108 protein-coding genes, 1 pseudogene and 2 other annotated features (2 of these 111 cut by a window edge) are annotated in these 115,343 nt (G+C 43.0%); of the genes and pseudogenes, 17 read left to right on the top strand and 92 right to left on the bottom strand.

Annotated elements, in window-relative coordinates; genetic code table 11:
- The 15 genes from LU279_RS06450 to LU279_RS06380 form a co-directional block, all read right to left on the bottom strand.
- Nucleotides 1–384, bottom strand: the start of a protein-coding gene (locus tag LU279_RS06450; protein WP_274421709.1) for an acyl-CoA carboxylase subunit beta. 1,053 nt of this gene lie to the left of the window's left edge; only the first 384 of its 1,437 coding nucleotides appear in the window; its start codon is at nucleotides 382–384; its stop codon lies off the left edge, out of view.
- A gap of 217 nt (nucleotides 385–601) precedes the next feature.
- Nucleotides 602–1,831 (bottom strand): D-alanyl-D-alanine carboxypeptidase family protein, encoded by a 1,230-nt coding sequence (locus LU279_RS06445; RefSeq protein ID WP_274421708.1) that lies wholly within the window; start codon nucleotides 1,829–1,831, stop codon nucleotides 602–604.
- 117 nt (nucleotides 1,832–1,948) lie between these two features.
- Complete coding sequence (locus LU279_RS06440) at nucleotides 1,949–2,743, bottom strand: zinc dependent phospholipase C family protein (protein ID WP_274421707.1); 795 nt, start codon at nucleotides 2,741–2,743, stop codon at nucleotides 1,949–1,951.
- Nucleotides 2,744–2,757: 14 nt separating this feature from the next.
- Complete coding sequence (gene scpB, locus LU279_RS06435) at nucleotides 2,758–3,327, bottom strand: SMC-Scp complex subunit ScpB (protein ID WP_274421706.1); 570 nt, start codon at nucleotides 3,325–3,327, stop codon at nucleotides 2,758–2,760.
- Nucleotides 3,328–3,344: 17 nt separating this feature from the next.
- A complete protein-coding gene (locus tag LU279_RS06430) occupies nucleotides 3,345–4,130 on the bottom strand; it encodes a segregation and condensation protein A (protein WP_274421705.1) in 786 nt (261 codons plus the stop codon).
- 1 nt (nucleotide 4,131) lies between these two features.
- Nucleotides 4,132–4,986 (bottom strand): metallophosphoesterase, encoded by an 855-nt coding sequence (locus tag LU279_RS06425; protein WP_274421704.1) that lies wholly within the window; start codon nucleotides 4,984–4,986, stop codon nucleotides 4,132–4,134.
- 19 nt (nucleotides 4,987–5,005) lie between these two features.
- A complete protein-coding gene (locus LU279_RS06420; protein WP_274421703.1) occupies nucleotides 5,006–6,034 on the bottom strand; it encodes a molybdopterin-binding protein in 1,029 nt (342 codons plus the stop codon).
- Nucleotides 6,035–6,203: 169 nt separating this feature from the next.
- Complete coding sequence (locus LU279_RS06415) at nucleotides 6,204–7,385, bottom strand: D-alanyl-D-alanine carboxypeptidase family protein (protein WP_274421702.1); 1,182 nt, start codon at nucleotides 7,383–7,385, stop codon at nucleotides 6,204–6,206.
- A gap of 74 nt (nucleotides 7,386–7,459) precedes the next feature.
- On the bottom strand, nucleotides 7,460–9,022 hold the full coding sequence (cls, locus tag LU279_RS06410) for a cardiolipin synthase (protein ID WP_274421701.1): 1,563 nt from the start codon (nucleotides 9,020–9,022) through the stop codon (nucleotides 7,460–7,462).
- 95 nt (nucleotides 9,023–9,117) lie between these two features.
- The gene (gene rpsU, locus LU279_RS06405; protein WP_004222305.1) at nucleotides 9,118–9,294 is read right to left on the bottom strand and encodes a 30S ribosomal protein S21; all 177 of its coding nucleotides are present in this window, start codon (nucleotides 9,292–9,294) and stop codon (nucleotides 9,118–9,120) included.
- Nucleotides 9,295–9,454: 160 nt separating this feature from the next.
- Nucleotides 9,455–12,094, bottom strand: a complete 2,640-nt coding sequence (gene alaS, locus LU279_RS06400) for an alanine--tRNA ligase (protein WP_274421700.1) — start codon at nucleotides 12,092–12,094, stop codon at nucleotides 9,455–9,457.
- Between the two features lie 14 nt (nucleotides 12,095–12,108).
- On the bottom strand, nucleotides 12,109–13,335 hold the full coding sequence (tyrS, locus tag LU279_RS06395) for a tyrosine--tRNA ligase (RefSeq protein ID WP_274421699.1): 1,227 nt from the start codon (nucleotides 13,333–13,335) through the stop codon (nucleotides 12,109–12,111).
- Between the two features lie 41 nt (nucleotides 13,336–13,376).
- Nucleotides 13,377–13,615 (bottom strand) — a binding site (T-box leader).
- 141 nt (nucleotides 13,616–13,756) lie between these two features.
- Nucleotides 13,757–14,236 (bottom strand): ribonuclease HI, encoded by a 480-nt coding sequence (gene rnhA / locus LU279_RS06390; protein ID WP_274421698.1) that lies wholly within the window; start codon nucleotides 14,234–14,236, stop codon nucleotides 13,757–13,759.
- A 15-nt stretch (nucleotides 14,237–14,251) separates the two neighbouring features.
- Nucleotides 14,252–15,010: a CpsB/CapC family capsule biosynthesis tyrosine phosphatase gene (locus tag LU279_RS06385; RefSeq protein ID WP_274421697.1), complete on the bottom strand. Its 759-nt coding sequence runs from the start codon at nucleotides 15,008–15,010 to the stop codon at nucleotides 14,252–14,254.
- Nucleotides 15,011–15,034: 24 nt separating this feature from the next.
- Nucleotides 15,035–16,741 carry a MutS-related protein gene (locus tag LU279_RS06380; RefSeq protein WP_274421696.1) on the bottom strand — a complete coding sequence of 569 codons (1,707 nt, stop codon included), beginning with the start codon at nucleotides 16,739–16,741 and terminating at the stop codon, nucleotides 15,035–15,037.
- A gap of 154 nt (nucleotides 16,742–16,895) precedes the next feature.
- Between LU279_RS06380 and LU279_RS06375 the strand changes: the two genes are divergently transcribed.
- Nucleotides 16,896–17,195 carry a hypothetical protein gene (locus tag LU279_RS06375; RefSeq protein WP_274421695.1) on the top strand — a complete coding sequence of 100 codons (300 nt, stop codon included), beginning with the start codon at nucleotides 16,896–16,898 and terminating at the stop codon, nucleotides 17,193–17,195.
- 25 nt (nucleotides 17,196–17,220) lie between these two features.
- Here LU279_RS06375 and LU279_RS06370 read toward each other — a convergent pair whose 3' ends face one another.
- Nucleotides 17,221–17,358, bottom strand: a complete 138-nt coding sequence (locus tag LU279_RS06370) for a hypothetical protein (RefSeq protein WP_274421694.1) — start codon at nucleotides 17,356–17,358, stop codon at nucleotides 17,221–17,223.
- A gap of 134 nt (nucleotides 17,359–17,492) precedes the next feature.
- Here LU279_RS06370 and LU279_RS06365 point away from each other — a divergent pair, with 134 nt between their 5' ends.
- Entirely contained in the window at nucleotides 17,493–17,819 is a 327-nt protein-coding gene (locus tag LU279_RS06365; RefSeq protein WP_274421693.1) for a hypothetical protein, read from the top strand.
- An 18-nt stretch (nucleotides 17,820–17,837) separates the two neighbouring features.
- Nucleotides 17,838–18,110 (top strand): hypothetical protein, encoded by a 273-nt coding sequence (locus tag LU279_RS06360; RefSeq protein ID WP_274421692.1) that lies wholly within the window; start codon nucleotides 17,838–17,840, stop codon nucleotides 18,108–18,110.
- A 4-nt stretch (nucleotides 18,111–18,114) separates the two neighbouring features.
- On the opposite strand, the gene LU279_RS06355 is transcribed toward LU279_RS06360, so the two are convergent.
- The 7 genes from LU279_RS06355 to LU279_RS06325 all read right to left on the bottom strand — a co-directional run bounded on the left by LU279_RS06355 (nucleotide 18,115) and on the right by LU279_RS06325 (nucleotide 23,510).
- Nucleotides 18,115–19,383: a competence/damage-inducible protein A gene (locus tag LU279_RS06355; RefSeq protein ID WP_274421691.1), complete on the bottom strand. Its 1,269-nt coding sequence runs from the start codon at nucleotides 19,381–19,383 to the stop codon at nucleotides 18,115–18,117.
- A 48-nt stretch (nucleotides 19,384–19,431) separates the two neighbouring features.
- Nucleotides 19,432–19,971, bottom strand: a complete 540-nt coding sequence (pgsA, locus tag LU279_RS06350) for a CDP-diacylglycerol--glycerol-3-phosphate 3-phosphatidyltransferase (RefSeq protein ID WP_274421690.1) — start codon at nucleotides 19,969–19,971, stop codon at nucleotides 19,432–19,434.
- Nucleotides 19,955–21,292 (bottom strand): 30S ribosomal protein S12 methylthiotransferase RimO, encoded by a 1,338-nt coding sequence (gene rimO / locus LU279_RS06345; RefSeq protein ID WP_274421689.1) that lies wholly within the window; start codon nucleotides 21,290–21,292, stop codon nucleotides 19,955–19,957. Before rimO ends, pgsA begins: the two co-directional genes overlap by 17 nt.
- A 101-nt stretch (nucleotides 21,293–21,393) precedes the next feature.
- On the bottom strand, nucleotides 21,394–21,717 hold the full coding sequence (gene rpoZ, locus LU279_RS06340) for a DNA-directed RNA polymerase subunit omega (protein WP_274421688.1): 324 nt from the start codon (nucleotides 21,715–21,717) through the stop codon (nucleotides 21,394–21,396).
- Nucleotide 21,718: 1 nt separating this feature from the next.
- Nucleotides 21,719–22,351 carry a guanylate kinase gene (gmk, locus tag LU279_RS06335; protein ID WP_274421687.1) on the bottom strand — a complete coding sequence of 211 codons (633 nt, stop codon included), beginning with the start codon at nucleotides 22,349–22,351 and terminating at the stop codon, nucleotides 21,719–21,721.
- Nucleotides 22,344–22,616, bottom strand: a complete 273-nt coding sequence (locus LU279_RS06330; protein ID WP_274421686.1) for a DUF370 domain-containing protein — start codon at nucleotides 22,614–22,616, stop codon at nucleotides 22,344–22,346. Before LU279_RS06330 ends, gmk begins: the two co-directional genes overlap by 8 nt.
- A 15-nt stretch (nucleotides 22,617–22,631) precedes the next feature.
- Entirely contained in the window at nucleotides 22,632–23,510 is an 879-nt protein-coding gene (locus LU279_RS06325; RefSeq protein WP_274421685.1) for a YicC/YloC family endoribonuclease, read from the bottom strand.
- Nucleotides 23,511–23,799: 289 nt separating this feature from the next.
- Here LU279_RS06325 and LU279_RS06320 point away from each other — a divergent pair, with 289 nt between their 5' ends.
- Nucleotides 23,800–25,554, top strand: coding sequence for an Rqc2 family fibronectin-binding protein (locus LU279_RS06320; RefSeq protein ID WP_274421684.1), 1,755 nt, complete (start codon nucleotides 23,800–23,802; stop codon nucleotides 25,552–25,554).
- A 55-nt stretch (nucleotides 25,555–25,609) separates the two neighbouring features.
- Here the strand turns inward: LU279_RS06320 and larE are convergent, their stop codons facing one another.
- The 3 genes from larE to LU279_RS06305 form a co-directional block, all read right to left on the bottom strand.
- Entirely contained in the window at nucleotides 25,610–26,362 is a 753-nt protein-coding gene (gene larE / locus LU279_RS06315; RefSeq protein ID WP_274421683.1) for an ATP-dependent sacrificial sulfur transferase LarE, read from the bottom strand.
- A gap of 53 nt (nucleotides 26,363–26,415) precedes the next feature.
- On the bottom strand, nucleotides 26,416–29,640 hold the full coding sequence (locus LU279_RS06310) for a UvrD-helicase domain-containing protein (protein ID WP_274421682.1): 3,225 nt from the start codon (nucleotides 29,638–29,640) through the stop codon (nucleotides 26,416–26,418).
- Between the two features lie 481 nt (nucleotides 29,641–30,121).
- Nucleotides 30,122–31,024 (bottom strand): AraC family transcriptional regulator, encoded by a 903-nt coding sequence (locus LU279_RS06305; protein ID WP_274421681.1) that lies wholly within the window; start codon nucleotides 31,022–31,024, stop codon nucleotides 30,122–30,124.
- Between the two features lie 143 nt (nucleotides 31,025–31,167).
- Between LU279_RS06305 and LU279_RS06300 the strand changes: the two genes are divergently transcribed.
- Nucleotides 31,168–32,349, top strand: a complete 1,182-nt coding sequence (locus LU279_RS06300) for an MFS transporter (protein ID WP_274421680.1) — start codon at nucleotides 31,168–31,170, stop codon at nucleotides 32,347–32,349.
- A 358-nt stretch (nucleotides 32,350–32,707) separates the two neighbouring features.
- Here LU279_RS06300 and LU279_RS06295 read toward each other — a convergent pair whose 3' ends face one another.
- From LU279_RS06295 to LU279_RS06215, 17 genes and pseudogenes are all read right to left on the bottom strand, one after another.
- On the bottom strand, nucleotides 32,708–33,808 hold the full coding sequence (locus LU279_RS06295) for an MFS transporter (RefSeq protein WP_274421679.1): 1,101 nt from the start codon (nucleotides 33,806–33,808) through the stop codon (nucleotides 32,708–32,710).
- 341 nt (nucleotides 33,809–34,149) lie between these two features.
- Nucleotides 34,150–34,335: pseudogene (locus LU279_RS06290) on the bottom strand (TfoX/Sxy family protein); the annotation flags it as partial.
- 172 nt (nucleotides 34,336–34,507) lie between these two features.
- On the bottom strand, nucleotides 34,508–34,963 hold the full coding sequence (locus LU279_RS06285) for a hypothetical protein (protein ID WP_274421677.1): 456 nt from the start codon (nucleotides 34,961–34,963) through the stop codon (nucleotides 34,508–34,510).
- Nucleotides 34,964–35,305: 342 nt separating this feature from the next.
- Entirely contained in the window at nucleotides 35,306–35,779 is a 474-nt protein-coding gene (locus tag LU279_RS06280; protein ID WP_274421676.1) for a hypothetical protein, read from the bottom strand.
- A gap of 83 nt (nucleotides 35,780–35,862) precedes the next feature.
- A complete protein-coding gene (locus LU279_RS06275) occupies nucleotides 35,863–36,462 on the bottom strand; it encodes an alpha/beta hydrolase (RefSeq protein ID WP_274421675.1) in 600 nt (199 codons plus the stop codon).
- Nucleotides 36,463–36,648: 186 nt separating this feature from the next.
- On the bottom strand, nucleotides 36,649–37,014 hold the full coding sequence (locus LU279_RS06270) for a DapH/DapD/GlmU-related protein (protein ID WP_274421674.1): 366 nt from the start codon (nucleotides 37,012–37,014) through the stop codon (nucleotides 36,649–36,651).
- A gap of 98 nt (nucleotides 37,015–37,112) precedes the next feature.
- Nucleotides 37,113–37,271, bottom strand: a complete 159-nt coding sequence (locus LU279_RS06265) for a hypothetical protein (RefSeq protein WP_274421673.1) — start codon at nucleotides 37,269–37,271, stop codon at nucleotides 37,113–37,115.
- Between the two features lie 482 nt (nucleotides 37,272–37,753).
- On the bottom strand, nucleotides 37,754–38,635 hold the full coding sequence (locus LU279_RS06260) for a sigma-70 family RNA polymerase sigma factor (protein ID WP_274421672.1): 882 nt from the start codon (nucleotides 38,633–38,635) through the stop codon (nucleotides 37,754–37,756).
- A gap of 75 nt (nucleotides 38,636–38,710) precedes the next feature.
- Entirely contained in the window at nucleotides 38,711–39,556 is an 846-nt protein-coding gene (locus LU279_RS06255) for a hypothetical protein (protein WP_274421671.1), read from the bottom strand.
- A gap of 11 nt (nucleotides 39,557–39,567) precedes the next feature.
- On the bottom strand, nucleotides 39,568–39,969 hold the full coding sequence (locus tag LU279_RS06250; RefSeq protein WP_274421670.1) for a hypothetical protein: 402 nt from the start codon (nucleotides 39,967–39,969) through the stop codon (nucleotides 39,568–39,570).
- Nucleotides 39,970–40,666: 697 nt separating this feature from the next.
- Nucleotides 40,667–41,173: a hypothetical protein gene (locus LU279_RS06245; protein WP_274421669.1), complete on the bottom strand. Its 507-nt coding sequence runs from the start codon at nucleotides 41,171–41,173 to the stop codon at nucleotides 40,667–40,669.
- 109 nt (nucleotides 41,174–41,282) lie between these two features.
- Complete coding sequence (locus tag LU279_RS06240; RefSeq protein ID WP_274421668.1) at nucleotides 41,283–41,732, bottom strand: hypothetical protein; 450 nt, start codon at nucleotides 41,730–41,732, stop codon at nucleotides 41,283–41,285.
- A 188-nt stretch (nucleotides 41,733–41,920) separates the two neighbouring features.
- On the bottom strand, nucleotides 41,921–43,075 hold the full coding sequence (locus LU279_RS06235; RefSeq protein WP_274421667.1) for an AAA family ATPase: 1,155 nt from the start codon (nucleotides 43,073–43,075) through the stop codon (nucleotides 41,921–41,923).
- Nucleotides 42,982–43,326 (bottom strand): hypothetical protein, encoded by a 345-nt coding sequence (locus LU279_RS06230; protein ID WP_274421666.1) that lies wholly within the window; start codon nucleotides 43,324–43,326, stop codon nucleotides 42,982–42,984. The genes LU279_RS06235 and LU279_RS06230 overlap by 94 nt, the downstream gene beginning before the upstream one ends.
- Nucleotides 43,316–43,513 (bottom strand): ICEBs1 excisionase, encoded by a 198-nt coding sequence (locus LU279_RS06225; protein ID WP_156353236.1) that lies wholly within the window; start codon nucleotides 43,511–43,513, stop codon nucleotides 43,316–43,318. Before LU279_RS06225 ends, LU279_RS06230 begins: the two co-directional genes overlap by 11 nt.
- Nucleotides 43,514–43,517: 4 nt before the next feature.
- Nucleotides 43,518–43,670: a hypothetical protein gene (locus LU279_RS06220; protein ID WP_274421665.1), complete on the bottom strand. Its 153-nt coding sequence runs from the start codon at nucleotides 43,668–43,670 to the stop codon at nucleotides 43,518–43,520.
- Nucleotides 43,671–43,801: 131 nt separating this feature from the next.
- Entirely contained in the window at nucleotides 43,802–43,999 is a 198-nt protein-coding gene (locus tag LU279_RS06215; protein WP_274421664.1) for a helix-turn-helix transcriptional regulator, read from the bottom strand.
- Between the two features lie 142 nt (nucleotides 44,000–44,141).
- Between LU279_RS06215 and LU279_RS06210 the strand changes: the two genes are divergently transcribed.
- Together LU279_RS06210 and LU279_RS06205 are read left to right on the top strand one after the other, a co-directional pair.
- Nucleotides 44,142–44,570, top strand: a complete 429-nt coding sequence (locus LU279_RS06210; protein WP_156353230.1) for a helix-turn-helix domain-containing protein — start codon at nucleotides 44,142–44,144, stop codon at nucleotides 44,568–44,570.
- Between the two features lie 771 nt (nucleotides 44,571–45,341).
- Nucleotides 45,342–46,403, top strand: a complete 1,062-nt coding sequence (locus tag LU279_RS06205; RefSeq protein ID WP_274421663.1) for a site-specific integrase — start codon at nucleotides 45,342–45,344, stop codon at nucleotides 46,401–46,403.
- An 82-nt stretch (nucleotides 46,404–46,485) separates the two neighbouring features.
- Here LU279_RS06205 and leuS read toward each other — a convergent pair whose 3' ends face one another.
- Nucleotides 46,486–48,894 carry a leucine--tRNA ligase gene (gene leuS / locus LU279_RS06200; RefSeq protein WP_274421662.1) on the bottom strand — a complete coding sequence of 803 codons (2,409 nt, stop codon included), beginning with the start codon at nucleotides 48,892–48,894 and terminating at the stop codon, nucleotides 46,486–46,488.
- Between the two features lie 110 nt (nucleotides 48,895–49,004).
- Nucleotides 49,005–49,224 (bottom strand) — a binding site (T-box leader).
- A gap of 108 nt (nucleotides 49,225–49,332) precedes the next feature.
- On the opposite strand from leuS, the gene LU279_RS06195 reads away from it, so the two are divergent.
- The gene (locus tag LU279_RS06195) at nucleotides 49,333–51,945 is read left to right on the top strand and encodes a YfhO family protein (protein WP_274421661.1); all 2,613 of its coding nucleotides are present in this window, start codon (nucleotides 49,333–49,335) and stop codon (nucleotides 51,943–51,945) included.
- A 107-nt stretch (nucleotides 51,946–52,052) separates the two neighbouring features.
- Here LU279_RS06195 and pflA read toward each other — a convergent pair whose 3' ends face one another.
- The 3 genes from pflA to pflB form a co-directional block, all read right to left on the bottom strand.
- Nucleotides 52,053–52,814: a pyruvate formate-lyase-activating protein gene (gene pflA / locus LU279_RS06190; RefSeq protein WP_274421660.1), complete on the bottom strand. Its 762-nt coding sequence runs from the start codon at nucleotides 52,812–52,814 to the stop codon at nucleotides 52,053–52,055.
- A 4-nt stretch (nucleotides 52,815–52,818) separates the two neighbouring features.
- Nucleotides 52,819–53,061, bottom strand: coding sequence for an autonomous glycyl radical cofactor GrcA3 (grcA3, locus tag LU279_RS06185; protein WP_022066536.1), 243 nt, complete (start codon nucleotides 53,059–53,061; stop codon nucleotides 52,819–52,821).
- A gap of 73 nt (nucleotides 53,062–53,134) precedes the next feature.
- Nucleotides 53,135–55,234, bottom strand: a complete 2,100-nt coding sequence (gene pflB, locus LU279_RS06180) for a formate C-acetyltransferase (RefSeq protein ID WP_274421659.1) — start codon at nucleotides 55,232–55,234, stop codon at nucleotides 53,135–53,137.
- A gap of 321 nt (nucleotides 55,235–55,555) precedes the next feature.
- Between pflB and LU279_RS06175 the strand changes: the two genes are divergently transcribed.
- Both LU279_RS06175 and LU279_RS06170 read left to right on the top strand, forming a co-directional pair.
- Nucleotides 55,556–56,140: a hypothetical protein gene (locus LU279_RS06175; protein ID WP_274421658.1), complete on the top strand. Its 585-nt coding sequence runs from the start codon at nucleotides 55,556–55,558 to the stop codon at nucleotides 56,138–56,140.
- Between the two features lie 40 nt (nucleotides 56,141–56,180).
- The gene (locus LU279_RS06170; RefSeq protein WP_274421657.1) at nucleotides 56,181–56,558 is read left to right on the top strand and encodes a hypothetical protein; all 378 of its coding nucleotides are present in this window, start codon (nucleotides 56,181–56,183) and stop codon (nucleotides 56,556–56,558) included.
- 37 nt (nucleotides 56,559–56,595) lie between these two features.
- On the opposite strand, the gene LU279_RS06165 is transcribed toward LU279_RS06170, so the two are convergent.
- The 3 genes from LU279_RS06165 to LU279_RS06155 all read right to left on the bottom strand — a co-directional run bounded on the left by LU279_RS06165 (nucleotide 56,596) and on the right by LU279_RS06155 (nucleotide 60,096).
- On the bottom strand, nucleotides 56,596–57,354 hold the full coding sequence (locus LU279_RS06165; protein ID WP_274421656.1) for an EFR1 family ferrodoxin: 759 nt from the start codon (nucleotides 57,352–57,354) through the stop codon (nucleotides 56,596–56,598).
- Between the two features lie 2 nt (nucleotides 57,355–57,356).
- A complete protein-coding gene (locus tag LU279_RS06160) occupies nucleotides 57,357–57,722 on the bottom strand; it encodes an ArsR/SmtB family transcription factor (protein WP_274421655.1) in 366 nt (121 codons plus the stop codon).
- Nucleotides 57,723–58,002: 280 nt separating this feature from the next.
- The gene (locus LU279_RS06155) at nucleotides 58,003–60,096 is read right to left on the bottom strand and encodes an elongation factor G (RefSeq protein ID WP_274421654.1); all 2,094 of its coding nucleotides are present in this window, start codon (nucleotides 60,094–60,096) and stop codon (nucleotides 58,003–58,005) included.
- Nucleotides 60,097–60,304: 208 nt separating this feature from the next.
- Between LU279_RS06155 and LU279_RS06150 the strand changes: the two genes are divergently transcribed.
- Nucleotides 60,305–61,396 (top strand): prephenate dehydrogenase, encoded by a 1,092-nt coding sequence (locus tag LU279_RS06150; protein WP_274421653.1) that lies wholly within the window; start codon nucleotides 60,305–60,307, stop codon nucleotides 61,394–61,396.
- Between the two features lie 8 nt (nucleotides 61,397–61,404).
- Complete coding sequence (gene aroA / locus LU279_RS06145; protein WP_274421652.1) at nucleotides 61,405–62,676, top strand: 3-phosphoshikimate 1-carboxyvinyltransferase; 1,272 nt, start codon at nucleotides 61,405–61,407, stop codon at nucleotides 62,674–62,676.
- Between the two features lie 150 nt (nucleotides 62,677–62,826).
- Here aroA and LU279_RS06140 read toward each other — a convergent pair whose 3' ends face one another.
- A complete protein-coding gene (locus LU279_RS06140) occupies nucleotides 62,827–63,303 on the bottom strand; it encodes a GNAT family N-acetyltransferase (protein ID WP_274421651.1) in 477 nt (158 codons plus the stop codon).
- Between the two features lie 330 nt (nucleotides 63,304–63,633).
- Between LU279_RS06140 and LU279_RS06135 the strand changes: the two genes are divergently transcribed.
- A complete protein-coding gene (locus tag LU279_RS06135) occupies nucleotides 63,634–64,623 on the top strand; it encodes a 2-hydroxyacid dehydrogenase (protein ID WP_274421650.1) in 990 nt (329 codons plus the stop codon).
- 130 nt (nucleotides 64,624–64,753) lie between these two features.
- Here the strand turns inward: LU279_RS06135 and LU279_RS06130 are convergent, their stop codons facing one another.
- On the bottom strand, nucleotides 64,754–65,587 hold the full coding sequence (locus LU279_RS06130; protein ID WP_274421649.1) for a deoxyribonuclease IV: 834 nt from the start codon (nucleotides 65,585–65,587) through the stop codon (nucleotides 64,754–64,756).
- A gap of 269 nt (nucleotides 65,588–65,856) precedes the next feature.
- Between LU279_RS06130 and LU279_RS06125 the strand changes: the two genes are divergently transcribed.
- Nucleotides 65,857–67,308, top strand: a complete 1,452-nt coding sequence (locus tag LU279_RS06125) for a CapA family protein (protein WP_274421648.1) — start codon at nucleotides 65,857–65,859, stop codon at nucleotides 67,306–67,308.
- A gap of 244 nt (nucleotides 67,309–67,552) precedes the next feature.
- Here the strand turns inward: LU279_RS06125 and LU279_RS06120 are convergent, their stop codons facing one another.
- The 3 genes from LU279_RS06120 to LU279_RS06110 form a co-directional block, all read right to left on the bottom strand.
- Nucleotides 67,553–67,933 carry a mannose-1-phosphate guanylyltransferase gene (locus LU279_RS06120; protein ID WP_334305584.1) on the bottom strand — a complete coding sequence of 127 codons (381 nt, stop codon included), beginning with the start codon at nucleotides 67,931–67,933 and terminating at the stop codon, nucleotides 67,553–67,555.
- A 104-nt stretch (nucleotides 67,934–68,037) separates the two neighbouring features.
- Nucleotides 68,038–68,796: an N-acetyltransferase gene (locus tag LU279_RS06115; RefSeq protein ID WP_274421646.1), complete on the bottom strand. Its 759-nt coding sequence runs from the start codon at nucleotides 68,794–68,796 to the stop codon at nucleotides 68,038–68,040.
- Between the two features lie 69 nt (nucleotides 68,797–68,865).
- A complete protein-coding gene (locus tag LU279_RS06110) occupies nucleotides 68,866–69,225 on the bottom strand; it encodes a YccF domain-containing protein (RefSeq protein ID WP_274421645.1) in 360 nt (119 codons plus the stop codon).
- 274 nt (nucleotides 69,226–69,499) lie between these two features.
- On the opposite strand from LU279_RS06110, the gene LU279_RS06105 reads away from it, so the two are divergent.
- Complete coding sequence (locus LU279_RS06105) at nucleotides 69,500–70,858, top strand: MATE family efflux transporter (RefSeq protein WP_274421644.1); 1,359 nt, start codon at nucleotides 69,500–69,502, stop codon at nucleotides 70,856–70,858.
- Nucleotides 70,859–70,968: 110 nt separating this feature from the next.
- Here LU279_RS06105 and LU279_RS06100 read toward each other — a convergent pair whose 3' ends face one another.
- Nucleotides 70,969–72,642 (bottom strand): hypothetical protein, encoded by a 1,674-nt coding sequence (locus LU279_RS06100; RefSeq protein WP_274421643.1) that lies wholly within the window; start codon nucleotides 72,640–72,642, stop codon nucleotides 70,969–70,971.
- Between the two features lie 219 nt (nucleotides 72,643–72,861).
- Nucleotides 72,862–73,284: a ribonuclease Z gene (locus LU279_RS06095; RefSeq protein ID WP_274421642.1), complete on the bottom strand. Its 423-nt coding sequence runs from the start codon at nucleotides 73,282–73,284 to the stop codon at nucleotides 72,862–72,864.
- A 282-nt stretch (nucleotides 73,285–73,566) separates the two neighbouring features.
- On the opposite strand from LU279_RS06095, the gene LU279_RS06090 reads away from it, so the two are divergent.
- Complete coding sequence (locus LU279_RS06090; RefSeq protein WP_274421641.1) at nucleotides 73,567–74,946, top strand: aldehyde dehydrogenase; 1,380 nt, start codon at nucleotides 73,567–73,569, stop codon at nucleotides 74,944–74,946.
- Between the two features lie 59 nt (nucleotides 74,947–75,005).
- On the opposite strand, the gene LU279_RS06085 is transcribed toward LU279_RS06090, so the two are convergent.
- The 24 genes from LU279_RS06085 to LU279_RS05970 all read right to left on the bottom strand — a co-directional run bounded on the left by LU279_RS06085 (nucleotide 75,006) and on the right by LU279_RS05970 (nucleotide 101,435).
- Complete coding sequence (locus tag LU279_RS06085; protein WP_274421640.1) at nucleotides 75,006–76,307, bottom strand: bifunctional folylpolyglutamate synthase/dihydrofolate synthase; 1,302 nt, start codon at nucleotides 76,305–76,307, stop codon at nucleotides 75,006–75,008.
- 21 nt (nucleotides 76,308–76,328) lie between these two features.
- Complete coding sequence (aroC, locus tag LU279_RS06080) at nucleotides 76,329–77,423, bottom strand: chorismate synthase (RefSeq protein ID WP_274421639.1); 1,095 nt, start codon at nucleotides 77,421–77,423, stop codon at nucleotides 76,329–76,331.
- A complete protein-coding gene (gene hemL / locus LU279_RS06075) occupies nucleotides 77,416–78,708 on the bottom strand; it encodes a glutamate-1-semialdehyde 2,1-aminomutase (RefSeq protein WP_274421638.1) in 1,293 nt (430 codons plus the stop codon). Before hemL ends, aroC begins: the two co-directional genes overlap by 8 nt.
- Complete coding sequence (hemB, locus tag LU279_RS06070; protein ID WP_274421637.1) at nucleotides 78,708–79,691, bottom strand: porphobilinogen synthase; 984 nt, start codon at nucleotides 79,689–79,691, stop codon at nucleotides 78,708–78,710. The genes hemL and hemB overlap by 1 nt, the downstream gene beginning before the upstream one ends.
- Nucleotides 79,692–79,696: 5 nt before the next feature.
- Nucleotides 79,697–81,211 carry a uroporphyrinogen-III C-methyltransferase gene (gene cobA, locus LU279_RS06065; RefSeq protein ID WP_274421636.1) on the bottom strand — a complete coding sequence of 505 codons (1,515 nt, stop codon included), beginning with the start codon at nucleotides 81,209–81,211 and terminating at the stop codon, nucleotides 79,697–79,699.
- The gene (gene hemC, locus LU279_RS06060) at nucleotides 81,208–82,110 is read right to left on the bottom strand and encodes a hydroxymethylbilane synthase (RefSeq protein WP_274421635.1); all 903 of its coding nucleotides are present in this window, start codon (nucleotides 82,108–82,110) and stop codon (nucleotides 81,208–81,210) included. The genes cobA and hemC overlap by 4 nt, the downstream gene beginning before the upstream one ends.
- Complete coding sequence (locus LU279_RS06055; protein WP_274421634.1) at nucleotides 82,097–82,576, bottom strand: precorrin-2 dehydrogenase/sirohydrochlorin ferrochelatase family protein; 480 nt, start codon at nucleotides 82,574–82,576, stop codon at nucleotides 82,097–82,099. The genes hemC and LU279_RS06055 overlap by 14 nt, the downstream gene beginning before the upstream one ends.
- On the bottom strand, nucleotides 82,566–83,795 hold the full coding sequence (hemA, locus tag LU279_RS06050) for a glutamyl-tRNA reductase (protein WP_274421633.1): 1,230 nt from the start codon (nucleotides 83,793–83,795) through the stop codon (nucleotides 82,566–82,568). Before hemA ends, LU279_RS06055 begins: the two co-directional genes overlap by 11 nt.
- A 157-nt stretch (nucleotides 83,796–83,952) precedes the next feature.
- Nucleotides 83,953–84,318, bottom strand: a complete 366-nt coding sequence (locus LU279_RS06045) for a DUF1667 domain-containing protein (protein WP_274421632.1) — start codon at nucleotides 84,316–84,318, stop codon at nucleotides 83,953–83,955.
- Nucleotides 84,319–84,320: 2 nt separating this feature from the next.
- Complete coding sequence (locus LU279_RS06040) at nucleotides 84,321–85,613, bottom strand: NAD(P)/FAD-dependent oxidoreductase (RefSeq protein WP_274421631.1); 1,293 nt, start codon at nucleotides 85,611–85,613, stop codon at nucleotides 84,321–84,323.
- Between the two features lie 24 nt (nucleotides 85,614–85,637).
- Nucleotides 85,638–87,074, bottom strand: a complete 1,437-nt coding sequence (locus LU279_RS06035) for an NAD(P)/FAD-dependent oxidoreductase (RefSeq protein WP_274421630.1) — start codon at nucleotides 87,072–87,074, stop codon at nucleotides 85,638–85,640.
- A 196-nt stretch (nucleotides 87,075–87,270) separates the two neighbouring features.
- Complete coding sequence (locus LU279_RS06030; RefSeq protein WP_274421629.1) at nucleotides 87,271–87,840, bottom strand: glycerol-3-phosphate responsive antiterminator; 570 nt, start codon at nucleotides 87,838–87,840, stop codon at nucleotides 87,271–87,273.
- Nucleotides 87,841–87,931: 91 nt separating this feature from the next.
- Nucleotides 87,932–88,363: an RrF2 family transcriptional regulator gene (locus tag LU279_RS06025; RefSeq protein ID WP_274421628.1), complete on the bottom strand. Its 432-nt coding sequence runs from the start codon at nucleotides 88,361–88,363 to the stop codon at nucleotides 87,932–87,934.
- Nucleotides 88,364–88,381: 18 nt separating this feature from the next.
- Entirely contained in the window at nucleotides 88,382–89,278 is an 897-nt protein-coding gene (locus LU279_RS06020; RefSeq protein ID WP_274421627.1) for a tRNA 2-thiocytidine biosynthesis TtcA family protein, read from the bottom strand.
- A gap of 159 nt (nucleotides 89,279–89,437) precedes the next feature.
- On the bottom strand, nucleotides 89,438–90,745 hold the full coding sequence (locus LU279_RS06015) for an O-acetylhomoserine aminocarboxypropyltransferase/cysteine synthase family protein (protein ID WP_274421626.1): 1,308 nt from the start codon (nucleotides 90,743–90,745) through the stop codon (nucleotides 89,438–89,440).
- A 46-nt stretch (nucleotides 90,746–90,791) separates the two neighbouring features.
- A complete protein-coding gene (gene cysK / locus LU279_RS06010) occupies nucleotides 90,792–91,727 on the bottom strand; it encodes a cysteine synthase A (protein WP_274421625.1) in 936 nt (311 codons plus the stop codon).
- A 162-nt stretch (nucleotides 91,728–91,889) separates the two neighbouring features.
- Nucleotides 91,890–93,341 (bottom strand): sugar transferase, encoded by a 1,452-nt coding sequence (locus tag LU279_RS06005; RefSeq protein ID WP_274421624.1) that lies wholly within the window; start codon nucleotides 93,339–93,341, stop codon nucleotides 91,890–91,892.
- 241 nt (nucleotides 93,342–93,582) lie between these two features.
- On the bottom strand, nucleotides 93,583–95,052 hold the full coding sequence (gene spoIVA, locus LU279_RS06000; RefSeq protein ID WP_274421623.1) for a stage IV sporulation protein A: 1,470 nt from the start codon (nucleotides 95,050–95,052) through the stop codon (nucleotides 93,583–93,585).
- A 190-nt stretch (nucleotides 95,053–95,242) separates the two neighbouring features.
- Entirely contained in the window at nucleotides 95,243–95,437 is a 195-nt protein-coding gene (locus LU279_RS05995) for a hypothetical protein (RefSeq protein ID WP_274421622.1), read from the bottom strand.
- Nucleotides 95,438–95,610: 173 nt separating this feature from the next.
- Nucleotides 95,611–96,183, bottom strand: a complete 573-nt coding sequence (locus tag LU279_RS05990) for a Fe-S-containing hydro-lyase (RefSeq protein WP_274421621.1) — start codon at nucleotides 96,181–96,183, stop codon at nucleotides 95,611–95,613.
- A 1-nt stretch (nucleotide 96,184) separates the two neighbouring features.
- Nucleotides 96,185–97,027 (bottom strand): fumarate hydratase, encoded by an 843-nt coding sequence (locus tag LU279_RS05985; RefSeq protein ID WP_274421620.1) that lies wholly within the window; start codon nucleotides 97,025–97,027, stop codon nucleotides 96,185–96,187.
- A 356-nt stretch (nucleotides 97,028–97,383) separates the two neighbouring features.
- The gene (locus tag LU279_RS05980; protein WP_274421619.1) at nucleotides 97,384–99,072 is read right to left on the bottom strand and encodes a [FeFe] hydrogenase, group A; all 1,689 of its coding nucleotides are present in this window, start codon (nucleotides 99,070–99,072) and stop codon (nucleotides 97,384–97,386) included.
- 15 nt (nucleotides 99,073–99,087) lie between these two features.
- The gene (locus LU279_RS05975; RefSeq protein WP_274421618.1) at nucleotides 99,088–100,959 is read right to left on the bottom strand and encodes an NADH-quinone oxidoreductase subunit NuoF; all 1,872 of its coding nucleotides are present in this window, start codon (nucleotides 100,957–100,959) and stop codon (nucleotides 99,088–99,090) included.
- Nucleotides 100,956–101,435 carry a complex I 24 kDa subunit family protein gene (locus LU279_RS05970; RefSeq protein WP_138269913.1) on the bottom strand — a complete coding sequence of 160 codons (480 nt, stop codon included), beginning with the start codon at nucleotides 101,433–101,435 and terminating at the stop codon, nucleotides 100,956–100,958. Before LU279_RS05970 ends, LU279_RS05975 begins: the two co-directional genes overlap by 4 nt.
- A gap of 408 nt (nucleotides 101,436–101,843) precedes the next feature.
- Between LU279_RS05970 and LU279_RS05965 the strand changes: the two genes are divergently transcribed.
- Entirely contained in the window at nucleotides 101,844–103,349 is a 1,506-nt protein-coding gene (locus tag LU279_RS05965) for a 4Fe-4S dicluster domain-containing protein (protein ID WP_274421615.1), read from the top strand.
- Between the two features lie 242 nt (nucleotides 103,350–103,591).
- On the opposite strand, the gene LU279_RS05960 is transcribed toward LU279_RS05965, so the two are convergent.
- The 11 genes from LU279_RS05960 to cooS all read right to left on the bottom strand — a co-directional run.
- Nucleotides 103,592–104,446, bottom strand: a complete 855-nt coding sequence (locus LU279_RS05960) for a glucosaminidase domain-containing protein (protein ID WP_274421614.1) — start codon at nucleotides 104,444–104,446, stop codon at nucleotides 103,592–103,594.
- Complete coding sequence (locus tag LU279_RS05955) at nucleotides 104,443–105,297, bottom strand: bifunctional 5,10-methylenetetrahydrofolate dehydrogenase/5,10-methenyltetrahydrofolate cyclohydrolase (protein ID WP_274421613.1); 855 nt, start codon at nucleotides 105,295–105,297, stop codon at nucleotides 104,443–104,445. Before LU279_RS05955 ends, LU279_RS05960 begins: the two co-directional genes overlap by 4 nt.
- A gap of 18 nt (nucleotides 105,298–105,315) precedes the next feature.
- Nucleotides 105,316–105,945, bottom strand: coding sequence for a cyclodeaminase/cyclohydrolase family protein (locus LU279_RS05950; protein ID WP_274421612.1), 630 nt, complete (start codon nucleotides 105,943–105,945; stop codon nucleotides 105,316–105,318).
- 61 nt (nucleotides 105,946–106,006) lie between these two features.
- Complete coding sequence (locus LU279_RS05945) at nucleotides 106,007–106,717, bottom strand: DUF3786 domain-containing protein (RefSeq protein ID WP_274421611.1); 711 nt, start codon at nucleotides 106,715–106,717, stop codon at nucleotides 106,007–106,009.
- Between the two features lie 96 nt (nucleotides 106,718–106,813).
- Nucleotides 106,814–108,736 carry a corrinoid activation/regeneration protein AcsV gene (acsV, locus tag LU279_RS05940; RefSeq protein ID WP_274421609.1) on the bottom strand — a complete coding sequence of 641 codons (1,923 nt, stop codon included), beginning with the start codon at nucleotides 108,734–108,736 and terminating at the stop codon, nucleotides 106,814–106,816.
- 81 nt (nucleotides 108,737–108,817) lie between these two features.
- Nucleotides 108,818–109,606 carry a carbon monoxide dehydrogenase/acetyl-CoA synthase methytransferase subunit gene (gene acsE / locus LU279_RS05935; RefSeq protein WP_274421608.1) on the bottom strand — a complete coding sequence of 263 codons (789 nt, stop codon included), beginning with the start codon at nucleotides 109,604–109,606 and terminating at the stop codon, nucleotides 108,818–108,820.
- 78 nt (nucleotides 109,607–109,684) lie between these two features.
- The gene (gene acsC, locus LU279_RS05930) at nucleotides 109,685–111,031 is read right to left on the bottom strand and encodes an acetyl-CoA decarbonylase/synthase complex subunit gamma (RefSeq protein WP_274421607.1); all 1,347 of its coding nucleotides are present in this window, start codon (nucleotides 111,029–111,031) and stop codon (nucleotides 109,685–109,687) included.
- A 22-nt stretch (nucleotides 111,032–111,053) separates the two neighbouring features.
- Nucleotides 111,054–111,995, bottom strand: a complete 942-nt coding sequence (gene acsD, locus LU279_RS05925) for an acetyl-CoA decarbonylase/synthase complex subunit delta (RefSeq protein WP_274421602.1) — start codon at nucleotides 111,993–111,995, stop codon at nucleotides 111,054–111,056.
- Between the two features lie 231 nt (nucleotides 111,996–112,226).
- Nucleotides 112,227–114,353, bottom strand: a complete 2,127-nt coding sequence (acsB, locus tag LU279_RS05920; protein WP_274421600.1) for an acetyl-CoA decarbonylase/synthase complex subunit alpha/beta — start codon at nucleotides 114,351–114,353, stop codon at nucleotides 112,227–112,229.
- Nucleotides 114,354–114,375: 22 nt separating this feature from the next.
- Nucleotides 114,376–115,140, bottom strand: coding sequence for an ATP-binding protein (locus tag LU279_RS05915; protein ID WP_274421598.1), 765 nt, complete (start codon nucleotides 115,138–115,140; stop codon nucleotides 114,376–114,378).
- A 42-nt stretch (nucleotides 115,141–115,182) separates the two neighbouring features.
- Nucleotides 115,183–115,343 carry the 3' end of an anaerobic carbon-monoxide dehydrogenase catalytic subunit gene (gene cooS, locus LU279_RS05910; protein ID WP_274421597.1) on the bottom strand. 1,732 nt of this gene lie beyond the right edge of the window, so the window shows 161 of its 1,893 coding nt (coding positions 1,733–1,893); its start codon lies beyond the right edge, outside the window; the stop codon is at nucleotides 115,183–115,185.

Genomic DNA, 115,343 nt, shown 5'->3' with positions numbered 1-115,343 from the left:
GGATGCCAGTGTCTGCTTCAGATAAATAGAACCAAAAGCTTCCAGAGCATCTGTGGCCTCCTGGAGTCTCAGACCTGCACAGTCAACAAGACCGATCACCGGTGCGCCTGTTTTCATTGCAAGGTCATACAGAGCGGAAATTTTCTTTGCATGCATTTCTCCAACGGTTCCGTTCAGAACAGAAGCGTCCTGGCTGTAAACATATACAAGATTTCCGTCGATCACACCTGAGCCGGTGATCACACCGTCTGAAGGTGCTTTTGTTTCAGTCATGTTAAAATCTGTGGATCTTGCTGTAACACTTTTTCCGATTTCAACAAAACTGTTCGCGTCAAGCAAAGAAGTGATTCTTGTGCCTGCTAAACTTGGTGTTGCGTTACTCATTCTCGTTTGCCCTCCATTTTATAAGAATTTTAAGTATAACCAAAATTTCAGCCGATTATAATTGTAACCTTTTTTTCTAAATTTTTCAATAGGGTAATCCGTTTTTGTTAAAATTTTAACCTCTGCTCCCCAAAAAACTCCCGGCCTGTGGTACATAATTCACCACACACCGGGAGTTTTCCCATCCGAAAAAATTCTGATCTTTACAAAACAACATTCAGTGAAAAAAGTCATGAAACACCTGATCCACACACCATCCATAGGAAATTTTTTCTACATTCCGGTCAGCCAGCACCGGATAGGAAGCCAATTTCTCTTCTCCCAGGCTGTAAACAAGACTTCCTATCTGATTTCCTTTTTTCACCGGCGCCTGAAGCTCTTCCGGCAGTTCCAGACGACAGCTGATCTTTTCACCCTTTTTCATAAGTATTTGTCTGTTTTTTTCATTCTCCGTAACAGATAGAATTCCGCTTACAACTGCTGTGTCTCCAAAAGCACTGTCTTTCTCCACTCCGTCTTTTACCGATATTTCAGGAATCCTCAGCTCTTTCCAGAATGTCTCATAATCAAAATTATCCTCCCCGTAATCCAAAAGTTTCAAAGAATCCTTCCACTTATATCCCTTGTTATTAGGCCAGCCGCACCCCAGAAGAGCCACCACAAAGATCTTTTCGTCTTTTTCGCAGGCACATACATAGCAGTATCCCGCATCCCCTGTAAAGCCTGTTTTCCCGGAAAGAACCCCGTCTGTCATCGTAAGCAGGGCATTTGTATTGTGAACAGAAAAACTTCTCTTTCCACTGAGATCCGTAAACGAATATTCCCGGGTCTGTGTGATCTTTAAAAAAGTTTCACTTCTGATGGCATAGCGCATGATCAGAGCCAGGTCTCTGGCCGTTGTATGATGTACTCCGACTTCATCCTCAGCATCCAAGCCATTGGGCGTAATAAAATATGTGTCCGTACACCCGATTTCTTTTGCCTTTTCATTCATCATCCGGGCAAATCTTTCGGTACTTCCCCCAATATGCTCTGCTATGGCTACCGCTGTGTCATTATGGCTCATAAGCATCAGTGAATAAAGAAGATCTTCCAGATAATACTGTTCTCCTTCTCTCATCCCCAGCTGTACATCCGGCTGCGCTGCAGCTTCATCCGACACCATTACATAATCGTCCCCTGCCCCGTTTTCCAAAGCCAGGATGCAGGTCATAACTTTTGTGGTACTGGCATTTGCTCTGGGCTTTTCTCCGTCTTTTTCATATAAAATGCGTCCAGATTCACCATCCATAAGAACAGCCGAAAGAGCGTAAAGACTGCCCGGAGAATCTGTTTTTTCTGTTTCTGTATTTTCACAGACTGTCTCAGCAGCCAAAACCTGAGAACCTAATGTAAGCTCTCCAAAAAGAAAGACAGATGTCAGCAGAAGCAACGCAGCATGTCTCATAATCATCCCCGCCTTTTTATGGTTATAGGATAAGTTTATGCATACATGTCCGCTTTATTCTGCTTTTCATCTGTCCTTGCTCCCTGTTTATCCAACAGAGCTGCGCATACACTGCGACTATCCGTTATATGTAAGGTTCCACCTTTCTGAAAGCCTCTGTTTTTCCCTGGACAAACGGAACAGCTCCTTAATATATGCAGGCGCTTCCCGTACCTCCCGATCAAAATACTGATGCAGTTCTTTTACAGGTTCTTCTGCCCCCGGAACCGGATCTTTTTCCATAAAAAACTCAAGAACGGCTGAAGACTTTTTCTGTCCTACGATTTTGGGGACAGCAACTTCCAGGAATCGCCGTTTCCCAGGAGTGCCGTAAACCATTGCATTGGTAAGGAATTTCATCATTTTCAGAGAAACAAAAATATTCTTTGCTGTAATCTCAGGAAACATACAGTGTATGACTTTTGCATAAGCCATCCTTGGAACAATACAGTCCGACGGATAATAATGATGGGGATTCCTGTTTGTTTCTACCATCAGCTTCCTGTCAAATTCCTTTTCCAGAAGGGTGTGGGAAAGAATCTTTTTTTCCGCTGTTTCATCCACAAAAGGATGGCAGGAACTGTCCAGAAGGTAATGACAGCCAAACCCCAGAAGATACGCCAGAAGTCTTTCATCTCCTGTCCTTCTTACAATGCTCATCCCTCTTAAAAAAAATGAAGCGGCAGGTATTTTGTGCATCTCCACCCCCACACTGCTGACCTTTTCATTTAACAGATCATAAAATAAGATATCCGGTCCATGAAGACCGATCCGAAACAGATTCCCGTTTTTCCGGATTACTTTCCGGATCTCCTCCGGAAGCTGTCTGTAAATCTTTTTTCCAAACAAATCATGTGTATATGTGGTTGGCATTTCACCCTTCCTCCTTATACGTCCAGCCTCAGCTGGATCTCCTCTTCTGCTTCCGCCTTAAAATCTTCCAGCTGCACCGGATCCATAACCGGAAGTTCGTCAAGAGCCTGCACCCCGAAAGAGCGCAGAAACTCTTCTGTTGTGCCGAGAAGAATAGGACGTCCCGGCGCATCCAGCCTTCCAAGTTCTCTCACAAGCTCATATTCCATCAGTTTATTAATGGCATGATCGCACTTTACTCCCCTGATCTTTTCTATTTCAGCCTTTGTCACCGGCTGTTTGTAGGCAATGATCGAAAGTGTTTCCAACATAACATCTGTCAGAACCGGTTTCTGTGGATGCAGCGCGATCTGGATCAGATTCTCATAATACTCTTTTTTGGTACACATCTGATACGACTGTTCCAGCTCTATGATCTGTATCCCTCTGTCCTCCTCCTGATACCGGTCCATCATGTGATGAAGCAGCCTTCGGGTAGTATCCCTGTCCTGCCCTACCGCATCAGCGATCCGCGAAAGCTCCACAGATTCCCCCATGGCAAATAGAATAGCCTCAATGGCCGCCTCTGTTCTTTTTATTTCCATATTTCTCCTTATTTCCTTTATTCGTCCGCAAATTCTGTCAGGTTTTTCCAGGTATCAGGATCCTCTGTTACCTCTACCTGGATGTCGTCAAATAACTCTTCCTGTTTTACATGAACGTATCCCATTTTCATCAGTTCCAGAATAGACAGAAATGTAACGATCACCTGAATTTTAGAAGTCTGACCTTCCAGAAGTCCTCGAAAACTAAAGCGTCTGTTTTCTGCCGCATAGGCTTTCATTTCCAGCATCTTGTCAGAAAGACTGACCTCTTCTTTTTCAATGGTACCGAATTTGCTTCGGATAGGGTCGATTTTTGATTCCTGTTTTTTCAGAATGGATTTGTAGATCTGATTCAGCTTTTCCAGCGTCAGAGATTCCAGAAGCGCCTGCGGGTCCACAGGTTCTCTGTATTTCAGCACTTCATCCGGTATGGTAGGCTTTTTGAAAAATACGCCTGCCGCTCCATCCATTTTGTCCTTCAACTCATAGGACATAAATTTGTACATCTTGTATTCCAGAAGTTTCTGAACAAGTTCCTCTCTCGGGTCCTCCTCTTCCCCCTCTTCATTTATCTGACGGGGAAGCAGCATTTTACACTTAATATCCAGAAGCGTAGCTGCCATTACAAGGAACTCACTCATAGTGCCAAGATCCTCTGTTTCCATTCCATGAATGTACTCCATATACTGATCCGTGATCTCTACAATAGGAATATCATAAATATCAATTTTGTTTTTTTCGATCAGATGCAGAAGAAGATCCAGCGGTCCTTCAAATACATTTATCTTTATGGGTATAGCCATCTCAGCTGTCCTCTCCTGTTTTTCTGTCTGTTTTCTGTTTAGTATTTATATCTGGGTTATATTCACCCGGAACAAGCTCTGCAATGATCAGCTCTCTGGGATTGTGGATACGCACAGGAATGGTATGTTCTCCCAGACCGGCGCTGACGATCATATGCTGATCCTGTCTGTGAAAATCTCCGCAGCAATAGGGAGGAAGCAAAAGATACTGAGGACAGGTAAGTCCATGATGTTCATTAATCCTGAAAATTCCTCCATGATAATGCCCGGAAAATATAAAGTCTGCCCCCCACTCAAAATATGCATCTCCATATTTCGGATTGTGAGCAAGAAGCATGGAAATCCCGTCCCTTGACGGCTTTCCGAGAAATTCTTTCAGAGTATGCCTGTCAGGATATGGAGAAAAAGGCTTCCGATAATATTCTTCCGGAAGCTCCAGTCCATAAAAAGTAAAATCTGTTCCTCTGATATTCATACACACATGCTCGTTGTGAAGAAAACACACACCAGCATTGGTAAGCACATGTTCATAAGCCAGATATTCTGTACAGATATCCGGGGTCAGCATCATTTTATACTCATGATTTCCCAGAGAATAAAAAACAGGAATCCGGTTTGCCAGTCTGCACAAAAATCCGGTAACCGCCGAAAACGTAGACACCTCAGCTCTTACAACCATGTCTCCCACAATAAGCGCGGCATCGGCTCCACTTTTTTCGATTGCATGAAACAACTCCTGATTCTCATTTCCAAACACAAGCCCGTGAAGGTCTGCCAGAACGGCAAATCGTACCGGATGACTGCCTTTCAGTTTTTCTGTTTTTATCTGATAGGTTTTTGTTATGAATGTTTTCATTCTGCTCCTCTGACTGCTTTTATTTTCCGAATCCACAGTTAGGGAAAGTACATACGCTGCAGTTCAGGCAAAGTCCGCCCTCCCCATAGGCTGCAATTTCTTCCCTGCAGACAGGATCATCTGCCACGATTCTTGGCAGTACCAGGTCAAATACTGTTCTTTTTGCATACATTACGCAGCCCGGAAGGCCCAAGATCGGGATTGTCTTTTCCCCTTTTTTGTAGTAGGCAAGAAGAAGCATGGCTCCCGGAAGAACCGGAGCTCCATAAGTTACAACGTCTGCTCCGGTAGCACGGATAGCTCCGGGAGTTCTGTCGTCCGGATCCACGCTCATTCCGCCGCTGCAGATCACCATATCCGCTCCATTTTCAATAAATTCCAGGATATCCGCTGTAATCTGATCCTTTTCATCTCCCGGTGTTGTCTGCCCCGTAACCTGGCAGGAATATTCTGCAAGCTTTTCTCTTAGAACAGGAGTAAATGTATCCTGGATCAGACCTTTTTTCACTTCACTGCCTGTAGTTACGATTCCCACCTTCTTCTTTTGGAAAGGCAGAATATTAAAAATCGGTTCCGGCCCTGCTGTCTCCCTGGCTCTGTCCATTTTTTCCTTTTCGATCACAAGAGGAATGATCCTTGTCCCGGCAATTTTATCGCCCTTTCTCACCGGAAAATCTCCATGCCTGGAAGCAATCATCATTTCTCCGAGACTGTTTACTCCAAGAAGTGCTGTTCTGTTGATCTTAAGAAGTCCGTCACAGTCGGCAATCACCTCTATTTTGCCCTCTTTTACTTCAGTTCCGTGCATATGTCTGCCGGCGCAGATCTCGTACAAAATCTCGGCCCCTTCGTTTTCATGAAGGATTCCCTCCTGTTTTTCCCATACAAAAAGATGCTCTTTCCCTACAGAAAGAAGCGCCGGTATATCTTCTTCTTTTACTACATGACCCTTTTTAAAAAGCACGCCTTTTTTTTCGTCCTTTATAATCTGAGTAATGTCATGGCAAAGCACATGCCCTACTGCATCCTCAGTCCTGATTTCTTTCATTTTATTCACATTCCTCTCATGTTTCTGTTCAGTCTATTTGGAATTTATTATACCCCTCAGTCATCCCTCTTGTCAAAAGAATTGTCGGATGCCGGAACATTCTTTCGCAAAAATGTATCACGGTTCACAACAGTCCGGTCAAAATATATTCCATATCACATCCGGCTTTTTACAGGCAGAACTCTTTTGCAGTCTGCTTCAGCCGATCCAGATATCCTGCTTTTTTCACGTTTTCTGTATAAATTACAGGAATCCTTCCAAGCTCTCTGTTATCCTGATAATAAATAAGTTCTCCTGCTTTTTGTCCTTTTTTTACAGGCGCTTCTGTTTCTTTTGGAAGAACCAGCTTCTTTTTTACTTTATCAAAAGGTGTTCCGTCTGTACTCAGGCAACGGAAAGTTTTCCCAAAAGCCAGACTTGTTTTTTCTTTTACTCCTTTTGTCACTTTCAGTTCCGGAAGTTTTCCCGGATTTTCATCTCTGTATAGACTGCATTTTACAAATCCGTAATCAAAAAGCGCCGAGGCATCTTTCACTCTTGTCCTGGAATCCGGGGCGGCCATAACCACTGCGATCAGTGTGATCCCTTTTCTTTTTGCGACAGCAGAAACACAAAATTTTGCTTTACTTGTACTTCCTGTTTTCAGTCCCACACACCCTTCGTATGTACGGATCAGCCTGTTCGTATTGGATAGTCCGAATTCCTTTGACCCCTGTTTTGTATTATGTGTAATAGTGTCCATCCACACAGAAGAATAGTTCAGAACCTCCGGATATCTGCTAATCAGTTCCCGGCTCATCAATGCAATATCGTAGGCAGTTGTATAATGATCGTCTGAATCCGTCAGTCCGCAGCAGTCCTTAAAATGTGTATTTTTCATACCAAGAGCTTCTGCTTTCTTGTTCATTGTGTTTACAAATTCTGATTCACTGCCTGCAATATGTTCTGCCATAGCCACACTGGCATCATTGCCGGAAGCGATCACAATACATTTGAGCATGGTTTCCACGGTCTGGGTTTCCCCCTCCTCCAGAAAAACCTGCGAACCGCCCATGGATTTGGCATGAGCGCTTGTTGTAACCATATCATCCAGCTTCAGATTTCCTTTTTCTATTTCTTCAAAAATAAGAAGAAGGGTCATAACTTTTGTGACACTGGCAGGACTTCTTCGGACATCCTTATCTTTTTCCAGAAGTACAGTTCCTGTTTCCGGCTCCATCAGAACATATTCCGGCGCTTCCACAGAAAAAGCAGGAGCATTTTCTTCCGCAGACACCGGCACTGTCAGCGAAAAAAGGATACTTACGCAAAGTATCCAGGCACAAAAAAGGTTCCTCCGTTTTTTAGTCATAGAAAATCTCCCGTTTGGGTGTTTTATTCTATTCTAAAAGGAGGAACCTGAAAATATGACTGCTTTTTCAAAAATTACAGCAGAGGTGCAAATACACGGAGAACACTCTGAAATCCCCGCACAAAAATATTTCTGTTTTTACAGAATTCAAGGGTAATAGGGTCACAGTAATTCATCGTTTCCTGAAAATCCTCAAGGATATCTTGGATCACATCATTTTTGTAAATCCATACGCCGTCTTCAAAATGAAGGTAAAGGCTTCTGTAATCCAGATTAATGGTTCCCACCACTGCAATTTCATCATCGCAGACAAAAGACTTGGCATGAAGAAATCCAGGCTGATATTCATAAATTTTTACACCGGCTTCTATCAGCTGCCCGTAATAGGACTGGGTAAGAAGGAATACCATTTTTTTATCCGGCACTCCCGGAGTCATGATCCGCACATCCACTCCGCTTTTTGCAGCCAGGCAGAGCGCTGTCATCATTTCATTGTCAATGATCAGATAAGGAGTACAGATATATACATAACGCTTTGCCCGGTTGATAATATTCAGATAAACATTTTCTCCCAGAGTCTCTCCGTCAAGAGGAGTGTCTGTAAAGGGCTGCACAAATCCGTTTCCCTCAAACTCTTCCGGGTGATAAGCGTGAGGCGAATGAGCTGCATAATCAATGGGATCCTGAATGCCGTTTACCACATTCCACATATGAAGAAACATCATGGTCATACTCCATACCGCATCCCCCTTCAGCATCACTGCCGTATCCTTCCAGTGACCGAAGCGTTCCTTCTGGTTAATATATTCATCTGCCAGATTGATTCCTCCGGTAAATCCTGTTTTTCCGTCAATAACACAGATTTTCCTGTGATCTCTGTTATTCTGGATAATATTCAACACCGGGCGGAAAGGGTTAAACACCTTGCACTGGATTCCTTTTTCTCTCAAAAACCGGTCATATTTGTACGGCAGTGTGGTAAGACAGCCAAATCCGTCATAGATCAGACGTACATCCACTCCCTGAGCGGCTTTCTGTTCCAGAATATCCAGAATAGTTCTCCACATAACGCCGTCGTTGATAATAAAGTATTCTATATAAATATAATGTTCTGCCTGTTCCAGTTCTTTTACCAGTACAGGAAACATGTCATCGCCCACCTGAAAATATTCCGCCGTTGTATGTTCATATACAGGATATACGGAATGACGGCAGATATATTCTGACTGAACAGCTGCCGAGGGATCTTCCTCCTGCATTCTCCTGCAGACTTCCGGATCTGACTGAAGATAGGGAATGCTGTCCTCCTGAACCCTGGCATAACGTTTCTGCATTTCCTCCGCAATTCTGGAATGACCGAACAGCAGATATAAAAGCAGTCCAAAAACAGGAAACGCCATGATCAGCATAGTCCATCCCAGTTTATAAGAAGGATTGATCCTTTTATTCAGGATCCACAAAACCATCACAATACTCAGCACTGTAATGGCAAGAGAAATATACTGGGAATAGCCTGCCAGCTCCCACACAAAAAGGAACACCCATACAAGCTGGATCAGCAGGGCCACTGCCACATAAAAAATCCTGTTAAATAAAAGCTTCGCAATTTTTTTCAGGGGCATGATAATCAGGTTCATAGCTTCACTTCACTTTTTCTGTAATGTTGTTAATAAAGTAATAATTATGATTTTTAAAAATCCCTGACTAAACAGCCAGGGATTTTTGCGCACAATTAATTATATTTACGTTTTCTTGCGGCTTCAGATTTTTTCTTACGACGAACACTTGGTTTCTCGTAATGCTCTCTTTTGCGGATTTCCTGCTGGATACCTGCTTTTGCACAGCTTCTCTTGAATCTGCGAAGAGCGCTATCTAAAGTCTCGTTTTCTTTTACGATAACGTTTGACATAGACTCACACCTAACCTCCCTCCAGTTGTAGATTGTGCTAAAATACAACTGTCTGGGTATTTTTCTTGCACGAGTTATATTATATATCATAGCCTCAAGGTTCGTCAACAGATTTTGGATATTTTTGCAAAATATTTTTGCAGAAAATCACCTCTGAAGTTTAAGCCAGCTGCTGTTCCAGGATTCCTGCCACTGCATCAATGGCTTCCTGAGCCTTTTCCGGATTCTTTCCGCCGGCCTGAGCCATATTCGGACGACCGCCGCCGCCACCGCCTGCGATAGCTGCAACATTCTTGATCAGATTACCGGCATGAGCGCCTGCCTTCTGAGCTGCGTCTGTAGCCATAGCAAGGAAGTTCACCTTAGCGCCGTTTACTGCAGCCAGAACAACAACGCCCTCGCCTAATTTTTCTTTCAGCTGATCGCCCAGATCACGGAGTCCGTTCATGTCAACGCCTTCTACTTTTGCAGCCAGAAGCTTCACGCCTTTTACTTCTGCAACCTGATCCATAACATCCCCAAGTGATCCCTGAGCAAGCTTGCTCTTCAGAGATTCATTCTCACTGTGAAGAGCTTTTATCTCGGCCTGCATATGAGTGATTTTTTCTGTCACTTCAGCCGGCTGGGTCTTTAATGCTTTTGCAGCTTCCTTCAGCATGCTTTCCTGTTTCTTATAATAGTCCACTACCGCATTTCCGGTAAGAGCCTCAATACGGCGCACGCCTGCGGCAACACCTGCCTCAGAAACAATCTTAAAGAGCATGATAGAAGATGTATTTTTTACATGAGTACCACCGCAGAGTTCTTTTGAGAAATCTCCCATGGAAACTACACGGACCTTCTGATCATACTTTTCGCCGAACAGAGCCATTGCTCCCGATTTCTTTGCTTCCTCAATATCCATAACAGCAGTTTCTACCGGAAGAGCCGCCTGGATCTCCTGATTGACAAGAGCCTCTGTTTTTTCGATTTCTTCCTCTGTCATTGCCTGGAAATGAGCAAAGTCGAAACGGAGTCTGTCCGGAGTAACAAGAGAACCTTTCTGTTCTACATGAGAGCCCAGAACTGTTTTTAACGCTTTCTGCAGAAGATGTGTTGCGCTGTGGTTCTTTTCTGTATCGCGGCGCTTACTTTCTGCAACTTTCAGAGAAACGGTCTCTCCCTCTGAGATCATACCGGATTCCATATGGCCAACATGACCAAATTTGCCTCCACGGAGCTTGATGGTATCCTCTACCACAAATTTTCCGTTTTCGGTTTCGATCACACCGGTATCTCCTTCCTGACCGCCCATGGTAGCGTAAAACGGAGTCTCTTTTACAAAAACAGTTCCCTTCTGTCCTTCTACCAGGGAAGAGGCAAGTTCGCTCTCTCCTGCCAGAACAGTTACCTGTGACTCAAAGTTCAGATGTTCGTAGCCTACAAATTCAGTTGTCACAGAAGGATCGATCTCATCATAAACGGTAGCATCCGCACCCATGTAGTTAGTTACTTCACGGGCAGTACGAGCCTTGATTCTCTGCTCTTCCATTGCTGCCTGGAAGCCGTCTTCGTCGATTCCGTATCCCTTTTCTTCCAAAATCTCTTTTGTAAGATCAAGAGGGAATCCGTAGGTATCATAGAGCTTGAATGCATTTTCGCCGGAAAGTTCTTTCACTCCTGCTGCCTTCATCTCCTCTTCCATATCAGTAAGAATACGAAGTCCCTGGTCAATGGTCTTATTAAACTGGTTTTCTTCGTTTGTCAGCACTTTGAAGATAAATTCTTTTTTATCCTCAAGCTCCGGATAACCATCTTTGGAACCGGAGATCACCTCTGCACTTAATTTTGCAAGGAAAGTTCCCTCAATACCCAGAAGACGTCCATGACGTGCCGCACGACGGATCAGACGGCGAAGCACATAGCCCCTGCCTTCATTGGTCGGCATAATACCGTCAGAGATCATAAAGGTAGCGGAACGGATATGGTCTGTAATCAGACGGATGGAAACGTCAGTCTGATAGTCTTTTCCGTATTCCCTGTCTGCAACCTGACATACCAGGTTACGGAGAGAACAGATGGTGTCCACATCAAAAATAGAATCCACATCCTGAACAACAACAGCCAGACGCTCAAGTCCCATTCCTGTATCAATATTTTTGTTCTGAAGTGTTTCGTAATTACCGTTTCCGTCATTTTCAAACTGGGTAAATACATTGTTCCACACTTCCATATAACGATCGCACTCACAGCCTACTGTACAGTCCGGTTTGCCGCATCCATATTTTTCACCGCGGTCATAATAAATCTCTGAACACGGACCGCAAGGACCTGCGCCGTGCTCCCAGAAATTGTCCTCCTTGCCAAAACGGAAAATACGTTCAGCCGGGATGCCAACCTCTTTATTCCAGATCTCAAAAGCCTCGTCATCCTCCAGATATACGGACGGATACAGACGTTCCGGATCAAGTCCCACAACTTCTGTCAGGAACTCCCAGGACCATGCAATGGCTTCATGTTTAAAATAATCGCCAAAAGAAAAGTTTCCAAGCATCTCAAAGAAAGTACCGTGACGTGCTGTTTTGCCCACATTCTCAATATCACCGGTACGGATACATTTCTGACAGGTTGCCACTCTTGTTCTGGGCGGGATCTCTGCTCCGGTAAAATATGGCTTCAGCGGAGCCATACCTGCATTGATCAGAAGAAGGCTCTTATCTCCCTGGGGAACAAGAGAAAAGCTTTTCATAACCAGATGTCCTTTGCTTTCCATAAAATCCAGAAACATCTGACGAAGTTCATTTACTCCGTGTTTTTTCATTGTCGTTTCCTCCTCTATTTCACACACACCTTGTGGAATTTCTTTTTGCCTCGTTTCAGCACAAGACCTTCCTCTCCAAAAGCATCTTTGGAAACAGTATGTTTGATATCTGTAATTTTTTCACCGTCAACAGATACGCCTCCCTGTTCAATGGCACGGCGTCCTTCTGAACGACTTGGAACCAGTCCGGTTTTTACCAGCATAGTGATCAGATCAATACTTCCATCCTGGAAATCCTCATCAGTAAGCTCGGTAGACGGCATATTGTCTGTGTTAGCTCCGCCTGCAAAAAGAGCTCTGGCACCTTCCTGGGCTTTCTTTGCTTCTTCCTCACCATGAACCAGATTGGTAAGCTCATAGGCAAGAATTTCTTTTGCCTGGTTCAGCTGGCTTCCCTCCCAGGCTGCCATTTCCTCAATCTGCTCAATAGGAAGGAAAGTAAGAAGACGCATACATTTGATCACATCTGCATCATCCACATTTCTCCAGTACTGATAGAAGTCAAACGGAGATGTTTTGTTCGGATCCAGCCACACGGCACCTGACTGGGTTTTGCCCATCTTTTTGCCCTCAGAATTCAGAAGAAGAGTGATCGTCATGGCATGGGCATCCTTGCCGAGTTTTCTTCTGATCAGCTCTGTTCCGCCCAGCATATTGCTCCACTGGTCATCTCCACCAAACTGCATATTACATCCGTATTTCTGGAACAGCATATAGAAGTCATAGCTCTGCATGATCATATAGTTAAATTCAAGGAAACTTAAACCTCTTTCCATACGCTGCTTATAGCACTCTGCTGTAAGCATACGGTTTACGGAAAAATGCGCTCCCACCTCACGGAGAAGCTCCACATAGTTCAGATCCATCAGCCAGTCTGCATTGTTGACCATAAGGGCCTTTCCATCAGAAAAGTCAATAAAACGCTCCATCTGTTTTTTGAAGCAGTCAATATTGTGCTGAATGGTTTCCTCTGTCATCATCTGACGCATATCCGTTCTTCCGGAAGGATCACCGATCATTCCTGTTCCGCCTCCAAGAAGAGCGATAGGACGGTTTCCTGCCATCTGAAGACGTTTCATCAGACAAAGCGCCATAAAATGTCCTACATGAAGACTGTCCGCAGTAGGGTCAAAGCCAATATAAAAAGTAGCTTTTCCGTTATTTACCATTTCTTTGATCTCATCTTCGTTTGTTACCTGGGCAATCAGGCCTCTTGCCTGCAGTTCTTCCCAAACTGTCATATTTCTTTTCCTCCTGTTATAAAAAAGCCCGGTTCCTGTCCTTTTAGGACGAGAACCGGGTCCCGTGTTACCACCTAAATTCACAGGAAACTGCATTTTCCTGCCTCATTGAGCACGATAACGTGTGCCGATCCGCTGCAGCCTACTTGCCTGTTATACAACAGTCCGGTTCGGTGCAGAGCTCCGAGATGTATTCACAAAAGTTCCGCACGCGCCTCTCACCCTCCGGCAGCTCTCTGTGTGCTTTCCTGAAGTTACTTGTTCTCTTCCAAGCCGTTTCATATACTCTTAAAAGTATACAAAGCCCCTTTTTATTTGTCAAGAGGGATTGAGGTCAGTTTATCAACTTAAAGCAATAAAGGTTATTGTTTACTCCTTTTACATTAACCAGCCAAAACAAAAACCGCCAAAGGATGTCCTTTCATCCCTTCAGTCCCTCATCTTCATAAAGCTCTGTGCCGTCTGCCGCAGATGTGGCAAGCTGATCGCATCGCTCATTCTGGGGGTGATCCGCATGCCCCTTTACCCAGTGAAAAACAACCTGATGTGGTTCCTTTGCCTTCAGAAGACGCTTCCACAGATCCACATTTTTTACATCCTCATTTTTGCCCCGCTTCCAGTTCTTTTTCAGCCAGGAATCGATCCAGTGCTGATTAAATGCATCCACCAGATATTTGGAGTCTGAATAAAGATCTACCTGGCAGGGCTTTGTCAGAGCTTCCAGCGCCGCAATAGCCGCCATCAGCTCCATTCTGTTATTTGTTGTTTTTTTATATCCTCTGGACAGCTCTCTTTCGTGAAGCTGCCCTTTTGTGTCCACATAATGGAGGATTGCTCCATAACCGCCCGGTCCGTCCGGATTTCCTCTTGCTGCTCCGTCTGTATAGATTTTTACCTGCATATCTACCTCCTGCTCTTATATAGTTCTCTTGATACCCGCGCGTCTCTGCCGGGCATTCTCCAATATCATTTGGGGATTGTAAACAAAAATTTCATCTGCGTATTCTTTTCCGTATTTTTTGCAGATATAATCATAGGCATCCCCGATTCTGGAAACTCTTCTTTTTATTCCATGACAGTCTGATCCCACAAAATGAACCTTTCCTTCTTTCAGAAGCTTTTTGCAGAACTTCCTGACCGCATACCCGTTTTTTCCGACAATACTGTCTGCATTCAGCTGTATCAATGCTCCCATCGCAATCATATCTTCTATAAGTTTTATATCTTTTCTCATACATTCATATCGCTCTGCATGAGCAATTACAGGTCTGTACCCGTCAGACAGCAAAAGTCCCAGATATCTCCTTACCTGAGAAGCTGCAACAAATTCATGCAGTTCTGTCAGGACATATTTTGAACCTGCCATTGCAACCGCACATCTTGAATCCAGCTGGGATATCATATCTTCACTGGCATACAATTCGCAGCCCAGATAAAGTCTTATATCTTTGTTGATCTCCCACACTGTTTTTCTTAACAGCTGAAATTGTTTTTTTACTTCCAAGGCAGAAGGTTCAAACATTCCTTTACGAAAATGAGGCGTTACAATAATCCTGCGGACTCCCTGTTTATACTCTGCCTCCACCATTTTTACAGCTTCTTCCAGACTTGCCGCTCCATCGTCTACACAGGGAACAATATGGCAGTGCATATCAAATAATCCTGTACTTTTCATAAACCGTCATCCCCTTTATCTTCGTTATCTGACGCAGGATTTCCATACTCCTGTCTGTTCAAAATCTGCCGCTGCCTCCTCGGCTCCTTTTACAATTGCCGGATCATACTCCAACATGGAAAGAAGCTTTATGGCATTTCTGCTGGTAGCTCTGCCCTTTTTCAGAAGATAGTGGAACAGTACCTCGTGTTCCTGCACCTCTTCCTCAAAATGATAGTTCCGGTACTGTCTGTCCAGAATATATGACAGTTCAATGTCATGAGTAGCTGCAAAAGGCAGGATCCAGTCCCTGTTCAAAGCGCTGAGGATTCTGGAGGACGCAGCAATGCGCTCAATGGTGTTGGTTCCTCTTAAAACCTCGTCAATAATACAGAGAAGCGGCTCCTGTTTTCTGCCTTCATCAAGAATCCGTTTCAGTGACCGTATCTCCACAATAAAATAACTTTCCCCTCCGGAAAGATCATCCCGAAGAGCCATGGAAGTCATTACCTTCAACAACGGAGCTTCATAATGAGAACAGGTACAGGTAAGAACTGTCTGCGCAAGAATACTGTTAATGGCAACGTTTTTCAGAAAGGTGGATTTACCGGACGCATTGGAACCTGTCACAAGAACACTTCCGTCTGTTTCAATGGTATTAGCCACCGGTTCCTGTATGAGAGGATGATAAAGATCCTCTGCCAGAAGCCGGATATGCTTTCCTTTTTCCTCTCTGAAACAGGGGCTGCACCAGAAAGGAAGAAGCTTTCTAAAGGAAGCAATGGATATGGCCGCATCCAGCTCTCCCATATTATCAAGAAGGAGCAAGATCTCCTGTGTTTTTCCCTGTACCGTTTTCAGAGTTCCGTTATAAATAAGAATGTCCACATGAAAGAGCATTCTGATATAATCCAGCAAGAGCTGGGCCGGGTTTCCGGAAGTATCATTTCTTCCAGTGAGAAAAAACACCCGTTTTTTTAATCCGGAAAGGGCCTTTTTCCCTTTACGGATATACTCCATCTGTTCACTGATCTCCGGCCAGTCTGCTGTTTCCATTCTCTGAGCCGATTCCAGCATACAGAGAAAGCTGGAAAAGCAGTCCAGAAAAGGTCCAATACTCTGTCTGTCTTTTCCTGCATAATAATAAATCACGTTCACAGTACTTAAAAACATAAACAGCAAAAAGCCAGGTGCCGGATAAAAGGGCAGAATTCCCACAAGAGTCGCAACAAGCAAAACAAGCATTGCCCAGTGAGGACCTGTTCTTACCTGAGGCGCATCCTCCAGCGCCAGTATAGTATCTGACAACGAGCCATGCCTGGTTTTTCCCACATTTGACAGAAGAACCTGCATCTGCTCCCGTTTTTCCTTATTTTCAGCAAAAAAGCGGATCAGCTTTTCCCTCCGGTCAATATCCTCCTGACGAAAAAGCGGTCTTCTCAGCATATCATAAAGGACATCCTCTCCCGGAGAAGAAACCGTCTGATTGATCAGCATATAAATCCTGTCCATATCAAGATCATTCCAGGTAATGTCGTCAATCCAGAAACCCTCACCCTTTTTCCGGAGAAAATAATGAGAAATATTTCCCAGATCTCCGGCAGAGTATTCTCTTTCCGGTACTTTCCCATAAATCCTCTGGATCTTTCTCAAAATCCTTTTTTTCTGTTTTCTGTTTTCGTACAGGATCCAGACTGCCATCAGCAGAATTACTGCCGCAGTGAACAGGATCACCGTCACATATGGATGCATAAACTCCCCTTTCTTCAGAAATGTATCATTTATATTTTCATAATATTTTAAACTGAGTATACTGAAAATATTTTTTCATGTCAATAAACACTGTCACAATGGACATCCCATTCACATAAGATGAAGTGTAAAACAAATTTCGGAGGATTTTATAATGAGTGATTTAGCTGCTACAAACTGCGGGTGCGGAGAAGAGAGATGTGGCTGTGGTTGTGAAAACAGTTGTGGCTGCGGAAACAGCTGCGGATGTGGAAATTCTTCCATGAACAATATGTGGGGCGGTAGCTCCTGCAGTTGTATTCTCTGGATCATTATTCTCATGTGCCTCTGCGGCAATAACGGCTGGGGCGGAAACAGCTGCGGATGTGGCGGAAACAACGGTGACTGCTGCTGGATCATCGTTATCCTGCTCCTGCTTTGCGGCGGATGCGGCGGCAATAACGGCTGCTGCTGATCCATATGATTTTTTAAGGCAGAGGTTATTTCCTCTGCCTTTTCTGACGTTCTGCTTTTTGTTTTTCCCTGGCTTCTTTTTCCTTCTTCTGTTTCAGACACTCCAAATCTATTTCATAAAAAGCATTTCCGTCCAGAATCAGTTGCTGCTTTTTTTCATTCAATTTCTGTCACTTCCTGATTTGCTTTCTATATATTATATGTAACAGATATTTTCCAGGTACCCACTCACTGCCCGAAAAATTATCAGCATATTTTTTCAGCAGGATCATATATTAATAAAAAAGGAGTCTTGACTATGGATCAGGAACCCGTTTCTCAGACCGCTCTCGACCAGATGGTAAGCAGCGACCAGACACAACTCATTAAGGCAGCTGTTCCTTATCTCCCGCCTTCTGTGCGGCAGATTGTTTCTCTTTATACCAAATTGGAAGAACTGTCCAACACCATAGCTCTGTTCTCTCCAGGGCGTGCAGAGATGCAGATCTGTGAAAATACTGCTGCCGATCCTGTGGAAATGCTTCAGGATATCCGCAGATTCAGTTACGGAAAAAGTCGGGAAAAAGTAGATCAGCTGACCAATATGCTGATTCTCATACAAATGCTTCAGGTTTTAAAAGAATAATTGAAAAAAGGAGCTCCTATGGACAAAAACTGGCAAAATGACCCCAGACTTGCAGATATGGATAAAAGTAAACTGGAAATGCTTCAGAATCTTGCAGAACAGGGAACAGGCAAGAATGCCTCTGATATGCTCCCTTTTCTGATGAATGCAGCCTCCCGGGGAAAAAGTAGCGGACTTCATTTTTCTTCCGATGAGATCTCCGCTGTTCTGGAAGTTCTCAAAATGGGAAAATCACCTCAGGAAACTGCAAAAATTGACCGGATCGTAAGTCTTATGCAGATGATCCGGTAGGAAGTCAGTCGTTTTTGCTGACTCCCTCCATAATACATTCTCTTAAAAAGGCAAGTGCATGTGCGGTTGACTGCTCCCGTATCTTTGTGCGGTTGCCTGTAAAATGATATTCACGGACAACAGTCTTTCCATTATAACTACAGCCCATAAATACAGTACCTACCGGCTTCTCTTTTGTACCGCCACCCGGTCCTGCAATTCCTGTGATTGAAAGACAGATATCAGTTTTTGTAACAAAACAGCCGCCCTTTGCCATTTCTTTGGCGCACTTTTCTGAAACAGCCCCGTGAGTCTTTAAAGTAGATTTTTTCACACCAAGACTTTTGCGTTTTGCACGGTTGCTGTAGGTTACCATTCCCTGAAGAAATACATCCGATGCGCCGGGAACATTTACGATCCTGGATGCAATGGCGCCGCCTGTACAGGACTCTGCAAGAGAAAGAGTAAGCTTCTGGTCTTTCAGCATATCCACTACCGCTTCTTCCAGAGTCTTGTTTTCTTCTGTTGCAAAAATATTTTTGCCAAACCGGCTTTTCAGCTCCCGCACAACCGGCTTGATCAGTTTTTTACACTCTTTTTCGCTCTCTGCCTTGGCTGTGATCCTCAAATGAACTTCTCCGGTCTTTGCATATGGAGCAATAGTGGGATTAGACTGCTGTTCAATCAGATCCTGAATTTCTTCTGCCACCTGGCTTTCTCCGATGGAGCAGATTTTTACCATCTGTGAATAAATGATCTCCGGCTGTTTTTTACGAAGATACGGAAAAACTTCTTCCTCAAACATAGGTTTCAGTTCATTTGGAGGTCCCGGAAGAAGAATTGCTGTTTTTCCGTTCTTTTCAATGATAAGACCGGGAGCAGTTCCATTATGGTTGTCCAGAACAAGCGCTCCCTGAGGAACCATTGCCTGTTTATAATTGTTGGAAGTGATCCTGCGCTGCGCGTCATTTTTTTCGTACTGTTTCAGGTACGCATCCAGAAGCTCTCTGCTGTGAGCATCTTCCACAAGAGGAAGTCCCATAACTTCTGCTGTGATCTCTTTTGTCAGGTCATCCTCTGTAGGCCCCAGACCTCCGGTAAGAATCACAACGTCAGAACGGTCCAGCGCCGTTTTTATGGTATCTTTCATTCTTTCCGCATTATCTCCCACAACGGTCTGATAATACAGAGAAAGTCCAAGCTGAGCGCACTTTTCTGCCAGATACGCACTGTTTGTATTTACAATATTGCCAAGTAAAATTTCAGTTCCTACTGCTACCAGTTCTGTAATCATCTTTTACAGCCTCCTTTTTGTATCCCCGTTATCCTGAAACAGCCGGTTTTATTCCTGCATGGACAGGACAGAACGGTTCTGCCATATGTAAGTGATCAGTGAAATAACTGTAAGCGCCAGAGACAGCCAGATAAAGATCTGCTCCAGTACCGCAAAAATCCCTCCAAAATGAAGGATCAGAAGAATGATCATGATCATCTGAGAAACGGTTTTGAATTTTCCCCAGTAATTTGCAGCAATCACTACTCCGTTTTCTGCTGCGATCAGACGGAATCCGCTGATAATAAATTCTCTTGCAATAATAATAAGAACGATCCATGCAGGAAGTCTTCCAAGCTCGATCATACAGATCATCGCAGAACACACAAGAAGTTTATCTGCCAGCGGATCCATAAATTTTCCAAAATTGGTTACAAGGTGATGTTTCCTTGCCAGATAGCCGTCAAACCAGTCTGTAATGCTGGCTCCGGCAAAAATAACAAGGGAAATATATCGGTTTGCCTCTCCACCCAGATCAGTCAGTAAAAACAGAACCAAAAAAGGCACAAGTATCATTCTTCCAACAGTCAGTTTATTCGGTGTATTCATCTGCCAACTCTCCTATCAAATCATATTCCAGCGCTCCGGTCACGCGGACCTTTGCGAAATCTCCGGTCATAAGAAGCTCTCCTGTCTGGACGAAAATATAGCCGTCCACTTTCGGGGCATCTCCGTAGGTTCTTGCAATATAAGCGCTCTCCCCGGAAACTTTGCCTTCTATCATAACCAGAAGTTCCTGACCGATCCGGTCGTTCCCCTTTTCCAGAGAGATCTCCTGCTGAAGCTCCATGATCTCATCCCGTCTCTCTTCTTTAATTTCCTCGGGAATCTGCCCTTCCATCGTTTCTGCCGGAGTTCCCTCCTCCGGAGAATAGGTAAAGGCTCCCAGACGGTCAAATTCCATCTCGTCCACAAATTCCATCAGTTCCTGATGATCTTCTTCTGTTTCTCCCGGAAAACCTGTGATCAGCGTTGTTCTTAAAACAATGTCCGGAATCTCTTTTCTGAGCTTTTCTATGGTTGCAGTCAGCTGGGCTCTGGTTGTGCGGCGGCCCATTCTTTTCAGGATGCGATCACTGGCATGCTGAATAGGAAGGTCAAGGTAATGACAGATTTTCTTTTCTTCTTTCATAACCCGGATCAGATCATCATAGATTTCTTCCGGATAACAGTAAAGGACACGGATCCAGCGGATCCCCTTAATCTTACAAAGTTCCTTCATAAGAAGATGGAGTGTCTTTTTTCCGTAAAGATCTGTACCGTACATGGTAGTTTCCTGTGCAACCAGAATCAGTTCTTTTACTCCCTGCTCTGCCATATGCTTTGCCTGAGCGATCAGACGTTCCTGAGGGACACTGCGGAATCTTCCTCTCAGAGAAGGAATAATGCAGTAGGTACAGTGTTTGTCGCAGCCTTCTGCAATTTTCAGATAACCGTAATGACCGCCTGTTGTCAAAACTCTTCTCCCGGAATCTTCCGGCAGTTCATTGATATCCCGGAACTCCTGGAAATGGTTCCCCTGGCAGGCTTCGTCTATTGCTTTTAGAATATCCATATAGGAAGTAGTTCCCAGAACTGCATCCACTTCCGGGACCTCCTCAATAATTTCCGCTTTATAACGCTGCGCCATACATCCTGTCACGATCAGCACCTTACAGGTTCCTGCTTTTTTGTACTCTGCCATTTCCAGAATGTTTTCAACACTCTCTTCTTTTGCATCATGGATAAAACAGCAGGTATTAATGACAATTACCTCTGCCTCCTCCTCGGAATCCACGATCTCATGGCCATTACCTGTAAGTAGGCCCAGCATTTCCTCGGAATCTGCCAGGTTCTTATCGCAGCCAAGTGAAATAAATAATACTTTCATATGTTCTCCTGATATATATAAGGAGCGCTGCAGAATCATCTTTCCGCCGGAATCCTCAGAAGATGCCGCCGGGAGTTCGATTTACACCGCCCCTTTTATTTTTATTCTTCTGTTTCTGTTGTCTGTACAGTGCTTTCTGCTTCAGTCTCTGCAGTTTCCACTGTCGGCTCTGAAGTTTCTTCCTCTTCTGTATTGTCAGCCACGATCTTTACCTGTCCCTGATAAAATTCATCAATGGCTACGGACAGAGGTTTCTTTCCTGCAGCTCCTCTTACCATAGGCTCAGCGCCGGCGATCAGCTGACGGGCACGCTTACTGGTAGCCAGCACCAGAGAGTAGCGGCTGTTCAGCATCATGGTGTTGTCGTCTTCCTCTGCATTGTTGTTGATCGCCTGAATCAGTTCTGAATATGACGGATGTATCATATTATAAGTCTCCTTTCATTAATCCCCGGGATTCCTCCTGGATTCTGTTAATAAACTCTGTATTCCGCTGTGTTTTGCAGCGTTCACTTGAAATGATCCGGTGAAGTTCGTTTACACACTCCTCCAGGTCATCATTTACCAGAAGATAATCATAATCTTCCATTCCTTCCGCTTCCTCAGCAGCACGGCTGAGACGGGATTCGATCACTTCCTGTGTTTCCGTCCCCCGCCCTTCCAGGCGTCTTCTCAACTCTTCTACAGAAGGAGGTGTTACAAAAATAAGAACCGCTTCCGGTATCTTTTCTTTTATTTTCATTGCGCCCTGGATTTCAATTTCCAGGATTACATTTTTGCCCTCTTCAAGCTTTTCCTCCACATAAGAACGGGGAGTTCCGTAATAATTGTCTACATACCGGGCATATTCCAGAAGCTGATCCTGAGCGATCATTTCTTCCACTTCTTCTTTTGTACGGAAAAAATAATCCTTCCCGTCCACTTCTCCCGGTCTTGGTTTTCTGGTTGTTACAGAAACCGACAACGCATAGTCATCAAAGCTCTCCAGAAGCTTTTTCATAACTGTTCCTTTTCCGGCTCCGGAAAATCCGGATACCACTGCCAAAACACCTTTACTCATGTTCCTCTCCTCGCTCCTCATAATCGTAGGCTTCCGCAAAACGTCTTGCGATCGTTTCCGGCTGCAGCGCTGACAGCACCACATAATCGTCTGAAGTGACGATCACTGCCTTTGTCTTACGTCCCTGTGTGGCGTCCACCAGCGATCTGGTTCCTTTCATGCTCTGAACCATACGCTTGACAGGAGCCGCATCCGGACTTACCACAGCAACTATTTTCTGAGAATTTACTACATTTCCAAAACCTACATTGATCAGTTTTGCCACAGATTTCCGCCTCCGTTACTCTATATTCTGAATCTGCTCACGGATCTTTTCGATCTCAGTCTTCAGATCAATGGCAATATCAGAAATTTCAATATCATTGGACTTTGACAGAATCGTGTTGGCTTCTCTGTTCATCTCCTGTGCCATAAAATCCAGCTTACGGCCAATTCCTTCTTTTTCTGTAAGGATTTTTTTCATGCCCTGGATATGGCTATGGAGACGTACCGTTTCCTCGTCGTTGCAGATTTTGTCTGAATAGATCACAACCTCTGCGGCAATACGGTTATCGTCAATCTGAGAATCCTCCAGAAGTTCATGAACCTTTGCCTCCAGCTTTTCTCTGTACACCCGAACCACTTCAGGAGAACGGGCTTCCACTGCGCTTACCTTTTCGTCCAGCGCCTCCAGCTTGATCAGAAGGTCATTTTTTAAGTTTCTGCCCTCAGTTTCTCTTGTATCAACAAACCGCCTGCAGGCTTCATGAAGAGGTCCCTCAAGACAGGTCCACAGTTTTTCCTCATTGACCGGCTGCTCTTCCATAGTCAGAACCTCAGGATATCTGGAAAGCGCAGATACGCCAATGTCATTTTTCAGCTGAAATTCCTCTTCCATTTCTTTAAAATATCCCAGATACTCAGCTGCAAGATCACGATTGTATTTAAGAGCCACACTTCCGGCAGTATAGTCCTCATAAGTAATGAAAACATCCACCTTGCCCCGCTGCATGTAAGTTTTCATCAGATTACGGATCTGTCCCTCAAAAAGATTCAGCTTTCTGGGCATTTTAATGTTCAAATCCAGATATCTGTGGTTTACCGACTTCAGCTCTACTGTGATCTTCCACTCTTTTGTCACGGCCTCGGCGCGGCCAAAGCCTGTCATGCTTTTTATCATAATGTCGTCTCACTTTGCAGGTTACTTCTTTTTTCATAATGTACGCAGACATAATAAATATATGTTTACATACAGATTTATTATAGAGCATCTAAACAGGGTAGTCAAACTGTTTTTTCGGTATCCAGACAAAAAATTCCCAATTACTCCCTTCACGGAATAATATCGCATAAACAGTAACAAGATATCTTCAGCAGTTAAAAACGCTGTAAATTACCGTTCATATTCTTTTGCGGAATTCTCCCGGACATGCTATACTGTAGCCAGAAAGAAAAAAGGAGTATTCACTATGGCTTTTGACGGAATCACCATTGCAGCAATGGTTCAGGAATTACATAAATATCTTGACGGCGGACGTTTTAACAAAATTGCCCAGCCGGAATCAGACGCGCTTCTGATCACAGCAAAAGGCGGCGAAGGACAGTGCAGACTGCTTCTTTCTGCCAACGCTTCCCTTCCTCTGATTTATTTTATTGACAAAAACAAGCCCAGTCCCCTGACTGCGCCCAATTTCTGTATGCTTCTGCGCAAACACATCGGCAGTGCCAAAATCGCATCTATAAAACAGCCGGGAATGGAACGTGTGGTGGAATTTGAACTGGAGCATTTAAACGAAATGGGAGATCCATGTAAAAAGATTCTCATTATGGAGCTTATGGGCAAACACAGTAATATTATTTTCTGCGATGAAAACAGAATGATCCTTGACAGCATCAAGCACGTTTCCTCCCACATGAGTTCTGTCAGAGAAGTCCTTCCGGGACGGCAGTATTTCCTTCCTCAGACTCAGGAAAAAGCTGACCCGCTTACTGTTACCGAACAGGACTTTATAGCCAACATATGCAAAAAACCATGCAGCATTTCCAAAGCGATCTATTCTTCTCTTACAGGCCTAAGCCCTCTGATCGCCGAGGAAATCTGTTATCGCGCATCTATTGACGGCAATGATCCCGCCCTCTCTCTGAATGAAACTTCCTGCATCCATCTGTATCACACTTTCAAAAGACTGATGGAACAAGTACAGGACGGAGATTTTGCTCCAAATATTATTTATCGTGGAAATGAGCCTGTAGAATATGCGGTGCTTCCTCTGACTCAGTTCGGGCCTGAATACCATAGTGTGGAATTTGAAACCGTATCTTCCATGCTGTCCACCTACTATTCTTCCAGAGATACTCTGAACCGTATCCGCCAGAAATCTTCTGACCTTCGCCGGATCGTTCAGACTGCTCTTGAAAGAAACCGCAAGAAATTTGCCCTTCAGACAAAACAGATGAAGGATACTGCCAAAAAAGAAAAGTACCGGATCTACGGCGAACTGATCAACACCTACGGATATGGTCTGGAAGAGGGCTGCAAATCCTTTACCGCACTGAATTATTACACCAATGAGGAGATTACCATCCCTCTTGATCCCACCCTTACCCCGGGGGAAAACGCAAAAAAATATTTTGACCGCTACACCAAGCTGAAACGTACGGAAGAGGCTCTTACCGGTCAGATTGCAGAAACAGAATCCGAGATAGAGCATCTGGAATCCATCTCCAATGCCCTGGATATAGCCCGGGCAGAAAGCGATCTCAGCCAGATCAAAGATGAACTTACAGAGTATGGTTTTATCAAAAAACACTATTCCTCAAAAAAAGGCAAAAAAATGCAGGAAAAATCAAAACCTTTCCATTATGTTTCCAGTGACGGCTTTGATATCTTTGTGGGAAAAAACAACTTCCAGAACGATGAGCTGACCTTTAAACAGGCCTCCGGAAATGACTGGTGGTTCCATGCAAAAAAAATGGCGGGCTCCCATGTGATCGTAAAAACTCCCGACGGCCAGCTGCCTGACCGCACTTTTGAAGAAGCCGGACGTCTGGCGGCCTATTACTCCAAAGGTCGCACTGCCCCCAAGGTAGAGATTGATTATATCCAGAAAAAGCATGTAAAAAAACCGGCTGGAGCCAAACCAGGTTTTGTGGTTTATTACACCAATTATTCCCTTATGGCTGAGCCGGATATTTCGGAGATCAAAGAAGCTTCACAGCAATAACCAGAGCCGGCTCACAGCCGGTTCCGGCAAAAATCTCCACATTTTATAAATATTTTCAGAACGACTGGCGTGTTTCCAGATCCAAAAGGACTGCCTTAAAGCATGGCTTCAGCAACCTGTGAATCTCATCCCGCATTTCTGTCATTTTTGACATCTGATCTGCCGGAAGCTGAATGCGTGCAGCCCCATGGAAAAGCCGGATACGAAAATCTGTAAATCCAAGTCGGAACAGTTCATCTTCCGCTTTTTCGATTTTTTGAAGTTCCGGTTTTGTCAGCACAGTTCCCGCGGGTATTCTTGTTGCCAGGCAGGCATAGGAAGGCTTATTCCAGGTAAAAAGTCCCTCCTCTCTGGAAAGTCTCCTGATTTCATCTTTTGTAAGCCCGCACTCCCTAAGAGGCGAACGAACCTGAAGTTCACGGATCGCCTGCATTCCCGGTCGGTCTGAAGAATCGTCTGATGCATTTGTTCCATCCAGAAGAACTGTGTAACCGTCTTTTAGAGCATTTTCTTTTAAAAGTCCAAATATATTTTTTTTACAGTAATAACATCTGTTTTCCGGATTTTCCGCCACCTGACGGTTACTCAGAATATCATGCCTGATCACAATAAGTTTCACGCCAAGCTGCCTGGTAAGTTTTCTGGCATCATTCAGCTCAAACTCTGGCTGAAAAGCTGTTTTAATAAAATAAGGCTGTATCTGCGCTTTGTATTTTACTGCCATGGCAAGCAAAAAAGCAGAATCCACTCCGCCGGAAAATCCAAGAGCAGCCCTTGGATTCTGCTGAAAAAATTCTTTTAAATCCATACTTTTTCCTCGTCTTTCAGATAAAATCTCATGTCTGCTTTTTAGAAAAGATATTATTTCTCCGGTGTCAGATCAAACAGACTGAGCTGTTCATTAGTCTGTATTTTTTTCTGCTTTCCAACAGTTTTCCGCTGCATATATGTTTCAGGGATCTCATCCAGAAACAAAGAAGGTTCCCGGGTACAGGTAAGGATCAGTTCTTCTCCGGCACGGGTCATTCCAACATAAAACAGCCTCCGTTCCTCCTGGATATCCGTGGGATTTTCTTCCCTTTCCAGAGGAATTTCCCCCTTTTCCATTCCAAACATAAACACAACCGGAAATTCAAGCCCCTTAGATGCGTGTAAAGTCATCAGAGATACTGCATCTCCGGAAACACTTTTTCCGCCGCAGCGCTTCAGATCACCCTCTTCTCCAAGCAAAAGGGCATCCAGAAACTCTCTGGTATCCGAATAAAAAACAGCCATATCTGCCAGACTTTGAAATTTTCCGTTGTTCTCCTGGTCCAGATCCTTTATCCAGTCATGCATAAGTTTTTTCGGCTTTTCTTTCTTCCAGCGATCCTGATATTTTTCTTTCAGCTCTTCATAAATACTTCCGCTGATTTCATTTTCTTCCAGATCCCACAGTTTTTTCAATGCATCTTTTTTATAATAAGGATTGTCCGGTTCTGCCAGTGAACAGAAAAAGCTGATACTGCCCTGTACCAGAGGATCATCAAGAAACTCTTCCCTTCCGCTGACAACATAGGGAATGCCCTCCTGTTGGAAACATTTTTCCAGAATACGTGCCTGATGATGAGTCCTGTATAAAACCGCAATATCCCGGAAGCTTCTTTTTCCGGTCACACCCTCTTTGGAAAAATGCTCGTGAGCTTCCAGCATATCCATACCGCCAACCAGGCGGCTGACTTCTTTTGCAACAAAAATGGCTTCTGACCTTTTGGATGGAGCCTCTGCAATCTGTACAGGCAGCCCTGCCTCTTTCCATGGTTTCAGGCACCGCTCCATACCCGGATTATTTCGGATCACAGCCAGAGCTCCATTGAGAATATTTCCGGTACTCCGATAATTATTTTCCAGAGAAATCATACAGGTTTCCGGAAATTCTTCTTTCATTCTCAAAAAACATCCTGAGTCAGATCCGCGGAATCCATAGATAGACTGATCCGGATCTCCGATCACAAAAAGCTCTTTTCCTTTTTTATTCCACTCCTGAATCAGCTCATACTGCACAGTGTTAATGTCCTGAAATTCATCTACCATAAGATAGGAAAAGCATCGCTCACAGGGCTGCTTTTTTCGGTTTCCAGGCCTGTGTATTTCCCGAAATTCCTTTAAAGTTTCCAGTAAAAGATCATCAAAATCACAGCAGTTTTCTTCTCTTAATTTTTTGTGATATGCTTCCATGATCTCTTCCCGAAGTTGCGAATCCTCATTAAAAAATGCTCCTGTTTTCTGCACGGAAACTTTGTTCAAAAACTGGGACGGTGTCATAGAAAGTCCATACTCTTTGCATATCTCCCGGGCTGTTTCTGAAAGAGCAGATGGATCTGCCAGAAAAAATTCCTTCCCCTGCTTTTTCAGAAAATCCAGACAAAGAGAATGAAACGTTCCGATATGCATCCGATTTACGCTCCGTCTGGAGCCAAGCTGTTTTTCCAGTCGTTCCTTCAGCTCTTTTGCCGCCTGATTGGTAAAGGTCACTGCTGTAATCTCTGCCGGACTTACCTTCCTCTCTTCCAGTAAATACAGGATCCTGGAAATCAGAGTTTTTGTTTTTCCCGTTCCCGGGCCTGCTGCAACAGCAATTCTGCGGGAAATAATCTCCACTGCCTGTTTCTGTTTTTCATTTAACTGCTGCCCTTTTTCCTTCTGTTTCTCAGCAGAAATATCTTGTCTGTCTTCCACAGACAATTCGGAAATCTCTTCCTGTTCTTTCTGCGGAAACTTCCCGGAAATACCGGAAACGGCTTGAACACCTGCTTCTGCCGTTCCTTCCCACTCATTAAAAAACGACATCTGTCCGGTTGGATTCTCGATCTCTTCCGGTTCAAAAAGACTGATAGTTCCATATTCTCCGTCAAATCCGGGCTTTCTTTTCACCTGTCCGGCTCTTAATCTTCGGATACCTTCAGATACAAGATATCCCTCTTCTTTCCTGATTTCTTCTATCGGAATTTTTCTCAGAATATCAAACTCTGGTCCAAATTTTTTCAACATATTTTCATATTGTTCCTGCACCTTTTTACTACCGGAGGATTTACCTGTGGACGCTGCGATCACTTCCGGTAAAGGCACCAGATTTTCATAAGGCTTTTTATTTTTTCTCGCTTCTCCATCGTCCCGGTCAGAAAGCTGCATCACTCTGTGATCTACGCCAATGGTGATCTTTTTTCCACAGACAGGACAGATTCCGCCATAGGCTTCTGCCTCCTTTGGAGTAAGACAAAGATGACATTTCCTGTGCCCGTCAAAATGATACTTTCCTTCTTCAGGAAAAAACTCAATCGTTCCTTCCAGACCTTTGCCCTCCTGGATTGCTTTATAAAGTCCCTGATAACTCATTTCAATATCAAGAAGATTTGCCTCTCTTCCAAGCTTTGCCGGAGAATGAGCGTCTGAATTAGAGATAAGCTGAAGTCGATCCAGAGCCGAAAGCCGCCAGTTCATTGGAGGATCAGAGGACAATCCGGTTTCCACCGCATGTATATAAGGTGTAAGATCCTCAAAACATTCTTCCATAGTATCAAACCCGGAAAACGCACCAAAAAGCGAAAAATGAGGCGTCCAGATATGAGCCGGGATCAGAATTCCCTCCGGGCATATTTCCAGCATAATTTCCAGAAGATCATGGCTGTCAAGTCCCAGTATCGGTCTACCATCCGAATGGATATTACCTATGGTTTCCAGCTTTTTCGAAAGCTTTTCTGCATCCTCAAGTCCCGGCAGAAGAATCACATTATGTACTTTTCGGACCTTTCCATTCTTTTTATAAATAGAGCTGATCTCACCGGAAATCACAAATCTGGGAGTTTCTCCCCCATACTTTCCGCTCTCTTCTAAAACGGAATCCTTCCTTAAACAATAGAACCCATCCTCTGCTGGAACAAGCTTTTCCGCCAGCTCTTTCCGCCATTCCGGATGGGTAAAATCTCCTGTTCCCACTATGGAGATTCCTTTCTTTTTTGCCCAAAGCTCCAGATATTCCGGTGTTCCCTGCTTACTTGTGGCCCGGGAATACCGGGAATGGATATGCAGATCTGCAATTCCTTTCAAAACTCCACCTGCTTTCTTATATGTGTTTTTTTAGTTAAAACCAATCAATCCTTAGACTAACTACTCTCAAATAAGTCTTTCTTTAGCTTTTCTACAAAATTAAAGTCAATTTCCCGGAAAAAATTTGTGTAATCACCTTTGTCTTTTGGTCTATCATTCCACCATGCAGCTCTATGTTCCATTCGTTTTGGAAATATGCAGGTTGATGTTTTACTAAAGTAACCCATGGATAATTAGCTATATGAAATAAGTCCATTTACAAATTTTCATACATATTTTTCTAGTTAATATTAAATTCTGTACTGTTTATATTATAACCAAATTACAAAATTTTGCAAAAAACATTCTGTATTTCTAGTCAAAATATCACTGTCTTCTATATCAATATTTCTGCAAGCAGGCAAACACAGGTTATTCCTCCTGATACTTCCTGCACATTTGTTCCAGTAATGCTTTTATCTGTTCTTTGATTTCCGATGGTTCAATCCTTCTTCTGGTGCTTTTTCCGGTACTGTGTCGGCGTCAGACTGTAATGCTTTTTAAATAATCTGCAAAAGTAATCCACATTATGAAAACCTGCTTCATCTGATATCGTAGCAACTTTTTTCTCAGTTTTTACGAGCAGGAGCGCCGCTTCCTTTAGCCGATAATGAATCAGATAATGAATAGGGGTAATGTGCAAATATTTACGGAAAAGATTTAATACTGTACTTTTACTGATTCCTGCATAGCAGGCAATATCATCCAACGAAATGTCATTCGTGTAATTTTCATGGATATACTGCATCATAATCTGTAGTCTTGCCTGAAAAGAAGTGACATTATTTACTTTATCTTTTTCATAATCTATATCTGCATTTTCATACATGATCAGCCAGAGCTTTTGAATCAGAAAGGAGGTTGCAAGCTCACAGAAGTCATCTTCCTGAACTGCAATGATCTGCTTTATAACTTCTAACGCTTTAGCCTGCCATTCAACTTCTCTTTTAAAAACCTGAAATTCCAGAGAGGAAGAAATAACAGGCAGAATATATTTATCATAAATAAGACTTTCCTGTGCTGCAATAAAAGAAGGCATACATACAAAATTCGGGATCACAGCGCCATCAGATGAATAAAAACGGTGTAAAATCTTGGAATTAATAAATAATCCGTCTCCTTCAGACAAAACAAACTGTTTTTCTCCAATCCAGAAAGTCATAGTTCCCGATTCCATATATACAAATTCCAATTCCATGTGCCAGTGCCATTCAACACAGTTAAAATCAAATAAAGATAAATCCTCATAATAAAAAGCAAATGGATAATTTCTGCTGCCATGCTGAACCGTTTCCATTAGATTTTCGTCTGTAATGATCTTGCTGAAAGGCTGAGCAGATACCATAATATCATTATTCCTCCATGGTCTGTTTTACGATATTATACAATAAATATCAAATATAAATCAATGAAATCCCTGCTTCTGTATTATATAATTCAAAATGCATAAAAATCTGATGCAATATTCAAAAAAGAAAGGAACCTGCTATGCCAGACTATCAAAAGACAAAGCTTGCCTGTTATCTGGGTTTTATCACACAGGCCATTACTGCTAATTTTGCTCCACTGCTGTTCTTAAAATTTCATCATGACTATGATATTCCTCTTGGAAATATTGCCCTGATTTCTACATGTTTTTTCTTTACTCAGCTTCTGGTAGATGCATTCTGTGCAAAATATGTGGACAGAATCGGATATCGCACATGTATTGTAACCTCTGAAATATGCGCTGCTGCCGGACTTATTGGTCTGGCATTTCTGCCTGAGCTCCTGCCGGATCCCTTTATTGGAATCATGTGCAGTGTAATCATATACGCAATTGGAAGCGGCCTTATCGAAGTACTCTGCAGCCCTATTGTAGAAGCCTGTCCCTTTGAAAACAAAGAAGCTACCATGAGTCTACTACACTCCTTTTACTGCTGGGGATCCGTTGGAACAATACTAATTTCAACCTTATTTTTTATGGCATTTGGAATGGACAGTTGGAAATGGCTGGCTGTATTATGGGCTCTTATTCCTGCTGTCAATATCTATAATTTTGCCACATGTCCCATCGATCATCTGATAGATGGCGGGAGCGGAATGGGAATAAAAAAGCTGTTTCAAAAGCCCTTATTCTGGATTGCAGTTTGTCTGATGATCTGCTCCGGTGCCTCAGAACTCGCCATGGCACAATGGGCTTCCGCCTACGTAGAAGCTGCTTTGGGACTGTCAAAAACAGTCGGTGATCTGGCCGGCCCCTGCATGTTTGCCGTTACAATGGGCATCAGCCGTATTATTTTTGGAAAATATGGAGATAAAATAGATCTTATGAAATTTATGACAGGATCTGGTATTCTGTGCGTGATCTGCTACCTTCTCGCTTCCATGTCCTCCTCACCATTAACAGGACTTGTCGGCTGTATTGCATGCGGTTTTTCCGTTGGCATCATGTGGCCCGGCACCATCAGTATTTCCTCACAAAGATTTCCCCTGGGAGGAACTGCCATGTTTGCACTGCTTGCCATGGCAGGCGATCTGGGCGGAAGTATCGGTCCCGCAATCGTAGGGCGTGTAACACAAAATACAGGAAACAATATCCGTGCAGGTATAGGCTTTGGACTTATTTTTCCGGTAACATTATTAATCATGCTCTTCATTCTTAGCAAAACAAAAGAAATCCCAAAATAATCTATATAAAAAGCAACTTAAAATCCACCGAAACAAACTATCTGAATCCTACGTTTAACTACCGGCAGAATGATCTGAGGTGTCCCACAAAAAAGTCAGATTTTTAAGTCTAACTTTTGGGGGACACTTCAATCCGCCGGTAGCTTTTCTTTTTACTTATTTATTTCCAGGATATCACTATAATAATTCTTTCTCAGAATCCTGGTTAAAGCATCCTCTCCGTCACATAAACTATGCGGGAAATCCCCTGTCTTTCCATCTTCTGTTCCCTGACCACCTGTTCTCCTATTTTTAAAAACTGGGGGGTAATGGAAACATAGATCAAAATATTTTCCTGATTTCTATAGCTTTATCCTCCTCAGGAAAATATCCATCCCATAAATGTTGATAAAAAAATCATTTCAATTGAAAACATAAAAGAATTTACAGAAACCAGAGTTGCTCTCTGCTCAGACGGAATCATTTCATTCAGGATCACATCTGTTTTTACCTCCAGAAAATCATCTGTAAATGCTCCGAAAAATCCGCCTGCAATCATCATACAGACATTTCCGGTGAAAGCTGCCGCAAGGGCACATCCAACTCCAAAAGTACCTACTGTCAGCATTTTTTTATAACTGCTTTCAGGGAAAAAAGCAGCCAGTCTGGCTCCCAGAACCGCTCCCAGCCCCATTATAAACAAAGCTGGTCCCAATACCAGAGAATTCAGTCCTGCCATTGGAAGTTTTGCCTGCAGGAAAAAAAGTACCAGTGTAGAAACTGCCCCGATCAGAGAATTGACAATCATAATATTTCTGGCTTTTCTGTTGTTTAACAGAAATTTCCTACTTTCCAGAATTACATTTTTCAGTTTTTCCGATATACTTTCTTTTCTATTTTCTACATTTTGACTATCAGCTGTGACTTCTTTTAAGCATAATGCAATACTCAAAGCTCCAATGCTAAATAAAGTATCAATTACATATGCTCTCTTATATCCGAGAAAAAGCGCCAGTCCTGCACATAAAGTTGCTGTTGAACTACTAATCCTGTAAATAATCATTTCTGTGGAAGCAAATCTGTTATACTTTTCTTCCTGTCCGGCATACTTTAAACTGTCATATGCCAGTGCTTCTCTTGTTCCAGATGACAGATTATAGCTTAAAGCAGAAAAACCTACTGCTAATGAAGTGGACCAGAACCCACCTGAAAAAATCATCAGGATGCTGGATATCAACGATACAATCTGACTCATAACAAGCGTCTTTTTACGCCCAAATACATCCGCTGCAACTCCCGACGGAACCTCAAAACACATACTGACAGCATGAAAAATACTTTCTATTATTCCAATCTCAATCAGCGAAAATCCTCTGCCTTCAAGAAGAACCACCCAGGAAGCTCCTGCAATATGCAAGCACCCTATTGCGGTAATTCCGTATAACTTTCTGACCTGTTTTTTAATATTAAATTTTTGCATAAAAAATCTCCTTTTCAAATTATATACATTCATTTGACAAAGGAGATAGCTACTCATATATGGATAAAAACAATGCGCTTTCGCTGCTTACTTCGTATTCCTTATCTTAAAAAAGAGCGTACTATCCCCGTAAACAGCTATTTTGCAACCATTTTTAAGTTGGATTTCAGGTGTTTTCCAGTACATAGTACGTTCCTTTCTTTAAATTTCTTTCATGATTTATGAATAAATATTAGCATAATACTCTCTGAAATACAAGTGTGAATTCTGTTTATACGGGCATATCCAATGCCTTACTTACAATCCACGTTTCACAAAATCTATTTGCTTTTTAAATAAGTCTATTTTTTCTTTTTTACTCTTGGAGCTGGCAGTTCATCATACATAGCCTGAAATAAACCTGCCAGAAATTGTTTATTGTCAACTTCGTCTACCCATAACATCTCTTTCGCCCCAGCATAAGGTCTTTCATAAGAAACTGTGGACATATAGGATATTGCTGATTTTACAGGTTTTATCAGCAATTTTACTATATCTTTTTCTTTATAAAACAATAGCTTCTAATTTTTTACTAGATTAACAAAATCTTTGTTTTCTGTATTCTTTTTAAAGCACTCCATAAAACTATAAAAAAGAGAACATATACGATCATTCTCACCATAGTTGACTCCTGCTACTCCTATATAAACCGCTTTTTTCTCAACCTCTCGTTTCCTTTCTCTTCATATTCAAAAAAATCCTCACATCTAAAGAAAGATACACCAAAGACAAGCATAAAGTTTTCACACTCTCTATCAGTCTTATCCCCTCTGCAACTCCCTCTCCACTGGTTCCGTAAGCAGAATATATGGCACTCATTCCTCCATTTTCTAAAATTACACTAACTGGAATCGTGTAAACTCCAAAGAATAGCAACGAAAGCACACCTATCCTCAAATAAACTGGTAGCTTATCAAATACCTTAAACGCAACTATTAATAGAACCAGTTCCATGCCCTTACACACCAGGCGTACTCCCCCTTCTAAATCAGAAGAAAGTAATTCAATTCTATAAATCACGTTCAGCAAAATACAAGCCAGAAATAAAAAGCGAAACCACTTCTCAGGAACCTTCCGTATCAGTAACACACCTAAAGCCATAGCAACCAACAACATATTTATTTACTCCTTCTCATGCCGTAATTTATTCTTCACCGATGATACGCAACTCTATTTTTCTCATTTCTCTCTAAACAGTCCAAAAGCTTTTCTTCTCCATATTTCTCTCCACGTTTTCCAAAATTGATAAATATATTACAGCCCTTACCTCATTTCAGATCATTACATCTCATATCCTGTATGAAATACAGCTTTGGATTTTCTTTGTGCTGTTTTCTTTGTCGTATCAAGGTTCTTTCAATCGAAGTAAATTAGTGATAATTTCTTTTGTATTTTTATCCAGATTGCTTAAAGTCCCTGTGTTTATGTGGATCATCAGATTTTTAATCTTTTTTCTTATTAAATAGAAATAATTTCTTCAGTAAAATTTTCAAATTCTTTTGTTGATATTTCAGTTTCTTTCCAAGAAGGTACACCATTTTTTATACTATATTGCACTTTTGACATAGTATCTAAATAATATCCTTCGTATTCATAATCTACCGTTGGAGATTGACGTATATACAGGGCTAATTCTTGAGCCGCTAAATGAGAATTGCTGTCATTTAGTCCACCGATTGCTGGTCCGCTTGAAGCACAATACACCTCCAAAAGTAGACAATTTCCATTTTCGTCAATTGCCTTTATGATATAACTAAACTGATTTTCCAAATTGTTAGTAATATACCTGGGTTTTCCAAATAAATGTTTAAGTTGTCCTAATGCTATAACACAATTCTTTTCAAAATTTTCATCGAACTCATAAACAGAACAAATATTTGATGATGCCATATAATATTCTATTGTAGCATCAGTATTTTCAAATTTATACATTTCTTCTTCCTCCATACAGTTTTAATCTATGTATATTTTTTTCATTTCCTTTTTCCCCTATTCCCATTTAGATACTGTCTGTCTCAGCTTGATTTGCGTATCCAATCATCAAGAAACTTCATTTGTTCATCTGTATGAAACCAGTGCTCTCCGTTATGCATTACCGTCAATGGAATTCCCATCTTCGTTGCGAAATCAGACATTGTATCATAAGATGTCAAATGATCTTTTTCACCAAACAATATCTTCGTAGGGATGTGCCATGTGATGGGATGTTCTCTCACATAACATAAATACTTCCAGGATAGTGTTTCACCAAAGTTTGTTTGAATTTCCTCTTCTCTTTGAAGCTGATCTTCTGTTACATTCGCCCATATCATCATATTAGAAATCAGCTTTTCCATATTAACGATTGGAGAAATAAAAAACGCTTTCTCAATATTTCGATCAGCCAAAGCGTGCATAGTAAAAAACGCTCCGATACTGTTTGCAACAATAAAAACTCCCTGATATTTCATCCTGACAGAATCGAAGAAATGCTGAAATTCTTCCTTTGCCTCCCACGGTGTTACAGATTGATAATCAAATCCAATGATGTCGGAATCATTGAAAAGTGCCCGATAATGTTCCGCTTCTGACGCTGTCCCATCTTTTCCATGAATATAAATCATTGCTTTTTGCATTCCAACTTTCCTCCAACACCTAAGTTGATGAGAATACATCGAAGCCTTAATGGCCCCGATGTTTCTCTTTTTTCTCTTCGGATTCTTTTTTACATCCTTTGCAGCAACTGCCACAGCAGGGCTGAACTGCAGATCATAATAGTATTCTAAGACAAACTTTACAAACCGGGACCTATCTTACTATGTCTATATAATGTTTTCAGAAATAAGTTTCCCGTGATCGTAATAAATATCATCCTCTTTTGTAATTGCACGAATTATCTTAGCAGGATTTCCAGCCGCAAAAACATTCTCCGGAACATCCTTTGTAACAACAGAACCAGCCCCTATAACCGAGTTATCACCAATATGTACTCCAGGCAAAATTGTTACATTTGAAGCTATCCATACATTTTTCCCGATATGCACTGGTTTATTGCATCCATAACCTTCTGCCCTTAACTTAGGTGACATAGGATGTGAGGCAGCAACTATAGTCACATTAGGTGCCAACATAGTTCCATCTCCAATATATATCTGTGCATCATCAACAAATGTACTGTTAAAATTCACATATACGTTTTTTCCAAGGTGTACATGCTTCCCGCCCCACATCGCATGGTAAGGAGCTTGGATATAAGCCCCTTCTCCAACTTCTGCAAACAGATCTTTTAGAATATTAGCTTTTTTTCCTCTGCCTCAGGTGTATATCCTAAAGAATTATATAGTTCCATCATCTGTAAATATTCGTGATAATGAGTATCCTTATCAGTCCATTCCATAACTTTATATATTTTCCCAGAATTCAATATTTCTTCAATTTTGTTCACTGCTTATTCCTCCTCAAAATTTAACTTTCATTTATTTCTCATAATATCATACTTTGTAATTATTTACACCATGATAATCACAAAAATAACGCAGACAATATCTCTATCATCTGCGTCATTCTTCTAATGTTTTTTTGAAATATTTACTCCATTTTCTTTCAATCTTTACTCCAAATTTACTCCATTTTAAAAATCTGTTACGATATTTTGCGGTATTCTATGATACCCTTTCTTTGAAGCAAAGTGTCCGTAAATCTTAATTTTCAGCAAACATTTCAATATTTCCAGGCATTCTCTTATGAAACATCAACAGTTCCATAAGCATATATTCTGTTGTGAGATTTTCTCTCAAATTATTTCTGCACTATATAAAGGCTATTTATTCCTGATTCTTCTCTGGAATCACCCTGTTTTATTGCTGTTTTAAGACTTTATTTTATATGTTTTTTCTATGTAATTATATTTTTAGTATCATTCGAGTATCACAGAACGGAACTCTCATACAGTTTCAGCGCTACCCTTTCTGTGGAACTTGTCCAGGTATTACTGAATGAGCTGACTCCGTTACCATGCAACGCACTGTTGTAGATCCTCTCATCATCCAGGAACTCTCTGAGAATCCGGCTCCTGCTGGGCTTCCGAAGCTCTCCCAGACCTTTTCTTTCCCACTGTCTGACCGCTTCCATGGACAAGCCCAGATCTTTCCCGATCTCCTTAAAGGTCAGCCCCTCCTGGTATCTTTTCCGGATGATCTCCGGCTCATTCCCTGGCAGAGTATCCACCATAGGCCACAGAACCGCTTTTAACTGCTGCCTTTCCATATTGTCCAGTACATCTGCATACTGATCCGTCTGATCGGCCACAGCATCCCCTACAGATATACCGCCGTCCTCTACCAGGTAAGGAATATCAAGACTTCCGATTTTCCGCATCTGCTCCGCCTTCTGAATGCCCTGTAGAACCTCTTCTGAACACCCCAGGTAATAACAATACTCCCTACTGTTCGGCAGCCTGCCTATGTGCATTAGAAACGCGCTCTGCAGATCCCGGTATTTCCGGTTCCGTTCCCCTGAGTGGACAGGAAGCCTTACAGTACCATTATTCTGTATATACCTTACCATCTGCTGCCGGATCCAGAAACGGGCCCAGGTCAGGAAGCTGGCGCCTTTCTCATGGTCATAGGAATCTACGGCCTTGCTGATCGCAAAGTATGCTTCCTGCTCAAGATCTTCCTGCTCTGCTACTGCTGAATACTTTCGGGCAAGCTCTACGATTATAACCCGGCACTGCTGCCAGAGAGCCAGCATATTCTCTGCCACATTCTCCCCGGCGCGGATCCGGAGCACAAGCTGTTCATTGGTCATGATGTCCCTCCAATCAAACACGCCCCATACTGCGGAGGATACAGTACAGGGCGCATTTATCAAATGAATCTTCTTTTAAACTGTCTTATTTTCCTGATAGTAGATAGCCAGCTTCTTATTATCCAGAACATGAGCATCATACACCACACGTCCTTCAATCAACTGTCCACTAATTCCCGGCGGATCCTGATGTGTTTTATAATCAGCCAGCTTGGTGGGAGCTACTGTCGCACATGGATGTGCCACCATAAAGCCAAAATTCTCAGGTACACGTTTCTTGGACACCTTAACAACATTCATACCGTCAAGATTAGAAATAACACCTTTTAAGCGCATATCTTCACCAATATTTGTACTAAGAACAATTTCTTTGCTCTGCTTCATAAGCTGATAGACTTCCGGGACTACCAGAAGAACGCGCCCTGCTTCATTCACCTCTGCGTTATCCAGCGCAGTAGTTGCCTTGATGATTTCAGTATAAATGTTTTCAGCGGTAAGTTTCACAGCTTCAGGCTTTGTTCCTGCACCTTTACACATCACATCATACACACGAGCGTCCACCTCCGGCACGACAACCTCTCTAAGCTGTCTTGCAAGTGCTGTAGCTGCTTCTAATGCTCTTCCGGTTTCGTCACTGTCCAATTTATCAATGACAAAAGTAAAAGATCTGTCTTTTAAGATCATCATTGACTGTGTTGTTGCTGCTAAGTTTTCAATAGCACCATAACGTGACCCAGTGGCACCAGAGCCCGTTCCGGCTCTGTCATAATCGTTCATGGCAGAAGTGCCAATCTTGTACACTTTGATTGTATGCGCACCCGTCCAATCAAAATCATTATTTGTAAGAAGGCTTTTCTTACTTTCTGACGAAAATAATTCGTCAACATAAGGCAGATATTTTGTAACTAATTCTATAGCCATTTATATTTTTCCTATCCTTTCAGCCCCATTGCTGCCCTGATAGAAGCATCTGAGCCCATCGCCTTTCCATTAGTAGGTCCAACAGCATTGCGAATCGGCTCATTCATCCTCTGAGCCATTGGGGCGATAATCTTAATAACTTTGTCAATAGTTGCTTTGTCCATTCCTTTGAGCTCATCAGCCAGAGTTTTATCCAGACCATTTTCTTCAATCCTTTCTCTGGCATACAGCGCCAGTTCCCGGGACTGCAGGTCTAATTCTCGCTGATCTGGCTCATTTGCTACTTTTACCCTTGCAAGACGATCCTGGACAATTCGGTTTACTTCGTCTTGCGTAAACGTCCTCTCAGTAGTCTGATTGGTCGTTGCCTGTCCTTCATTTGTCTGGGTTACAGTTGTTTTGTTATCTTCCATGTGTCCATGTCCTTTCCCCGCTTTACGCCCGGTCGGCTTTACGAAAAGAGATTATTATGAAAACAGAAATGAGCAAATAAAAAAGGCGTAAGAAATAATCAGCTATATTCCGATTACTTCCCACGCCTCAAAGGCTTACACCAGAAGAGGTAAAACTCTGGTGCGGTACTCTTTTATTCTATTTGCTCTAAAACGATTATATCATAATGAACTCAAAAAGAAAAGATGTTTTTCAGCGCTGTTGTTTCGTTTTCTCTTGGTTCGCTCTTGCTTCAACTTTCATTACTTCTCGTAGTTCCCCCGTTGTTCGTTTATCAATTTTCTCTGTTCGCTCACTGTTCGTTTCTCAGAGTTCATTACATTTTTCAGGCAAATATAGGCTCTTTTAAACCGTCCTTCCTGAACCTTTGGAATCTTACATGATAAAAGTATAGGCTCAAGCCTTTTCAGTACCTCCTGAAGCTCCTGAGGGGTTTCATAGGACACTTTTATTTTAACACTCAGCTGCAGTCACCTCTTTCTGTATAATCTTACCCGGCAGTATTGGTAGCACGCCGGGGCATTGCTCCACGATCTCATATATAACAAATATCCTGCCACCGTCCCGGATCAGACTGTTGGCGCAGCATAACCAAGATCAGTAGCAGGGGTACCGGCTCCGGGGTTACGTTCCCCGGTATTGCGCCGGCGCAAATATTTATTTTCTTCTCCTGGCACGTTCCGCACGTTTGCCCTCGATAAATCCATAACTAAAAACATCTGATAAAATAAAGGGGGAAGTATACTCATTCTTATTTTTTTCTTTCAGTTCTTCAAATATCGCATACTCTTCTGTCCCCGGACATCCCTTTACATACTGATATTTTAATATATTCAGCATCCATAATGCCTTCCTTCGCTGTCTGCAACGCTGCAGCAGTTCCACAGTTTCTTTCATTCCTTCAGGTATATTCGTAGAAAACTCCTGTAGTTCATCATCATCCAAAGTTAAATAGCTTTCTGCAATATCTAAATATTTATTATAGTTCTTATTATCCTGATTAATTACCAATGAATCTGTTTCTTTTTCATAAAACAAAGTTAATTCACCTATCTTGGCGCCATGTTCCCACTGTTCTAAGAAAGAAGCTACCTGCTGCACCGTCAGATCAGATACACTGCAGGAAAAGATACGCAATTCTTTGTTTACTAAATTATATTTCATAAAACACTTGTCCTTTCTGCCGGAAAAGTGCTACACTATGTATGTGTTTGGTGTGTAGCTCCGGCTATGCCTGCCCTTGTATGAGTTGGCACTTATACAGGGGCTATTTTTATCCTTCATAAGCTGTCACAGATCCTGCAATGCAAAATCTTTTCCCACCAGGCGAATCAACAACACATTCTGCAAGATCATCCGCCAAGTTATCTACAATCCTTAGACGTGTGTTGATACAGCCTAAAGTATCATCAAGCCGTTCTAATACATTTACTATCTTTTCCAGGGAATCTGCTATGCAGTCCAACGACTTCGGATTTCCTTCCTTGTTCTGACCTGTCACTTTAATATTGAGATCACCATAATGCTCTTTCAGAACATTTACCGCCATCTGGGACACATCATATATATGGCTGATATTGTCTGACTTTTTGCTATTCGGATTATAGACAACAACCCTTATGTTTCCTGCGTATTCCTCATCTTCCTCAAACAATGACAGAATATACTGCTGCACTTCCTCTACCAGATCTTCCGTTCTTATCCATATTTTCGCTTCATTCATGCTTACTGTCCTCCTTACTCGTTGATTGCTCCCTATATACACTGAAAATATCGCCCAATACGGTGAAAACCCTTGATTTTACAGGCTTTTACTTTCTCGTTGGTATCCCCCAGTAAACGCCAGTTTATTTTCTTTACTCGTTGGTATCCCCCAGTAAAGCAAACTACTATAAAATAAGGATTTTTACTTTACTCGTTGATTTTCTCAGTGTCTTTAAGAGATATGTAAAACTTCTTGTCTTTTCCATAGCCTACTGACCAGGTATGTGTTTTGTTTTCTTTCCGCAAAGCCGCCTTTGCTTCTTTAAGGGCATTTTTACTAATTTCTTCAACCTTTGCCAGCTCATCAAGCTCCTTGACTTCCATTTGCTGATGTTCATTCAGAAGATCTAAAATAAATTCTTTTGCCTCCTCTGCTGCTGGAGCGTTATTTTTAAGTTTTGAATCTTCCTGAATAAACTCTTTATCTTTTTTCTTAGAATAACTCTTGAATATTGGAACTCCGTCCCTCAGCTCAAACAATGCGGTTTCCTGCAGCTTTCCCCAGTTTGATTTCTCATGAGATATGTAACGCAGCCCTTCACTGTTTGGAACTGTCCCAACCATCAAAACAGACCTTGAGGCGTCCCATATGTCCGAACTATCAGCAATGCGCTTTCTTCCCCAGACATTGCTTTGCTTATTAGCATGAGCGATTATGATAGAGGTTGTTTTATACGTCTCTCCGTATCCGATCAGGGGCGAAAAGCATTTTCTCATAGCATTTCTATCCCCCATCCTGAGATTTGCCGGAACAAACGCCTGTACCGGGTCATAAATTACAGTATCAGGTCTATTGGTTTCTATGATTCCTTTTAATAGATCGCCGTCAAAGTTTAGATCTGTAAAACGTTCATCCTCAGGACCCATATATAAAACACGGCTCATATCTGCACCGTTGTTGATCAATCTTTGCTTTAAAACATAGTTCCAGGAATCTTCTGCAGAAAAGACAACAACATTTTGAGGATCTGTTTTAAAAGGGCACTGACCATTTAACAAAAAAGACTGATTCCCTGTTGTCAAACAAGCCACAATAGAGCACCACAGAGAAGTTTTTCCCACTCCGCCCTCCCCGGCGATTGTAGTTATTCCATATTTAGGGATATATCCGGGTATCAGCCATTCCGGTTCCTTTATCTCCACTTCGTCAGCATTATCAAGGTGGAAATCTGGTATTTTTACAGACCTGGCTTTACCTTTGTCACAAACTACACCAAATTGTTTTTCCTGAACTGATTTAATAAGATCAATAGCTGCTCGTCGCTCATCCGGTGTAAGTCCGCCTTGCTTTTCTGCTTCCACTTCTCCATTTCCTCCTTTCTGTGTAGCTCCTCAATGTTCCTCTCTCGTTCTTTCGTTCCTGGCCGGAAATACTCACAATATTCCAGGTCAAATGCTCTGTACTCCTCTTTGGGAAGAATCTTCCGCAGCTCATTAAATATACAGGGCGTAAACTGAATACAGGCTTCCTGATACTGCTTGAACAGATCAACGCCCCAGTTTTCCCGGTTCCTGACAAGCTGCAACAACTCATTATAATGCTCAACTGTCATTTTCACCGCCTTCCTCATATCCATAATATTTCTTTCGGAAGAACGCAACCGGAACCTTACCGGATACAGTCAGATATCCTGCTGCCTTCAGCTCCGCATTCATTTCCCGGATCAGGCCGTAAGCCTTGCCATCCGATACGCCGCAAACCTCCGCTACTTCCCTGGCTGTTAAATACTGTTTCTTCATGCTCTCACTCCTTTCTGATCTTACCGACATAATCCCGTCTGCCAGTGGTCCAGACTTCGCCGTTCTGATCTACCAGAAGACTTTTACCATTTTCCAAAGCCATATTGATGGAAAAGGCATCCCAAGCCGGTACGGGGTTCATGTTTGTTCGGATCATAGGGAATCATTTCAAGAATCATCATGGTTTCTTACCTCGTTCTTTCGTCTCTAAGCCACCGCCCCCGGTGCTTTATTCAATGATTTCTGTTACTTTTTGCTGCGTACTCGATTTGGGTACTCAGCTTGCCTTCATCTTTGCTCAATGATTTCTGTTACATCAACACCAAGAGCTTTGGCAATCTTTTTTCCGACTTCATCAGAACAACTTCTTCCGGACTTAATGCCGTTGACTGTTACTCTGGAAATACCTGCTTTTTCGGCAAGCTGCTTCTGGGTCATATCCTGACGCATAAGCTCTGTTGTTAATTTGAATCTGTCAATTCTCATTTGTTTTATCACCTCGCTTAATCATTTGATTATATACGAGTTATATCATAGTCTTTTGATTAAGTCAAGCATTTTTTATAATCTTTTGATTGAATCTTATGATTAATTATGATATCCTAATTTTATAAGAGAGGTATTTTTTATGACATTTTCGGAAAATTTAAAACAAATAAGAATAAATAAAGGGTTTTCACAAAAGGAAATAGCTGAACGACTTGGTGTTTCCCAACCAAGTTATGCACAATATGAGAACGGAAAGCGTAACCCCAAATTGGAGACTGTAAGAAAAATAGCTGAGGCACTTGGTGTATATATATCCGATTTAGTTGTTGATTGGAAACAATACGGTTCTTCTGAGTACGCTCAGGACATTATAAATGACATTACACAAAACGTTATAAGTTCAGCAGAAGAAGCGGTTTTTTCTGGAAAAGAGGTTATGCGTGATTTAAAAGAAACTTTTATAATTTCTGACTTTAGGAAACTCAACAAGGAGGGTCAAGATAAAGCAATAGAACAAGTAGAGTTGTTGACTAAGATCCCAGAATACCGCAAAGACACTGAGGAATAGGTGTGTCCAAAATTGGCTACACCACCTCAAGCCCAAATGGGTGTAAGTCAATGAACATACCACGAAATCGGTGTTAGCTCAGGGGTAAATTCCCCAGTCACCCCGTTCATCCTGTAGGACAAGCTAAGCTCAAAATTGGCTTGGGGATATTTTCCAGTCAGAGGAGAGAGCAAAATTGCGCTGGGCTATAAGAGGAGAATTATCATTGCACAAAATTGTGCAGTGAAAAGGTTTCCCCATTTTTGGGGAAACCAAAAAAAAGAAAGGGAGTAACGAAATGCGACACCCTTTTTCATCACAAGGATAGAAATGTTGTTCACACCCTTTTTCGCAAATATGTGAAAAAACTACCATTAACGGTGAACAAAGCATTCGCCCATGTTATGCAGTAACGATTCGTTACCCCATAGTTATCCACTCAAATTTGAGCCCATACCATGACAATATAATATGCTTACCCGGGGAGCCGGGGGACGAGCTGCACCCGTTCCGAGCCTGTCGGAGGTGGTGCCAATGAGTACATATGAGGAATTAAGCCTGATTGTAAGCGTTGCCTTATTAATCGTTGCAATTCTGAATCTTACCCATAAAAAATAGCCCGTCCTGACCCTGCAAAAGTCGACGAGCTATTTTCAATAGTTTTTCATTTCGCCGGGGCGGGGAAGTAGTGGTTCCCTTCCGGCTCTCCTGTTAAGTATATTATATGTCATACAGAAAAATTCGTCAACCTTCGTTTTTAAGCCACCGCCCCCGGCCAGAACGGAGGATATTATGCCATCATATTTTGACGAGAAAACAAAGACCTGGTACTGCAAATTCTATTATGAAAACTGGCAGGGTCAGAAGAAACAGAAGATGAAACGAGGCTTTAAGCTCCAGAGAGAAGCCAAAGACTGGGAGCGGAAGTTTTTAGAACAGTTTGCAAGGAATCCTGATATTTCCTTTCAATCCCTGTATGGACGCTATAAGGAATATATCACACTTCGGATCAGGGAGAGTACCGCCCAGTCCCGGTTTAATATGATTGACAATCATATTGTACCTTACTTCAAGGACCGGATCATATCAGACATCACTCCAACTGACATTATGGAATGGCAGAATGTTATGCTGCAGAAAGGTTTGTCTGACACCTACCTGAATCAGATCAACATTTACCTGAAAGCAATATTTTCTTATGCGGTTGATTATGTGGGGCTGTCAAAGAATCCTTGTGGGAAAAGCATTGGCAGCAAGAAAACCCGGCAGCTTAATTTCTGGACGCCAGAAGAATATCATAAGTTTATAGAGCAGTTAAGCTCTTGCAAGGATTCGTATAACAACCTGGCCTTTTTTACAATCTTTGAAATTCTGTACTATACCGGAATGCGTGTGGGAGAATTACTGGCTCTTACTCTGCAAGACATTGACTTTAAAGAAAACAAGATCAGTATCAATAAAGGATATTACCGAATCACAGGAAAAGACCTTATAGACAAACCAAAAACTATTCACGGAGAAAGAGTTGTAGATATACCGGACTTTCTTGCCCAGGAGATCAGGGAATATGTTTCCCATCTCTACGAGCCTGATCCAACAGCAAGACTTTTTGAAAAACGTCCTCAGTATGTCCGCTCTGTGTTGAGAGATCGCGCTCAGAAAGCCGGTGTAAAAGAAATCCGGGTTCACGACCTCAGGCACTCTCATGCTTCTGCTCTGATCAACCTTGGAGCCAATCCGGTACTGGTAGCGGAACGCCTGGGACACGAATCGCCGGATATCACCCTTAAGATTTATTCACACCTGTTTCCGAATCAACAGAGAGATATTGTTGCAAAAATAAAGAAAGTCTGAACTTTAGTATCATTTTAGTATCACAGATAAACAAAGAGCCTGAACTCCTTATATTTTATAGGGTCAGGCTCTATTTTCATATTTATTTCTGCACGATATTGATAATCTTCTTCGGAACGTAAATCTCCTTAATGATGGTTCCGGTCAGTTTATCTGCCACTACTTCCTTTGCTTTTGCAAGAGCAGTTTCCTTGTCTGCATCAACAGGAAGAGCAACTACACCTCTTGTCTTGCCATTGATCTGCACCGCGATCTCAATGGTGTTCTCAACTGTTTTTGCCTCGTCATACTCCGGCCATGTCTGCTGGTATACATAACCTTCATAACCGCAGGTATTCCAGATTTCCTCTGTAATATGAGGAGCTACAGGATTGAGCAGAAGCAGGAAAGCTCTGTACTCGCCCTTTGTAATGCTGCCTTTTTTGACAAAGTCATTGAGAAGAGCCATAAGGGCTGCAATCGCTGTATTGTACTTCAGATTTTCGAAGTCATTGCTTACCTTCTTGATGGTCTGGTGCATTTTTGTCTCCATATCGCTGCTGAAGCCATCGCCATCCACCAGAATATCCTGAAGCTTCCATACACGTTCCAGGAAACGGCGGCAGCCTTTTACACCATTCTCAGACCAGGATGCGCTGAGCTCAAAAGCTCCGATAAACATCTCATAGGTACGAAGGGTATCTGCGCCGTAGTCATTTACGATCTCGTCCGGATTTACCACGTTTCCGCGGGACTTGGACATTTTCTCGCCATTTTCACCAAGGATCATGCCGTGGGAGGTACGCTTCTGGTATGGTTCTGCACAGGGAACAACCTTGTTGTCATAAAGGAATTTATGCCAGAATCTGGAATACAGAAGATGGAGGGTTGTATGCTCCATTCCACCATTGTACCAGTCAACCGGAAGCCAGTAATTTAACGCCTCAGAGCTTGCAAGCGCCTCTGTATTCTTTGGATCTGTATAGCGGAGGAAATACCAGGAGGAACCTGCCCACTGAGGCATAGTATCTGTTTCACGTTTTGCAGGACCGCCACAGCACGGACAGGTAGTATTTACCCAGTCTGTCATAGCTGCCAGTGGTGATTCTCCGTTATCAGTAGGCATATAGCTTTCTACATCCGGAAGCTCCAGAGGAAGCTCACTCTCCGGAAGAGCCACATAACCGCATTTATCACAGTGAACAACAGGGATTGGCTCGCCCCAGTAACGCTGACGGGAAAATACCCAGTCTCTCAACTTATAATTTGTTTTTCCTGTTCCAAGTTTTTTCTCTTCCAGCCAGTCAATGATCTTTTTCTTTGCTTCTGCCACTTCCAGTCCGTCCAGGAACCCGGAGTTTACCATTTTGCCTGTAGCAACATCTGTAAAAGCTTCCTCCTGTACGTTCTCTCCGCCGGCTACTACTTCAATGATCGGAAGATTAAATTTTTTTGCAAATTCCCAGTCACGGGTGTCATGAGCCGGTACTGCCATAATAGCACCTGTTCCATAGCTCATCAGTACATAATCGGAAACCCAGATCGGGATTTCTTTTCCGTTTACCGGATTCACTGCACAAATTCCGTCAATCTGAACACCTGTCTTGTCTTTTGCAAGCTCAGAACGCTCAAAATCAGATTTTCTTGCTGCCTGTTCCTGATATTCCCGGATGGCATCCATGTTTTTAATCTCGTCTTTGTATTTTTCCAGCGCAGGATGTTCCGGAGAAACTACCATATAGGTTGCTCCAAAAAGGGTATCCGGTCTGGTAGTGTAAACTGTAAGCTTATCCTCTTTACCTGCAATGGCAAAATCAACCTCTGCTCCCTGGCTCTTGCCGATCCAGTTTTTCTGGGAAACCTTTACACGCTCAATGTAGTCTACATCATCAAGACCTTCCAGAAGCTTTTCTGCATAGTCAGTGATCTTCAGCATCCACTGGCTCTTAACCTTGCGGACAACCGGTGCGCCGCAACGCTCGCATACACCGTTGACAACCTCCTCGTTTGCAAGACCTACCTTACAGGAGGTACACCAGTTAATAGGCATCTCACTCTTGTAAGCAAGACCTGCATTAAACAGTTTCAGGAAGATCCACTGTGTCCATTTGTAGTATTCCGGATCTGTAGTGTTTACTTCTCTGTCCCAGTCAAAGGAATATCCAAGGGAATGAAGCTGCTCTTTGAATCTTTTTACATTATTTGCAGTTACGATCTTCGGATGGATCTTATTTTTGATGGCGTAGTTCTCAGTAGGAAGACCGAATGCATCCCACCCCATCGGATAAAGAACATTGTAGCCCTGCATTCTTCTTTTTCGTGCTACGATATCAAGTGCTGTATAAGGTCTCGGATGTCCTACATGAAGTCCCTGTCCTGACGGATAGGGGAACTCTACCAGAGCATAATATTTCGGTTTGCTGTAATCATCTGTTGCAGCAAAGGCTTTGTTGTCATCCCAGACTTTCTGCCATTTTTTTTCAATCACTTTATGATTGTAAGGTACTGCCATTGTTTTTTCCTCCTTGCATAAATGGTCGCATCCTCCCGGAGCATTTTTTATCAGAAAAGGCATACAGACTGTACTGCTTTTATGATAAATAAAAAGCCCTTATCTCTGTATTTAGAGACGAAGGGCTGAATTCCGTGATACCACTCTAATTCACCGGATATACTCCGATGCACTCATTGAATCTGTAACGGGATTTCCCGTCCAAAGCTACTTTCTGTTCACTTCGGCAACTCCAAGGCGAGTTCAGAAATATCCTCTCCTGCCTTGCACCACCCGACAGGTCTCTGAAAAAGGAAAACTTTTCCTACTACTCCTCTTCTTCGTCTTTATCTTTAATAATTCTAACGATTCCCCTCAGGTTTGTCAAGAATTAATTTACTTGACTTTATTATATCGGGGGGGGGTAAAATGAAATTGATACACTAAATACGTTTAAAGATGAATAATTTAAAAGTGAGGGCTAAAAAAATGACAACCAAAAAAAATAAACTATGGCCGATACTGGCATTTTTTATTCCGGTCGCACTTATGATGCTGATCTATGTCTGCATTGGAATTCTGCCAACGGGAGAAAAAACTGTTCTGACCATAGATTTAAACACACAATATATTGCATTTTTTTCCTATTTAAGAGAAATGCTTACAGGTGATAGAGGATTTTTTTATTCCTTTTCCAAAACATTAGGCGGAGATATGGCCGGTTTAAATGCCTATTATCTTATGAGTCCGTTTAATCTTCTGCTGCTTTTGTTTTCCACGGAACAGCTTCCTATAGCTGTTGAAATAATCACATTGTTAAAAATCGGGCTTTGTGGTCTTGCTTTTTATCTTTGTATTACAAAAAATAAAACTTGGCACGGATTAATTTTCTCTACTTCATATGCACTGATGGCCTATAATATAGTGTATCAGCAAAATATTATGTGGCTAGACAGCGTAATCCTTCTTCCGCTGCTTGTTTTAGGAATTCAACGTATCATAAAAGAAAGAACTCCTTTTTTATATTTATTTTCCTTATTTGGCTGCATAGTAACAAATTATTACCTTGGCTTTATGATTTGTATATTTTCAGCTTTGTTTTTTTTATACCAGTATTTATGCTGCACCGAAAAACAAAACAAAAATATTGCAGTTCTTTTTCAGTATGGAGCATCATCCATACTTGGCGGCGGACTTGGTATGTATGTAATTCTTCCTGCTTTGAAATCACTACAAGGAGGAAAAGCTGTCTTTGATATATCTATGCTGACAATGAGTAAAGTTTTTCCATTACGAGATTTTCTGTCAAAAATATTTATCGGTTCTTTCGATTATGGTCAAATAGTTACCGGACAGCCTCATAGATATATTCCACTGCCCAATATATACTGTGGAATGATCGTGCTAGTATTTGCAGGAATATTCTTTCTTAATAAAAAAATTCAAATACAAAAAAGACTTGGTATGTTCTTTCTGCTGACCATTCTTCTTGCTTCTTTTTATCTGAAAGGTCTGAATATGATCTGGCATGGCTTTAATGAACCAACCTGGTTTCCTTTTCGTTTCAGTTTCTTATTCAGCTTTTTGCTTATTTATGCCGGATGGCACGGATATTGTGCTGCGGAAAAAGTTTCCATACGTTACAATTTTGTATCTCAGGTAATGATATATATATTTCTGTTGATTTGTGTTTTCCTTACCTGGAACAGACCTTATGATTTTTTGATGCCCCAAAAATACCTGGTAAGTATCTGCATTGCAACAACAGGCGGCATAATTTTTCTTTTGTATCTGAAAACACAAAAGCAAAGTTTATTTTTAATGCTGTTACTCTTGGGATGTACAGAACTTTTTATAAACGGACATCTCTCTCTGAGCGTCTTTAACTATGCAGATTATGGTGACTATGTTGCACAGGTGCAAGAAGCAGAACCTGCAATTAATTATATAAAACAGCATGACAATGACTTTTTCCGTATGGAAAAAACATTTGGAAGAAAAGAATGTGATCCTATGTTACTGAATTATAAAGGTCTTTCACATTACAGTTCTTGCGAAAAAAATCATATTAAATATTTTATGGGACAGTTAGGTTTCCGAAACAATGGGAACTGGGCTTATTATAACCGCGGCTCCACATATGCTGCCGACAGTCTCCTGGCTGTAAAATATCTCTGTTCAGAAACGGAATTAGGTTACCCTTATGAACTTCAGGAAACAATAGGAAAAGTAAAAATATACAAAAATCCCTATGCACTTCCTTTTGGTTTTATGGCAGATGATTCTGTTTTAGATGTTTCCATAGATAATCCGCATAAATTTCAGTTACAAAATGAATTGTGGAATTCCATGGAAAACAGTATAGGAAAAGATTTATTTTTCCCGGAAAAACTTAGCGACATACAGTTAATCAATATGGAAAAATCACAGGACTCACCCTATACCTACAATAAAATTGATCCTGATCACTTAGGATCTGTTGTTTATACATTTACAGCCCAAACTGATAATCCCGTATTCGCATGGTTTGGAACCGAAACAATGAAAGCTGCTAAAATTTATGTAAATGGAAAATTGCTGGGAAAATATTTTGACCCTCATTACTATGATATTCTACGTCTTGGAAATTTTAAAAAAGGCGAAAATGTCAAAATCGAAATTTTCCCTCTTACAAACAGTCTTTCCCTTACAGATGCATGGGTTTATTATCAGGATATGAATGTTACTAAAGACTATTTCCGTCTGCTTTCTCAAGAAGGATTAAAATTAGAAGTTGCATCTGATGATTTCCTCTCGGGGGTGGTAAATAATATTTCCGGAAAAAATCTTTTGTTTTTAACCATACCATTTGATAACGGTTGGAAAATTTTTGTAGACGGAAAAGAAACCTCTGCTAAATCTGCAATGGGCGTTTTTATGTCTGTAGAAATCCCGGAAGGAAAGCATCAGATTACTCTTAAATTTGAAGCACCCGGTCTGAAACAGGGTATATTGATCAGTTCGATTTGTGGCGTTACTATTCTTATATGGGTATTTCTGCACAGAACTAAAAAAAGAATGAAAAACAAATAAATTATGCTCTTTCATCAAAAAGATCTCCTCTCAAGATATATCTCTTATTTGCTTAGTATCCAATAAGCAAAGTACATATCATGCAGGAGATCTTTTTTAATCCCAGTTTATATTGCTATCATTTTTTCATTTTTAAAAGATCTTAATATGATATTCCGTGCTTCCCTAGCTTTTTCCTTATCCATATTTTCCACCTGTTCCAGGGGATAATTAAGTCCAAGCTTTTCATACTTTGCTTTTCCCATCGTATGATAAGGAAGAATCTCCAGACCTTTCAGATTGCGAAAACCGGCAAGCAGTTTTCCAAGAGATTTTAAATGCGTTTCATCATCTGTGATTCCAGGCACCACCACATGACGGACGATCATGGGAATCTCTTTTTCTTCCAGGGCGCGGGCAAATTCCAGCACATGTTTCTGTCCAAGACCTGTAAGGTTTTTGTGACCTTCTTCATTGCTGTGCTTAAAATCCAGAAGCACCAGATCCAGAACCTCAAAAAGCCTGTCAAATTCTTCCTGTCGCTCTTTGCGGTACATGATTCCGGAAGTATCCAGACAGGTGTGGATGCCTTGTTTTTTTGCTTTCCGGAAAAGCTCTGTCAGAAAGTCAAGCTGCATAAGAGGTTCTCCTCCGGTAGCAGTGATCCCCCCGTTTTTATAAAAAACTTCATTCTTCCTGTAGGCTTCCAGAATTTCATCCGCAGTCATTTGCTGTCCCTGACCCGGTTTCCAGGTATCCGGGTTATGGCAGTACAGGCATCGCATGGGACAGCCCTGAAAAAATACTACAAAACGAACTCCGGGACCGTCAACGGTCCCGAAGCTCTCTGTAGAATGAATATATCCTTTATGGTTATATTCCTCTGCCATATGCTTACATTCCTTCATGGAAGGTTCTGGAAATAACCTCGTCCTGCTGCTCTTTTGTCAGCTTATTGAAGTTTACCGCATAGCCGGACACGCGGACAGTCAGCTGCGGATATTTTTCCGGATGTGCCTGAGCATCCAGAAGAGTTTCTCTTGTAAAAACATTTACGTTCAGATGATGGCCGCCTTTTTCTGCATAGCCGTCAAGTAAGTTTACCAGGTTGTCAATCTGTGCGTCGCTGATATTCATAATCATTTCCTCCTGTTATATAAATAAATTCTGTAAAATCATTTATTGTAAATGAAGTAAACAGTAACCAAAATTATTCTGCTTCATCTACGGAAAGGTTGGGCTCGCAGCATGCGCAGTCCGGTTCCAGTGAAAAGCTCAGGTCATCAAGGCTGATGGAATCCAGCATTACCATATCCTCTTTTCCCAGAGCTCCCGGAATAATAGAGAAGGTATTGGAAATTCCGTCCTGTGCCTCTTTAAACGGAAGCTTTGCAACAGAACTCAAGGATGCTACCGCACCACGGCTGTCTCTTCCGTGCATTGGGTTTGCGCCCGGAGCAAACGGCTCTCCAGCCTTACGTCCGTCCGGTGTTGCTCCGGTATTCTTACCATATACTACGTTGGAAGTAATAGTAAGGATAGAAGTTGTAGGAATACCGCCGCGATAAGTCTGAGTTGTTCCCACATAATGCATAAAGTCTTTTACGATCTTGTATGCGATCTCATCCACACGGTCATCATCATTTCCGTATTTCGGATAATCTCCCTCTACCTCAAAATCCACAACAATACCGTTTTCATCACGGATAGTTTTTACTTTTGCATACTTAATGGCAGAAAGTGAATCTGCAATTACAGAAAGTCCTGCAATACCTGTTGCAAACCACCGTGTTACATTTTTGTCATGAAGTGCCATCTGAATACGCTCATAGCAGTATTTGTCATGCATATAGTGAATGATATTCAGCGTATTCACATATACATGAGACAGCCAGCGGCTCATGTCGTCATAACGCTCCATTACCTCATCATAATCAAGATATTCTGAGGTGATCGGACGATATTTAGGTCCCACCTGTTTCTTTGTGATCTCATCCACACCACCATTGATTGCATAGAGAAGACATTTTGCAAGATTTGCACGAGCTCCGAAAAACTGCATTTCTTTTCCTACTCGCATGGAAGATACGCAGCATGCAATAGCATAATCATCTCCGTGAGTCACTCTCATCAGGTCGTCATTCTCATACTGAATAGATGAGGATGCAATGGAGGTCTTTGCACAGAAGCGCTTGAAGTTCTGCGGAAGTCTTGTGGACCACAGAACAGTAAGATTCGGTTCCGGAGCAGGTCCTAAATTGGAAAGTGTGTGAAGGTAACGATAGGACATTTTTGTTACCATACTTCTTCCGTCAATTCCCATACCTGCGATAGATTCTGTAACCCAGGTAGGATCTCCGGAAAACAGTGCGTTGTACTCCGGAGTTCTTGCAAATTTCACAAGACGGAGCTTCATAATAAAGTGATCGATAAATTCCTGGATCTGTTCCTCGGTAAAGGTGCCGTTTGCAAGGTCACGTTCTGCATAAATGTCAAGGAAAGTAGAAGTACGCCCAAGGGACATTGCAGCGCCATTCTGTTCCTTGATGGCTGCCAGATATCCAAAATACAGCCACTGAATGGCTTCCTGCACATTCTGAGCCGGTCTTGAAATATCAAAGCCGTAAATCTCACCCAGTTTTTTCAGTTCCTTTAATGCTTTTATCTGCTCGGAAAGTTCCTCTCGACTACGGATCACATCCTCGTACATATTGCTTCGTGTTCCTGCTTTCTGATCCTCTTTATCCTCGATCAGACGGTCTACACCATAAAGCGCTACTCGTCTGTAATCGCCGATAATACGGCCGCGGCCATAGGCATCCGGCAGACCAGTAATAATATGGCTGGAACGGCAGGCGCGCATTTCCGGTGAATATACGTCAAATACACCGTCATTGTGTGTTTTTCTGTATTTTGTATAAAAATCTACAATCTCAGGATCCACATGATAGCCATTGTCCTCGCAGGCTTTCATAGCCATGCGGATACCGCCGTTTGGCTGAAGCGCCCGCTTAAAAGGCTTATCTGTCTGGAATCCCACAATCGTTTCTTTTTCTTTATTCAGATATCCTGGTCCGTGAGATGTGATAGTAGAGATAATATGAGTATCCATATCCAGGACACCGCCTTTTTTATGCTCTTCCTCTGTCAGCTCCATAACCTGTGCCCATAAATCGTTTGTGGCCTTTGTAGGTCCTGCCAGAAAGGATTCATCTCCCTCGTAAGGTGTATAGTTTTTCTGAATGAAATCACGCACGTTGATTTCTTTTTGCCAAACGCCTCCGTTAAATGAAGCCCATTCCTGTCTCATGAATCATCCTCCTGTTTTTTAATCCACACAGTTATCTGTGTGCAACTTATATTTTATGTTTAGAATATATAGTATAACCAACTTCCCGTCAAGGCATATCTTGTATATTTTAGTAGTCAATCTTCAGTTTCCATATTTTACACAAAAATATTGTACTTTTTTTGTCTATTTTTATGTAAATAATAACAGATTTCTGTACCGTCTGCGCATATTTTATTTTCCTATGAATTTCCATTTGTACTGTAGAAAAATAATGACTCTCAGCCACACAAATGTTATAATGTTTATGTATAAGTATGGAAATAAAGGAGTAATCAGATAATGGCTGTTCTTATTTATATTTTAACAATAGTATTTGGCATAGTTTGTTTTAGGATCATCAGAACAAAACGCTATAAAATTATGCCGTTTATAAGCTTGATCATGTTTATTTGTTTCATTAGTTGTGGATTTATTTCTATCTTATCTATAGCTTTGCCATATGGTAAACTTGCGGTTTATCCGTTGGGAATAACTTTATTTGGTTTGATATGTATTTTAATCGGGGGAAATGATTTGTATTCATTATTGCGTTGCAGAGAAAAAGTGGACGGTGTGTATTGCGACTATAACACATATTATGGCGGCAATGGTATTTCTACTCAAGCTCCAGTATTTGAATATACCTATAATGGAACATATTATCGTGAACAAACAACACAAAATATATCTCATAAACAATTAAATCAGCATATGACACAGGGAAACGTTTACAAAATATATCTTGACCCAAAACATCCGGCAGTATTTATTCTGAACAAAAAAATTAAAGCAGGGACAATCATTTCAATAGTATTAGGGCTATTCATATTCACTTACGGAATTGATTTTTTGTTAAAATTCTTCCCTGTATTACTGGAACGATAACATTTTGTCGGTAATTTTCTTTTTTAATGGAGGTACTGAAATGACATTTTATGAACAGATGGTTCCTGCGCTTTCTTTATTGCTGGAAAAAGGCGAAACCTTACAAGCGCCGGTTTACTGCTGTCTATTGCAAAAGCGGAACTACACATTTGGATATTTAGGATTGACTGAAAATGCGATCTTAGCAACTCTTCTTCAAGGCGATTCGCAGAATCTAAAAGGAACCAGTCGTATTCCTTTCAGAAACATCCAGAAAACCAAAGTGCGAAAGAGTCTGTTTCCTCTTCAATATATTCTCCGAATCTATTTAACAGATGGGGACATGATAAAGCTCCGAATATCCAAAAAAGTTTATGGATTTGCTACACAGGAGGAAAATCTGGATGCCCTTCTTACCAAAATGAGAACTTACCTATAGCCAGACAGATTTTATGCTGCAAACAGCATATCCGAAATTATATAAAAAGTTCATTTTCCTTTCTGCTTTTACAGGCTGCTTCCATTTTTTTGGATGCTACTTTAACTAAAAGGGAATTTAATTTTCTTGCTTTTTGAGGACATACATTGATACACTTCATACATGATATACATAATTTTGTGTCCGTTTTTTTCGGCTCTTTAGCGGAAATGGCCCCTACCGGACATAATTTTGCACATAAGCCACAGCCTGTACATTCTTTTCCTGCCTTGGGCTTTAATGGAACGCCTTTATATTCCCGATATGGGTAATTACCCGGTAATTTTAATTCATCATATGATGAGGTATTTTTTATCTTATCAAGTATTTTCCCTGAAAATTCCAGAAGTTCCTTCTGGTCTGCTTCGTCAGGACGACCTGTTGCAAACTGGTGCATGATAGAATGTTCGGTAACAGCCGTAATAGCAGCGATACAGCAAAAGCCTTTATCCGTTACATATTCTGCCAGTTCTCTAAGCGTATCTTCATAGGCTCTGTTGCCATAAGTTATTACTAAAACAGCCTTCGCATTGTTTCCGTTAAAATCTTTCATTCTTTCCAATGCGATCGGAGGAACTCTGCCACCATAAGATGGAACACCAATAATGCAAATATCTTCTTTGTCAAATGATCGATCAAATACATTCTCTCTTTTGCCCAGATCAATTTCCTGATAGTTTCCAAATTCATTTGCAACTGTTTTTACTGTTTTTTCCGTACTGTTTGTCGGGCTGAAATATACTGCATAGATACTCATATTCATAACCTCTTTTCTCTTTCTTCAATACAACGTTTCAACATAGGCTCTGCCTGTTGCCAAAAAAGAATTACCGGTTTCACCGTCGTATCATTAAAGTCAATATAATAATAGTTTTTGGTTCCTTCATGCCTCACACTGATAATTCCGGCATTTAATAACACTTTTAAATGGTGTGATACTGTTGAACGTGAAACGTGGCTTTTTTTCTGAATTTCTCCAACTCGAACTCCTCCCGTTCCACCGGTTTCAATCAAAGCCAATAATATTTCCTGTCGAACTTCATCACCTAAAATAGTCATAATCGGTCTGGCAAGTTTATAATTCTCAATAAATTTTTGTTTTTCTAAGATAAATGTTTGATCCATTTTCCCTCCTATCGTTCATCTGCATGAACCATTATAGTCTTTTCGTAATCTCAATTCAATATTGGTGGCGCAAACAAAGACCATTCAGGCTTATGTTTTTAAAAACCATGTATCTTCAATGTTAAAATGCAGGGAGAAACCATTGGAAACTCTCTTTTAAACTTTTAAAAGAAAGTTTAACTATCCTGAATCTAAAATAAAACGCCTGCAGCAATCAAGGCACAGGAATCACTTCCTGTGCCTTGAAATATCTCACCCCACATCTGAAAGGGGCTGTCTTTTATTTATCGTCTGCTCCGTCATCTTTGGCTGCTCTTGCCTCGATCTCCTTTTTCTGAATATCTGCAGGAGCCTGCTCGTAGCGGGCAAATTCATAGGAGAAGTCTCCGCTTCCGCCTGTCATAGAACGAAGATCTGTAGAATATCCGTAGATTTCAAGCATTGGAATATCTGCCTCAATTACAGTATTTCCATCATGATCCGGATTCATTCCCAGAACGCGGCCACGGCGTTTGTTCAGATCACCCATAACATCTCCGGTGTATTTATCCGGAACTGTTACCTTCATGCTGACGATTGGTTCAAGAAGAACCGGAGAAGCATCCATAAAGCCCTTCTTAAACGCAAGGATGGTAGCCATCTTAAATGCCATTTCCGAAGAGTCTACCGGATGATAGGAGCCATCATAAAGCGTTGCTTTTACACCAACAACCGGATAGGAAGCAAGAGGTCCTTTCAGGACGCATTCCTGAAGTCCTTTTTCCACTGCCGGGAAATAGTTTTTCGGAACAGCGCCGCCTACAACTACCTGCTCAAACTCATATGGTGTTTCCAGATCACCGGACGGTGCAAAGCGCATTTTAACGTGACCGTACTGACCATGTCCGCCTGACTGTTTTTTATGCTTTCCTTCTACATCAGAATTCTTGCGGATCGTTTCGCGGAACGGAACCTTTGGTCTGGAAAGCTCAATATCAACTTTATAGCGCTCTTTCAGTTTATCTACAATAATGTCAAGATGCTGATCTCCCATGCCGTAAAGAAGAGTCTGTCTGTTGGCAGAATCATTTTCCGCACGAAGAGTCTTATCCTCACTTGTCATTTTTGCAAGAGCCTGAGAAATTTTATCCTCATCGCCTTTTTTAACTGCCTTATATCTCTTACAGGTATAAGGAGTGGAGATCACTGCCTTCGGATAAAGAACCGGAGCTGTCTTGGTAGCAAGGCTGTCGCCTGTCTGTACGCTGTTAAGCTTGGCAATAGCGCCGATATCACCTGCATGGAGTTCTGGAACCTCATAAGGTCTGGAGCCTTCCAGAACATACAGTTTATTCAGACGTTCTTCCTCACCTTTCTCCACGTTCAGAAGAGTATCATCAGATTTGATAACGCCGGAAGCAACCTTGATAAAGGAATATTTGCCGATAAACGGGTCAACAATCGTCTTCCATACATATGCGGATTTCGCTTTTGCAAAATCATAATTTGCCTCAAAGATCTCATTTGTCTTCTGGGAAATTCCATTGCAGGAGCGTTTATCCGGGCTCGGGAAATATCCGCAGATATCATCCAGAAGGTTGGATACGCCTCTTAAGTTTACCGGAGCGCCCATACATACCGGAACAATACTTCCGTCCTGCACATTTGTTGCAAGAGCCGCTGAAACCTCTGTTACAGAGAATTCGTCACCTTCAAAATAACGGTCCATAAATTCTTCGCTTGTCTCCGCCACAGATTCCATAAGGATGTCGTGATATTTTTCCAGATATTCATTCAGATATTCCGGAATCTCACATTCCTGCTTGCCGCCCTTATCGATATATTTTCTTCCGGCCTGTTTTACAACATTTACATAGCCTACAAACTTGCCGTCTTCACGGATTGGAAAATGAAGAGGCGCGATCTTTTTGCCGTAAAGCTCTGTCAGCTCTTCCACGACCTTACGATAGCTGACATCATCCATATCCATATCTGTTACAAAGAACATACGAGGAAGTCTGTATTTTTCACAGAGATTCCATGCTTTCTGTGTTCCGACCTGAACCCCCGCTTTGCCGGAAACAACAATGATAGCCGCATCTGCTGCGCTGACTGCTTCTTCTACTTCTCCCACAAAATCAAAATATCCAGGAGTATCAAGAACATTGATTTTTACTTTATCCCACGGAACAGGAATCAATGATGCAGAAATAGAAAAATGTCTCTTGATCTCCTCTTTATCAAAATCACTGACTGTATTTCCATCCTCTACTCTTCCAAGGCGGCTTGTCATTCCCGCAAGATATGCCATTGCCTCTGCCAGTGTAGTTTTGCCGGAGCCCCCATGACCTAATAGGACTACATTTCTGATTCGGTCAGTTCTATAAACGTCCATATGTAATACCTCCCTGTTTGTCTAATATGTTCATATTTTACTAAAATTTCTCAGCTTTTTCAAGTATTTTATATAATTTTAACAACTTTTTTTACTGAAATAATGTGAAAATTTCACGAATTTTTACTTTTTCCTACAGTATTTGACTTTTTTCCCCTTATCTTTTAAAATATGAATATATTTTTCATGGGAAAGGATACCTGAACATATGAAAACCATTGGTTTTATCGGCCTTGGACTGATCGGAGGCTCTATTGCAAAGGCAATCCGCAAATTTCATCCGGATTACCATATCCTGGCATACGCCAGACATAAAGAAACTCTTGCCGCAGCTTTAAACAGCGGTGTTATTGACGGTGTACTGGAAAAAGAGGACCAACGTTATAAAGCCTGCGACTATATTTTTCTGTGCGCCCCTGTCGAATATAACATTGAATATCTGAAATACCTGAAAAACATTATCTCTGACAACTGTATCATCACGGATGCCGGAAGTGTAAAAGGACCGATCCACGAGACTGTAGAAAAACTGGAAATGGATCACTGCTTTATCGGCGGTCATCCCATGGCCGGTTCCGAACAGTCAGGCTTTTCCAATTCTTCCGACCATCTTCTGGAAAACGCCTACTACATCCTCACACCGGGCGGTCAGGTTTCTTTAAATAAATTAACTGAATTTTCAGAGCTTGTGGATTCACTGGGAGCCATTCCCATGGTTCTTACTGCTGAAGAGCATGATTTTATTACAGCAGGAGTCAGCCATCTTCCGCATATCATTGCCTCTTCTCTGGTAAATCTTGTCAGCGCCCTTGACAATGATGCAGAATATATGAAAACCATCGCAGCCGGAGGTTTCCGGGATATTACCCGCATTGCATCCTCCTCTCCTGTCATGTGGCAGCAGATCTGCCTGGAGAACACAAAAAATATTTCCACTGTCCTGGATGAATATATCCGTATGCTGATCCAGATCCGTTGCTCTGTGGACAACAGAGATGCAGACCAGCTTTATCAGCTTTTTGCCGCTTCCAGAGATTACCGGGATTCTATTGATGTAACCTCAAGCGGTCTGATCACCAGAGCATATGTTCTTTATCTTGATATTGTGGATGAAGCAGGCGGAATTGCTACTATTGCCACCATCCTTGCCATGGACAATATCAGTATCAAAAATATCGGCATCATCCACAACCGCGAATTTGAACAGGGTGTACTGAAAATTGAATTTTATGAGGAGGACGCCATGAAGCGAGGCGCCGCTCTTCTGAAAAAAAGAAATTATATTGTATATGAACGGTAGGTAATACTATGGAAATCAAAAAACAGACAGGTCTTCAGGGAGCGCTTGCTGTTCCCGGAGACAAATCCATTTCCCACCGGGCAGTCATGTTCGGCGCACTTGCAAAAGGAACCACAAAAATCTCTCATTTTCTGGAAGGCGCAGACTGCCTTTCCACTATTTCCTGTTTCCGCAAAATGGGGATTGAAATCGAACACAACAGAGAAGAAATCCTTGTTCACGGCAGGGGATTACACGGACTGAACGCCCCGGCAGAAACTCTTGATGTCGGGAACAGTGGAACCACAACCAGACTCATCTCCGGAATACTGGCAGGTCAGAGTTTTTCTTCCCACATTGACGGAGACGACTCTATCCGCACCCGTCCCATGAACCGGATCATATCCCCCCTTACCTCCATGGACGCTGATATTACAAGCCTGAAAGGAAACGGATGCGCTCCGCTTATGATCAATGGAAAAAACCTTCATGCCATTCATTATGATTCCCCGGTGGCTTCCGCTCAGGTGAAATCCTGCGTGCTTCTGGCAGGTATGTACGGCGACGGTATTACCAGTGTGACAGAACCGTTTCTTTCCAGAAACCACACGGAGATCATGCTGAATTATTTCGGCGCTGAAATAACTTCAGAAGGTACCACTGCATCCATAAAACCGGAACCTGTTCTTGAAGCAAGAGAGGTCACTGTTCCCGGTGATATTTCATCTGCCGCTTATTTTATTGCAGCAGGTCTGCTGACTCCAAACAGTGAGATTCTTCTTAAAAATGTAGGTGTTAATCCTACCAGAGCAGGAATCCTTAAAATCTGCCGCTCCATGGGTGCAGACATTACTCTTTTAAATGAAAAATATGATGGAGAGCCTACAGCTGATCTTCTTGTCCGTACAAGCAGCCTGAAGGGAGCCATCATTGAAGGAGCAGATATCCCAACTCTAATTGATGAGATTCCAATGCTTGCAGTCATGGCAGCCTTTGCAGAGGGAACAACTGTGATCCGAGATGCCCGGGAACTGAAAGTCAAGGAATCTGACAGAATTGCAGTTATGGTGGATAATCTGAAACGAATGGGCGCGGATATTGAAGGAACTGATGACGGAATGATAATACACGGCGGTAAAGCCCTGCACGGAGCTGTCATTGATTCCCACCTGGATCACCGGATTGCCATGTCCTTTGCAGTAGCAGGAACTGTCTGTGAAGGAAATATGGATATCCGTGGCGGAGAATGCGTCAATATCTCCTATCCTGATTTTTATAAAGATCTTTATTCTTTTACCTGAAATAAAAACAGCAGTGCCGGATCCTGATTTTACGATCCAGTGCTGCTGTCTTTTATTTGTGAATTTTCTGTTTCTTATAAAAATCAGTTTTATTTCCATAAATAAACATATTCTGAAAATTGTCCGATTTTTTATGTAACAACTATATTCCTAAAATCTTTTTTCCATATTAAAGCTCTGCACCTGAAATCCCAGGCTTTCATAAAAGGCAACGGCTCCTGTATTAAAAGCCCACACCTTAAGATCGATTCTCTGAAGCTTTTCTTTTTCTGCCAAAGCTTCCAGATAAGCATACAAGCTTCTGCCTACTCCCTGTTTTCTGAACTTTTCCATTACATAAATCGCATCAACATACAGAATATGATTCTTTTTCAGCATGGGATTCTCCGGGGTTATCTTTCTCTTTGCGATCACAAACCCAGCCAGCTCGCCCTGTTTTTTTGCTCCTGCAGCCACATACTCTTCGCTTTCTACAATCTCCCGAAATTCCTCTTCTGTCAGAAGTTCCCGGGTATCTATATAAATATCCGGTCTTCCCTTTACATGGTCTTCGTGAAGTTGATGATAAGCTTTGTTTACCATTTCATAATCTTTTTCTGTAAGTTCTGTTATCTGTAATCCTTCCATTTTTTTCTCCTTTGCAAAAATTTCTTACACCAGATCTCATATCTTATATGATCAGAATATTCTTACTATAAAAGATTTTCATTGAAAAAGCAATAATAAACAAGTAAAAACTTTCTTATTTCTATTGTTCTCTTTATTTGCGATAGCTTTTCTGTTCTATCTTTACTTTCCATAAAAATAAATGTATAATTCAATCAACATATACACACAGTATTGATATTCAGAATTTGTTTTCTGTAAACTCTCCTTCTTCCATCAGCCGCCATGGCATACCATATGGACTGCAATTCTGATATTCCCTCAATACATATTCTCAGAAAGGAGCTTCTTATGAAAATTTTATTTTATGGTGCAAAAGACTATGATCAACAGTTTTTTGATAAACTTGCCCCAAAATACCCGGGAATTACTTTTAAGTTTATCGAAGCCAATCTTTATGAAGAAACTGCCTCCTTGGCAAAAGGCTATGACGGGATCTGCGCCTTTGTCAATGCTGATATCAGCACTCCCGTGGTCAACGTGCTTCACGACATGGGTATTCAGGTTATTCTGATGCGCTGTGCCGGCTATAACAATGTAGATCTGCAGACGGCAGCTAAGTATGGGATCAAGATTCTGCGCGTACCCGGCTATTCTCCTGAAGCAGTTGCAGAACACGCCATGGCGCTTGCGCTTACAGCTAACCGCCATACCCATAAGGCTTACATTAAATGCAGGGAAAATAATTTTGCCCTCAACGGACTTATGGGTGTTAATCTTTACCAGAAAACAGCCGGAATCGTGGGAACCGGAAAAATCGGTCTTGCCATGGCAAGGATCTGCCGGGGATTTGGTATGCGCGTCATTGCCTATGACCTTTATCCTAATAATGAACTGGATTTTCTGGAATATGTATCGCTGGACGAACTTTTAAGTACCAGTGATCTGATCAGCCTTCACTGCCCTCTGACCGCAGAAACTCATCACCTGATCAATGCCTCTTCTATTGCAAAAATGAAAGACGGCGTGATTCTGGTAAATACTTCCAGAGGAGGTCTGATCAAAACAGAGGATCTGATTGCAGGGATCCGGGATCATAAATTTTATGCGGTAGGACTTGACGTATACGAAGAAGAATCTGATCTTGTGTACGAAGATATGTCTGAACGGATTCTCCAAAGCTCTACCATCCAGCGTCTTCTGTCTTTCCCCAATGTGGCAATGACTTCCCATCAGGGATTTTTTACAGAAGAAGCTCTCACAAATATAGCGGAAACTACCCTTCAGAATGCGGTTGATTTCCGTGATAACAAAAAACTGAAAAATGAAGTAAGACTCTGAGTAAAAAATCCCCTGCAGAAATGTTTCTTATTAACATTCTGCAGGGGATTTTATTTTATAATCGGATGTAACAAACAAAAATCTGTACATGAATTTTTGTACATATATTTTCTGTGTTTTTCACAGCTGTTTACTTCTCATATAACTCCCGGAGAAGGGCAATCTCTCTTGTCCAGCCCTCATCATCATTGGGCGTTTCCAGAATAAACGGAATATCTTTTAAAGCCGGATGACGGATAACCCCAACCAGAGCCTCCAGACCGATCTGACCTTCCCCAATCTTTGCATGACGGTCTTTATGGCTTCCAAGTCCATTCATGCTGTCGTTCAGGTGAACGGCCTTTAAACGCTCAAGTCCGATCACGTTATCAAATTCAGTCAGAACCCCATCCAGATCACTGACAATATCATATCCGCCGTCCCAAACATGACAGGTATCCAGGCAGATTCCCATTTTGTGATCTTTTTCCACCAGATCCAAAATCTCACGAAGTTCCTGAAAATTCCTTCCTACTTCAGAACCTTTACCGGCCATTGTTTCCAGAAGAACGGTTGTTGTCTGCTCCTCTGTGAGAACCTCATTGAGAATTTCCGCGATCTTCCTGATCCCGGTTTCTGCTCCCTGTCCCACATGGCTTCCGGGATGAAAATTATAATAATTTCCCGGTGTATATTCCATACGTTTCAGATCGTCCGCCATGGTGTTTCTGGCAAACTCTCTGAGATCTTCTCTGGCTGCGCAGCAGTTCATGGTATAAGGGGCATGAGCCACGATTTTCCCAAATCCATTGTCCCCGGCAAGGGAAAGAAATTTCTTCACATCTGTCTCATTAATGGCTTTTGCACTGCCTCCCCTTGGATTCCTTGTAAAAAATGCAAAGGTATTTCCTCCATTTGCAATCATCTGCTGAGCCATTTTTTCATAACCTTTGGATGAGGTTGTATGATTTCCAATATATAACATATCTTTTCTCCATCTTCTGTATTTGTCCAAAACATATGTAATGCCATCATCGATCACTGACACCCAAACATACCCCGGCGCCATATTCCTATTTTCGATCACATACTCCGGACTTCCCCATTATAACAGAAAACCTTCTATACAAAAAGAGAAAATCTGTTGACGAAAATCCAAAAAATACCTATACTTTTATTAATTGCTGATATTCGGAATTTTTAACCAAAAATCCGGCTGTCTGCATATTTTTACAAACGATAAAGGAGCCGCGTATGAATCCACCATCTAAAAACCAGAAATCTGGTCCTTCCAGTCAAGGTTCCCGGACTTCCGGGCAAAAAACAAGGCCTGATTCCCGGGATGCAAAAAAATCATCCTCCAAATCCTCTCAACGCTCCAGAGCGTCTTCCATTCACCGTGGAAACAGAAACCATTCACGTGCCGTGTCACACAAACGTCGTATCAGTCGCAAATCCCGATATTACCGGGAAAGGCAGAAAAAAATCTTTCTGATAACAACTGGAATTGTACTTCTGCTTTCTCTTCTTATGATTTCTTTTGTGATCCGAAGCTGCGGGGACAAAAAATCGGAATCGGCTGTTTCACAGAATACTCAGGCAGAGGGAAAAAATAATCCTGCTGAAAAAGGAAAAGGCAAGGATACGTCTTCCAAAGATAAAAATACAGAAGAGACCGCTAAAAACCCGAATCTTCCTGAAGATCCGATTTCACTGACTGTCAGTGTGGTTGGCGACTGTACCCTTGGCACAGATGAATCTTTTGACTATGATACCAGTCTTAATGCCTTTTATGAAAGCTATGGCGCTGATTACTTTTTCTCCAATGTAAAAAGTATTTTTGCTGCCGACGATCTGACAATCGCAAATTTTGAAGGAACTCTTACCGATTCCGAAGAACGAGAGGAAAAGCAGTTTGCCTTTAAGGCTCCGGCTGAATATGCAGATATACTCACTGCCGGTTCTGTGGAAGCAGTAAATACAGCAAATAATCACAGCCATGATTATGGCGAACAGAGCTTTACAGATACTCTGACTGCTCTTGACCGAAAAGGAATCACTCACTTCGGGTATGATGAAACAGCTGTTATAGATGTCAAAGGTATCAAAGTAGGCCTTGTGGGCATCTATGAACTGAAAGATCATCTGGATCGGGAAGAACAGCTGAAACGCAATATTGCCAAAGTAAAAGAAGAGGGAGCTGTGATCACCATTGTGATCTTCCACTGGGGGAATGAAAAAGAAGAAGTTCCGGACAGCAACCAGATGACACTGGGAAGACTTGCCATTGATGAAGGCGCAGATCTTGTCTGTGGGCATCACCCTCATGTACTTCAGGGTATTGAAGAATACAAAGGCAAAAACATTGTTTACAGTCTGGGTAATTTCTGTTTTGGAGGAAATTCGTACCCAAGTGATATGGATACCATGATCTTCCAGCAAACCTTTACTGTAGATAAAAACGGAGTAAAAGCGGACAATGTCACCAATGTGATCCCCTGTTCCATTTCCTCTGAATATGATTATAACAATTATCAGCCCACTCCTGCTCAGGGTGACGAAGCTGATCGGATTTTGTCCAAAATTCAGGAAAGAAGCTCCTGGATCACACCTGCCGAAGCATCGGCATCGATCAGCGAATCCGATCCGGAATCCACTGATCTGGCTGAAGGCGATTTTGAATCAGAAGATTTTCAACAGGAATAAAAAAGTCACTTTCCTTATAACAGCAAAAATCACACAGGAGGAAAGCAGCATTTTCTCCCATAGTGTTTTTTAACAATAAAGAGTACAGATTATCCCAGATAAAACCGAGATCGTCTGTACTCTTTGTTATGAAAATGATGTCTTTATATCTGAGATTTCCTGACTTTATTTCATTCACAAGGATCAGCTCTTCAGAGGTGATTTTTACTTCGTTTTGTCAGTTATTTTTCACGAAATTCTGCCTTTAGTCCCTGTCATTTAATAATTTATTTACTCGTTCAACAGGAAATCTGTCTTCTATATCAATTATTTCAAACAGATTTAACGGTAATTTTTCTTCTCCGATCAGAGAAAGATATTCATCTACGGCTCTGCGGTCAATCATGATTTTTCCACGTCCATCCCAATGGCGGTTACTCTCTTTCTTTTTTAAGCCGGAAATCCAGTACTCATCTCCATTTTCAATATCTGTATAATTTGAATATGCTCCTATACTTTTCTGAAACGCATGGTCATTAAAATAAACAGTTTTTTTCGTTTTTGAAGTTTTCACATACCCGATCCACGCCGGACCATCATCAGAATATCCTGTTTTTAATTCTATATACATTAAATCCTTTATCATTTTATCACATATCATCCAATTATCCTCTTTTGAGGGTAATGGATCATTCTCCTTTCTCCCAGTCTTGTGGGGTTTACCTTTTCTAAGCTAAAATTTTCAGTTCATCAAACCGAACTGTATGTTTCCAGCAGCTTTAAAAATTTTTTATCATTCAGCTGCTCATTTGTTAAATACTCCCCATTATAAAACAAGGCATACGTTGTAACCGGTGTGGGTGCGTTCCGGGCTTGCTCTTTACTCTGCAAATGAACAGTTTTAAACTGCACGCCCTTTTCTTCTGCTATCTTTTCTATGATGGGAACATATTTCGCATTGAATGGACATTGGCTGGTATAATACAAAACATATCCCATTTCATTAATATGAGGGTGTTTTGCGCAAATTTTGAATTCAGGTAACGGAATATTTTTATCAAATGGCAAAGACCATAACTGAATTCCATTATCGGCTTCATCACAAACATCGAAACCTTTATGTTTTAAGAATTTTGGATCAGCCAAAAATGTTTTTTTCTTTTTGGAAGATAAAATGCATAACCCTTTTTTGCCTTTCATCTTACTATCTTCCATACACGCATTCAACAGGTCGGTTGAGTATCCATGTCCCTTGAATGAACCGGCTACCCAAAGGCAGTTAATATACATATAACCATTTGCAACAATCGGGTTCCAGGCGTTTTCAGCAGGTATATACTCAATAAAACATTTCCCTCGTTCTTTACTCTTCAGGAAAACTAATCCCTCATGAAACTGCTCTTGCAGCCAGGCCTTTTTTGATGATACCTGAATATCATTGTTATTTGAAATCGCACAGCATATATGCTCTTTGTCTATGTTTTCATTGGTTACTCTAATATATTCCATAAAAGTATCTCATTTCTAAATTCAAATTATCACTTTTTCAATAGCCAGATAATCCCTCTACATCACTTTTTAATATATCTCTGCTCCAAATGGCATCAATGCAAGCTTGGCAAGTTTAAACTGCTGAAGTCCGAAGGGAATTCCTATAACTGTCACACAGAGGATCACACCCATAACTGCGTGTTCGATTGCCAGAGGCAGACCGGAAACAATCAGCCATATAATATTTACAAGCAGGGAAACTGCTCCTCCACCATAGCGCACTTCTTTCCCAAAAGGGAAACAGCTGAGAGACGCGAACTTAAAGCACTGCATTCCTATGGGAATACCTACAACAGTAATGCACCAGAGGCATCCTGCCAGGCACCAGCTAAGTGCGCTGATCGCTCCTCCGAATATGAACCACAACAAGTTTCCAAGACAACCCATTTGCTGACCTCCTGATTCCTTTGTTTTTGTTTCCTGTATAGACACCTTACATATAAAGTATACCATATTCTTCTGTATATCCGTAATATGCTTTTTGCTAATACTGAAAGACTTCCTTATATTATTTACTGCTTTTGTTGTAAATAACATACATGAAAATTCAAAGTGCTTTTTCAATTGTTGGCTTGCAGTTTATAAATTTCTGTTGCATTCTGCCCGGTAATTCATTAAGATAGATTCATAATGCATTTTTACAGACAGGAAAGAGATGATTATGAACAAAAAACAACAGACAGACCTTACCAATGGTCCTATTGTAAAAACTCTGGCAAAGCTTGCTTTGCCCATTATGGCTTCTTCCTTTCTTGGAACAGCCTACAACATTACCGATATGGCATGGATCGGTGTTCTTGGTTCCAAAGCAGTGGCAGGCGTAGGAATGGGCGGTATGTATGTATGGCTTTCCCAGGGGCTCTGCTCTCTGGCCCGTATGGGCGGTCAGGTCAATGTAGCCCAAAGCTGCGGACGTGGAGATACCAGAGCAGCCAGAGATTACGCGTCTGCGGCCATTCAGCTTACCTGTATTTTTGCCTTTTTATTTTCCGCAGTGTGCCTGGTCTTTACCGGACCGCTTCTGGATTTTTTTCATCTGGGGGACCCTCAGACCTATGCACATGCAGAAATTTATATGAAGATCACCTGTGGGCTGATTATTTTTTCCTATCTTAATTATACCCTTACCGGAATTTATACCGCTCAGGGAAATTCAAAAACACCATTTATCGCCAATCTGATCGGTCTGGTACTGAACATGATCCTGGATCCGCTTCTGGTTCTCGGAATCGGTCCCTGCCCCCGTCTGGAGGTTGCCGGAGCTGCAATAGCAACCGTTACCGCCCAGTTTATTGTTATGGCAGTGATGATCGCAGGTATTTTTCAGAAAAAAAATCAGGATAATGTTCTCCGTCATGTACGTTTATTTACCAGACCTGACCATGCTGTCTACCACTCTATCTGCCGAATCGGAGGTCCCACTGCTCTTCAGGGTACTCTTTACTGTATGATCTCCATGGTGCTTACCCGTATGGTTTCCGCATTTGGTCCGGGAGCCATTGCCACCCAGAGAGTGGGCGGACAGATTGAGTCCATCTCCTGGAATACTGCAGACGGTTTTGCCACAGCGCTGAACTCCTTTGTGGCACAGAATTACGGAGCAGGAAAAACAGACCGGATCAGAAAAGGCTACAAAGTTTCCATGAAGATCATGATTACCTGGGGCGTTATTGTAACAGCAATTTTTGTCCTGTTCCCACGACAGATCTCCTCTCTGTTTTTCTACGAACCGGAGGTTCTGGAAATCGCAGTAGGATATATGATCATTATTGGTCTGGGCGAAGCTTTTCTCTGTGTGGAAATGCTTACCATCGGAGCGTTGTCCGGTCTTGGAAAAACCAAAATATGCAGTATCATCAGTATTCTGCTTACCGGATCCCGCATTCCTCTGGCTCTTATACTTACCGGCACATCACTTGGACTGACCGGTATCTGGTGGGCTCTGACCCTCACCTCCATTGCCAAAGGAGTTGTATTTAACCTGACATTCCGCCGGGTCAGCCACAGACTGGAACCGTAAAAGAATATCGATCACGACCACAGGCTTAACCTGACAAAAAAGGATACCCCTTTCAGATTTATCATCTGACAGAAAGGATATCCTTTTTTCTTCTGTTATTTTACTTTTTATTAGGCAGCTGAATCCTCGGTCACTGTTTCCGGTACTTCTCCGGCAACAGCTCCTGCATCAGGATTTTCCAGCATCATCTGTATCTGAGCTACCAATTCTTCCGGAACACCTGCTGCACCTAAATTTGTAAGAACTGTACTCCAGTCCAGACCTTCCGCATATGCCAGCATGTCTTCCTCACTTTCTGCACTCAAAGCTGCGTCAAGGGCTGCCTGATCCGGCATTTCCACGCTTTCTCCGGATGCACCATAGCCGCCTGTTACTGACAAAGTTACAATAGGAGCGCCTGAGCTTGTAAGGGAGAAATCCATCTGTGTTGTCTGTGCTGCTGCATCGGAAGTAATATTTACAACCAGCCCAAATGTTGCCAGAGGATTTGGCTCCTCCTCTGTTCCCTTATCAAGAATTGAGAAATTAAAGGAACCGTTTATATATCCCGGATTCTCTGTATCTGATTTCAGATTATTCACACCAACTCCAACTGTTTTTACTCCGTCAAAAGCAAGAACGTATTCACCTGTCAGTCCCTGATCACCGGACTGTCCGGAACCGGTAAGTGTAATGGAACTGGTATCCAGCCACAACTCAAAATACAGAGCAGAATTTCCGTCTGCTGACGGATTCTTCCAGGAAATCAGCGGGTAACTTTCTGTTCCTGTTTCATCTACAAAGCCAAATTCCCGTCCAACAATCTTTCCCTCTGCATTTGTCCAGATTTTTGAACTGAACATTGCAGCCTCCGGATTGAAGTCCTCGGAGTCTTCCTCCGGAAGATCGGACAGAGCATCGTCCACGCCTGTAATAAACTGAGCATAAAGATCTTCACTGCCTTCAATCTCTGACCACATATCCAGAAGCCCTTTCAGTTCCTTATCTTCCTTTGCGGTTGTCAGAATCCCTTTGAGCATGGAAAGCAGCTCCTGTTCTGTAACAACTTCCTCATAAACAGTACAGTCTTCACTGACACCTTCTACAGAAAGGGCTTCTTCCGTAACATTTTCATCTCCACAGTTTTCAATCAGAATACTTCCATAGCGATCCAGCAAAGTACTGAGAGTTTTTGTATCCGGAAGAACTGTTGTCATATCAGAAAGCATTTTGAAATAGCTTTCCATGGAAGCACGATATTCCTCAACATAAGCCTGATATGCCGCAATATCCTCTTCTGACATATTGCCTGTTTCATCTGCAATCATATCTTCCATGGAAGGAATCATAGGCATTGCCATATAATCCTGTGAAAGTTCGGGAATCTGGATATATTCATTCATGTTTGCCAGATCCATGCACATATTCATAGTTCCCAGAGGCGTATCGTTTAAAAGAATATCTGCATTCATTGCCTCTTTTCCGTCTTTTACAACGCCTGTCATATCCATAGTAACAGAGTTCAGCCAGGAAACGTCCATTCCCATCATAGCGCCAAGAATGGCTTTACCTGTTTCCTCCACTGTCAGTTTCATTTTTGAATTAAAACCAGCTTCCTGTCCCTTTTCATACTGTGCCATAACTGCATCCCAATATGTGGAAAAACCGGCAACCAGCTTGTCCAGAGCTGCTTTCTCTGTTTCTTTGTAAGAAGCGGCAAAAACCTGACTTGTACCAGATAAAATCAGCGCAGATGCCGCCGTTGCTGCAGTCAGTTTCTTTATTATTTTTTTGGTTCGATTCATAGGGGAATCCTCCTCTCATCTCTTATAGCCATACAATGACTACGCTTAATTAAATATGATGACATTTTAACATGAGATTGTCTCATAAGCAACAAAATTCTACAAAACATTTTTAATATTTATGCGTTTTTTATGTTATTTTACATAATTTTCTGTCCTCTTAACATCCATACCTTATATTATATTCAGTAAAAAATTTAAAATCACTTTTTTGTTTTATTACTTTCTTTTCCGGTATGGAACATATTTTTTTAACGTTATTTTTTTGTGAGAATTTCCTTCAAAATCCATCTCTTCTGTCTGTTCCCACTCTGACAGATCCAATGTCATAAAAAGCTGCGCAGGATAAGTCCTGTTCCAGCAGAACAGAATCAGTTCTTCTATTTGATCGCTGTACTTCGCCGGATCTTCGGTTTCTATCAGAGCAAATTCCCCTGTGTCAGCCCGAACCGAAAAATCATTGTCACACCGTACCGTTACACCCTGCAAAATTCCATATAAAGAAAAAGAATACTCATTCATCCAGAGTATTTTTCCCTGGCAGATCTCCCGTATCTTTTCTGTTACAGCCTGATCTCTGCTTTGCCTTCTGTGATTAAAAAGCATCCCGTTTCTGTCATCCACACATACAATAGCCTTCAATCTTTTACCTCCCCTGATATTTTATAAGTAACCTGATCATGTTACTGTTCACCATCTCCATGGTAACTTGATCATACCATATTCTCCCGGTAAAGCTGTAACAGTCTTGACACCTTTTTCCCCCACTGATATAGTTAAAATACATTCCAAAGCACCTTCGGTGATGACATTTCGCTCTGTATATCTTCGGATTTTTATATATCCCAGAACATCTTGCGGAATATAACATGTGAATCATAAAAATCATAATTTTAATCATTATGTTCAGACAGGAGGATGATTATGAACGAACTTGAGATCAGAAAACTGATCAGACAGCAACGAGCATTTTTCTATAAGGGCAGGACTCTCCCGGCAAACACACGAATCCATATGCTAAAAAAGCTTCGCTCCTGTATTCTGAAATATCAGGAAGAAATCCACAGAGCACTGAAGCTTGATCTTGGAAAAAGCAGCTTTGAAGGCTATATGTGTGAAACCGGTCTGGTTCTTGACGAGCTTCGCTACATGATCAAGCATATCCCGAAATTCTCAAAAGAAAAAACGGTCCCCACTCCCCTTTCCCAGTTTGTTTCCAGAAGCTATATAACTCCTTCGCCTTACGGAGTTGTACTTATTATGAGTCCCTGGAATTATCCGTTTCTTCTGAGTCTGACACCACTGGCGGATGCCATTGCGGCAGGAAATACAGTTATCGTCAAACCAAGCGCCTATGCTCCCAATACATCAGAAGTTATCCGTAAAATCATCTGCGAGGCGTTTCCGCCTTTTTATGCTGCGGTTGTCACAGGCGGGCGAAAAGAAAATACCTGTCTTTTAAATGAGCATTTTGATTATATCTTTTTTACCGGAAGCCAGCATGTGGGAAAAGAAGTAATGGCAAAAGCCGCCCGTTTTCTCACTCCGGTCACTTTGGAGCTTGGAGGAAAAAGTCCCTGTATTGTAGAAAAAACAGCCAATCTGGAACTGGCTGCAAAAAGAATTGTTTTTGGAAAATTTCTGAACTGCGGGCAGACCTGTGTGGCTCCTGATTATGTTTACTGTGACCGCAGGGTTAAAGACTCTCTGATCTCCGAAATAAAAAAGCAGATCCGGAAACAGTTTACCGGGGCGCCTCTCAGTAACCCTGACTATGGAAAAATCATTAACCAAAAGCATTTCCAGAGGATACTTGCCCTGATAGACCCGTCAAAAACAGTATTTGGAGGCGAAAATGATCCGAACAATCTCCGTATTGCCCCAACTCTTATGGACGAGGTTTCTTTTGACGATGCCGTTATGCAGGAAGAAATTTTTGGTCCCGTGCTTCCGGTGCTGACCTATGACAGTCTGGATCAGGCTGCTACCCGTATCAATGCCATGGCTCATCCTCTGGCTTTGTATATTTTTACAGAAAATAAAAAAGCCGCAGAAAAAATAACAAGAAGCTGCGGTTTTGGCGGCGGCTGCATCAATGATGTGGTAATCCATCTTGCCACCAGCCAGATGGGATTCGGAGGCTTCGGAGAAAGCGGTATGGGCTCCTATCACGGCAAAGCAGGTTTTGATACCTTTTCCCATTATAAAAGCATAGTAGACAAAAAAAACTGGATGGATCTTCCTGTCCGCTATCAGCCCTATCAGAAGTCCTCAGAAAAATTATTAAAACTTTTTCTCAGATAAAAACAAAATCCCGGCCATCATTCCTGTATCACAGGCAGGAATCACGCCGGGATCATATTTTATATTTCCTCTTCTTTTTTGTATCTGGACACTGCAAGTTCCGCCTCGCCCAAAAAGGACAATGAGCCGAAAATTACGATCACATCATCTTCCTCTGCCTGTTCCATAGTCTTTCTCACTGCAGAGCGGATACTTTCCGCTGCCTCTACGGAAGGATTTATTTTTTCTACTTCAGCTTTTAATTTCTTTGCAGAAAGCGCTCTGGGATTATCCGGAGTTTCCACTGTAATAATATGGTCTGCAAGGGGAGCTGTAATCTCTGTTACCTTCTGATAATCCTTATCCTGAAACATGCCGAAAATATAAAAAAGCTTTCTGTCCGGAAAATAAAGCTCCAGGGATTTTTTCAGCTCCTCTGCCGCTGCCGGATTGTGAGCGCCATCCATAACGATCACCGGTTCTCTGGAGATCACAGTAAAACGCCCTCTCCACACAGCTCTTTTCATTCCTTTATAAACAACCTGATCGGTAAGTAAATATCCCAGACTTCTGAGGGCTTCCACAGATTCCAGCGCAAGAGCGGCATTTATGATCTGGTAGCTTCCCATCAGGGAGATTTCCATATCCTTCCATTGCTTATAGGAAAACTTCTGTCTGTCATAACTGTGCGAAACCTCTGTCATCTGTCCTGGATTTGCTGTCTGTAGAATACATTCCTGTTTCCTGCAGACTTCCTCAATTACTTTCATGGCCTCCGGTTTCTGCAAAGCAGAGGCAACCCGTGTATGGGGCTTGATAATACCTGCTTTCTGCAGCGCGATTTTATCCAGGGTATCTCCCAGAAAATCCATGTGATCCATGCTGACAGAAGCGATTACTTCCAAAACAGGAGTCTTAATTACATTTGTAGCATCCAAAGCTCCGCCAAGCCCTGTTTCCAGCACAACAATATCACAGTTCTGTTCCAGAAAGTAAAGAAATGACAAAGCAGTTTCCACCTCAAAAATCGTCGGCTCTCCCACCTGTTCTTCTTTCATATTTTCAACCGCATTTTTTACCACTGTGGTAAGGCGGGCCAGATCTTCCCGTCCGATTATTTTTCCATCTACCTGGATTTTTTCTCTGTAGGAAAAAAGCACCGGGGAGATGTATCTTCCTGTACGGTATCCGGCTTCTGTAAGAATGGTAGAAAGATACGCCAGAACAGAACCTTTGCCGTTGGTTCCTGCAATATGAATAAATTTCAGCCTGTCCTGAGGATTTCCCAGCCTGTTTAAAAGCTCTATCATATTATCAAGACCAAGCACACTTCCGCCTTTTGATATCTGATCCAGATAACTTCTTGCTTCTTCGTAGTTCATGTCTGCTCCTTCCGTAATCCTTTACCTTTTATAAAATTCCTGCACTTTATCCAGTCTTGCCCCCATATTGCAAAGAAGAGCGTCTGAAATAGCAAGAGCGCACATAGACTCTATTACCACCACTGCCCGCGGCACGATCACAGGATCATGACGTCCGTGGATCTCCAGGGAAATATTTTGTCCTTTATCTGTCACCGTTTCCTGCGGCTGGCTTACGGAGGGAGTGGGCTTAATGGCTGCCCGCAGAAAAATTTCGCTTCCGTCACTGATTCCCCCCATGATTCCTCCTGCATGGTTAGAGGTTTTGACAATGCCTTTTTCGGAAGCCGCAAATCCGTCATTATCCTGAGAACCTTTCATCTGCGCCACATGGAAACCCTCTCCGATCTCCACACCTTTTACAGCGCCGACGGACATAACAGCCTGAGCAAGCACAGCATCCAGTTTTTCAAACACCGGGCTTCCAAGTCCTGCAGGGACTCCCTTGATCCGGCACTCAATGATCCCGCCTGCGCTGTCCTGTTCTTTCATGCACTGTTCCAGGTAAACGCCTGCTTTTTCTGCAGCGTTTTTATCCGGCATATAAAAGGCATTGTTTTCAATTTCTTCCGGGTGAAATTCTGTGATCACTACCGGTCCGATAGATTTTGTGTAGGTACAGAAAGAAATACCCAGCGATTCCAGAAATTTAATAGCAACAGCCCCTGCCGCCACTCTTCCAACTGTTTCTCTTCCTGATGAGCGTCCGCCTCCCCGGTAATCACGGAAGCCATACTTGGAATCAAAGGTAAAATCCGCATGGCCCGGGCGGTAGGAATAAGCAATATTACCGTAATCCCCGGATCTCTGATCCATATTTCTCACCATCAGAGAAACAGGGGTTCCGGTTGTTCTGCCCTCAAAAACTCCGGATAAAATTTCTACCTGATCTCCCTCTTTTCTGGCTGTGGTATAACGGCTCTGTCCCGGTTTACGGCGGTTAAGATATTTCTGGATGTGGCTTTCATCCAGTTCCAGTCCTGCCGGACATCCGTCCACCACTGCCCCCAAAGCTTTTCCATGGGATTCGCCCCAGGTTGTTACTGTAAAAAGTTTTCCAAATGTAGATTTATTCATATAAATTTCCCTTTGCCAGAACTTTTGAAAATACATTCAGTGTCTCATGGAGCACATCCTCTGAATGTGCGTCAGATAAGAACATTGCCTCAAACTGAGACGGAGCCAGATGAACGCCTCCGTTTAACATTGCCAGAAAATAGTTTGCAAAGGCTTTTGTGTCAGAAGTTTTTGCAGAAGTATAATCACAGACCTTTTCTCCTGTAAAGAAAATACTTCCAAGAGAAGAAATATGGTTCAGATGGCAGGTAAGTCCTGCTTTTTCTGCAAGATCTTTCATTCCTTCATAAAGCAGTTTCCCTTTTTTCTCAAGTCCTGTATAAACCTCCGGATGAGCATAAAGATATTTCAGCTGAGTAAGTCCTGCTGCCATTGCAACCGGATTTCCACTTAAAGTTCCTGCCTGATATACCGGACCTGACGGAGAAACCATTTCCATAATTTCCTTTCTTCCGCCATAAGCACCTACCGGCATTCCTGCGCCTATGATCTTGCCGTAAGTAACCATATCCGGTTTTACGCCAAAATATTCAGCCGCTCCGCCAAAAGCGAGGCGGAAACCTGTGATTACCTCGTCAAAGATCAGAAGCGCGTTATTTTTGTCACAGAGATCACGAAGTCCCTGAAGAAATCCTTCATCCGGAAGAACTACTCCCATATTGGCAGCTACCGGCTCCACGATCACTGCCGCCACCTGATCCTTTGCCTGCTCCATCAGTGTTTTTACACTGTCCAGATTATTGTATACTGCAGTCATGGTATCCTGCGTGCAGCCTGCAGGAACTCCTGCGCTGTCCGGAACACCGCTTGTCATAACGCCGGAGCCTGCGCTTACAAGAAGCGCATCACTGTGTCCGTGATAGCAGCCGGCAAATTTAATGATCTTACTTCTTCCTGTAAATCCTCTGGCTGCACGGACAGCGCTCATCACTGCCTCTGTGCCGGAGTTTACCATACGGACCATTTCCACGTGGGGAAGATGTTCGCAGATAAACTCTGCCATCTCAACCTCAACCTCTGTAGCGCAGCCAAAACTCAGACCTTTTTCACAGGCTTTTAAAACAGCCTCCCGGATCTCCGGAAAGTTGTGTCCAAGGATCATCGGCCCCCAGGAATCAATGTAATCGATATATCGGTTCCCGTCTGCATCATAAATATAACATCCGTCCGCATGGTCAATAAATCTGGGCGCTTCTCCAATGGCTCCGTAAGCGCGTACCGGACTGTTGACACCTCCCGGAATCCTTTTTACTGCGCGGTTAAATAATTCCTCTGATTTTGTCATCAACCGATTCTCCCTTCGTCAATAAATCCTGCAAGTTCTTTTGCATAATAGGTAAGATAGATCTGAACTCCTGCACGATAGGCGCTGGCAGCCATTTCACAGACAACCTTGTCCTCTTCGATCCACCCCATTTTTGCAGCGGCCTTTACCATAGCATACTCACCGCTTACGCTGTAGGCTGCAATCGGAACATTTGTTGCTTTATGTACCTCGGAAACCATATCAAGATAGGACATGGCAGGCTTGATCATAATAATGTCAGCGCCCTCTTCAATATCCGTAAGAGCCTCCTTCATGCCCTCCCGGCGGTTATGATAATCCATCTGGTAACTTTTTCTGTCACCGAACGCAGGCGCTGAACCGGCTGCGTCACGGAACGGTCCGTAAAAAGCAGACGCATATTTTACCGCATATGACATGATCGGTGTTTCCTTATGTCCGTTTTTGTCAAGGCACTGACGGATCGCGCGCACACGACCATCCATCATATCTGAAGGCGCAACCATATCGGCACCTGCTTCTACATGAGAAAGAGCAGTTCTGGAAAGAAGTTCAAGGGTGGCGTCATTCTCTACTTCGTGACCGCAGAGTACGCCGCAGTGTCCGTGAGAGGTGTATTCGCACATACATACGTCAGTAATATAATACATATCCGGAAACTGGCTTTTTGCTTCCCGAAGAGCCTTCTGAACAATTCCGTTTTCCGCATAGGCTCCGCTTCCCATCTCATCCTTGTGATCCGGAATGCCAAACAGCATAATGCTGCTTACACCGGCCTTTGAAAGTCTTTCCAGTTCATAGGGAAGACGGTCCACACTGTAGCGGAACTGACCTTCCATGGACGGAATTTCCTCTTCTATATTATGTCCTTCCCGGACAAACAGAGGATAAATAAGAGAGGACTTGTCAATTCTTGTCTCTCTTACCATTTTTCTCAGTGTCTCACTGCCTCTCAGTCTTCTTGGTCTCTGGATTAAATCCATGTTTCTCACTCTCTTTCCTTTTTGTGTTTTATTTCTTCTACCAGTCGGATCAGATGTTCGATAGTAGCTTTTTCTGCCATATAAGTATCCATTCCCAGTTCATCTGCCGCTGCCTTTGTCTGCTTTCCGATGCAGGCGGCAGTAAGCCCTGTATAATCAGCGCCCGGTGTGCTTTCCGCAAAACCTTTCACGGTAGACGCACTGGTAAATACCACACAGTCTATATTTTTGTCAGTGATTTCTTTTTTTATGTCAATAAGACTGCTGCTCTCATAAAGAGTTTCATAGGTGGGGATATCGTCAACAATACCGCCTGCCTCCTTAAGAAGCCTCACCAGATTCTCATTTCCTTTTTTTGCTCTGGGGATCAGGATTCTCTCTCCGCCTTTCAGTTCTTTTGCAAGCGTTTCACCCAGGCAGTCTCCGTCATAAATCTCAGGTATCAGGTCTGTAAGCAGACCTCTGTCCTCCAGAACCTTTCCGGTTCCCTGACCGATTGCTGCAAGACGGATCCCGGCAAGACTGCGGATATCCATTCTGCGGCGTTTCAGCTCATCCAAAAAGATCTCTGCTCCTGTAGGGCTGGTAAATACAGCCCACTGATAATCTGAAATGTGATCCAGCGCCTGATAAAGCGCAGTCTGATCTTCCAGAGCCTCAGTCCGGATAGAAGGAAGCTCCAGAACCTCAGCTCCCTTTTCTCTTAAAAGCTCTGTAGTGCGGGAGCTTCTGTTTTTCGGTCTTGTAACAAGTACCTTCCAGCCCATCAGAGGAAGCTTTTCATACCAGTTAAATTCATCTGCAAGGGCGCAGACCTTTCCTACCACGATAATGGCAGGCGTCTCGATCCCCTGACGTTTTACCTCTGTTTCCAGAGTGCTGACTGTGGCTATAATTTTTTTCTGTCCTGCTGTGGTTCCTTTCTGGAGAATCGCAGCGGGCATTTCCGGATCCATTCCCTCATCCAGAAGTCCCTGACAGATATCATGAAGGGCAGCCACTCCCATCAAAAATACAAGCGTACCCTTTGTATCTACAAGAGCCCGGAAATTAATGTCATACTCTTTTCCTGCTCTTCTATGACCGGTAATAATATGAAGAGAAGAACAAAAATCTCTGTGTGTCACAGGAATTCCGTTATAGGCCGGAACTGCCAGCGAAGAAGTTACTCCGGGAACAATCTCATAAGGGATCCCATGCTCGGTAAGAAGCTCCAGCTCCTCTCCTCCTCTTCCAAACAGAAAGGGATCTCCCCCTTTAAGGCGCACCACGCGGAATCCTTTCTGCGCTTCCTCCAGAAGCACCTGATTGATCTGTTCCTGAGGAAGTGTATGCTTATCTGCCCGTTTTCCTACATAGATCAGTCTTGCGCCGTCCGGGATTTTTGTAAGAACGCCCTGTCCTACCAAGCTGTCATATACAACTACTTCCGCTTGATTAAGAACCTCAAGGCCTTTCAGAGTAAAAAGTCCGGCGTCTCCCGGACCTGCACCTACCAGCCATACTTTTCCAATACTCATGATGACTCTCCTTTTTCCATGGATTCTTTCAGATGTTCTGCAAGAGTGATACCCAGCTCCTCTGCTCTTAAAGGATCACCTTCCAGCTGGCCCTTTATATATGCCCCGTCTTCTTCTCTGTAATAAAGCCCCCGAAGCAGCAGCCTGTCCCCACGAAGCTCTCCATAGGCAGCCACAGGAGAAGAGCAGCCGCCGTCCAGATATTTTACATAAGCTCTTTCCGCAGTTCCGCACACCCAGGCCTCTCTGTCACAGTATCCTTCCAGACAGGAATAGTCTTCCTCTGCCCTTCCCTGAACTGCCAGAATTCCCTGACCGGCTGCAGGAAGCATCTCTTCCACTGTAAAGTAACGGCTGATTCTGTTTTCCAGCCCCAGACGTTTCAGTCCTGCTGCCGCAAGGATCAGACCCGCATACTCTCCTTCATCCAGTTTCCGAAGTCTTGTCTGAAGATTTCCCCGGATACTTTTCACATCCATATCCGGGTAAAGCTCTTTCAGCTGCAAGGTTCTGCGAAGGCTGGAACATCCCAGAGGCTTCTTTTTATCCAGATGATCCACGCCCTTTGGAAGAACAAGAACATCTCTGGGATCTTCTCTTTTGGAAAAAGCCAGAAGCGGAAGCTCAGAAGGAACTTCCATAGGCATATCCTTCAGGCTGTGAACAGAAATATCTGACCGTTTTTCCATAAGAGCCAGATCAAGTTCTTTTACAAAAAGTCCTTTTCCTCCGATCTTATCAAGAGTTCGGTCAAGAATCTTGTCACCTGTGGTTTTCATTGTCAGGATTTCTGTATGTAATTCCGGATGATTTTTATTGAGAAAGCTTTTTACCATCTCACTCTGCAGTACTGCCAGAGCGCTTTCTCTGCTTCCGATGATTATTTTATTCTTTGTCATTTTCCGATGCTTCCTCCATGGCTTTCTGAATAGCGATCCGGACTTTTTTTGCCTTGTGATGATCCAGTCCGCTTGCAGTGATCCCAACTACCATTTCATCCTTCATATAAATTCCCGGAAAGTAAAAATCACATTTGCTCTTATCGTCCGCAATATTCACATAAATGCCCTCTTCTTTACAGACACGATAGATTTCATCATTCAGTTTCCAGTCGTTGGTAGCTGCGATCACCATATATGCCATCTGAAAATCCGAACGTTTTACAGGACGGGTGATCAGATTTACATAACCTGCTGTACCAAGCCCCCGAAGCTCCTCAGTTACCTTTGGGGCAATCGCCGTTACATTTCTCGTAAACTGAAGCAGCGTCTTAACTCTCCGGGTGGCAATATTGCCTCCGCCCACTACCACCACATTTTTGTCTGAAAGATCTATAAACATGGGAAAATATCTTTTAGTCTTCATAAAGCTTCTCCAATCCGGCCACACATTCCAGAAAAAGTTCCTGATTCAGGCTGTCTCTTAAACCGAAGATCAGTTTATTCACAACCTTTCCGGCAGCAGTATCCACCGCTTCAAGAAGGCTTTCTCTGTCCTTTTGTTCCATAGGTGTTTTTTTCAGAATTTTTTCGATACGCAGGTTCAGATCCTGTACCGCATCCTCTCTGATCTCCTGAATCCTTGGAATCACATCGCGGCCCTCCAGCCACTGATAAAACTCCTCCAGCTGCTCTTTTACGATCTGTTCTGCCTTCCGGATACTTTCACTTTGCTCGGAAGATATTTCAGACGAATGAAAGCTGTCCATGTCATAAAGGCTGATGCCTTTCCGCCTTCCAAGAGCAGGGTCAATATCCCTGGGTACTGCCAGATCCACAAGGATCAGCTTCTCCGGAAGATCAATATCAGAAAACTGATCTTCTCTTAATGTAAAATTAGGACTTGCAGTTGCGCTGACAACAAGATCACATTTCGGAAGATACGCCATCCGTTCTCCATAATTGATCCTTTTACATCCCTCCGGGATCTCCACAATCCCGCTTCGGTACTGGCGTACTGTAACCGTTACATCAGCCCCTGATTCACGGAGCGTCTGGGCGGCAACCTTTCCCATTTCTCCGTTTCCGATAACCATACAGGTTTTCCCTTTTATTTCATAGCCCTGAGCTTTCAGAGAACAGACTGCCTGATGGATCACGGAAGGATTTCCATGAGCAAGAGGCGCCTCTGTCTTTATCTTTTTACCTGCTGTTACTGCCATACGGAAAAGAACCTCCAACACACTGTCCGAGGTAAAATGTTCTCTGGCAAGATTCAGAGCATCCTTGATCTGAGTCAGGATCTGATCTTCTCCCAGAATCTGAGACTTCAGCCCCCCTGCCAGATAAAACAGGTGAGCTGCCGCCTCTTTATTTTTTCGTGTTACAAAATATTTTTCATAGGAGGTTTCCTGCACCCCTTTTAACTGACAAAGGCACTGATACAGGGAAATCTCCTGATCTTCTTCATGACTTGCCCAGATTTCCAGGCGGTTGCAGGTAGAAAGAATCACACAGCCATGTACCCCCGCTGTATGTTTCAGCTTTTCCATAGCTTCCCCTGCGTTTTTCTTTGTAAAGGCAAATAATGCCCTGATATCAACCGGCGCACGACCGTGATCTATTCCAATCATGGAAATGGTCATAATGTTTCTCCTTTTTGTTCAGACATATCTCCAGATGCCTCAAAGCTTATATATCTGTCCACTGAACATACTATTCTTTATGATAAACATTACAACGCTCAATGTCAATGCTGGCGAACATTTTTCCCCAAATATCACGGTCCGCTCCGTTAAACAGCTACTGTAATTCCACTGTTTTTGTGGCGACTACATCCACTCCGGTTCCTGCCACATCAGCAAGTACGACATCTCCTGTATATACCGGCGCCGGAACCTGGATGTTTTTCAGCACCCTGATGCAGTCAAAAATCTTTTCTTTTGGAATATCAGTTTTTGTTCTTACAGAAACTACGGGGATTTTTCCGCCTGTTACTGTTACTGTGGTGGTAACAGTTCTGGCCGGAGCTGTTACCTCTTTTTCTCCATAAATCCTTCCCCGCTTACATGTATTTCCCTCTACAGAGATCACTGCTCCCTGTTCTGTTTTTACAGTCAAGGCGCAGCCAACCGGACAGCCTATGCAGATTAAATGTCTTTCCTCCATGTTTATGCCTCCTGAATTTTTATGGTTATCTGCTTCAGCGCAGGATACTCCATAAGCTGCGCTTTTTTCAGAATCAGTTCCTCCATCTCTCCCGGCGCTACATATAATCTTTTTTTGCGGATCACCTGTTTTTCATCAAAGTAAACACACACATAGCAATTGCGGTAAACGCAGCCCACCCGGAAACGAACCGTAAGATCTTCTTCCATATATTCCGGTCGGATAAAAGAGGGAACTGTATAGCGGACACCGCCGTCAGAAATAATGCAGATCTTATGGTTTTCTCTTATCTCTTCTTTTTCCTGATTCTGCCGGGAAGATTTTTGATTTCTGATAAAGTCCGCCGCAAAACGTCCTGCCGCAGCAGCCTCCTGTGACACAAAATCTACCAGATCATGCACATGAAGAACATTTCCACAGGCAAACACTCCTGGGACATTTGTTTCCAGACTTTCATTTACCACCGGACCTGAAGTAGCCGGATTCAGCTCCACACCCATTTTCCCCGATATCTCATTTTCCGGGATCAGCCCCACAGATAAGAGCAGCGTATCGCAGGCATACTCTTCTTCAGTACCCAGAATGGGCTTTCCTCTCTCATCCACCTTTGCAAGAGTTACTCCTTCTACCCGTTCTCTTCCTTTAATATCCACGACTGTGTGACTGAGCTTTAAAGGGATTCCATAATCCTCCAGACACTGCACAATATTTCTCCTGAGTCCGCCGGAATAGGACATCAGTTCCGCCACTGCTTTTACCTTTGCCCCTTCCAGAGTCATTCTTCTTGCCATAATAAGTCCGATATCTCCAGAACCAAGGATCACAACCTCACGTCCCGGAAGATATCCCTCCATATTTACCAGTCTTTGTGCAGTTCCTGCAGAAAAAATCCCGGCCGGACGATATCCCGGAATGTTCAAAGCTCCTCTTGATCTTTCCCGGCAGCCCATGGCAAGGATCACCGCTTCTGCCTTTATTTCCAGAAGCCCTTCCTCCCTGCTCAGAGCAGTGATGATCTTTTCCTGACTGATATCTGCAACCATGGTATTCAGCCTGTATTCAATACCAAGCTCCTGTACCTTTTTTATATAGCGCTGCGCATACTCCGGTCCTGTCAGTTCTTCTTTAAATGTGTGAAGGCCGAAACCATTGTGGATGCACTGGTTCAGAATCCCTCCAAGCTCTCTGTCCCTTTCCAGGATCAGAATTTTCTGTATGCCGTTTTCTTTTGCAGAAACTGCCGCAGCCAAACCTGCCGGACCGCCTCCTATAATTACAACATCATATGCTTCCATGATAATAGTCCCTCCTGTATCTGGTCAGAATGTATCTTTATTGATTCCCAGAATGATTTCTGAATTTTTTCCACATTTGGTAATCTCTGCCATATCCATTCCAAGCTCTCTGGCAAGAATCTCCATGGTCTTTGGAGAACAGAAGCCTGACTGGCAGCGTCCCATTCCCGCTCTTGTTCTGCGCTTGATGCCGTCCAGTGATCTGGCACCTAAAGGACGGTGGATGGCGTCCAGGATTTCTCCCTCTGAAACCATCTCGCATCTGCAGATTATATTTCCATAAGCCGGCTGCTGTTTCAGAAGTTTTCGATATTCTTCTTTATCCAAATCTGCCGGATTAAGGATTCCCTTTCTCTCAGAAATAAAATCGTCTTTTTCTTTAAGATCCAGTCTTGTTTTCAGAATACCTGCAACCATTTCTCCAACTGCAGGAGCTGCGGTAAGCCCCGGCGACTCAATTCCTGCACAGTCCACAAAATCAGGCGCATCCTCAGGCTCTCCAATAACAAAATCATCACCTTTCTCATGAGCGCGAAGACCTGCAAAGGAAGTGATCACCTGTTTCACAGGAAGATTTTTTACATTCATTCCTGCTTTCCGGATCAACTGCTCCAGCTCCTGCGCGGAAGTATTGGTTCCTTCTTTATTTTCCACATCTTCAGCAGTTGGCCCCAGAAGAAGATTTCCATGAACCGTAGGCGTTACAAGAATCCCTTTTCCATATTTTCCCGGAAGAGAAAATACCGTTCTGTTTACATGAGTTCCGGCACTTTTGTCCAGAAGACAGTAGCACCCTCTCCTTGGCGTAATGGTAAGCTTTTTTTCACTAACCATATTGTGGAATCGATCTGCGTAAACTCCTGCTGCATTGATCACCGTTTTTGTCAGAAAAACTCCTCTGGAAGTTTCAATTTCCCACCCTTTTGGAGTTTTTCTGATATTCTGTACCTCTGTGTCAAATCTGAATTCCGTTCCATTGGCTGCCGCATTTTCTGCAAAAGCCAGATTCATGGCAAAGGGACATACGATTCCCGCTGAAGGCGCATAAAGCGCTGCATACACTTCGTCTGTAATATTGGGTTCCATTTCTTTCACCTGCTCCCGGTAAAGAATCTGAAGCCCTTTTACTCCGTTTTTCCTTCCCCTTTCATAAAGAGTCTCAAGTTTTGGGAAATCTTCTTTATGAATGCAGACCACCAAAGAGCCATTTCTTTTAAAAGGAAAATCCAGTTTTTTTGAAAGCTCTTCCATCATCAGATTTCCCCTGACATTAAGCTTTGCCTTTAAAGAACCCTCCACAGCGTCATAGCCTGCATGGACAATGGCGCTGTTTGCCTTTGAGGTTCCGCAGCACACATCCTCTTCTTTTTCCAGTACACAGATTTTTGCCTGATAACGGGATAATTCTCTTGCACAGGCAGTTCCCGTTACACCTGCCCCGATAATCATTACATCATACATAGCTTCTGCTCCTTTTTTCATATGGCATTCTCGGAAGCGTTTTTATTCTCCGGGAAATTCCGTACAAAATGTATGAGTTCCCGATAAACGAAAAAGCCCGACAAATAAACGCACAGAATCTATGCGCTATCTGTCAGGCTCTCTTCTCTCATGCCTTTTCTTTTTCAGTTGTCCCAACAGGATTCCTGTTCTGTTTCTATAACCTCCATACCTGATGACTGGTAGAGGAAACACCCATTGCACCGGCATCCAGCGCCGCCACCACGGCTTCTCTGTCTGAGATCAGTCCGCCTGCAATGATCTTTATTTTTACCAGATGGCAAAGCTTCTCAATAATGCCCGGCATCACTCCCGGAAGAACTTCAATAAAATCCGGCTTTACACTGTACTGCTGCTGGCAGATATTTTCAAATGCCATGGAATCCAGAAGGAAAAATCTTAGAACCGTAAACATGGACAATTCTCTGGCTCTTCGGATCAGGGATGGCTTTGTGGTAATGATCCCATCTGCCATAGTATTGGTATGGATAAAGTCCACAGCCACCTCTCTTGTACTCAGTCCGCTGATCAGATCCACATGAACCATAGCGATCTTACCTGCATCCTTCACTGCTTTTACAATCTTTCCAAGAGAGCAGATGTCCCCATATAAAATAAAAACAATCCTGATCTCCGGGATACCGCAACATTCTTTCAGATCTTCCGGACTTTTTACTGCTGCGATCACAGGATTTTCTTCCACTGCATCCAAAAAATTCTGATTCATTTCTGCTGCCCCGTTTCTTTCCTTTTGAACTGATTTTACTATATCACACAAGGCTTCCTGATTCAATAAATTTTCTGAAAAAACATGGAAATCAGATCACATAATTTCCCCCGTCCTCTCCTTCACGGAGGAGATCCTCCAGTGTGATCCTGTCGAAATATTCATTAATCAGCTGATAAAATCCCTGCCACATAGTTAAAGTCTTACAGACGGAAGCTCTCTCACAGAGATTCGGCTCGTCCTCCAGACAGGCAATGGGCGCCAGGGAGCCTTCTGTAAGCCTTAAAATACTGCCCATGGTGTACTCCTCCGGTGTTCTGGAAAGACGGTATCCGCCGCCTTTCCCCCTGAGGGCATGAACAAATTTATTTTTGCTCAGAACGGACACAATGGCTTCCAGGTATTTTTCGGAAACTTCCTGTCTTTTGGCAATATCCATAAGGGGAATATATTCTCCGGTATTGTGTTCTGCAAGATCCAGCATGACACGGATCGCATAGCGTCCTCTTGTTGATATCTTCATCCTAACGGCCTCTTTCTGCTATATTTCATCATAGGTTTCCAGGAAATGATGTTTTACTCCGTCTTTCTTATATGCCACCACAGTATTGATGTTTACATTTTCCACGCTTTTAAATATGTTAAACTCGATTACAGGGTCCTTCTGAGCAAGGCTGTGGATCAGCTCCTTCACCTCTGCCCGTTTTGAGCTTTTATCTGTCTCTTCATCTGCACACTGCTCTGTAAAGCGGCAGGCACACCGTAGAAATCTCAGTCCATTATAATTTGCCCAGTGGATAATATCTTCCTCTCTGATAAGATACATGGGGCGGATCAGCTCCATTCCCTCAAAATTGGTACTGTGAAGCTTTGGCATCATAGTCTGTATCTGGGCTCCGTAAAGCATTCCCATAAGGATCGTCTCGATCACATCATCATAATGATGGCCCAGCGCGATTTTGTTGCAGCCCAGTTCCTTTGCCCTGCTGTAAAGATATCCTCTTCTCATTCTCGCACAGAGATAACAGGGAGAGCTTTCCTCTCCTGCCACCACATCAAAAATCTCCGACTCAAAAACCGTAATAGGAATCCCGAGAGTTTTGGAATTTTCAAGGATCAGCTGATAGTTTGCTTCATTATATCCGGGGTTCATTACAAGAAAAACAACTTCAAAATTCTTTTTTCCATGACGGGCCAGCTCCTGAAAAAGCTTTGCCATAAGCATGGAATCCTTTCCTCCGGAAATACACACTGCAATTTTATCTCCGTCTTTAATCAGCTCATATTCATTGATAGCTTTTGTAAAACGTCTCCATATAGGTTTACGGAATTTTTTGATGATGCTTCTCTCAATTTCCCGTATTCTTAAATTCCGGGCTTCCTCTTCTGTAAGCCCGGTCTCATTTATCTGGTTTGTTTCCAAGGTATTTGTATCCATAACATTCTCCGTTCTGCTGATGTTTTCTTCTTTTTGCTGCAAAAGAAGAGAACTCCGTTACAGTATACATGCACAGACATGTTACGGTCAAGAAGTTCTCTCTTGTTTTATGTTACTATGCTCTATATGGATTTCTGTTTCATAATATTCCGGTGTCTGTTAAATTGCTTTAAAGGCCTCTTCCAGATCCTGGATAATATCGTCTATATTTTCTGTTCCCACAGAAAGACGGATGGTATTGGGATGGATTCCCTGTTCAAGAAGTTCCTTTTCTGTACATTGACTGTGAGTGGTTGTGGCAGGATGGATCACCAGAGATTTTACATCCGCTACATTTGCCAGAAGAGAAAACAGTTCCAGGTTATCAATAAACTCTTTTGCCTTCTGCTCTCCTCCACGGATCTCAAATGTAAAAATCGATCCTCCGCCTTTTGGGAAATACTTCTGATAAAGAGCTTTTTGGTCTTTATCCTGTGTCACAGAGGGATGATGAACACATTCCACCTGGGGATGACAGTTAAGATATTCCGCTACTTTAAGAGCGTTTTCCACATGTCGTTCCACTCTTAAAGACAGAGTTTCCAATCCCTGAAGAAAAAGGAAGGCATGAAAAGGAGACAGCGCAGCTCCGGTATCTCTGAGAAGAATCGCACGGATTCTGGTAACAAAGGCGGCCGGTCCTGCTGCCTTTGTAAAACTGATTCCATGATAGCTTGGATCCGGTTCCGTAAGACAGGGGAACTTTCCGGAGTCCTCCCAGTCAAAGTTTCCTCCGTCTACGATGACGCCACCCACTGCTGTTCCATGTCCACCAATGAATTTTGTTGCAGAATGGACTACCACATCTGCTCCGTATTCTATTGGGCGCACCAGATAAGGCGTTGCAAAGGTATTATCCACAATAAGGGGAATTTTATGCTTATGGGCAATTCCGGCAACTGCTTCAATATCTACCACATCTGAATTGGGATTTCCAAGAGTTTCAATAAATATGGCCTTTGTATGATCCTGAATGGCAGCTTCCAGCTCTTCGGCATTGAAAATATCTACAAAGGTCGTTGTGATCCCATACTGAGGAAGCGTGTGGAGAAGCAGATTAAAAGTTCCTCCGTAAATATTTTTTGCCGCTACGATGTGACCGCCGTTCTGCGCCACATTCTGGACAGCATAGGCTATGGCTGCCGCCCCGGAAGCCACTGCAAGAGCTGCCACGCCTCCTTCCAGAGCTGCCATACGTTTTTCAAAAACCTCCTGTGTGGGATTGGTCAGTCTTCCATAAATGTTTCCCGCATCACTGAGATCAAACCGCGCAGCCGCATGATCACAGTTATGAAACACGAAAGAAGAACTCTGATAAATGGGAACCGCTCTGGCATCCGTTGCCGGATCCGGAAATTCCTGTCCTACATGAAGCTGAAGTGTTTCAAATCTAAATTTTCTCTGTTCTCTTCTGATTTTTTCACCCATAATTTTACTCCTCGTTATTCTTTATCTGCCAGGAAATCTTTGGTCTTTACTGTTCCATAAACAGAGGGGTGGAATAATATCTGTCTCCTGAATCCGGAAGGAGAGCCACAATAGTCTTTCCTTTATTTTCCGGGCAGCGGGCAAGCTCAAAGGCTGCATGAAGGGCTGCACCGGAGGAAATCCCCACCAGCACGCCTTCCTTTTTTGCGAGAAGCTTTGCCGCTGCAAACGCATCCTCACTGCCAACCGGGATGATTTCATCATAGATTTCTGTATTTAATACCTCCGGTACAAAACCTGCTCCGATCCCCTGAATTTTATGAGGACCGCCCTTTCCCTCTGAAAGTACAGGAGAATCAGAAGGCTCCACTGCCACGATCCTGATCTCAGGATTTTTAGATTTCAGGTATTCTCCCACTCCGGTCAGAGTTCCGCCTGTGCCTACACCTGCTACAAAAATATCTACTTTTCCTTCTGTATCATTCCAGATCTCAGGTCCTGTTGATGATCTGTGAGCCGCAGAATTAGCCGGATTTACAAACTGTCCGGGAATAAAGGCATCCGGGATTTCTCCTGCAAGCTGCTCTGCCTTTTCAATAGCGCCTTTCATCCCCTTTGCGCCTTCTGTAAGAACAATCTCTGCTCCGTATGCTCTCAGAATATTTCTTCTCTCCACGCTCATAGTCTCAGGCATGGTAAGGATCACCCGGTATCCTTTCACTGCCGCAATAGACGCAAGCCCGATTCCCGTGTTTCCCGAAGTAGGCTCAATGATCACAGAGCCTTCTTTCAAAAGACCTTTTTCCTCTGCATCCTCGATCATTGCTTTTGCCACTCTGTCCTTGACACTTCCGGCAGGATTCAGATACTCCAGTTTCACAAGAACAGATGCCGGAAGAGAAAGCTCTTTTTCAATGTTTACGATTTCTACCAGAGGGGTGTTTCCGATCAGCCCCAGCGCTCCTTTATAAATTTTCGCCATGATCTGCTGCCGCCTTTCCTTTAATTACATACTTATTTTGTATGTTAGTATGATATTATGACTTCCACAAAATGTCAATCCCTGTTTTCAGATGTTTTACTATAACAAAAACTGCCGCAGCTCATATTCTCTTTCCAGAGAAACATAAGCTGCAGCAGTCTTTCAGACAGAGCCCTCGCTTTTCAGCACAGAAACTACTGTTTTTAATAAAATTTTAATATCCAGTCCCAAAGACCAGTTTTCTATGTACTGAGTGTCCAGACGGACAACCTCTTCAAAATCTGTGATATCACTTCTTCCGCTGACCTGCCACATTCCGGTAATTCCGGGTTTTGTTGACATACGGCTTCTGTGATGGAGCTCATACTGCTCCCATTCATCCACTGTAGGCGGACGTGTTCCTACAAGACTCATATCCCCTTTCAGAACATTAAAGAACTGTGGAAATTCATCTAAAGATGTTTTCCGTATAAAGTTTCCAATTCCTTTTGGTTTTCCGTCTTTTCCTTTTTTCTCACTGCCAATGATACGCGGATCATAGTCCATTTTAAACATCAGACCATCCATCTTGTTCTGGCTCATCAGCTCTTTTTTGCGTTCTTCAGCATCCATGTACATACTTCGGAATTTATAGATCTTAAACCGCTTTCCGTTCAGACCAATACGGATCTGTGAAAAGAAAATAGGACCTGGTGATTTCAGGTAAATAATAGGACCGATAATCACTGTAAGTATCAGTGTCAGGATACAGCCTACAAGTCCTCCCGCAATATCCATCATTCTCTTATACAGCAGCTGTTTTGGAGTTGCCACATTGATACTGGATGTCAGTACCGTATAATCTCCTATTCTTTCTGTATATTTTTTTCCACTGAGGGATTTTTCTACTGCACCCAAGCTCAGGTGAACCGTAATTCCCATTACGATCAGATCGTCAATCAGTTTCTGTGGGTAGGGAACGTCATCGCTGAGTTTTACAAACACCTCATCCACCCATTCTCTGACCAGATAATCTTTCACACTGTTTATATTTCCCACAACCGGAATTCCTGAAATACTGCCTTTCGCCTCTGACTGACCCAGAAATGCAATTCCGGTAATTGCAAATTCCTGGATCGGACTGCTGAGAATACGCCGAACTGTCTGTTCAACATCCTCTTTTCGCGCGATCAGGATCATTGAACGCTTATGCTCAAGGTTCACATTATTTTTAAATAATCGCCGTTTTCTGACTATTCGTAAAAGAAAAGCAACCACAAAATATACTGCACCCGTAATAAAATAAGTGATCCTTGAAAAAGCTTCTGACTGCTGTGTCACAAAAAGAGGTACAAGAGAAAGCAGCATAACAAGGCAGACATGCCTTAGCGTTTTTACAAATTCCTCATAATAGCCTCTTCTTAAAATTTCCTCAAAAGACTGATTGATAAAAATTACTGCCAGCTGACACAATACAAAAATAATTGCTTCATTTTGATAAATTTTCTGGCTGTAAGGATTACTTAGTCCATTTCGGATCAGATATGCGATCATAAATGCAATCTGCAGACTGATCATGTCCAGTAAAATAAAATCCCAGTGTTTCAGCCAGCCCTGAGGGGATTTTTTATACATATTTCATACACTCCCAAATATATTTTTCTTTTTATAATATCATAAGTATTATTTTGCTGGATGTCAACTGATTCTTTATACTATTTTTATCCGTTTTTTATATTTTGTTCATTTTTATTTGTATTTTTATCTGAAGGAGCTGCTGTTTTCGTAAAATCCAGTTTTCGGGACATATTATCTGAAAAAATCCTGTATATTCAGCAGCTCCCTCCTTTTTATTTTTTCTGTGCCGATAAAAAAATCATATAATAATACACACCATCCCGCCCTTGCTGTCATTGACGATCTTCTGCATAGTGTCCTGAAGCTTCACCTGGCTTTCCTCTCCAATGGAAGCCAGTTTATTTCGGATTCCGTCCTGTACCAGTTGTTCTATGGATTTGCCAAAAATATTGGTCTCCCAGATACTTTCACCTCGTTGGCCACTCTGTCCGATATACTGGATCAGATCCTGTGCCTGCTGCTCTGTCCCCACAATAGGGGCAATCTCTGTTTCAATATTGGCTCTTATCATATGAATAGACGGACTTTTTGATCGGATCCTGACTCCGAATTTATTTCCCTGTTTCATAACAGCCGGTTCTTCGATCTCGATCTCTTCCAGTTCCGGCACCACCACACCATATCCGGTTCCCCTGACAGCCTCCAGAGCCGACTGAACCTTAACATACTTTTCTTTCATCTGGGAAAGCTCTTTCATCGTATGGATCAGGTCATACTCACTTTCCATGGAAACTCCGCACAGTTCGCTCAAAATCCGATAGTAATACTCGTCTCTGATCTGGATCCGTATTCTGACAATCCCATCAGAAAGCCCTACATAGTCAAGAAGCGTATCCTGTACATAAGGACCTTCCATCTGCACTTTTTCCTTAGTCACATCACGAATATGAGCCAGTTCCTTCATCAGCTTCCTGATCTGCCCCAGAATCTGTGATTTCAGTTCATGGTCAGAAGGGAGCATTTCTACCCACTTCGGCACATAAAACTGAATTTCACTGACAGGAAATTCATACAGCACCTTTTCCAGAATCCTGGCAATATCTTCTTTTTTCAGCTGCTCACAATTAGCTGTAACCGTTGTCACTCCATATTTTTTCTGAAGATTTTCTGCCAGCTGTAATGTTTCTTCTTTATAGGGCATCTGGGAATTTACCAAGATCAAAAACGGTTTTCCCTGTTTTTTTAATTCCCTGACTGTCTTTTCTTCTGCCTCTCTGAAATTCTCACCCGGGATTTCCCCAAAGCTTCCATCCGCTGTGATCAGAAGTCCAATGGTAGAATGTTCCCGGATCACTCTTCCTGTCCCCACCTCTGCTGCCTCATGAAAAGGAATCGCTTTGGAAGACCAGGGTGTTTTCACCATTCTCTCTCTGCCTTCCTCTACATGACCGGAAGCGTCTTTCACCAGATAACCCACACAGTCTATCAGCCGTATCCGCACTTTCTGATCTTCTCCCAGAGTAACAGGAACCGCCTCCCTTGGAATGAACTTCGGTTCCACTGTTGTGATCAGCTTTCCGGAACCACTTAAAGGCAGCTGATCTCTTACTTCTGCCTGCTGCTCTCCACTCATTGCCGGAAGAGCCAGCTGCTCCATAAACCGTCTGATAAATGTGGATTTTCCGGTGCGGACAGGGCCTACAACACCTATGTATATATCACCGCCGGTACGTGCCTGAATATCCCGATAAACCTGAAAATTTTCCATAAAAATGCCCCCTTGCATATATTCACACAATCCCATGTATTGTTATATTTATATGCAGGAGGCATTTTATTCATGTTACTTTTAAGACAAATCTCTGTAATCTGTATGTCTGCTTTTTTACTCTGTGTTTTTCTGTAATTTACGTCAGAACAGGATTTTTAGTAGGCACCTGATTTTATCTGCGGGATGATCATTGATCCCTGTGCTCTGTTTTCAGAGGAACCGCTTCCTCTGCCTGAAATACATAGCCGCAGGAACAAACCGTATCTTCTGTAAGCTTTCCGCGGGAAGTAAAGACTTCCACCTCTTTTCCGCATTTCGGACATACTCTCTCTTCAATAACTGAAGTTCTGTACTGGCTTTCGCATCCATCCATAACTGCCATTTGTTTTTCCTCCTTCGATTAAAAATACAGTTTTTATTACGGCATTTCCCATGCCATCATCTGATTTCAGTATATCCCTGACTGCCGTCTGATGTCAATATTATTTTGGATAATTTTTGTCTTGTTTTAAAACTTTCAAAAATGTCCGGTCCCTTTTATGGGAAAGTTATTTTTCAGTTATCCTGCTTTTCTCTTCTGGCAGAAAGGTACGCTTCCCTTCCCTCTTCATAAAGATTTTTGCCCTCACTGTCAATGATCACAACAAGAGGCATATCCTCCACATAAAGACGCCTTAAAGCTTCTGACTGGAGATCTTCGTAAGCTACCAGTTCCGCTTTTTTTATGCATTTTGCAAGAAGGGCGCCTGCACCTCCGATGGCTCCAAAATAAACTCCCCCATACTTTTTCATGGCTTCTACCACTTCCGGCAGACGGGCTCCTTTTCCAATCATTCCTCTTGCGCCCACAGACATCATAGTCGGAGCATAAGCGTCCATTCTTCCGCTTGTAGTAGGGCCTGCAGACCCGATCACCTGTCCTGGCTTGGCAGGGGTAGGACCTACATAATAAATGGTAGCGTCCTTTGGATCAAAGGGAAGCTCTTCTCCTCTTTCCAGGGCTTCGCACATTCTCTTATGGCCGGCATCTCTGGAGGTATAGATCTCTCCTGTCAGATAAACGGAATCTCCTGCATGAAGGCTTCTTGCCAGTTCTTCTGTAAGGGGTAAAGTAATATGTCGTTCCATTTTAAAGCACCTCCGTCTTATGTCTGGTTACATGGCAGCTGATGTTAATCGCACAGGGCATTCCTGCAATATGTGTGGGCATAGTTTCAATATTTAAGCCTACCGCTGTGGTTCTGCCGCCAAATCCCTGAGGCCCGATTCCAAGTTCATTGATCTTATTAAGCATTTCCTTTTCCAGATCCGCATAGTAAGGATCCTGATTTTCCGAATCCACAGGACGCATCAGAGCTTTTTTGGCAAGAAGAGCCGCCTTGTCAAAGGTTCCTCCAATCCCTACGCCAACCACCATTGGAGGACATGGATTAGGTCCTGCATTTTCTACTGTTTCCAGAATAAAATCTTTAATACCCTGAATACCGGCAGAGGGCTTGAACATACGGATGGCGCTCATGTTTTCACTTCCGAAGCCTTTGGGACCTACGGTGATTTTTATCTGTTCTCCGGGAACGATCTCTGTATAAAGCATCGCCGGAGTATTGTCTCCTGTATTTCCTCTGCGGACAGGATCTTTTACAACTGATTTGCGGAGATAGCCTTTATCATAGCCTCTGCGGACACCCTCGTCTACAGCTTCTCTCAAATCCCCTCCGGCAATATGTACGTCCTGACCGATTTCCAGGAACACACAGGCCATTCCCGTATCCTGGCAGATGGGAACCTGCTCTTTTTCCGCAATTTCGTAATTCTCAATAATATTGTCCAGAACACCTCCGGCAATCTCTCCGCCCTCACAGGCTCTGCAGGTCCGGATCGCCTGTTTCATATCCTCAGGGAGAACCGTATTTGCCTCTATGCAAAGACGTTCAATTACTTCTGTAATCTGTGATGCTTGAATTTCACGCATGATGACACCTCTTTATATGTAGTTTATGATCATTACTTCTTAACTGTAAATAAGCAGCTGTCTGATTCCACACCTTAGGATCTGTCATATACAAACACAGAAAATCACCAAATCCTGTATATAAATCAGACAAATGAGAACTTTGTGTATCTTTTTATTTGCCTATTTACTGTTTCTTTCATTATTCTAACGCAAATAATAGTGTTGCGCAAGAAATATATGAAACTCTCTTCCTTTATACCGGTCATTTCTGCATTCCTTACTGAATGTTTCATCCATCCGTACCGGTTCCTGCCAAAAGGGCAGGCATGAACTGCTCTTTTTACAGTTATGCCCGCCCTTTTTAATCACTCCTTTTAATAAAATTCATTGTGGAGCAGTTCGTGTTCTTTGCCCTTGAGAAGGGTATCGTACAGTTCCACCACAAGAGGATTTTCATCTGATTTCTTAATGATCATTGTATTATCTGCATTGTACAGACCTCTGGCTCTGGCCGCCTTTGTTCGGTCTCCGGCTCTTGTGGGCTGGCCTCCGCCCATAATACAACCGCGTCTGCACGCCATAACCTCGATCAGATGATACTCTGCCTCGCCGTTCTTTACACGTTCCATAACAGTTCTGGCATTGGCAAGTCCGCTTGTCACACAGACCTTAATTTCCATTCCTTTATAGGGAACACTGAATTCCTTGATTCCTTCCTCGCCTCGAACGCCGCACTCAGCGATTTCTCTCATGGCTTCCTTGGTGTGTTCCGGAGTAAGACGTCTTAATACAGCCTCTGTTACACCGCCGGTAACACCAAAGATCACTCCGCCGCCGGAACCAAAACCAAATGGCATATCGCAGGCTTCCGGCTCCAGAGCTGCAAAATCAAGTCCGAAGTTATTGATCATACGGATCAGCTCAGTAGTTGTAATTACAATATCCGTATCCTGCTCTCCCTTTGTAAAACTGTTGGGGCGGATCGCCTCAGCCTTTTTGGCTGTACATGGCATAATGGAAACCATGACTGTTTTTTTGCCCTGAGCATTTTCCGGATCACGGAAATATTCCTTGATCACTGCAGACATCATCTGTTGCGGAGATCTGCAGGTTGATATATTCGGAATAAATTCTTTATACTGGTCTGTAACAAACTTTACCCAGGCCGGGCAGCAGGAAGTAAGAAGAGGAAGATTTTCACCTTTTTCCACTCTCCTTAAAAATTCTGCACTTTCTTCCATAATCGTGAGATCCGCACTGAAGGTTGTATCATAAACTTCATCAAATCCCATGCGGTGAAGCGCATTGACGATTTTTCCCATTACACTGCGTCCCTTGGGCTGTCCGTAATGATCCCCTACTGCCACACGGACCGCCGGGGCAACCTGTGCCACCACGCGTACCTTCGGGTCAGAAAGAGCATCCCACACCTCATCCATATGAGTTTTTATTGAAATAGCTCCTGTGGGGCAGTATACACGACACTGTCCGCAGTTTACACAGTTGGTTTCTGCAATATTTTTGTTAAAGGCAGGCATTACCATGGCCTCTGTACCACGGAAAGCAAAGCCAAGGGCTCCGATTCCCTGAAGTTCCTCACAGGCTCGTACACAGTTACCGCACAGAATACATTTATTGGGATCCCGCACCAGGGACGGTGAGTTGGTATCAAGTTCACGTACCTCTCTTGTATTTTCAAAACGGATATCTCTTACGCCCAGACGATGTGCCAGCTCCTGAAGAATACATTCTCCGCTTTTAATACAGGTAGTACAGTCTCTGCAATGGGCTGCGAGAAGCAGTTCCACAATCAGCTTACGGTATTTTTTAATTCTACCGGAATTGGTGTAAATCACCATTCCGTCTCTCGGCTCTTCAGAGCAGGAAGCAAAAGTCCTGCCTCTGTCATCCTCCACGGTGCACAGACGGCATGCGCCAAAGGTAGAAACCTCGGAATGGTAGCACAGTGTCGGTATATTAATGCCTGCTTTACGGATTACTGTCAGCACATTCTTTTCATCGGTAAATTCAACTTTTCTACCGTCAATGGTCATTGTACCCATAATCGTTCCTCCCTTCTACGCTTCCACATAAACTGCATCAAAGTTACAGTTATCTTTACAAGCTCCGCACTTGATGCAACGGTCATTGTCAATGTGATACGGATGCTTGATCTTTCCGGTGATCGCTCCCACCGGACAGTTCTTGGCGCACTTGCCGCATCCGATACAGAACTCTTCATTAATGTGGAACTGACGAAGGGCTGTACAAACTTTTGCACGGCATTTTTTATCCCGGATATGTTCCTCATACTCATCCCGGAAGCGTTTCAGAGTACTGATGACCGGAAGAGGCGCACTCTTTCCAAGACCGCAGAGAGCCATGCTCTGAACCATGGATGCAAGTTCTTCAAGCTCATCCAGATCTGACATCTTTCCCTGACCGTCAACAATCCTCTCCAGAATCTCCAGCATACGTTTGGTTCCTTCACGGCAGGGAACACATTTGCCGCAGCTTTCTCTCTGAGTAAAACTCATAAAGAAACGGGCCACTTCTACCATACAGGTATTTTCGTCCATGACTACCAGGCCGCCGGATCCCATAATGGCATCCAGTTTTTTTACAGAATCAAAATCAAGGGGCTGGTCAAGCTGCTCATCTACCAGACAGCCGCCGGAAGGACCTCCAATCTGAACGCCTTTAAATGCCGCTCCACTCTTTAACCCTCCGCCAATATCATAAATAATATGACGCAGAGTTGTTCCCATAGGAACCTCGATCAGACCGGTATTTTCAATGGAACCTGTAAGAGAAAACGTCTTTGTTCCCGGACTTCCCTCTGTTCCGATGGTACGGAACCATTCCGCTCCCTGAAGAATGATCTTTGGAACATTTGCATAAGTTTCTACATTATTCAGAACAGTTGGCTTTTCCCACAGGCCTTTTTCTACTGTGCGAGGCGGTTTTACACGTGGCATACCTCTGTTGCCTTCAATGGAAGCGGTCAGAGCAGATCCTTCGCCGCATACAAATGCGCCTGCACCCCGATTAATATGTAAATGGAAATTTATGCCGGAACCCAGAATATTGTCTCCCAGCAGTCCGTAAGACTCTGCCTGTTCGATAGCCATACGCAGTCTTTTTACAGAAAGAGGGTATTCTGCACGCACATAGATATATCCGTTTTCGGCGCCTACCGCATAAGCGGCGATCACCATACCTTCGATCATTTTATAGGGATCGCCTTCCATAACAGAGCCGTCCATAAATGCGCCCGGATCACCCTCGTCACCATTGCATACCACATAACGGGTTGTTTCTTTCTGGCGGGCAACCTGGCTCCATTTCTTTCCTGCAGGGAAACCGGCACCTCCACGTCCTCTCAGTCCGGATTTTGTCACCTCATCAATGACTTCCTGAGGCGTCATGTCAAAAAATGCTTTCGTCATTGCCTGGAAGCCGCCTGCCGCAATATATTCATCGATAGACTCTGCATCGATCCTGCCGCAGTTTTCCAGAACGATACGTGTCTGCTGATTCAAAAACGGAATATCGTCCGGATGCGGACAGATATTATCATGTTCTCTGTAAAAAAGCCGCTCTACCGGCTGTCCCGCGATCACAGTCCGGTCTACAATCTCCTTACAGTCCTCTACCTGTACATGTACATACTGATAATCATATGGCTCGATCCTTACAAGAGGTCCCAGTTCACAAAGACCCTGACATCCTGTTTTTACCACACCAAGATGAGGAATATCTTTCTGCATTTCCACCTGAACTCCATCCAGATCGGCGCAGAGCTTTAACATTTCATCATATATTTTCTGTGCTCCGGAAGCCATGCAGCCAGTGCCGGAACAGACAAGAACACGGCAGGTATAAGTGCTGATCGTATCCTGAGCTTCTTTCTGCTTATTAAGCAGGTCTTCCTTTGAAATAATACTCATGCCTTTTCACCTCTCAGTTCTTCCAACAGCTCCACCGCTTTCTCCGGTGTCATTTTCGGGTGTACTTCATCGTTCACAGTCAGTGTGGGAGCCAGTCCGCATGCGCCCAAGCAGGAAACGGTTTCTACGGTAAACAGCATATCATCAGTGGTATGCTTTTTATGGCTTAAACCCAGTTCCTTCATCATGGCTTCTTTCACAGGCATGGATTTTCGTACATGACAGGCGGTTCCGTCACAGACCTTGATAATATATTTTCCCTTTGGCTCAAAAGAAAAATTCTCGTAAAATGTGGCAACACTGTAGGCCTTTGCCTCAGTCACACCAATCTGTTCTGCCACATAAGTGAGAAGCTCTCCGGGAAGATAGCGATATTCCGCCTGAATATCCTGCATAATAGGAATCAGGGACGCAGCTTTGCGTCCATAATGTTCAATAATCTCGTCCGTCTTTGTGTAATAAGACTGATCTAACATGCATTTCCCTCCTTAATGCTTGTGTCCTTACCTTTCTTTCCTTATATTGGTCATTTTTGCCAGTTACTCATGCTGTAATTATACATGAGTCAAGCAGTTTCCACAAGTATTATCTTTTAATTTTTCTGAATTTTTGCAAATTATATATAAAGTTTGTTATTTTTTAAACATTATTGTTATTTTTACTTCAATTATATATCAGTATTTATCATAATCTCTACAATTTATATCCATTTTACCATCACAGTCCATTCTGATACCGTCTTTCATCATTTTTTGAATAATACAGATGATCCTCCAACCTTTTTTGTGCCTGTAAAAATACAGGATAAATATTGATTTTAAATTTTTTTTCATATATGATTAAAAGAACTGGTAGACAAAATACACGCAAAGGAGATATTGATTATGAGAAACCTGGATACTCCTGTAAAACAGATACGTCATAAAATATTTACAGAAGTGGCTAAAGTCGGATTTGAATCCAAAGATGAAACTCTCATTCATGACATTGAAGCAATCCCCTACTCTATTGTAGAAGAACGGGCACAGTACAGAGAGAGCATTTACCGGGAACGTGCTGTGGCAAGCGAACGTGTACGCCTTGCCATGGGTCTTTCTCTCCGTCCTGAAAACAGGGCAGTCCATCTGACCTCCGGGCTGGAGGCCAGCAATATTGATGAAAAATATTATGAACCGCCTCTTATGCAGGTAATTCCTTCTGCCTGCGCAGCCTGTCCTCCCAACAAATATATTGTCAGCGATATGTGCAGAGGCTGTGTGGCTCATCCCTGTATGCAGGCATGTCCAAAGGGCGCCATTTCCATGGTCAATGGCAAATCCTATATTGATCAGGACAAATGCATCAAATGTGGAAAATGTAAAGCCGTATGTCCCTATGACGCCATCTCACACAATGTCCGCCCCTGTGAGCAGGCCTGCGGTGTCAAGGCCATTGGCAGCGACGAACAGGGTCGCGCAAAGATTCTGGATGATAAATGCGTTTCCTGCGGTATGTGTATGGTAAGCTGTCCTTTCGGAGCTATTTCTGACAAATCTCAGATTTTCCAGCTTGCCCACTCTCTGCGTGAGGGAAATAAGATCATTGCCATTGTTGCTCCGGCTTACATCAGTCAGTTTGGAGAAGATGTAACCCCACGTAAATTTAAAACCGCGCTTGAGATCCTTGGATTTTCCGATGTATATGAAGTGGCTCTGGGAGCAGATATCGGAGCTATTTCCGAGGCTCATCACTATGCAAAAGAAGTAGCTACCGGAAACCTTCCATTTCTTCTGACCTCCTGCTGCCCCTCCTGGTCCATGATGGCAAAGAAATTTTTCCCGGATATGATCGATAATATTTCTCAGGAGCTTACACCTATGGTTGCCACTGCCCGTAAGGTAAAACAGGAGCATCCGGATTCCAAGGTTGTTTTCGTAGGTCCCTGTGCCTCAAAAAAACTGGAGGCTATGCGTACCTCTGTACGAAGTGATGTGGATTTTGTTGTAACCTTTGAGGAGCTTTCTGCCATGTTTGACGCCAGAGAAATTGATCCGGCATCTTTTGAGGGCGAGGAATCTCTGCACAATGCCACTGCTGCAGGACGTGGATATGCTGTTGCAGGAGGTGTGGCAGGCGCCATCGAAGCCTGTCTGAAAGAATACTACCCGGAAGTTCCGGTTCATATCGAACATGCAGAAACACTGGCAGACTGCAAAAAAATGCTGACTCTTGCAAAAGCAGGAAAGCTGAAGGGATGTATGATCGAGGGTATGGCCTGTCCGGGCGGCTGTATGGGCGGCGCAGGAACCAATGTGCCTTTTGCAACATCCTCCAAAGCATTAAAGCAGTATCTTAAAGATTCTTCCAAGAAACTTCCGGAGAAAGAACTGGAAGAAATCAAGCTGGATTAAAACGACTCACGCAGAAGAGTTCTAAGATTGAATACCTCTGCACTCCCCCGGAGCCTGTCTGATGGGAAATAAAAATAAAAAGGTACAGTTTCTTCAGGTATTAAAAGACGAAAATCTTCAAATAACCGAAGCTGCTGTACCTTTTTGTATTGAGATATTTTTGACCGGTCAATGCACAAACCGATTAAAAAAGCTGGATGATCACATATTCTGTTTTATCTAAAAATATGTTTACTTCTGAATCACTCTTCCTTCATATCTTCAAGCAGCTTTATCAGTTTCTCCCCATATCCTTTTCCTGCGGCCCAGCCGCCACCGTCAGGATTTTCCTGGATTCCCAGCCATTCCACATAGGGAGCCGAACCTCTCTTAACCATGTCAAATCTGGAATCTACACAGCTTTCATTTAATTTCTCTGTGCTGGCATAAGCTTTAAGGTGCTGAACCTGAGCCCGGATCCCGGTTCGCACATCCGGATAGGAATTTCCCTGTGCCCCTCCGCCGGTTGTTCCAATACCCGAAAAGTTATACTGGTTTTCCACTGCATCTCCGCCAAACTGAAGCCATCCTGTTTCCAGCATAGCCTGCACATAAACCACCTCTCCACGAACGCCTTCTATTTCTGCCTCTTCCAGGATAATACTGCAGAAATCCTCAATGGTTTCTGCGCCTCCCTCTTTCAAAGAAGCTGGATACTCTGCCCCATTTTCCTCATAAAGAGAAGTCATTTCCTCCAACGTGACCGTGGTGGTTCCCATAATGGTATAATAGCCATAGGTATTATCTGTGGAATCGTCCACAAATCCCGCTGTCCCGGGACCGCTTCTGTAAGAATAGGACGGCTTGCTGATCTTACCTTCTTCTGAGTGATCACTTTCTCTGCCGTTTTTGTTTTCATCCGTCTTTTCTGATATACTCTCTGCGTTTCTGCTTCCCTGCAAAGCTGTATTTTCTTCCTGTGGTTTCATTACAGGCCCCTGGATTTCTGACGGATCAGGCGCTTTATCTGCCAATGCAGAAACAGGCGCCCTGAAAATCAGAGCGCCCGTCAGGGTCAGATACACCCAGAAGAACTTATTCTTCCGAGAAAAAATCATTCATTTACCTTTCTCATTGCTGCTTCTACCACATGTCCAACCAGAACAGATGTTGTAACACTTCCAACTCCGCCCGGTACCGGTGTGATCGCATCTACGATCGGCTCAACTGCTGCATAATCAACATCTCCGCAAAGTTTGCCTTCTGCATTTACATTGATTCCTACATCAATAACAGTCTGTCCTTCTCTTACATAATCAGCGCCTACAACACCTGCGCGTCCTGCAGCCACGATCACAATATCTGCCTCTCTTGTCACAGACGGCATATCAACAGTTCTTGTATGACAGATAGTAACTGTTGCGTTTTTCTTAACCAGCATCATAGCTGCCGGTTTTCCTACTACAAGGCTTCTTCCGATCACAACTGCTTTTTTGCCTGTGCAGTCGATTCCGTAATGATCAAGGATTTCCATGCATGCCTGCGGTGTACATGGCGGGAATCCGATCTTTTTGCCTGTGAAAACACCAGACATAGAAAGGTCTGTCATACAGTCAACGTCTTTTTCTGCAGCAAGTGCATTTTCAATCACTGCCTGATCCAGATGCTTCGGAAGCGGACGGAACAGAAGAACGCCATGGATATGGTCGTCTTTGTTTACTTTGTCGATAGTTGCAAGAAGCTCATCCTGAGAAACATCTCCCGGAAGAAGGATTTTTTCACATGCTACGCCAAGTGTTTCGCAACGCTTGGTAGCGCCTTTCTCATAGGAAATGTCGCTTGGATTCTCGCCTACACGGATAATGCACAAGGTAGGATTTACACCCTTTGCCTGAAGCTCTGCTACATTTGCTTTAATTTTTTCGTTCAGTGCTGCTGTTACTTCTTTTCCCAATAACTGTTTTGCCATTTTTCATTTCCTCCTTAATTATTTCAGTCTTCCGAGAACGCTGTCAAAAGTTTCGTCAGCGATCTTTGTATACTTCTCAAGCATTGCGTCAGCTTTTCTGTTCAGCTCTTCTGCATACGCTCTGTCTGCCATGGATTTTGTGTTTATGTACACATTCAGGCTGGCTCCCTTTAAAGCTGCCTTGCAGAAAGCAGCGCCCACACCTGCGTCGCTGATGGCAAGCTTGGAGCCCTTTGCGCCAAATTCTACGATCAGCTCAATTGCCTCACAACATTTTTCCATGATCTCCATTGGTACGGAGCAGGCATCCTTGAGAACAATCTCCATAACTCTTGCCTTTTCAGCCTTTTCTTCTTCTGTTTCTCTCGGCATTCCATATGCTTTGGAAAGAGGCTCAAACACTTCGGCATCTCTTTCAATGAGACGGAGGAAATCCTTCTGAAGCTGATCGCATTTTGCTTTCAGCTCCCACATTTCATCTTCCACATCCGCATATTTCTTTTTTCCAACTGTCAGGCTTCCCACCATATTTCCCAGCGCAGTTCCCACTGCCGCAACAAGTGCGGAAGCGCCGCCGCCGCCCGGTACCGGTGCCTTGGAAGCCAGTACTTCAACAAACTCTGTACATGTACTTGTTGAAAATCCCATAATTTTACCCTCCTGGTGATGATACACAGCTGATCCCTGCTGTCAAACTGTATTTTTTATCTTAATCTGTTACTTTTCCGTATGCTTTCAGAGCTCCGATGATCACATCTCCCATCACAGCCATGTCCTCCGCCTGAAAGGATACGGGGAAATTATCCGAAAACAGAATCTGAGAGGAAGGCGGAAATTCATCATCCCCCTCCCAGAGAATCATCTGCACCTGATAGTCCGGGTAAATTTCAATTTCATAAGCAAGATCCCCGTGTTTTACAGGCGCTGCCTGAATATGCTCCATAACAGCTTTAAAGTCCTTCAGACGATTTCCATAAGAAAAGGCAAGACGTTTGATGCAGCGTCCGTCAAACTGTCTTAAATACACTTCTCCCCAGGGCATTTCCCTGTAGGTTTTCATTTTTCCGGTTCCATGGGATCTCATTCCTCCCAAAAGGAAACGGATGGTCAGGATCCTGGCATATACCATTTCCTCAAGAGGATAGTAACCTTTCTGATCCTCTTTATGAGTCACACGAAAATCAGGCCAGGAAATGTAATAGACACTTCCCAGAAACGGAAGTTCAAAGCTTTTTTCCGTTTCGTCATAAGGGATGGAAAGACGGCTGGCAATCTCTTTCGGATCTGCTTTCCCGAACTCCTCCAGATAATGCTCCCAGGGCATTCTCTCCTTGCTGTCTTTTTCATATCCCAGTCTGTCGCCTACGGAACCTTCCTCTGACAGACTGACGGATTTTACTTCATTTAAGTCAGAACTCATAGCACACCTCTGTAAAATCTGATTCTTTTCCTGTTCTTATATCCGGAACGGAAAGCCGCACTGTGCTTTCTTTCTGAACCGGATATTTTTATTGTTTTATTCTGCAGACGGAAACAGAGAACTGTCCGTATGAGGAATAAAGCAGGCTCCCACAAACTCATCCATATAAATCGGTACTGTGGAGAGCTCCATATATGTCATATTTGCTGCCAGTTCATATGTCTTTTTCTCCGCAGGAGTAGACAACAGCATCAGGTATGCGCCTGACAGCGAAGAATTTCCAATATAATGGAATTTTTCAAGAGGAATATCCGGAAGCATTCCGATTTTTACTGCGTTGCGCATGTTGATACCGCTTCCGATTCCACCCGCTACATACACATCATCAATCATGGAAACATCAAAGTCCAGTGATGAAAGCATGGTGCGTATTGCTGAGAAGATTGCTCCTTTGGCGCGGATAAAGTTATCAATATCCACCTCTGTGATCTCAACATCCTTGGAAGAACCTGCTTCCTCCTCAAAGGCGATCACATAGCTTCCCATACCATATTTGTCATGACGGATTCTTCTGCCTTCACGGACAAATTTACCTTTTGGATTAATGATCCCTGCTGAAAACAGTTCACTGATCACATCAATGATACCGGAACCGCAAAGTCCCACCGGTTTTGTTCCCGGCTCACCAACCACCTCATAGGAAGGCTCCATAGTCTCCCTGTCAATGGTGCAGGCCTCTATGGCTCCATCAGTTGCACGCATACCGCAGCTGATATCTCCGCCCTCAAAAGCCGGTCCTGCAGAGCAGGCACAGCTCATCATGAAATCAGAGTTTCCAAATACAAGCTCCCCATTGGTTCCAAGGTCGATAAACAGAGAAAACTCCGGTCTGTTCCAGATCATACTGACAAGGGTTCCCGCTGTAATATCTCCGCCTACATAGCTTCCGATATTAGGAGCTATGATGATATGGGCATCCTGATTGATGTCAATTCCAATATCTGACGCAAACAGAGAATTTGTCTTAAAAAATGCCGGAATATACGGCTCCATACGAAGAGGATCGGCATTGATCCCTGCAAAAAGATGGTTCATTGTAGTATTGGCTGCCACGCACATGCGATAAATCTGTTTTTCCGGAAAATGAGCGCTTCGACACATCTCATGGATCATCGGGTTGATCGTTTCTTTGATCACTGCGTCCTGAAGTCTTTCTCTTCCTCCCGGCTTCTCTGCCTCAATAATACGGTTGATCACATCTGCGCCAAAACGGATCTGTCCGTTTCCTGCAGAACTTTTTGCCAGGATTTCTCCTGTTTCCATATTGATCAGAACCGCAGATACGGTTGTAGTACCGATATCCACAGCAAGACCACCGACAACAACCTCTTCTCTGCTGTCAAAAATATCATAAACAAACATGTCGTCCGGGGTTGTACGAAGGACACATTTTACTGTAAAATTGCTTTCTCTCAGAACATCCGGAAGTTTTCTGAGCACTCCATAAGGAATCCTTACACGCTTCAGATTCATAAATTTGCGGAGAGCTCTGGTAAGCCTTTCCACATCCGGCATGGTGTCATCCAGAGTGGGCGGATCCATCTTTACTTCCACAACATCCAGACTGTTCTTTAATTCAATTCCTGCCAGCTCCACTTCCCGCTTGGCATTTTCAAAAATGGCAAGCTCTTCTTTAGAGCTCAGGTCCGCAACCTTCATTCTGCTTTTATAAGCAGAGGCGATATCCGGTACAAGCACTTCCACGTCCGCGATAATTTTGCTCATACAGGCAAGACGCCAGCCATTCTGAAATTCTTCGTCACTAATATGAAGTGTTTTTTTGGTGTTCAGCTCTCCGCATTTGAGCTGCACGCGGCATTTCCCACAGGCGCCATTACCTGAACATGGTGCATCGATCGCCACATTTGCCTCACGTGCGATTTCCAGCAGATTATCTCCTTCATTGGCATACGTCTCTACCACACTGCCATCTTCAAATGCAAATGTTACTTTAAACAAAAAGCAACCACCTTTCTTCTGATATAAAGAAAGGACCGAAGACCGAAGTCTCCAGCCCTCTCTGTGATCCACATGTAAAAATCAGATATCCAGATAAGAATCTGCGTACAGATTGTTATTCTTGATGATATCACAAGACTTAATAGTCTCCATCAGACGAAGATCGTTCGGGTTTACGATTGCGGAGGTAAGTCCCTGCATCATAGCCATAGCTACCATAGCAGAATCCATGATCGGACGGATGTTCTTCGGCATACCATTGGAGTTGTTGGAAAGACCGCCTGTACTCTTCATGCCCATATCAGAGATCATTTTAATGAACTCAAGAACTTCCATCTGTTTGTCCTGCATTCCTTTGATAACCAGGAACAGCGGGTCAAACCACATATCGTTCTCAACATCCATGCCGTGCTCCATACCACGCTCCATCAGTGTCTGCATGAACATCATACGCTCATCATTGTCTTTTGCAATTCCTTCTCCGTTACAGAGAGCAATAACGATAGCATCGTTAGCTGCTGCAAGGTCAACATATTCGATTCTTCCTGCTGCGTCAGCGGAGTTTACGATCGGTTTTCCTTTGGAACGGTTGTATACGGAAATACCAGCTTCAATAGCTGCTACGTTGGAAGTATCCAGTGCCAGCGGAACGTTGTCAAAGTTGCTCTGAAGAAGCTCTACAGCCCATTTCATAAGCTCAGGACCATCGTTCTCAGCAGGTCCGATATTTACATCCAGATAAGTAGCGCCTGCATCAAGCTGCTGTTTTGCTCTTTTAAGGATCGGCTCCGGATCTCTTTCTGTAAACGCTTTGTTTACTGCCGGTGCAGTTGTTGAAAGTCTTTCACCAATTGTGATAAATTTTGACATACCTGTGTTCTCCTTTACGTGGTTTGATACGGACACGGAAGGAAAAATCCCCTCCTGCCCGAAATATATTTATGTGGCTTACGCCTGCATATCTTTTAAGAACTTCACAAGCTGTACTGCTTCTCTTGGACCTACGATGATTTCCCATCCCGGAAGTTTTGCCTCCAGATCGCCTTTCAGAACAGCAACCTTACCCGGGATTACAAGCTTACGGCATTTTACCTTCGGTTCAACCTCTTCTTTGATAAAGGTAGAAATGCTTGTGCTGGAAAACTTGCCTGCCGCCCAGGAGGTAAGTACGGAAAGTCCGCCTGCATCGTTGATCACAAGATTAAGCGGAACACCGGAACGTTCCAGCTCGCCGGATACAACGAAATATGTAAGAGCAAAGTCTACAGTAGTAACTACCAGAGAGTTCTCATCTGCTCCATTCAGCGGGTAAACGCCCGGCTCTACCTTCATTGGCTTCTGCGGATCAGTAAATACGTTCTGACGCAGACCATAAAGCGGAAGTGCCTCTGCATAGGTCATCTGCTCCATAACAATGATGGAACCATATTTCATAGTAAACAGGGAAGCAAGTGCTGCCTGTAAATGTTTGTCACCTTTCGCAATTTTAACAAGATTTACAAGAGACGGATAACCAAAGGTTCTGTCCTGATCTTTAAGAGCTGCACGGCGAACCAGTACAGTATTCTTAAATGTCTCTTTTACATCAGCGCCTGTTGTGTCAAGAACAAGGTTCTTGTTTCCAAGCTTCTCAAGAGCTGCTACTGTGTCATAAAGCTCATTGATATCGCTTCCGGATACTCCAAGAACAACACCTGCCTCAGTTGCAACAGTGTTCATTGCCTCATAGTTGGAAGCGTTCGCACCATTGAGAACCGGTTTGGAGTCCTTACATACTTCAAGAGCAGCCTTAGCGATCTCAGGATCTGTACATCCGAGAACCAGAGTTCTTCCAAGACCTTTTGCTTTTTCTACCAGCGCTGTGTAAGCTGCTGCGTCTGCACCTTCTCCGCAGTTCACATATACAAGCTCAACATGCATTCTCTCTCCGATACGGTCATAATCTACAGTCGGGATCTCAGCAAGTTTAGCTTCTACTTCTGCATCAGTCATATCTGTGCAAAGTGCAACTGCATATCTTGTTTTGCTTACAAATGTTTTTTCATGTCTGAAAAGTACAGTTTCTCCTCCGAGAGTGAACTCACCATCGCCTGTACCAATCTTGATTGTTTTCATCGGCGGAGCAGTTGCCTCAGAAAGAGATGCCAGTGCCTCGTCAGACATATGCGGACACTGCTCAATCTGCATAGCGCCCTGTGCAACTTTCATAGCGAAAGCCATACATGTCGGGCATCCACATTCCTTACAGTTTTTCTTTGGTGTTAATTTGAAGATCTGAATACCATTCAGTGCCATAGCTCTATTTTCCTCCTATTCGTTACGCAAGTGCTTTGATCATCTTGGAAATTGCTTTGATGGATTCCGGATGTCTTAAGATAACAGCATCGGAACCAGCTGCAAGGTCTGCAGCAGCTGTCATAACTTCCATGTCAATTCCACGCTCATCCTGCGGTCCCCACTCAGGCATGTCAGCTTCAGAAGCAGTAGCTTCCTTCACTCCCCATGTCTCTGCGGATACAGGTGTAATAATAGGCATCTGCAGCATATTGTCATTCTGTCCCAGAGCAGCGCCTTTGATACGGTCCATAGTGGAAACTACGTACTCATATCCGTAGCCTGCTGCTGCACTTCCGATATTCATAACGATCTTCTTAGCGTCCACACCAAGCTGTGTGGTAACAACGTTAAGCTGTTTTGCAAGGTTGATATCAACGGCTGACTCTGCGCCTACAATCTGATTGTACGCAAGACCTGCAGCAGCGCCGATTGCTTTGTAGTTTTCTTCTTTTTCGGAAAGAATCAGTGCATTTCTTCCCTCAAGAGCCTCAGCAACCTTAGGGAGAAGTTCCGCATCCTTCTCTACGTTTTTGCAGCCCTCAACAACCAGAGGACAGTCTACAGCCTCAGCAACCTCTTTTACAATTGCGATTAATTCATCAATGGATTTGTTCTCACCATTAGGATCTCCGCCTTCCAGATTCAGTGCAACAAAATCTGCGCCTTCCATAGCAGCAGCTTTCTTTGCGATCTCTCCCATAGTGGTTGCTCCATCATAGTATGCTTTGATTCCCTCGGACATTCCTTCAAGACCCATATCAGAGATCTCTACACCGATTTTGGCACAGTTCTCTGAAGGAGCATCAAAAGTATAGAATGGAAATGTGCTGTCTCCGCCAATAGTCACAGTCTTATCTCCGCTTCCGATTGTCACTGGGTTGATCTTTGCATTAAACTTTTGTGGTTTCTGATTAAACGGCATTTTACATTAGCCTCCTCTTAAAAATTTAAATACATGTTAATTCATGATTTGCTTATTATTATACAACACGATAAAGGCCATTGACAAGACAGACAGCCCCTTTTTCCGTGTTTTTAGTGTTTTATCATCCCACAGCCTTCACAATCTGATCGTACCGGCATATGGAATCTTCCGGACTCTTAAAAGGGTCCGGAAGAAAACTTCATAATCCTGTTCTTTTAACAGAACAAATTACATCATAGGCTCCATGGAAAGTGCCGGATGTCCTTTTTCTGTAAGGAATGCAACCAGTGTTTCCGGATCTTCCGCTACTGTCTCATCACCGATCATATCAGTGAAGTTATCAATTCCGTAAAGCTCTTTCGCTGTTGCGTTCAGTCTGTCAGCAACAAACTCTTTCAGTTCTTTTGGCATCCATACGATACGCTCGATACCGCCCTCTGCCTTCATGAATTTCTTGGAAGAAATGAAATGTTTTCCGTGTCCCATAAAGCCTGGTGTCTGAACACCGCCGCCTGTCATGGAAGCCATCTCCGGGAAGGTCATTCCAAGAGGTGTCATACCTGCATACTCACGGTTTGCAATAACAACACCGTTGGAGAACGGCTCAATACCGCAGATACACTCGAAACATCCACAGGATGTCATCGGATCCTGCATAATGGAGTACAGAGTTACGTGTTCGAGAGCACCCTGTGAGAATTTCTGAACAGCCTCATCAACATCCTCATATGCACCAAGATTTTCATCGATCGGTCTTTCTTTTGTGATCACCTGACACGGACCTGTCGGATCAAGCTCATTGGTAGCTTTTGCATCCAGCCATGAAACCGCACCGCAAAGACCAAGTCTTTCAGGAGTTACCACACATACATGGCTTGGAGAGAATGCCTGACAGAGGATACAGCTGTAGTAAACATCTACAGACTCATCTGTAAGATTGTCAAGACGCTCGTCACGTTTCTCGAAAGTAGGAATTGCAACTTCATGACGTACTCTTGTACACTCAGCCGGATCTGTATAGATCACAACCTCGCACTTGTCAACAACTGCATCAAACTCATTTTTAACCTGCGCATAAAGAACCTCACCAAGATGTTTGATTCTGAATCCGGCATTAAATGCATCAATGCTGATACGGATACGCTGCATATCTCTCTGACCGGTATGGTATACACCCTCAATGCAGTTGATGTAGTTATGGAATTTACGCTCGATAACCGGTTCAAAGTCTGCCTGCATGTTTTTGCCTGCAACCTTAACCACATAAGCGATGCTGTTTTTGCTTCCAAGTTCCATCTCGTCTGCTTCCGGTCCGACTACAGTGATCTTATGGTCCTCTACCTCGCTTGCATCACAGGTCTGAACAAGCTCTGCACAGTCAACGCGGGAACCGTCAAACTCAACCTGCATATCTTTACGACGGATGATCTCACCCTCAAATGCAGATGCAAATGCAACCGGGATATCAATATTTGTGATTTTGATCTTAATGTCGCGGGCTTCCAGAGAAGTTGCATTCCATTTGGAAACATCTGTCTGGCAGATCAGGCTCTTAGGAACTCTCGGAACATCTTCCTGGTTTGTGATTACCGGGAATCCAAGTGCGATAGCGCCTGCGCCACATGCAACGATCACGTCATTCAGAGGAGCAAATGCATTTACAAATGCAGGAACACGTTTCATAGTGTATTCCATCAGAGTTGCTGCATCGCCCGGTTTTACGTTACCGAAGATCAGAGCTGCACGAAGAGCAACAGATACCACATGGATTACAGATGTAACGTCTTTTCCAAGGGGGATCACACGTACATTTGCGCCTGTTTTGTAGTTGATCTCAGAAAGCTGGTCAATAATATCGCCTACCAGTGTTACAAGGATACCCTGTGCCTGATAGGATTTTACAAGAGCCGCTGCTTCTTCTGCGGAAGCTGCTTTGCCAAGGATTACTGCAACACCCGGGATATCGCCTGTTACAAGCGGTACACCAAGCTCACGGATCACTGCATCTGCAAGATGTCCGTAGCAAGGCTCTTCATAAGGAACTGCTCCGTCAATATATTTCAGAACCTCGATAAACTCTGCGCAGAGAGCTGTTGCAACACCTGACATAAATGCGTCATGTGTTCTTTTTTCTCTTGTCATAAGAGTTTTTACAACTGCAAGAGCTTCCTTTAACTCTGCAAGAGTATTAACCTTGGTTCCTGTCACTGCATAGTAGCATGGAAGGGAGTAAGCTGTATTCGGAAAGCTGACAGCTTTGTCCGCACCATGTGTTTCAATAGCCTGGTTGATGGCATTCTCAGTGAGGCCATAAACCGCATCATTTCCCGCGAAAACACTTTCAAATAAAGTCACTGTTATACCTCCTATTTTATGATCACTGATGATCAATCCTGTCTTTAATTTTTCTGATCTCACCTGTAACCTCTTCGCTGAAATCAAAAGGAGCTTTTCCCTGTCGATCCGCGTCGATCACATCTGTATTATAGTGGATCATACCTAAAAGATCTTCCTGTGGAATCTTTTCCATGATAAAGGCTTCATCGTCCTGATTCCGAACCTTGTTTGCCACAACCTTTACCTGCGCCACACCAAGGTCTTTTGCAAGACGCTTTACATTTTTGTACGTCTGAACGCTTCTTGCACCCGGTTCGATCACAACCACAAAGGCATCCACACCTTCCGTTGTTCCTCTTCCCAGATGTTCCAGTCCTGCTTCCATATCAAGGATCACCACATCCTCCCTGCGGAGAACAAGGTTATTGATGATACGCTTCAGCATTACATGCTCCGGACAGACACATCCACCTCCGCCTGTTTCCACAGTTCCAAGAACAAGCAGCCTGACCCCGTTACAGACTTTTCCGTATTTTTCCGGAATATCGTCCACCTTGGGATTCAGATGGTAAAACTGATTGTTTGCGGAAGCCCCTGTTCTCTCCTCTACCAGCTTACGCATTTTGGAGATGGGTACAATGGAATCAAGTGTTTCTTCATCAAATCCCAGCGCAAGACCAAGATTCGCATCCGGATCTACATCCGCTGCAAGCACAGGTCTGCCCTCTGCCGCATACAAACGGGCCAGTGTTGCCGCAAATGTGGTTTTTCCCACGCCGCCTTTTCCTGTAACTGCAATTTTCATTTTATGTCATCCACCTTTGTCAAATATTCGCTGCCGGAATCCTTAGATACCCAGAGCAGCTCTCTTTTCTTCGATTCTTTCGATCATCAGATCAACTAATTTCTCAATGTCTGTTTCTACTGTGAAAGCAGCGCCTGTCCATTTTCTTGTTCCTTCTGTAAGGATCTCAGCCATCTGGTCAGAACCGGAAACATAAGGATCCA

The sequence above is a fragment of the Blautia sp. XA-2221 genome, from assembly GCF_028767025.1.
Taxonomy (GTDB): domain Bacteria; phylum Bacillota; class Clostridia; order Lachnospirales; family Lachnospiraceae; genus Blautia_A.
Note: the sequence above shows the minus strand (reverse complement) of the source record. Positions and strands in the feature narration are given on the sequence as shown.

Bases quoted from the DNA above. Each gene is read 5' to 3' on its own strand.
- LU279_RS06150 (WP_274421653.1), top strand. From the start codon at position 60,305: ATGAAAACCATTGGTTTTATCGGCCTTGGACTGATCGGAGGCTCTATT.
- larE (WP_274421683.1), bottom strand. From the start codon at position 26,362: ATGGATTTAAAAGAATTTTTTCAGCAGAATCCAAGGGCTGCTCTTGGA.
- alaS (WP_274421700.1), bottom strand. From the start codon at position 12,094: ATGAAAAAACACGGAGTAAATGAACTTCGTCAGATGTTTCTGGATTTT.
- LU279_RS06425 (WP_274421704.1), bottom strand. From the start codon at position 4,986: ATGAAAACATTCATAACAAAAACCTATCAGATAAAAACAGAAAAACTG.
- hemL (WP_274421638.1), bottom strand. From the start codon at position 78,708: ATGACAAAATCAGAGGAATTATTTAACCGCGCAGTAAAAAGGATTCCG.
- cysK (WP_274421625.1), bottom strand. From the start codon at position 91,727: ATGGCGAAAATTTATAAAGGAGCGCTGGGGCTGATCGGAAACACCCCT.
- LU279_RS06355 (WP_274421691.1), bottom strand. From the start codon at position 19,383: ATGATTACAGAACTGGTAGCAGTAGGAACTGAAATTTTACTTGGCAAT.
- rimO (WP_274421689.1), bottom strand. From the start codon at position 21,292: ATGAAAGTATTATTTATTTCACTTGGCTGCGATAAGAACCTGGCAGAT.
- LU279_RS06090 (WP_274421641.1), top strand. From the start codon at position 73,567: ATGAACGAACTTGAGATCAGAAAACTGATCAGACAGCAACGAGCATTT.
- LU279_RS06210 (WP_156353230.1), top strand. From the start codon at position 44,142: ATGACATTTTCGGAAAATTTAAAACAAATAAGAATAAATAAAGGGTTT.
- LU279_RS05970 (WP_138269913.1), bottom strand. From the start codon at position 101,435: ATGTTAGATCAGTCTTATTACACAAAGACGGACGAGATTATTGAACAT.
- LU279_RS06005 (WP_274421624.1), bottom strand. From the start codon at position 93,341: ATGTATAAAAAATCCCCTCAGGGCTGGCTGAAACACTGGGATTTTATT.
- LU279_RS06295 (WP_274421679.1), bottom strand. From the start codon at position 33,808: ATGCAAAAATTTAATATTAAAAAACAGGTCAGAAAGTTATACGGAATT.
- LU279_RS06440 (WP_274421707.1), bottom strand. From the start codon at position 2,743: ATGCCAACCACATATACACATGATTTGTTTGGAAAAAAGATTTACAGA.
- LU279_RS06115 (WP_274421646.1), bottom strand. From the start codon at position 68,796: ATGGAATATATTAGAGTAACCAATGAAAACATAGACAAAGAGCATATA.
- LU279_RS06195 (WP_274421661.1), top strand. From the start codon at position 49,333: ATGAATAATTTAAAAGTGAGGGCTAAAAAAATGACAACCAAAAAAAAT.
- LU279_RS06165 (WP_274421656.1), bottom strand. From the start codon at position 57,354: ATGAGTATCTATGCAGTATATTTCAGCCCGACAAACAGTACGGAAAAA.
- LU279_RS06135 (WP_274421650.1), top strand. From the start codon at position 63,634: ATGAAAATTTTATTTTATGGTGCAAAAGACTATGATCAACAGTTTTTT.
- LU279_RS06360 (WP_274421692.1), top strand. From the start codon at position 17,838: ATGGACAAAAACTGGCAAAATGACCCCAGACTTGCAGATATGGATAAA.
- LU279_RS05960 (WP_274421614.1), bottom strand. From the start codon at position 104,446: ATGATTTTTTCTCGGAAGAATAAGTTCTTCTGGGTGTATCTGACCCTG.
- LU279_RS06140 (WP_274421651.1), bottom strand. From the start codon at position 63,303: ATGGAAGGATTACAGATAACAGAACTTACAGAAAAAGATTATGAAATG.
- LU279_RS06275 (WP_274421675.1), bottom strand. From the start codon at position 36,462: ATGCAAAAAGCAATGATTTATATTCATGGAAAAGATGGGACAGCGTCA.
- LU279_RS06015 (WP_274421626.1), bottom strand. From the start codon at position 90,745: ATGGGTGAAAAAATCAGAAGAGAACAGAGAAAATTTAGATTTGAAACA.
- rpoZ (WP_274421688.1), bottom strand. From the start codon at position 21,717: ATGATACATCCGTCATATTCAGAACTGATTCAGGCGATCAACAACAAT.
- LU279_RS06415 (WP_274421702.1), bottom strand. From the start codon at position 7,385: ATGACTAAAAAACGGAGGAACCTTTTTTGTGCCTGGATACTTTGCGTA.
- LU279_RS06220 (WP_274421665.1), bottom strand. From the start codon at position 43,670: ATGATCCGAACAAACATGAACCCCGTACCGGCTTGGGATGCCTTTTCC.
- LU279_RS06155 (WP_274421654.1), bottom strand. From the start codon at position 60,096: ATGGACGTTTATAGAACTGACCGAATCAGAAATGTAGTCCTATTAGGT.
- LU279_RS06445 (WP_274421708.1), bottom strand. From the start codon at position 1,831: ATGAGACATGCTGCGTTGCTTCTGCTGACATCTGTCTTTCTTTTTGGA.
- LU279_RS06385 (WP_274421697.1), bottom strand. From the start codon at position 15,010: ATGAAAAGTACAGGATTATTTGATATGCACTGCCATATTGTTCCCTGT.
- grcA3 (WP_022066536.1), bottom strand. From the start codon at position 53,061: ATGAATATCAGCGACGCACAGATTGACAACCTGGTAAACTTACTTGAC.
- LU279_RS06305 (WP_274421681.1), bottom strand. From the start codon at position 31,024: ATGGTATCTGCTCAGCCTTTCAGCAAGATCATTACAGACGAAAATCTA.
- LU279_RS06300 (WP_274421680.1), top strand. From the start codon at position 31,168: ATGCCAGACTATCAAAAGACAAAGCTTGCCTGTTATCTGGGTTTTATC.
- LU279_RS06250 (WP_274421670.1), bottom strand. From the start codon at position 39,969: ATGGAAGATAACAAAACAACTGTAACCCAGACAAATGAAGGACAGGCA.
- LU279_RS06025 (WP_274421628.1), bottom strand. From the start codon at position 88,363: ATGAAGATATCAACAAGAGGACGCTATGCGATCCGTGTCATGCTGGAT.
- LU279_RS05985 (WP_274421620.1), bottom strand. From the start codon at position 97,027: ATGCGTGAAATTCAAGCATCACAGATTACAGAAGTAATTGAACGTCTT.
- leuS (WP_274421662.1), bottom strand. From the start codon at position 48,894: ATGGCAGTACCTTACAATCATAAAGTGATTGAAAAAAAATGGCAGAAA.
- acsE (WP_274421608.1), bottom strand. From the start codon at position 109,606: ATGTCAAAATTTATCACAATTGGTGAAAGACTTTCAACAACTGCACCG.
- hemC (WP_274421635.1), bottom strand. From the start codon at position 82,110: ATGACAAAGAATAAAATAATCATCGGAAGCAGAGAAAGCGCTCTGGCA.
- LU279_RS06170 (WP_274421657.1), top strand. From the start codon at position 56,181: ATGACATTTTATGAACAGATGGTTCCTGCGCTTTCTTTATTGCTGGAA.
- LU279_RS06055 (WP_274421634.1), bottom strand. From the start codon at position 82,576: ATGAAGACTAAAAGATATTTTCCCATGTTTATAGATCTTTCAGACAAA.
- LU279_RS06230 (WP_274421666.1), bottom strand. From the start codon at position 43,326: ATGACAGTTGAGCATTATAATGAGTTGTTGCAGCTTGTCAGGAACCGG.
- LU279_RS06375 (WP_274421695.1), top strand. From the start codon at position 16,896: ATGAGTGATTTAGCTGCTACAAACTGCGGGTGCGGAGAAGAGAGATGT.
- rpsU (WP_004222305.1), bottom strand. From the start codon at position 9,294: ATGTCAAACGTTATCGTAAAAGAAAACGAGACTTTAGATAGCGCTCTT.
- pgsA (WP_274421690.1), bottom strand. From the start codon at position 19,971: ATGAATACACCGAATAAACTGACTGTTGGAAGAATGATACTTGTGCCT.
- LU279_RS06285 (WP_274421677.1), bottom strand. From the start codon at position 34,963: ATGTTGTTGGTTGCTATGGCTTTAGGTGTGTTACTGATACGGAAGGTT.
- LU279_RS06160 (WP_274421655.1), bottom strand. From the start codon at position 57,722: ATGGATCAAACATTTATCTTAGAAAAACAAAAATTTATTGAGAATTAT.
- spoIVA (WP_274421623.1), bottom strand. From the start codon at position 95,052: ATGGAAAATTTTCAGGTTTATCGGGATATTCAGGCACGTACCGGCGGT.
- gmk (WP_274421687.1), bottom strand. From the start codon at position 22,351: ATGAGTAAAGGTGTTTTGGCAGTGGTATCCGGATTTTCCGGAGCCGGA.
- LU279_RS06225 (WP_156353236.1), bottom strand. From the start codon at position 43,513: ATGAAGAAACAGTATTTAACAGCCAGGGAAGTAGCGGAGGTTTGCGGC.
- LU279_RS06325 (WP_274421685.1), bottom strand. From the start codon at position 23,510: ATGATAAAAAGCATGACAGGCTTTGGCCGCGCCGAGGCCGTGACAAAA.
- pflA (WP_274421660.1), bottom strand. From the start codon at position 52,814: ATGGCAGAGGAATATAACCATAAAGGATATATTCATTCTACAGAGAGC.
- LU279_RS06085 (WP_274421640.1), bottom strand. From the start codon at position 76,307: ATGAACTACGAAGAAGCAAGAAGTTATCTGGATCAGATATCAAAAGGC.
- LU279_RS06245 (WP_274421669.1), bottom strand. From the start codon at position 41,173: ATGAAATATAATTTAGTAAACAAAGAATTGCGTATCTTTTCCTGCAGT.
- LU279_RS06045 (WP_274421632.1), bottom strand. From the start codon at position 84,318: ATGGAGGAAAGACATTTAATCTGCATAGGCTGTCCGGTTGGCTGCGCC.
- LU279_RS06120 (WP_334305584.1), bottom strand. From the start codon at position 67,933: ATGATAAAGGATTTAATGTATATAGAATTAAAAACAGGATATTCTGAT.
- rnhA (WP_274421698.1), bottom strand. From the start codon at position 14,236: ATGCAGGTAAAAATCTATACAGACGGAGCAGCAAGAGGAAATCCGGAC.
- LU279_RS05995 (WP_274421622.1), bottom strand. From the start codon at position 95,437: ATGGCAGTTATGGATGGATGCGAAAGCCAGTACAGAACTTCAGTTATT.
- tyrS (WP_274421699.1), bottom strand. From the start codon at position 13,335: ATGACAGTTTGGGAAGAACTGCAGGCAAGAGGCCTGATTGCCCAGGTA.
- LU279_RS05975 (WP_274421618.1), bottom strand. From the start codon at position 100,959: ATGAGTATTATTTCAAAGGAAGACCTGCTTAATAAGCAGAAAGAAGCT.
- LU279_RS06100 (WP_274421643.1), bottom strand. From the start codon at position 72,642: ATGAATCGAACCAAAAAAATAATAAAGAAACTGACTGCAGCAACGGCG.
- LU279_RS06125 (WP_274421648.1), top strand. From the start codon at position 65,857: ATGAATCCACCATCTAAAAACCAGAAATCTGGTCCTTCCAGTCAAGGT.
- LU279_RS06130 (WP_274421649.1), bottom strand. From the start codon at position 65,587: ATGTTATATATTGGAAATCATACAACCTCATCCAAAGGTTATGAAAAA.
- LU279_RS06030 (WP_274421629.1), bottom strand. From the start codon at position 87,840: ATGAATCAGAATTTTTTGGATGCAGTGGAAGAAAATCCTGTGATCGCA.
- hemA (WP_274421633.1), bottom strand. From the start codon at position 83,795: ATGACCATTTCCATGATTGGAATAGATCACGGTCGTGCGCCGGTTGAT.
- LU279_RS06430 (WP_274421705.1), bottom strand. From the start codon at position 4,130: ATGGCTATACCCATAAAGATAAATGTATTTGAAGGACCGCTGGATCTT.
- acsC (WP_274421607.1), bottom strand. From the start codon at position 111,031: ATGGCACTGAATGGTATTCAGATCTTCAAATTAACACCAAAGAAAAAC.
- LU279_RS06420 (WP_274421703.1), bottom strand. From the start codon at position 6,034: ATGAAAGAAATCAGGACTGAGGATGCAGTAGGGCATGTGCTTTGCCAT.
- aroA (WP_274421652.1), top strand. From the start codon at position 61,405: ATGGAAATCAAAAAACAGACAGGTCTTCAGGGAGCGCTTGCTGTTCCC.
- LU279_RS06365 (WP_274421693.1), top strand. From the start codon at position 17,493: ATGGATCAGGAACCCGTTTCTCAGACCGCTCTCGACCAGATGGTAAGC.
- LU279_RS06320 (WP_274421684.1), top strand. From the start codon at position 23,800: ATGGCTTTTGACGGAATCACCATTGCAGCAATGGTTCAGGAATTACAT.
- cobA (WP_274421636.1), bottom strand. From the start codon at position 81,211: ATGAGTATTGGAAAAGTATGGCTGGTAGGTGCAGGTCCGGGAGACGCC.
- LU279_RS05945 (WP_274421611.1), bottom strand. From the start codon at position 106,717: ATGAGTTCTGACTTAAATGAAGTAAAATCCGTCAGTCTGTCAGAGGAA.
- pflB (WP_274421659.1), bottom strand. From the start codon at position 55,234: ATGAGACAGGAATGGGCTTCATTTAACGGAGGCGTTTGGCAAAAAGAA.
- LU279_RS06215 (WP_274421664.1), bottom strand. From the start codon at position 43,999: ATGAGAATTGACAGATTCAAATTAACAACAGAGCTTATGCGTCAGGAT.
- LU279_RS06110 (WP_274421645.1), bottom strand. From the start codon at position 69,225: ATGGGTTGTCTTGGAAACTTGTTGTGGTTCATATTCGGAGGAGCGATC.
- LU279_RS05965 (WP_274421615.1), top strand. From the start codon at position 101,844: ATGAGAAACCTGGATACTCCTGTAAAACAGATACGTCATAAAATATTT.
- aroC (WP_274421639.1), bottom strand. From the start codon at position 77,423: ATGAATAAATCTACATTTGGAAAACTTTTTACAGTAACAACCTGGGGC.
- LU279_RS06380 (WP_274421696.1), bottom strand. From the start codon at position 16,741: ATGCATCCATATGTGACGGTGATCCTGTTCACTGCGGCAGTAATTCTG.
- LU279_RS06280 (WP_274421676.1), bottom strand. From the start codon at position 35,779: ATGTATAAATTTGAAAATACTGATGCTACAATAGAATATTATATGGCA.
- LU279_RS05955 (WP_274421613.1), bottom strand. From the start codon at position 105,297: ATGGCAAAACAGTTATTGGGAAAAGAAGTAACAGCAGCACTGAACGAA.
- acsD (WP_274421602.1), bottom strand. From the start codon at position 111,995: ATGCCGTTTAATCAGAAACCACAAAAGTTTAATGCAAAGATCAACCCA.
- LU279_RS06175 (WP_274421658.1), top strand. From the start codon at position 55,556: ATGGCTGTTCTTATTTATATTTTAACAATAGTATTTGGCATAGTTTGT.
- LU279_RS05950 (WP_274421612.1), bottom strand. From the start codon at position 105,945: ATGGGATTTTCAACAAGTACATGTACAGAGTTTGTTGAAGTACTGGCT.
- LU279_RS05980 (WP_274421619.1), bottom strand. From the start codon at position 99,072: ATGGGTACAATGACCATTGACGGTAGAAAAGTTGAATTTACCGATGAA.
- LU279_RS06105 (WP_274421644.1), top strand. From the start codon at position 69,500: ATGAACAAAAAACAACAGACAGACCTTACCAATGGTCCTATTGTAAAA.
- LU279_RS06240 (WP_274421668.1), bottom strand. From the start codon at position 41,732: ATGAATGAAGCGAAAATATGGATAAGAACGGAAGATCTGGTAGAGGAA.
- scpB (WP_274421706.1), bottom strand. From the start codon at position 3,327: ATGGAAATAAAAAGAACAGAGGCGGCCATTGAGGCTATTCTATTTGCC.
- LU279_RS06040 (WP_274421631.1), bottom strand. From the start codon at position 85,613: ATGGAAGCATATGATGTTGTAATTATAGGAGGCGGTCCGGCAGGTTTG.
- LU279_RS05915 (WP_274421598.1), bottom strand. From the start codon at position 115,140: ATGAAAATTGCAGTTACAGGAAAAGGCGGCGTGGGAAAAACCACATTT.
- LU279_RS06205 (WP_274421663.1), top strand. From the start codon at position 45,342: ATGCCATCATATTTTGACGAGAAAACAAAGACCTGGTACTGCAAATTC.
- LU279_RS06260 (WP_274421672.1), bottom strand. From the start codon at position 38,635: ATGACCAATGAACAGCTTGTGCTCCGGATCCGCGCCGGGGAGAATGTG.
- cls (WP_274421701.1), bottom strand. From the start codon at position 9,022: ATGAACCTGATTATCATGCCCCTGAAAAAAATTGCGAAGCTTTTATTT.
- hemB (WP_274421637.1), bottom strand. From the start codon at position 79,691: ATGGATTTAATCCAGAGACCAAGAAGACTGAGAGGCAGTGAGACACTG.
- LU279_RS06020 (WP_274421627.1), bottom strand. From the start codon at position 89,278: ATGGATACAAATACCTTGGAAACAAACCAGATAAATGAGACCGGGCTT.
- LU279_RS06035 (WP_274421630.1), bottom strand. From the start codon at position 87,074: ATGTATGATGTAATGATTATCGGGGCAGGTGTAACGGGAACTGCCTGT.
- LU279_RS06255 (WP_274421671.1), bottom strand. From the start codon at position 39,556: ATGGCTATAGAATTAGTTACAAAATATCTGCCTTATGTTGACGAATTA.
- LU279_RS05990 (WP_274421621.1), bottom strand. From the start codon at position 96,183: ATGGAACGACATATTACTTTACCCCTTACAGAAGAACTGGCAAGAAGC.